Source organism: Lysinibacillus sp. 2017 (assembly GCF_003073375.1).
Taxonomy (GTDB): domain Bacteria; phylum Bacillota; class Bacilli; order Bacillales_A; family Planococcaceae; genus Solibacillus.
In genome coordinates this window covers 1-115,343 of the sequence record NZ_CP029002.1, presented here as the reverse complement: position 1 = coordinate 115,343, position 115,343 = coordinate 1, and the positions used below count along the sequence as shown (strand labels likewise).

General features: G+C 39.6%; 92 protein-coding genes, 3 tRNA genes, 12 rRNA genes, 1 other RNA gene, 1 pseudogene and 1 other annotated feature. Of the genes and pseudogenes, 16 read left to right on the top strand and 93 right to left on the bottom strand.

Annotation, left to right across the window (positions count from 1 at the left end):
• Positions 1-292 precede the first annotated feature (292 nt).
• Positions 293-1,576 (bottom strand): isocitrate lyase, encoded by a 1,284-nt coding sequence (gene aceA / locus DCE79_RS00535; RefSeq protein ID WP_108711217.1) that lies wholly within the window; start codon positions 1,574-1,576, stop codon positions 293-295.
• 216 nt (positions 1,577-1,792) lie between these two features.
• On the opposite strand from aceA, the gene DCE79_RS00530 reads away from it, so the two are divergent.
• A complete protein-coding gene (locus DCE79_RS00530; RefSeq protein WP_108711216.1) occupies positions 1,793-2,464 on the top strand; it encodes a LytTR family DNA-binding domain-containing protein in 672 nt (223 codons plus the stop codon).
• A 59-nt stretch (positions 2,465-2,523) separates the two neighbouring features.
• Here the strand turns inward: DCE79_RS00530 and rrf (DCE79_RS00525) are convergent.
• From rrf (DCE79_RS00525) to DCE79_RS00420, 23 genes are all read right to left on the bottom strand, one after another.
• A 5S ribosomal RNA gene (rrf, locus tag DCE79_RS00525) occupies positions 2,524-2,639 on the bottom strand.
• A 123-nt stretch (positions 2,640-2,762) separates the two neighbouring features.
• Positions 2,763-5,690: ribosomal RNA gene (locus tag DCE79_RS00520) — 23S ribosomal RNA — on the bottom strand.
• 322 nt (positions 5,691-6,012) lie between these two features.
• A 16S ribosomal RNA gene (locus DCE79_RS00515) occupies positions 6,013-7,565 on the bottom strand.
• The 16S, 23S and 5S rRNA genes sit together here, the layout of an rRNA operon.
• A 435-nt stretch (positions 7,566-8,000) precedes the next feature.
• Positions 8,001-8,441 (bottom strand): ASCH domain-containing protein, encoded by a 441-nt coding sequence (locus DCE79_RS00510; protein WP_108711215.1) that lies wholly within the window; start codon positions 8,439-8,441, stop codon positions 8,001-8,003.
• Positions 8,434-10,050 carry a ribosomal protection-like ABC-F family protein gene (gene abc-f / locus DCE79_RS00505; RefSeq protein WP_108711214.1) on the bottom strand — a complete coding sequence of 539 codons (1,617 nt, stop codon included), beginning with the start codon at positions 10,048-10,050 and terminating at the stop codon, positions 8,434-8,436. Before abc-f ends, DCE79_RS00510 begins: the two co-directional genes overlap by 8 nt.
• Positions 10,051-10,145: 95 nt before the next feature.
• Positions 10,146-10,262, bottom strand: a complete 117-nt coding sequence (locus tag DCE79_RS18885) for an RAxF-45 family protein (RefSeq protein WP_304598435.1) — start codon at positions 10,260-10,262, stop codon at positions 10,146-10,148.
• Positions 10,263-10,370: 108 nt separating this feature from the next.
• Positions 10,371-11,873 (bottom strand): lysine--tRNA ligase, encoded by a 1,503-nt coding sequence (gene lysS, locus DCE79_RS00500; RefSeq protein WP_199912291.1) that lies wholly within the window; start codon positions 11,871-11,873, stop codon positions 10,371-10,373.
• A gap of 234 nt (positions 11,874-12,107) precedes the next feature.
• Positions 12,108-13,151 (bottom strand): tRNA dihydrouridine synthase DusB, encoded by a 1,044-nt coding sequence (dusB, locus tag DCE79_RS00495; protein ID WP_108711212.1) that lies wholly within the window; start codon positions 13,149-13,151, stop codon positions 12,108-12,110.
• Positions 13,152-13,171: 20 nt separating this feature from the next.
• Entirely contained in the window at positions 13,172-13,375 is a 204-nt protein-coding gene (locus DCE79_RS00490) for a helix-turn-helix domain-containing protein (protein WP_108711211.1), read from the bottom strand.
• Positions 13,327-13,848 carry a 2-amino-4-hydroxy-6-hydroxymethyldihydropteridine diphosphokinase gene (gene folK, locus DCE79_RS00485; protein ID WP_108711210.1) on the bottom strand — a complete coding sequence of 174 codons (522 nt, stop codon included), beginning with the start codon at positions 13,846-13,848 and terminating at the stop codon, positions 13,327-13,329. The genes DCE79_RS00490 and folK overlap by 49 nt, the downstream gene beginning before the upstream one ends.
• The gene (gene folB, locus DCE79_RS00480; protein ID WP_108711209.1) at positions 13,845-14,213 is read right to left on the bottom strand and encodes a dihydroneopterin aldolase; all 369 of its coding nucleotides are present in this window, start codon (positions 14,211-14,213) and stop codon (positions 13,845-13,847) included. The genes folK and folB overlap by 4 nt, the downstream gene beginning before the upstream one ends.
• 10 nt (positions 14,214-14,223) lie before the next feature.
• Positions 14,224-15,087 (bottom strand): dihydropteroate synthase, encoded by an 864-nt coding sequence (gene folP, locus DCE79_RS00475; RefSeq protein ID WP_108711208.1) that lies wholly within the window; start codon positions 15,085-15,087, stop codon positions 14,224-14,226.
• Positions 15,081-15,935 (bottom strand): aminodeoxychorismate lyase, encoded by an 855-nt coding sequence (pabC, locus tag DCE79_RS00470; protein WP_108711207.1) that lies wholly within the window; start codon positions 15,933-15,935, stop codon positions 15,081-15,083. Before pabC ends, folP begins: the two co-directional genes overlap by 7 nt.
• Before the next feature lie 11 nt (positions 15,936-15,946).
• Positions 15,947-16,516 (bottom strand): aminodeoxychorismate/anthranilate synthase component II, encoded by a 570-nt coding sequence (gene pabA, locus DCE79_RS00465; protein ID WP_108711206.1) that lies wholly within the window; start codon positions 16,514-16,516, stop codon positions 15,947-15,949.
• Entirely contained in the window at positions 16,513-17,922 is a 1,410-nt protein-coding gene (locus DCE79_RS00460) for an anthranilate synthase component I family protein (protein WP_108711205.1), read from the bottom strand. The genes pabA and DCE79_RS00460 overlap by 4 nt, the downstream gene beginning before the upstream one ends.
• A 210-nt stretch (positions 17,923-18,132) precedes the next feature.
• Positions 18,133-19,068 (bottom strand): cysteine synthase A, encoded by a 936-nt coding sequence (gene cysK, locus DCE79_RS00455; RefSeq protein WP_108711204.1) that lies wholly within the window; start codon positions 19,066-19,068, stop codon positions 18,133-18,135.
• 254 nt (positions 19,069-19,322) lie between these two features.
• Complete coding sequence (locus tag DCE79_RS00450) at positions 19,323-20,288, bottom strand: peptidyl-prolyl cis-trans isomerase (RefSeq protein ID WP_108711203.1); 966 nt, start codon at positions 20,286-20,288, stop codon at positions 19,323-19,325.
• Positions 20,272-21,153: an Hsp33 family molecular chaperone HslO gene (gene hslO, locus DCE79_RS00445; RefSeq protein WP_108711202.1), complete on the bottom strand. Its 882-nt coding sequence runs from the start codon at positions 21,151-21,153 to the stop codon at positions 20,272-20,274. Before hslO ends, DCE79_RS00450 begins: the two co-directional genes overlap by 17 nt.
• An 18-nt stretch (positions 21,154-21,171) precedes the next feature.
• On the bottom strand, positions 21,172-21,939 hold the full coding sequence (locus DCE79_RS00440; RefSeq protein ID WP_108711201.1) for a type III pantothenate kinase: 768 nt from the start codon (positions 21,937-21,939) through the stop codon (positions 21,172-21,174).
• Positions 21,940-22,104: 165 nt separating this feature from the next.
• A complete protein-coding gene (gene ftsH, locus DCE79_RS00435; protein WP_108711200.1) occupies positions 22,105-24,150 on the bottom strand; it encodes an ATP-dependent zinc metalloprotease FtsH in 2,046 nt (681 codons plus the stop codon).
• 126 nt (positions 24,151-24,276) lie between these two features.
• Positions 24,277-24,819 carry a hypoxanthine phosphoribosyltransferase gene (gene hpt, locus DCE79_RS00430; RefSeq protein ID WP_108711199.1) on the bottom strand — a complete coding sequence of 181 codons (543 nt, stop codon included), beginning with the start codon at positions 24,817-24,819 and terminating at the stop codon, positions 24,277-24,279.
• Between the two features lie 32 nt (positions 24,820-24,851).
• Positions 24,852-26,258: a tRNA lysidine(34) synthetase TilS gene (gene tilS, locus DCE79_RS00425; protein ID WP_108711198.1), complete on the bottom strand. Its 1,407-nt coding sequence runs from the start codon at positions 26,256-26,258 to the stop codon at positions 24,852-24,854.
• 24 nt (positions 26,259-26,282) lie between these two features.
• Complete coding sequence (locus tag DCE79_RS00420) at positions 26,283-28,637, bottom strand: SpoIIE family protein phosphatase (RefSeq protein WP_234417299.1); 2,355 nt, start codon at positions 28,635-28,637, stop codon at positions 26,283-26,285.
• A 291-nt stretch (positions 28,638-28,928) separates the two neighbouring features.
• Here DCE79_RS00420 and DCE79_RS00415 point away from each other — a divergent pair.
• From DCE79_RS00415 to DCE79_RS00405, 3 genes are all read left to right on the top strand, one after another.
• Positions 28,929-29,005 (top strand) — tRNA-Met (locus DCE79_RS00415).
• A gap of 7 nt (positions 29,006-29,012) precedes the next feature.
• A tRNA-Glu gene (locus DCE79_RS00410) sits at positions 29,013-29,084 on the top strand.
• Positions 29,085-29,266: 182 nt separating this feature from the next.
• On the top strand, positions 29,267-29,458 hold the full coding sequence (locus DCE79_RS00405) for a sodium:potassium antiporter (protein WP_108711197.1): 192 nt from the start codon (positions 29,267-29,269) through the stop codon (positions 29,456-29,458).
• A gap of 151 nt (positions 29,459-29,609) precedes the next feature.
• Here DCE79_RS00405 and DCE79_RS00400 read toward each other — a convergent pair whose 3' ends face one another.
• The 8 genes from DCE79_RS00400 to spoVT form a co-directional block, all read right to left on the bottom strand.
• Positions 29,610-30,038 carry a S1 domain-containing RNA-binding protein gene (locus tag DCE79_RS00400; RefSeq protein ID WP_108711196.1) on the bottom strand — a complete coding sequence of 143 codons (429 nt, stop codon included), beginning with the start codon at positions 30,036-30,038 and terminating at the stop codon, positions 29,610-29,612.
• Between the two features lie 261 nt (positions 30,039-30,299).
• On the bottom strand, positions 30,300-30,731 hold the full coding sequence (locus DCE79_RS00395; RefSeq protein ID WP_108711195.1) for an FtsB family cell division protein: 432 nt from the start codon (positions 30,729-30,731) through the stop codon (positions 30,300-30,302).
• Between the two features lie 58 nt (positions 30,732-30,789).
• The gene (yabQ, locus tag DCE79_RS18910; protein WP_159083024.1) at positions 30,790-31,233 is read right to left on the bottom strand and encodes a spore cortex biosynthesis protein YabQ; all 444 of its coding nucleotides are present in this window, start codon (positions 31,231-31,233) and stop codon (positions 30,790-30,792) included.
• 2 nt (positions 31,234-31,235) lie between these two features.
• Complete coding sequence (gene yabP / locus DCE79_RS00385) at positions 31,236-31,535, bottom strand: sporulation protein YabP (RefSeq protein ID WP_108711193.1); 300 nt, start codon at positions 31,533-31,535, stop codon at positions 31,236-31,238.
• Positions 31,536-31,620: 85 nt separating this feature from the next.
• A complete protein-coding gene (locus tag DCE79_RS00380; RefSeq protein WP_108711192.1) occupies positions 31,621-31,911 on the bottom strand; it encodes an RNA-binding S4 domain-containing protein in 291 nt (96 codons plus the stop codon).
• Positions 31,912-31,914: 3 nt separating this feature from the next.
• Positions 31,915-33,381, bottom strand: a complete 1,467-nt coding sequence (mazG, locus tag DCE79_RS00375; protein ID WP_108711191.1) for a bifunctional methyltransferase/pyrophosphohydrolase YabN — start codon at positions 33,379-33,381, stop codon at positions 31,915-31,917.
• 9 nt (positions 33,382-33,390) lie between these two features.
• The gene (locus tag DCE79_RS00370; RefSeq protein WP_108711190.1) at positions 33,391-35,013 is read right to left on the bottom strand and encodes a putative polysaccharide biosynthesis protein; all 1,623 of its coding nucleotides are present in this window, start codon (positions 35,011-35,013) and stop codon (positions 33,391-33,393) included.
• 262 nt (positions 35,014-35,275) lie between these two features.
• Entirely contained in the window at positions 35,276-35,812 is a 537-nt protein-coding gene (gene spoVT, locus DCE79_RS00365; protein WP_108711189.1) for a stage V sporulation protein T, read from the bottom strand.
• Positions 35,813-36,044: 232 nt separating this feature from the next.
• On the opposite strand from spoVT, the gene DCE79_RS00360 reads away from it, so the two are divergent.
• A complete protein-coding gene (locus DCE79_RS00360) occupies positions 36,045-36,371 on the top strand; it encodes a hypothetical protein (protein ID WP_108711188.1) in 327 nt (108 codons plus the stop codon).
• 94 nt (positions 36,372-36,465) lie between these two features.
• Here the strand turns inward: DCE79_RS00360 and mfd are convergent, their stop codons facing one another.
• The 18 genes from mfd to metG form a co-directional block, all read right to left on the bottom strand.
• Positions 36,466-39,975, bottom strand: coding sequence for a transcription-repair coupling factor (mfd, locus tag DCE79_RS00355; RefSeq protein ID WP_108711187.1), 3,510 nt, complete (start codon positions 39,973-39,975; stop codon positions 36,466-36,468).
• A gap of 94 nt (positions 39,976-40,069) precedes the next feature.
• Entirely contained in the window at positions 40,070-40,297 is a 228-nt protein-coding gene (locus DCE79_RS00350) for an anti-sigma-F factor Fin family protein (RefSeq protein ID WP_108711186.1), read from the bottom strand.
• A 58-nt stretch (positions 40,298-40,355) separates the two neighbouring features.
• Positions 40,356-40,919: an aminoacyl-tRNA hydrolase gene (gene pth / locus DCE79_RS00345; protein ID WP_108714387.1), complete on the bottom strand. Its 564-nt coding sequence runs from the start codon at positions 40,917-40,919 to the stop codon at positions 40,356-40,358.
• A gap of 81 nt (positions 40,920-41,000) precedes the next feature.
• The gene (locus tag DCE79_RS00340) at positions 41,001-42,203 is read right to left on the bottom strand and encodes an MFS transporter (protein WP_108711185.1); all 1,203 of its coding nucleotides are present in this window, start codon (positions 42,201-42,203) and stop codon (positions 41,001-41,003) included.
• 131 nt (positions 42,204-42,334) lie between these two features.
• Positions 42,335-42,973: a 50S ribosomal protein L25/general stress protein Ctc gene (locus tag DCE79_RS00335; protein ID WP_108711184.1), complete on the bottom strand. Its 639-nt coding sequence runs from the start codon at positions 42,971-42,973 to the stop codon at positions 42,335-42,337.
• 152 nt (positions 42,974-43,125) lie between these two features.
• Positions 43,126-44,085 (bottom strand): ribose-phosphate diphosphokinase, encoded by a 960-nt coding sequence (locus tag DCE79_RS00330; protein WP_108711183.1) that lies wholly within the window; start codon positions 44,083-44,085, stop codon positions 43,126-43,128.
• A gap of 26 nt (positions 44,086-44,111) precedes the next feature.
• Positions 44,112-45,482, bottom strand: a complete 1,371-nt coding sequence (glmU, locus tag DCE79_RS00325) for a bifunctional UDP-N-acetylglucosamine diphosphorylase/glucosamine-1-phosphate N-acetyltransferase GlmU (RefSeq protein ID WP_108711182.1) — start codon at positions 45,480-45,482, stop codon at positions 44,112-44,114.
• 279 nt (positions 45,483-45,761) lie between these two features.
• Positions 45,762-46,064 carry a septation regulator SpoVG gene (gene spoVG, locus DCE79_RS00320; protein WP_108711181.1) on the bottom strand — a complete coding sequence of 101 codons (303 nt, stop codon included), beginning with the start codon at positions 46,062-46,064 and terminating at the stop codon, positions 45,762-45,764.
• A 263-nt stretch (positions 46,065-46,327) separates the two neighbouring features.
• Positions 46,328-46,702 carry a RidA family protein gene (locus tag DCE79_RS00315; RefSeq protein ID WP_108711180.1) on the bottom strand — a complete coding sequence of 125 codons (375 nt, stop codon included), beginning with the start codon at positions 46,700-46,702 and terminating at the stop codon, positions 46,328-46,330.
• Positions 46,699-47,532 carry a pur operon repressor gene (purR, locus tag DCE79_RS00310; RefSeq protein ID WP_108711179.1) on the bottom strand — a complete coding sequence of 278 codons (834 nt, stop codon included), beginning with the start codon at positions 47,530-47,532 and terminating at the stop codon, positions 46,699-46,701. Before purR ends, DCE79_RS00315 begins: the two co-directional genes overlap by 4 nt.
• A 72-nt stretch (positions 47,533-47,604) precedes the next feature.
• Positions 47,605-48,471, bottom strand: a complete 867-nt coding sequence (gene ispE / locus DCE79_RS00305; RefSeq protein WP_108711178.1) for a 4-(cytidine 5'-diphospho)-2-C-methyl-D-erythritol kinase — start codon at positions 48,469-48,471, stop codon at positions 47,605-47,607.
• Between the two features lie 189 nt (positions 48,472-48,660).
• Entirely contained in the window at positions 48,661-48,852 is a 192-nt protein-coding gene (locus tag DCE79_RS00300) for a small, acid-soluble spore protein, alpha/beta type (protein ID WP_108711177.1), read from the bottom strand.
• 119 nt (positions 48,853-48,971) lie between these two features.
• Positions 48,972-49,229, bottom strand: a complete 258-nt coding sequence (gene veg / locus DCE79_RS00295) for a biofilm formation stimulator Veg (RefSeq protein ID WP_108711176.1) — start codon at positions 49,227-49,229, stop codon at positions 48,972-48,974.
• 139 nt (positions 49,230-49,368) lie between these two features.
• The gene (gene rsmA, locus DCE79_RS00290; protein WP_108711175.1) at positions 49,369-50,256 is read right to left on the bottom strand and encodes a 16S rRNA (adenine(1518)-N(6)/adenine(1519)-N(6))-dimethyltransferase RsmA; all 888 of its coding nucleotides are present in this window, start codon (positions 50,254-50,256) and stop codon (positions 49,369-49,371) included.
• Positions 50,249-50,812: a ribonuclease M5 gene (gene rnmV, locus DCE79_RS00285; protein WP_108711174.1), complete on the bottom strand. Its 564-nt coding sequence runs from the start codon at positions 50,810-50,812 to the stop codon at positions 50,249-50,251. Before rnmV ends, rsmA begins: the two co-directional genes overlap by 8 nt.
• Before the next feature lie 179 nt (positions 50,813-50,991).
• On the bottom strand, positions 50,992-52,194 hold the full coding sequence (locus DCE79_RS00280; RefSeq protein ID WP_108711173.1) for a G5 and 3D domain-containing protein: 1,203 nt from the start codon (positions 52,192-52,194) through the stop codon (positions 50,992-50,994).
• Positions 52,195-52,438: 244 nt separating this feature from the next.
• The gene (locus DCE79_RS00275) at positions 52,439-53,215 is read right to left on the bottom strand and encodes a TatD family hydrolase (RefSeq protein ID WP_108711172.1); all 777 of its coding nucleotides are present in this window, start codon (positions 53,213-53,215) and stop codon (positions 52,439-52,441) included.
• A 251-nt stretch (positions 53,216-53,466) separates the two neighbouring features.
• Entirely contained in the window at positions 53,467-55,428 is a 1,962-nt protein-coding gene (metG, locus tag DCE79_RS00270; RefSeq protein ID WP_108711171.1) for a methionine--tRNA ligase, read from the bottom strand.
• A 345-nt stretch (positions 55,429-55,773) separates the two neighbouring features.
• Here metG and DCE79_RS00265 point away from each other — a divergent pair, with 345 nt between their 5' ends.
• Positions 55,774-56,052 (top strand): transition state genes transcriptional regulator AbrB, encoded by a 279-nt coding sequence (locus DCE79_RS00265; RefSeq protein ID WP_108711170.1) that lies wholly within the window; start codon positions 55,774-55,776, stop codon positions 56,050-56,052.
• 302 nt (positions 56,053-56,354) lie between these two features.
• Here the strand turns inward: DCE79_RS00265 and rsmI are convergent, their stop codons facing one another.
• From rsmI to ffs, 23 genes are all read right to left on the bottom strand, one after another.
• Positions 56,355-57,227, bottom strand: coding sequence for a 16S rRNA (cytidine(1402)-2'-O)-methyltransferase (gene rsmI, locus DCE79_RS00260; protein ID WP_108711169.1), 873 nt, complete (start codon positions 57,225-57,227; stop codon positions 56,355-56,357).
• Positions 57,208-57,486 (bottom strand): GIY-YIG nuclease family protein, encoded by a 279-nt coding sequence (locus tag DCE79_RS00255; protein WP_108711168.1) that lies wholly within the window; start codon positions 57,484-57,486, stop codon positions 57,208-57,210. Before DCE79_RS00255 ends, rsmI begins: the two co-directional genes overlap by 20 nt.
• Entirely contained in the window at positions 57,470-58,219 is a 750-nt protein-coding gene (locus DCE79_RS00250) for a tRNA1(Val) (adenine(37)-N6)-methyltransferase (protein ID WP_108711167.1), read from the bottom strand. The genes DCE79_RS00255 and DCE79_RS00250 overlap by 17 nt, the downstream gene beginning before the upstream one ends.
• Positions 58,220-58,380: 161 nt before the next feature.
• Positions 58,381-58,740 carry a DNA replication initiation control protein YabA gene (gene yabA / locus DCE79_RS00245; RefSeq protein WP_108711166.1) on the bottom strand — a complete coding sequence of 120 codons (360 nt, stop codon included), beginning with the start codon at positions 58,738-58,740 and terminating at the stop codon, positions 58,381-58,383.
• A gap of 24 nt (positions 58,741-58,764) precedes the next feature.
• Positions 58,765-59,580 (bottom strand): PSP1 domain-containing protein, encoded by an 816-nt coding sequence (locus DCE79_RS00240; RefSeq protein ID WP_108711165.1) that lies wholly within the window; start codon positions 59,578-59,580, stop codon positions 58,765-58,767.
• The gene (holB, locus tag DCE79_RS00235; protein WP_108711164.1) at positions 59,573-60,577 is read right to left on the bottom strand and encodes a DNA polymerase III subunit delta'; all 1,005 of its coding nucleotides are present in this window, start codon (positions 60,575-60,577) and stop codon (positions 59,573-59,575) included. Before holB ends, DCE79_RS00240 begins: the two co-directional genes overlap by 8 nt.
• A gap of 126 nt (positions 60,578-60,703) precedes the next feature.
• Positions 60,704-61,144 carry a YaaR family protein gene (locus tag DCE79_RS00230; protein ID WP_108711163.1) on the bottom strand — a complete coding sequence of 147 codons (441 nt, stop codon included), beginning with the start codon at positions 61,142-61,144 and terminating at the stop codon, positions 60,704-60,706.
• A gap of 18 nt (positions 61,145-61,162) precedes the next feature.
• Positions 61,163-61,492, bottom strand: coding sequence for a cyclic-di-AMP receptor (locus tag DCE79_RS00225; RefSeq protein ID WP_108711162.1), 330 nt, complete (start codon positions 61,490-61,492; stop codon positions 61,163-61,165).
• 68 nt (positions 61,493-61,560) lie between these two features.
• On the bottom strand, positions 61,561-62,190 hold the full coding sequence (gene tmk, locus DCE79_RS00220) for a dTMP kinase (protein WP_108711161.1): 630 nt from the start codon (positions 62,188-62,190) through the stop codon (positions 61,561-61,563).
• Between the two features lie 19 nt (positions 62,191-62,209).
• On the bottom strand, positions 62,210-63,628 hold the full coding sequence (locus DCE79_RS00215; protein WP_108711160.1) for an aminotransferase class I/II-fold pyridoxal phosphate-dependent enzyme: 1,419 nt from the start codon (positions 63,626-63,628) through the stop codon (positions 62,210-62,212).
• Positions 63,629-64,051: 423 nt separating this feature from the next.
• Positions 64,052-64,167, bottom strand: a 5S ribosomal RNA gene (rrf, locus tag DCE79_RS00210).
• A 124-nt stretch (positions 64,168-64,291) separates the two neighbouring features.
• Positions 64,292-67,219, bottom strand: a 23S ribosomal RNA gene (locus DCE79_RS00205).
• Positions 67,220-67,541: 322 nt separating this feature from the next.
• Positions 67,542-69,094 (bottom strand): 16S ribosomal RNA (locus DCE79_RS00200).
• Positions 69,095-70,215: 1,121 nt separating this feature from the next.
• On the bottom strand, positions 70,216-70,344 hold the full coding sequence (locus DCE79_RS18825) for a hypothetical protein (protein WP_255417960.1): 129 nt from the start codon (positions 70,342-70,344) through the stop codon (positions 70,216-70,218).
• A gap of 207 nt (positions 70,345-70,551) precedes the next feature.
• Positions 70,552-70,667 (bottom strand): 5S ribosomal RNA (gene rrf, locus DCE79_RS00195).
• Between the two features lie 124 nt (positions 70,668-70,791).
• A 23S ribosomal RNA gene (locus DCE79_RS00190) occupies positions 70,792-73,719 on the bottom strand.
• A gap of 320 nt (positions 73,720-74,039) precedes the next feature.
• Positions 74,040-75,592 (bottom strand): 16S ribosomal RNA (locus tag DCE79_RS00185).
• A gap of 272 nt (positions 75,593-75,864) precedes the next feature.
• Complete coding sequence (locus tag DCE79_RS00180) at positions 75,865-76,107, bottom strand: pro-sigmaK processing inhibitor BofA family protein (RefSeq protein WP_234417381.1); 243 nt, start codon at positions 76,105-76,107, stop codon at positions 75,865-75,867.
• 93 nt (positions 76,108-76,200) lie between these two features.
• Positions 76,201-76,416, bottom strand: coding sequence for a YaaL family protein (locus tag DCE79_RS00175; protein WP_108711158.1), 216 nt, complete (start codon positions 76,414-76,416; stop codon positions 76,201-76,203).
• Positions 76,417-76,431: 15 nt separating this feature from the next.
• Positions 76,432-77,028, bottom strand: a complete 597-nt coding sequence (gene recR / locus DCE79_RS00170) for a recombination mediator RecR (protein ID WP_108711157.1) — start codon at positions 77,026-77,028, stop codon at positions 76,432-76,434.
• 68 nt (positions 77,029-77,096) lie between these two features.
• Positions 77,097-77,411 (bottom strand): YbaB/EbfC family nucleoid-associated protein, encoded by a 315-nt coding sequence (locus tag DCE79_RS00165; protein WP_108711156.1) that lies wholly within the window; start codon positions 77,409-77,411, stop codon positions 77,097-77,099.
• 25 nt (positions 77,412-77,436) lie between these two features.
• Positions 77,437-79,170: a DNA polymerase III subunit gamma/tau gene (gene dnaX / locus DCE79_RS00160; RefSeq protein ID WP_108711155.1), complete on the bottom strand. Its 1,734-nt coding sequence runs from the start codon at positions 79,168-79,170 to the stop codon at positions 77,437-77,439.
• A gap of 153 nt (positions 79,171-79,323) precedes the next feature.
• An RNA gene (ffs, locus tag DCE79_RS00155) (signal recognition particle sRNA large type) lies at positions 79,324-79,591 on the bottom strand.
• A gap of 160 nt (positions 79,592-79,751) precedes the next feature.
• Here ffs and DCE79_RS00150 point away from each other — a divergent pair.
• The 4 genes from DCE79_RS00150 (at position 79,752) to DCE79_RS00135 (ending at position 83,493) form a co-directional block, all read left to right on the top strand.
• Positions 79,752-79,844, top strand: a tRNA-Ser gene (locus DCE79_RS00150).
• A 158-nt stretch (positions 79,845-80,002) separates the two neighbouring features.
• Positions 80,003-81,265 carry an ATP-binding protein gene (locus DCE79_RS00145; RefSeq protein WP_108711154.1) on the top strand — a complete coding sequence of 421 codons (1,263 nt, stop codon included), beginning with the start codon at positions 80,003-80,005 and terminating at the stop codon, positions 81,263-81,265.
• Positions 81,265-82,143 (top strand): response regulator, encoded by an 879-nt coding sequence (locus DCE79_RS00140; protein WP_108711153.1) that lies wholly within the window; start codon positions 81,265-81,267, stop codon positions 82,141-82,143. Before DCE79_RS00145 ends, DCE79_RS00140 begins: the two co-directional genes overlap by 1 nt.
• Positions 82,144-82,224: 81 nt before the next feature.
• Positions 82,225-83,493, top strand: a complete 1,269-nt coding sequence (locus DCE79_RS00135; RefSeq protein ID WP_304598434.1) for a cation:dicarboxylate symporter family transporter — start codon at positions 82,225-82,227, stop codon at positions 83,491-83,493.
• A gap of 49 nt (positions 83,494-83,542) precedes the next feature.
• Here DCE79_RS00135 and DCE79_RS00130 read toward each other — a convergent pair whose 3' ends face one another.
• A complete protein-coding gene (locus DCE79_RS00130; RefSeq protein ID WP_369916790.1) occupies positions 83,543-84,166 on the bottom strand; it encodes an RraA family protein in 624 nt (207 codons plus the stop codon).
• A gap of 151 nt (positions 84,167-84,317) precedes the next feature.
• Between DCE79_RS00130 and DCE79_RS00125 the strand changes: the two genes are divergently transcribed.
• Positions 84,318-84,695, top strand: a complete 378-nt coding sequence (locus DCE79_RS00125; RefSeq protein WP_108711150.1) for a sodium:proton antiporter — start codon at positions 84,318-84,320, stop codon at positions 84,693-84,695.
• Between the two features lie 46 nt (positions 84,696-84,741).
• Here DCE79_RS00125 and DCE79_RS00120 read toward each other — a convergent pair whose 3' ends face one another.
• The 3 genes from DCE79_RS00120 to DCE79_RS00110 all read right to left on the bottom strand — a co-directional run bounded on the left by DCE79_RS00120 (position 84,742) and on the right by DCE79_RS00110 (position 86,981).
• The gene (locus tag DCE79_RS00120) at positions 84,742-85,410 is read right to left on the bottom strand and encodes a deoxynucleoside kinase (protein ID WP_108711149.1); all 669 of its coding nucleotides are present in this window, start codon (positions 85,408-85,410) and stop codon (positions 84,742-84,744) included.
• Positions 85,407-86,045, bottom strand: a complete 639-nt coding sequence (locus DCE79_RS00115) for a deoxynucleoside kinase (RefSeq protein ID WP_108711148.1) — start codon at positions 86,043-86,045, stop codon at positions 85,407-85,409. The genes DCE79_RS00120 and DCE79_RS00115 overlap by 4 nt, the downstream gene beginning before the upstream one ends.
• A 123-nt stretch (positions 86,046-86,168) precedes the next feature.
• On the bottom strand, positions 86,169-86,981 hold the full coding sequence (locus DCE79_RS00110) for a coiled-coil domain-containing protein (protein WP_108711147.1): 813 nt from the start codon (positions 86,979-86,981) through the stop codon (positions 86,169-86,171).
• Between the two features lie 103 nt (positions 86,982-87,084).
• Between DCE79_RS00110 and tadA the strand changes: the two genes are divergently transcribed.
• Both tadA and DCE79_RS00100 read left to right on the top strand, forming a co-directional pair.
• On the top strand, positions 87,085-87,591 hold the full coding sequence (tadA, locus tag DCE79_RS00105; protein WP_108711146.1) for a tRNA adenosine(34) deaminase TadA: 507 nt from the start codon (positions 87,085-87,087) through the stop codon (positions 87,589-87,591).
• An 8-nt stretch (positions 87,592-87,599) separates the two neighbouring features.
• Entirely contained in the window at positions 87,600-88,301 is a 702-nt protein-coding gene (locus DCE79_RS00100) for a YwaF family protein (RefSeq protein ID WP_108711145.1), read from the top strand.
• 29 nt (positions 88,302-88,330) lie between these two features.
• Here the strand turns inward: DCE79_RS00100 and DCE79_RS00095 are convergent, their stop codons facing one another.
• Positions 88,331-88,753: a GNAT family N-acetyltransferase gene (locus DCE79_RS00095; protein ID WP_234417298.1), complete on the bottom strand. Its 423-nt coding sequence runs from the start codon at positions 88,751-88,753 to the stop codon at positions 88,331-88,333.
• 69 nt (positions 88,754-88,822) lie between these two features.
• Positions 88,823-89,731 (bottom strand): annotated as a pseudogene (locus DCE79_RS00090) (zinc-binding dehydrogenase); the annotation flags it as partial.
• Between the two features lie 60 nt (positions 89,732-89,791).
• Here DCE79_RS00090 and DCE79_RS00085 point away from each other — a divergent pair.
• A complete protein-coding gene (locus tag DCE79_RS00085) occupies positions 89,792-90,127 on the top strand; it encodes a hypothetical protein (protein WP_234417297.1) in 336 nt (111 codons plus the stop codon).
• A 148-nt stretch (positions 90,128-90,275) separates the two neighbouring features.
• Positions 90,276-90,767 (top strand): cysteine hydrolase family protein, encoded by a 492-nt coding sequence (locus DCE79_RS00080; RefSeq protein WP_108711143.1) that lies wholly within the window; start codon positions 90,276-90,278, stop codon positions 90,765-90,767.
• Between the two features lie 369 nt (positions 90,768-91,136).
• On the opposite strand, the gene serS is transcribed toward DCE79_RS00080, so the two are convergent.
• Positions 91,137-92,429, bottom strand: a complete 1,293-nt coding sequence (gene serS, locus DCE79_RS00075) for a serine--tRNA ligase (RefSeq protein ID WP_108711142.1) — start codon at positions 92,427-92,429, stop codon at positions 91,137-91,139.
• A 178-nt stretch (positions 92,430-92,607) separates the two neighbouring features.
• Positions 92,608-92,823: a binding site (T-box leader), on the bottom strand.
• 152 nt (positions 92,824-92,975) lie between these two features.
• Between serS and DCE79_RS00070 the strand changes: the two genes are divergently transcribed.
• Entirely contained in the window at positions 92,976-94,382 is a 1,407-nt protein-coding gene (locus DCE79_RS00070; protein WP_108711141.1) for a MocR-like pyridoxine biosynthesis transcription factor PdxR, read from the top strand.
• 35 nt (positions 94,383-94,417) lie between these two features.
• Here the strand turns inward: DCE79_RS00070 and asnB are convergent, their stop codons facing one another.
• The 13 genes from asnB to dnaA all read right to left on the bottom strand — a co-directional run bounded on the left by asnB (position 94,418) and on the right by dnaA (position 115,187).
• Positions 94,418-96,244, bottom strand: a complete 1,827-nt coding sequence (gene asnB, locus DCE79_RS00065) for an asparagine synthase (glutamine-hydrolyzing) (RefSeq protein ID WP_108711140.1) — start codon at positions 96,242-96,244, stop codon at positions 94,418-94,420.
• A gap of 108 nt (positions 96,245-96,352) precedes the next feature.
• Positions 96,353-97,666, bottom strand: a complete 1,314-nt coding sequence (locus DCE79_RS00060; RefSeq protein WP_369916806.1) for a D-alanyl-D-alanine carboxypeptidase family protein — start codon at positions 97,664-97,666, stop codon at positions 96,353-96,355.
• Between the two features lie 162 nt (positions 97,667-97,828).
• Complete coding sequence (gene guaB, locus DCE79_RS00055; protein WP_108711138.1) at positions 97,829-99,295, bottom strand: IMP dehydrogenase; 1,467 nt, start codon at positions 99,293-99,295, stop codon at positions 97,829-97,831.
• Positions 99,296-99,591: 296 nt separating this feature from the next.
• Positions 99,592-99,707 (bottom strand): 5S ribosomal RNA (gene rrf / locus DCE79_RS00050).
• A gap of 99 nt (positions 99,708-99,806) precedes the next feature.
• A 23S ribosomal RNA gene (locus tag DCE79_RS00045) occupies positions 99,807-102,734 on the bottom strand.
• 322 nt (positions 102,735-103,056) lie between these two features.
• Positions 103,057-104,609: ribosomal RNA gene (locus tag DCE79_RS00040) — 16S ribosomal RNA — on the bottom strand.
• 463 nt (positions 104,610-105,072) lie between these two features.
• Entirely contained in the window at positions 105,073-106,176 is a 1,104-nt protein-coding gene (locus tag DCE79_RS00035; RefSeq protein ID WP_108711137.1) for an HD-GYP domain-containing protein, read from the bottom strand.
• A 210-nt stretch (positions 106,177-106,386) separates the two neighbouring features.
• Complete coding sequence (gene gyrA / locus DCE79_RS00030) at positions 106,387-108,861, bottom strand: DNA gyrase subunit A (RefSeq protein ID WP_108711136.1); 2,475 nt, start codon at positions 108,859-108,861, stop codon at positions 106,387-106,389.
• A 158-nt stretch (positions 108,862-109,019) separates the two neighbouring features.
• Positions 109,020-110,945 (bottom strand): DNA topoisomerase (ATP-hydrolyzing) subunit B, encoded by a 1,926-nt coding sequence (gene gyrB / locus DCE79_RS00025; protein WP_108711135.1) that lies wholly within the window; start codon positions 110,943-110,945, stop codon positions 109,020-109,022.
• 79 nt (positions 110,946-111,024) lie between these two features.
• Positions 111,025-112,140: a DNA replication/repair protein RecF gene (gene recF / locus DCE79_RS00020; RefSeq protein ID WP_108711134.1), complete on the bottom strand. Its 1,116-nt coding sequence runs from the start codon at positions 112,138-112,140 to the stop codon at positions 111,025-111,027.
• A 3-nt stretch (positions 112,141-112,143) separates the two neighbouring features.
• Positions 112,144-112,380, bottom strand: coding sequence for a S4 domain-containing protein YaaA (gene yaaA / locus DCE79_RS00015; RefSeq protein ID WP_108711133.1), 237 nt, complete (start codon positions 112,378-112,380; stop codon positions 112,144-112,146).
• Positions 112,381-112,536: 156 nt separating this feature from the next.
• Positions 112,537-113,673, bottom strand: coding sequence for a DNA polymerase III subunit beta (gene dnaN, locus DCE79_RS00010; protein ID WP_108711132.1), 1,137 nt, complete (start codon positions 113,671-113,673; stop codon positions 112,537-112,539).
• Between the two features lie 170 nt (positions 113,674-113,843).
• On the bottom strand, positions 113,844-115,187 hold the full coding sequence (dnaA, locus tag DCE79_RS00005; protein ID WP_108711131.1) for a chromosomal replication initiator protein DnaA: 1,344 nt from the start codon (positions 115,185-115,187) through the stop codon (positions 113,844-113,846).
• Positions 115,188-115,343 lie beyond the last annotated feature (156 nt).

Sequence of the window (115,343 nt, the reverse complement as noted above, 5' to 3'; positions counted from 1 at the left end):
CCTATATATTGGGAGGCATTCCCGTTCTAAACCGCTTTCCAATTCGATTTAGAAAATGTGTAGTAGAATTGTTCAAAGTTCCAAAATCCATTGATGAAAGTACTTATACAATTTCATCGCTATTTTAAAATGAACAAATTAGTCGATTCGGCATTACGACTATTTTCACACGCTTGTTCCCCAACAGCGCTTCAAAAAAGCAATAAACTAGTGGAAGTTTTTCAAAAAATCTTAACGCAGTACCCCGTTTGTAGAGCATCCCCCACAACACTGCGATAAAAAAATGAGTTTCTTATACAAATTGCTCAGATTCAGTTGAACCCGCCATTGCTGTAGTTGAAGATTGACCACCTGAAATTGTTTGTGATACGTCATCAAAGTATCCTGTTCCCACTTCACGTTGGTGACGCGTTGCAGTATACCCTTTAGATTCTGCAGCAAACTCAGCCTGTTGAAGCTTAGAATAAGCAGCCATACCATTGTCTTTGTAGTCATGCGCAAGCTCGAACATAGAGAAGTTTAAGCTGTGGAAACCCGCTAAAGTAATGAATTGGAACTTGTAACCAAGCTTTCCTAATTCACGTTGATACTCAGCAATTTCTTCATCTGATAATTTTGATTTCCAGTTAAATGAAGGTGAACAGTTATATGCTAACATTTTCCCTGGGAATTTTTCATGGATTGCGGTAGCGAATTCACGTGCTTCCTCTAATGATGGGTGAGATGTCTCACACCAGATTAAGTCTGCATACGGTGCATATGCTAAACCACGAGCAATTGCTTGTTTAATACCTGGTTTTGTACGGTAGAAGCCTTCTGGAGTACGCTCGCCAGTTAAGAAGTCAGCATCACGTGGATCGATATCAGAAGTTACCATGTCAGCAGCATCTGCATCTGTACGCGCGATTAAGATTGTATCTACCCCCATAACGTCAGCAGCTAAACGTGCAGCAACTAAGTTACGAACTGCATTTTGCGTTGGAAGTAATACTTTACCACCTAAGTGACCGCATTTTTTCTCAGAAGCTAATTGGTCTTCTAAGTGGACGCCCGATGCTCCAGCCTCAACCATACCTTTAACTAGCTCGAATACGTTTAATGGACCACCAAAACCTGCTTCAGCGTCAGCTACGATTGGCGCAAACCAGTCGAAACCATCTTCGCGACCTTCAGCATGATCGATTTGATCAGCACGTTGTAATGCTTGGTTAATACGCTTTACAACTTGAGGTACAGAGTTTGCTGGATATAACGATTGGTCTGGATACATTTGACCAGCCACGTTTGCATCTGCAGCTACTTGCCACCCCGATAAGTAGATTGCTTGTAAACCTGCCTTCACTTGTTGTACCGCTTGGTTTCCTGTTAAAGCACCTAGAGCATTGATAAATGGTTCTTCATGTAAAGAATTCCATAAACGCGCTGCACCTTTTTTCGCTAATGTTTGCTCCTGTACGAATGAACCTTGTAACTTTACAACCTCCTCAGCTGTATAGCCACGGTCAATACCTTCCCAACGCTTATTTTCTTCCCAATCCTTTTTTAAAGCTTCAATTCTTTCTTGACGAGTTGTCATGATCCATTTCCACCTTCCCCATATGTGTAAAAATATTCTGTTAGGAAAATTGTTATTTACCTGTTCCATAACAGTTATACTTGCTGTAAAATAATATATAACAGATTGTTTAAATTTTCATTATTTTCAGACAAAATAGGGTTATTTCACGACGAAATGAATTATAATCAGGATGAATTACTAAAAATTGGATAATACAGAGGAGGATTTTTTAGAATGGATTTGAATAAAGTGGAATTTAGTAAAAACACTTTAGAACAGTATAAAGTTATTTTAGAAGATTGGATTCCTGAAGATGCATCTATCGCAATTGCTGTTAATGACACCTTCATTTATTTTCAATCTAAACATCATAATTTTTCCCTACAGGTCGGTTCCAAAGTTCCTAAAGATAGTATTGCCTATAAAGTTTTACACACAAAGCAAAAGGTAGACGCTGTTATGGATAATACGCTCTTTGAAACACCATACTATGCAATCGGCTATCCAATTACGGTCAATAGCGAGATGGGTGCATTAGTAGTTATATTACCTCCACTTTTCAAAGTAGAAGGCCCTAATCTATACCATTTCTTAACGGGCAAACAAGAGGAGAACTGGATACCAGTCCCTATTGAACAAATTTCCCATATCGAAAGCTTACAAAAAAGGACATGGTTTTATAATGATGGCGAACAATATAAAACATCTGTCACACTAAAAGAATTACAAATACGCTTGCCTAGTACATTTATTCGAATTCACCGATCTTATATTATTAATATATATTTTATAAAAGGGATTACGCGTGATTTAACTTCAAATTTCCTCGTGCAACTAAAAGATGGTACAGAATTGCCCATTAGCCAATCGTATATAAATCATTTGCGTACCATATTAGAATTTTAAAAGAGTCTAAAATTTATAACCATAAAAAAAACCACTGAGAATTCAGTGGTTTTACTTTTGCCTAGCGACGTCCTACTCTCACAGGGGGAAACCCCCAACTACCATCGGCGCTAAAGAGCTTAACTTCTGTGTTCGGTATGGGAACAGGTGTGACCTCTTTGCCATCATCACTAGACTATTATTTATTTGAAAGACATTTATTATTATAACAAAATTATTTCATTTGTCAATAATAATTTGATAAAAAATTTATTCTTTCAAAACTGGATAAACGTTTCATTGAGTTATGCAATAAAATGTGGTTAAGTCCTCGACCGATTAGTATTCGTCAGCTCCATGTGTCACCACACTTCCACCTCGAACCTATCTACCTGATCGTCTTTCAGGGGTCTTACTTACTTGCGTAATGGGAAATCTCATCTTGAGGGGGGCTTCATGCTTAGATGCTTTCAGCACTTATCCCGTCCACACATAGCTACCCAGCGATGCTCTTGGCAGAACAACTGGTACACCAGCGGTGTGTCCATCCCGGTCCTCTCGTACTAAGGACAGCTCCTCTCAAATTTCCTACGCCCACGACGGATAGGGACCGAACTGTCTCACGACGTTCTGAACCCAGCTCGCGTACCGCTTTAATGGGCGAACAGCCCAACCCTTGGGACCGACTACAGCCCCAGGATGCGATGAGCCGACATCGAGGTGCCAAACCTCCCCGTCGATGTGGACTCTTGGGGGAGATAAGCCTGTTATCCCCGGGGTAGCTTTTATCCGTTGAGCGATGGCCCTTCCATGCGGAACCACCGGATCACTAAGCCCGTCTTTCGACCCTGCTCGACTTGTAGGTCTCGCAGTCAAGCTCCCTTATGCCTTTACACTCTTCGAATGATTTCCAACCATTCTGAGGGAACCTTTGGGCGCCTCCGTTACTCTTTAGGAGGCGACCGCCCCAGTCAAACTGTCCGCCTGACACTGTCTCCTACCCCGCTAAGGGGTATGGGTTAGAAGTTCAATACAACCAGGGTAGTATCCCACTGACGCCTCCTCCGAAGCTGGCGCTCCGGAATCTCTGGCTCCTACCTATCCTGTACAAGTTGTACCAAAATTCAATATCAGGCTACAGTAAAGCTCCACGGGGTCTTTCCGTCCTGTCGCGGGTAACCTGCATCTTCACAGGTACTATAATTTCACCGAGTCTCTCGTTGAGACAGTGCCCAGATCGTTACGCCTTTCGTGCGGGTCGGAACTTACCCGACAAGGAATTTCGCTACCTTAGGACCGTTATAGTTACGGCCGCCGTTTACTGGGGCTTCAATTCGCAGCTTCGCTTGCGCTAACCACTCCTCTTAACCTTCCAGCACCGGGCAGGCGTCAGCCCCTATACGTCACCTTACGGTTTTGCAGAGACCTGTGTTTTTGCTAAACAGTCGCCTGGGCCTATTCACTGCGGCTCTTCATGGCTATTCACCTTAAAGAGCACCCCTTCTCCCGAAGTTACGGGGTCATTTTGCCGAGTTCCTTAACGAGAGTTCTCTCGCACACCTTAGGATTCTCTCCTCGACTACCTGTGTCGGTTTGCGGTACGGGCACCTCTCACCTCGATAGAGGCTTTTCTTGGCAGCGTGAAATCAGGAACTTCGCTCATACGAGCTCGTCATCACAGCTCAACGTTAAAGTATGCGGATTTGCCTACATACACGCCTTACTGCTTGAACAGAGACAACCAACGCTCTGCTTACCCTATCCTACTGCGTCCCCCCATTTCTCAAACGGTGAGGAGGTGGTACAGGAATATCAACCTGTTGTCCATCGCCTACGCCTATCGGCCTCGGCTTAGGTCCCGACTAACCCTGAGCGGACGAGCCTTCCTCAGGAAACCTTAGTCATACGGTGCATGGGATTCTCACCCATGTTTCGCTACTCATACCGGCATTCTCACTTCTAAGCGCTCCACCAGTCCTTCCGGTCTGACTTCAACGCCCTTAGAACGCTCTCCTACCACGCATCCATACGGATGCATCCACAGCTTCGGTGAATCGTTTAGCCCCGATACATTTTCGGCGCAGTGTCACTCGACCAGTGAGCTATTACGCACTCTTTAAATGATGGCTGCTTCTAAGCCAACATCCTGGTTGTCTAAGCAACGCCACATCCTTTTCCACTTAACGATTACTTTGGGACCTTAGCTGGTGGTCTGGGCTGTTTCCCTTTTGACTACGGATCTTATCACTCGCAGTCTGACTCCCGTGTATAAATATCTGGCATTCGGAGTTTGTCTGAATTCGGTAACCCGAGATGGGCCCCTAGTCCAAACAGTGCTCTACCTCCAGTATTCTCAATCACGAGGCTAGCCCTAAAGCTATTTCGGAGAGAACCAGCTATCTCCAGGTTCGATTGGAATTTCTCCGCTACCCACACCTCATCCCCGCATTTTTCAACATGCGTGGGTTCGGGCCTCCAGTAAGTGTTACCTCACCTTCACCCTGGACATGGGTAGATCACCTGGTTTCGGGTCTACGACCACGTACTAATTCGCCCTATTCAGACTCGCTTTCGCTGCGGCTCCGTCTTCTCAACTTAACCTCGCACGTAATCGTAACTCGCCGGTTCATTCTACAAAAGGCACGCTATCACCCATTAACGGGCTCTAACTACTTGTAGGCACACGGTTTCAGGATCTATTTCACTCCCCTTCCGGGGTGCTTTTCACCTTTCCCTCACGGTACTGGTTCACTATCGGTCACTAGGTAGTATTTAGCCTTGGGAGATGGTCCTCCCAGATTCCGACGGAATTTCACGTGTTCCGCCGTACTCAGGATACACTCTGGAGGGAATGAACTTTTGACTACAGGGCTTTTACCTTGTTTCGCGGACCTTTCCAAGTCGCTTCGTCTAGCTCATTCTTTTGTAACTCCGTATAGAATGTCCTACAACCCCAAAGAGCAAGCTCTTTGGTTTGGGCTCTTCCCGTTTCGCTCGCCGCTACTCAGGGAATCGAATTTTCTTTCTGTTCCTGCAGGTACTTAGATGTTTCAGTTCTCTGCGTCTGTCCTCATCACGCTATGAATTCACGTGTAGATACTATCCGATTAAAGATAGTGGGTTCCCCCATTCGGAAATCCCCGGATCAAAGCTTACTTACAGCTCCCCGAGGCATATCGGTGTTAGTGCCGTCCTTCATCGACTCCTAGTGCCAAGGCATCCACCGTGCGCCCTTATTAACTTAACCAAAAGTTTAGTTAAACTTGAACAAGTTCAAGATTTAAGTTTGCACGTCAATTACTTGACGTTTGTGATCTATTATTACTAATAGAAAATTTGTTTATTGCTTTCAATGTCGTTTTATCCAGTTTTCAAAGAACAAAGCAGCTTACTTCAATCACATCGTGAATAAGCTTCGCTGAATTTGCTTCATGCAGCTTTGCGACAATAGCGCTAGCGTAAGGAGCAAATATTTTTTTGAAGTTTTTCATCTTTCGATGAACCTTCAAAACTGAACAGCAAACGTTAATGTTTCATTCCCCGAAGGAATGATTCCGAAAAATCCTTAGAAAGGAGGTGATCCAGCCGCACCTTCCGATACGGCTACCTTGTTACGACTTCACCCCAATCATCTATCCCACCTTCGGCGGCTGGCTCCACAAGGGTTACCTCACCGACTTCGGGTGTTACAAACTCTCGTGGTGTGACGGGCGGTGTGTACAAGGCCCGGGAACGTATTCACCGTGGCATGCTGATCCACGATTACTAGCGATTCCGGCTTCATGTAGGCGAGTTGCAGCCTACAATCCGAACTGAGAACGATTTTATCGGATTAGCTCCCCCTCGCGGGTTGGCAACCGTTTGTATCGTCCATTGTAGCACGTGTGTAGCCCAGGTCATAAGGGGCATGATGATTTGACGTCATCCCCACCTTCCTCCGGTTTATCACCGGCAGTCTCCTTAGAGTGCCCAACTAAATGATGGCAACTAAGAACAAGGGTTGCGCTCGTTGCGGGACTTAACCCAACATCTCACGACACGAGCTGACGACAACCATGCACCACCTGTCACCGTTGTCCCCGAAGGGAAAACTGTATCTCTACAGTGGTCAATGGGATGTCAAGACCTGGTAAGGTTCTTCGCGTTGCTTCGAATTAAACCACATGCTCCACCGCTTGTGCGGGCCCCCGTCAATTCCTTTGAGTTTCAGTCTTGCGACCGTACTCCCCAGGCGGAGTGCTTAATGCGTTAGCTGCAGCACTGAGGGGCGGAAACCCCCCAACACTTAGCACTCATCGTTTACGGCGTGGACTACCAGGGTATCTAATCCTGTTTGCTCCCCACGCTTTCGCGCCTCAGTGTCAGTTACAGACCAGATAGTCGCCTTCGCCACTGGTGTTCCTCCAAATCTCTACGCATTTCACCGCTACACTTGGAATTCCACTATCCTCTTCTGCACTCAAGTTCCCCAGTTTCCAATGACCCTCCACGGTTGAGCCGTGGGCTTTCACATCAGACTTAAGGAACCACCTGCGCGCGCTTTACGCCCAATAATTCCGGACAACGCTTGCCACCTACGTATTACCGCGGCTGCTGGCACGTAGTTAGCCGTGGCTTTCTAACAAGGTACCGTCAAGGTAGCGCCAGTTACTACGCTACTTGTTCTTCCCTTGCAACAGAGTTTTACGAACCGAAATCCTTCTTCACTCACGCGGCATTGCTCCATCAGGCTTTCGCCCATTGTGGAAGATTCCCTACTGCTGCCTCCCGTAGGAGTCTGGGCCGTGTCTCAGTCCCAGTGTGGCCGATCACCCTCTCAGGTCGGCTACGCATCGTTGCCTTGGTGAGCCGTTACCTCACCAACTAGCTAATGCGCCGCGGGCCCATCTTACAGTGACAGCCGAAACCGTCTTTCAATAACTCTCCATGAGGAGAAAAATATTATTCGGTATTAGCTCCGGTTTCCCGAAGTTATCCCAATCTGTAAGGTAGGTTACCCACGTGTTACTCACCCGTCCGCCGCTAAATCAGAAGAAGCAAGCTTCTTCGTCATTCGCTCGACTTGCATGTATTAGGCATGCCGCCAGCGTTCGTCCTGAGCCAGGATCAAACTCTCCATAATAGTTAGTTTGAAAGCTCATTTGCTTTGCTAGCGTATCAACTAAAAGTTGATATCTATTTTTGCTTCATTTAAGAAGCTTTGTTTCATTAACGTTGCTTGTTCAGTTTTCAAGGTTCATGTTGTTGTCGTAAGCGACAACTCTTATATCTTACCATTTTTAAAATTCAATGTCAACATCTTTTTTAAAAAATGTTATTCATCAATTCCTTAAAATCAGTAACTTTTATACTTTAACACTTTCTGTTAAGAAAGTAAAGTGTTTTTTATTTTCATCGTTTGTTTTAACGACAAGTAATAATTTAACACGATATAAAGTATATTGCAATAGTTTTTTCAATAAAAGTATACATTTTTTTATATTTATTTACTTCGTTATATTTTCTCATAATTTAACGTTAAAAAGAGTTATGTTTCTTCAACATAACTCTTTGTTCCTTAGATAGGATAGACTTTTTTAAATCTTTCACACACCACTAACATATCAGATGCGAATTTTATATCGTACGTTTTTAATAGCTCGGTAAAGAAATTCACATGGGCTTTCCACCATTCCATGTAGTTACCTTCCCCTTCTGCTAATGCAAATGCTTCTGGTACTTCATTTAATGGGTAAATTTCCACTGATTCTATTTTAATAATTGCTACAGGTGAATTCTTACTGTCTAAGACAATTGAATATTCATCCTCTTTTGGTATCGGTTCTTTTTCTATTTGATACAATTGATAGCTTGAGCAAGTTGCTGTCTTTTTTCGACCTACAACTAACTCCGCTAACCAATCTACTTTTTCTCCAAATTGAAAAGCTTCTTTAAATTGGGTTCCTTCTAATTTTGCCTCTTTGCAAAACTCATCCCAATAACAATCTATTTTATTCATACCTACTCTCCTTTTGTTTTTCATTCGCCCAGCTGTAAGGGCCATTGTGTACAGTTAAAGTCTGATTTTCAAGCCAGGCCATCTTCGAAAAAATCTTTTGTAAAAAGTACCGATCATGACTAATGGCAATTATCGTTCCATTAAACTTCTCTAACGTTTCTTCTAATACTTCTCTTGACTCGATGTCTAAATGGTTAGTCGGTTCATCTAAAATTAATACGTTACATTTTTGATGCATCAGTTGCGCTAGTCGTAGGCGCATTTTTTCCCCACCACTTAAATCACTAACGCGTTTAAAAACATCGTGTCCATAAAACATAAACTGCGCAAGAATTGGACGTGCTTCCCCTTCACTTAATGTTAACTCTTCTCGAAACGCATCAATTAACCGTGTAGTCGGATTAAATGTATCGAACTGTTGCGCTAAATAACCAACTTTGACATTGCTCCCTTGACGTACTTTGCCAGAAATCGGTGTAATTTGCTGTAATAGAATTTTCAGTAGCGTAGATTTACCTGTTCCATTGTTGCCTACAATTGCGAGCCGGTCCTTCCAATAGATAGACAAATTAACATCTATAAATAAAATATCCTCCGCAAAGCCATGCATAACATTCTTTAACTCAAAAACTTCTTTCCCGCTTCGATCATTCGCATGTAATTGTAACTTCATTGTTTTTTCGTTTTTTGGCTTTCTAACCAGCTCTATTCGTTCTAGCATTTTTTCCATTACTTTTGCTTTTCGATATAAATCTGGATTTGGCGGAGATGCCTCATTTGCCCATTGGCGTAATCGGCGAATGGACTCCTTTATTTTTTGAATTTTCTTTTGCTGCTCTTGATAAGCGGCAAATTGTTGTTCCACTTTTAATTCTTTATTATGCAAATAGGCGTCATAGTTGCCCTGACTGGTCCAAATTTCTCCGTCTTCTATTTCAAACACTTTTTGCGCTACATTATTTAAGAATTGGCGATCATGCGAAATGATGATGACTGTTCCGTCAAAATAATTGATATAGTTTTCTAGCCACTCGATTGCTGCCAAATCAAGATGATTCGTTGGTTCGTCTAATAATAGAATGTTGGGTTGTTGCAAAATAATTTGAGCTAGCAGGACTTTTGTTTTTTCACCGCCACTAAGTTCCTCAAAGGGACTACTTGTTAACGCGTGAATCCTCAATCCATTTGTAACAGAGGAAATTTTTGCATCAATCTCGTAGCCTCCTCGTAAAATAAACTGTTCTTGGAGCTCGCCATATTGGTGGAGCAATTTTTCTGTAACATCATGCATCATCTGCTGTTCAAGTTGTTGTAATCGCATTTGCATTTGGATGAGTTCCGTAAATCCCTCGTACAGTACTTCATATACCGTTTTATCTGGAAAGTTCGGAATTTGATGTAAATAACCGACTTTATCGTTCTTCGCTTTAATTATTCTTCCCTTATCAGGTTGCTCAATTGCTGTAAGGAGCCTAAAGAGCGTTGTTTTACCACATCCATTACGCCCTACTAAGGCAACATGTTCTCCAGTTTGTACCTCTATATTTAAATTCGTGAAAATTTGATTACCACCGATTGATTTTGAAATATTTTCTGCTTTTAATTGCATTTCCTACGCCTCCTAGCGCAGCTGAAAAAACATACAAAAAAGACTACCCATTAACTGAGCAGTCTTTCACAAATTTGTGAAAAGAATGAAGTTAATCAGCTACACGTTCTTTTGAATTTGTTAAAAAAGGGCATACCTATCCCGTTCGTACCAAATTTAAAAGTTTCGACACGTGTGTAATACATCGCCGTATTTACATTTACACTTGTCATTGTAGCTAAATTCATCATTCTCTCCACCTCCGTTCATTGATAATTGTTAATATTCTAACATATCACAATAAAAAAAGCCATGCGATTAAACGCATGGCTTAAAATTGATTATTTTGTTGTGTGGCGCATTGTTGGGAATAATAATACGTCACGGATTGAAGCTGAATTTGTTAATAGCATGATTAGACGGTCGATACCGATCCCCAAACCACCTGTTGGCGGCATACCGTATTCTAATGCTTCAATGAAGTCATTGTCCATTTCATGTGCTTCGTCGTTACCTGCTTCTTTTTCAGCCATTTGAGCTTCGAAGCGTTCGCGTTGATCGATTGGGTCATTTAATTCCGTGAAAGCATTGGCATGCTCACGACGAACAATGAATAACTCGAAACGATCTGTGAAGCGTTCATCAATTGGATTTTTCTTCGCTAATGGAGAAATTTCCACTGGGTGACCTGTAATGAATGTAGGTTGAACTAATGTTTCTTCGACTTTTTGCTCGAAGAATTCATTAATGATGTGTCCTACTTCATGTGAAGGTTTGATTTCTACACCGTGTTCAGCAGCGTGTGCACGTGCCTCTTCTACAGTCATTGGTGCCCAGAAGTCTACACCTGTAGCTTCTTTAACTGCATCTACCATGTGTAGACGTTTCCAGCCAACACCAAGTTCGATTGTATCCTCACCGTATGGTACAGATGTTGTACCAAGAACTTCCTCAGCCACATGCGCAATTAGGCTTTCTGTTAAGTTCATGATGTCGTTATAGTCTGCATATGCTTCGTATAATTCGATCATTGTAAATTCTGGATTGTGACGAGTTGAGATTCCCTCGTTACGGAATACACGGCCAATTTCATATACTTTTTCTAAGCCACCAACGATTAAACGTTTTAAGTGAAGCTCGATTGCGATACGCATGTATAATTCCATATCTAACGCATTGTGGTGTGTAATGAACGGGCGAGCCGCTGCACCACCAGCAATTGTGTGTAGCATTGGTGTTTCTACTTCTAGGTAACCATTGTTATCTAAGTAGTTACGAATCGCACGGATGATTTTTGAACGTGTGATGAATGTTGCTTTACTTTCGTCATTCGTCATTAAATCTACATAACGTTGACGATAGCGTTGTTCTACGTCTGTTAAGCCATGGAATTTATCTGGTAATGGGCGTAATGCTTTTGTTAAGAATGTGAATTCTGTTGCTTTTACTGATAATTCACCAACTTGTGTGCGGAATACGTTCCCTTTAATACCTACGATGTCCCCAAGGTCAGCTTTATTGAATAATTCATAAGCTTCATCACCGATTGCATCTTTACGTACATAAATTTGGATTTGGCCAGCTACGTCTTGAATGTGTGCGAAACCAGCTTTACCTTTACCGCGTTTTGTCATAATACGTCCTGCGATTACTACTTCATGAAGATTGTCATGTAAATATTCTTTATCAAATTGATCAAATTCTGCAAGTATTTCATTTGATAAATGTGTACGTTCAAAACGGCTACCAAATGGGTCTAAACCGCCTTCGCGAATATCAGTCATCTTTTGGCGTCTCACCAAAAGTTGGTCGTTTAATTCTTCAATGTTTGACACGTTTGTCACTCCTTATTTATAACGAACCTTAAAGTCACGGTTCGTTTTAAGTCCATATTTATATATTGTACACAAAATTCGCTTACTGTTCATCTGTTTAGATTGAATTGTTGTAATTTCGTAGACAAATTGTCTTTGGTCAATCAATTATTTTCTATAAATCGAGTAGCTATTTCAATAGAAAGGGGCTGTATCGTAAATGTCTACCCTACGATATAGCCCCTTTCCATTTAGTAAATGCCATTAAGCTTGCGTTACTGGGCGCATCGGTTCGATTTCACCAATTAATGTGCCTGCTTCATAATCCGCAATAACTCCCATTAAAAGAATTCGTAAGTCCGCGCCTGTATTTGTTTGGTTAATGGCGTTACGGATTTTACCGTTGCCACGAATACCTTTTAAATACCATGAAGCGTGTTTACGCATTTCACGTACAGCTAAACCTTCCCCTTTTAATGCTTCTAAACGTTCAAAGTGTAATAAACAAATTTCCATCTTGTCTTTTACAGTTGGTTCAGGCAGGAGCTCCCCTGTTTCTAAGTACTTCACTGTACGATACATCATCCAAGGGTTTCCTAATGCTGCACGACCAATCATGACCGCGTCCGCATTCGTATGCTCTAAAATACGTTTGGCATCTTCTGGTGTTTCCACGTCCCCATTTGCGATAAATGGTACGTTGATATTCTTTTTCACTTCAGCAAGAACATCCCAGTTTGCTTTACCTTCATACATTTGTACTCGTGTACGACCATGCATGGCGATTGCAGATACACCTGCGCGTTCAGCCGCTTGTGCATTTTCTACTGCAAAAACATGCTCATCATCCCAACCGATACGCATTTTTACTGAAACAGGCTTTTCTACTGCATCCACTACAGCGGAAACCATTTCGTAAATTTTGTTCGGGTCAAGTAACCATTTCGCACCCGCTTCACATTTGATGATTTTACTCACCGGGCAACCCATATTAATGTCGATAATGTCTGCTGGTGTGTTTTTATCTACATATTTTGCTGCCTCTACTAAATTTTCTTTGTCGCCTCCAAAAATTTGCAGCGTCAGTGGATTTTCACGCTCGTCAATATACAGCATGTCCATCGTTTTCTTGTTGCGGATGTTCAATGCTTTATCACTAATCATTTCCGCATATACTAGACCTGCACCAAACTCTTTAACCGTTAAACGGAAAGCCGAGTTACAAATTCCTGCCATAGGAGCAAGAACAACACGGTTGTCCATGACAATGTCACCAATTTGGAAAGGTTTTTTCTCGATGTTTGCCATCTGTTGTTCCCTCCATTAGGTTATTCACCTTTTAATTCCTGAATATCTATAGATAGCGCATCCGCAATTGTTTGTAGTTGTTCTTCAGAGGGCGTCTTTTCGCCTCGTTCGATACGTCCTAAAATGGTTACGGATATGCCTATACGTTTTGCAAATTCTGTTTGTTGAACTCGTTTTAACTTTCGAAAGGCCCGAATTCTTCGACCGTATCGGTTTTCTTCCAAAGCTTGATGCCCTCTTCCTCTATGTCGAATGCTCGTAATGCTTTTTGCACGTGTTCAAGCATAACATATTTTGGTGTCATAATCTCTTCAAGTGGAACCAATACGAAAGCACGTTCGAACATACGAGGATGCGGGACAATTAAGCTTTCCGTTTCAATCGTTTCGTAATTATAGAGCAAAATGTCCAGGTCAATAATTCGAGGACCCCAACGAAATTCACGAACGCGCCCTAAATTATTTTCAATACTTTGACATGCCGTAAGTAAGTCAGCTGCATTTAATGTCGTATCCACGGCAACGGCAATATTTAAAAAGTCTGCTTGCTCTGTGTACCCAACGGCCGCTGTTTCATAAATCGAAGAAATCGCTGTAACCATTACTCCGTCTTGCGCCATCAATAATTGAACCGCATCGTGCAAGTTTTTCTCGCGCTCACCAATATTTGTACCAATCGATAAAAAAGCTATATTCATGAAAACGTACCTCGCACAATTTCAACAGCTACTTCTTTATAATGTCCAGGAATCGGAGGGTCTGGTTTTACCACTTCTACACGGCAACCAAATACTTGACCTTCATACTGTGTTAAAATGCGTGTTGCAATTGTTTCTGCAACGGCTTCGATTAATTTATATGGTTGACCCTCGATAATTTCTTTACAAATATCATAAACGCCTACATAACTAACTGTGTCATCTAGCTCATCTGTTTCCCCTGCACGTTTTATATCAACAGCAAGTGAAACATTGGCACGAAAGCGTTGACCTAATCTCGTTTCTTCTGGCAACACACCGTGATACCCGAAAAACTGCATATCTCTTAAATGAATATAATCCATAGTGTACTCCTTAATGTCTCGGTGCTAATTCACCTTGTACTTCAAATTTACCTACTAATGCATCCATCATTTTCACTGTGCGTGCTACTTGTAATACATCGTGTACACGCATCATATGACAGCCCTTTTGCACACCAAATGCACATGTAGCAGCTGTTCCTTCTACGCGCTCTTCCACAGGTAAATTTAATATTGAACCAATCATACGCTTGCGTGATGTTGCCAGTAACACCGGATAGCCCAGTGCAACAAGGTCTTCTAAGCGTTGCATCGTTTCCATGCTTTCAACTAAGTTTTTCACAAAGCCAATTCCTGGATCAACCATAATGTGGTTTTCTGGAACACCTGCTGCTTTTGCAATTTTTATACTTTCTTTTATATCTTCTAAAAAATCATGAAAGAAATTTTCATATTCAGCTGTTTGCCGATTATGCATTAAAATAATCGGCACATTTAATTCGGCAGCGACTTTCGCCATTTCTGGGTCTGCTTTCGCGCCCCAAATGTCATTTATCATATGTGCACCTGCTTCGATAGCTGCTCGTGCCACATGTGATTTATACGTGTCGACTGAAATAATCGCAGGGACCTCTTTTACAAGAGCCTCAATGATTGGGACAATACGTGCGATTTCTTCTTCATCAGAAATGCGTGTATAGCCAGGTCGCGTCGATTCCCCACCGACATCAATAATTTTAGCGCCATCTGAGACCATTTTTTTGGCCTGAGCAACTGCTGCTTCTATAGAATTAAATTGTCCCCCATCTGAAAATGAATCAGGGGTCACATTTAATATCCCCATAATAAAAGTTTCTTTCGTAAAATCTAGTTTTATTCCATTTAAAATCAACGGCTGTTTATAGTTTTCTAACATGAACGTTCTCCTAAATGTGCTACGATTTTTTGTAAATATGCGTTGTGTAATTGTTGGTATACTCTTCCGATGTCACCAGCAAAACGAAACTTTCCTATGTTCGAAATCGGAATAAGCTCTTGAATCGAGGTCGTGATAAAACATTCCTCAGCTTGTTCAAGTTCCCATTTTAAAAAATGCCCTTCTCGTACTTGTATATTTAAGCGCGCTGCAAGTTCAAGTACAATGCGTCGTGTAATACCAGGTAAAATACCTGTTTCAACAGAAGGCGTATATAGTATACCATCTTTTATCCAAAAGATATTCGACGTGATTCCCTCTGCAACAACCCCTCGTACATCGGTAAAAAAGCCTTCATACTCCACTAAATTCGGCAATTCTAGTCGTGCTTTTACATTATTGCCGTAGTGATGACTTTTATGGCGAACCGATTGCTCTGGAGTATTTCTCGGTGTCTTTAACCAAACCGCTTCTTTTTCCATACCGCGCACCATTTTCGGTAATTCTTTTCGAAAGATAATAACTGTTGGTGCTGCATATTCTGTCGGTGATAGACCAATTGGATGCACACCTGCCGAAACATTTAAACGAAAATAGCCTTCTTTTCCATCTTGAGCATTTAGCTGGTGAATAATCGTTTCAATTTCTTGAATCGTATAAGGAAAGGCAATGCGGTACTCCTTTAGTGCCTCTATTAAACGATGCATATGCTCCTGTAAATAAACCGCTTTTCCTTCATATGTGCGAAATGTTTCAAAAAAGCCCAGGCCATATAAAAAGCCGTGATCAAATGGTGAAATTTTCAATTCTTTCTCCTCGATATATTGCCCATTCATCCAACAAAGCATAGAGACCCCTCCTAACAATACAATTCAATAAAACTGCGTAGTAACTGCTTTCCGTCTTCGGTCATAATCGATTCTGGATGATATTGTACGCCTTCTATCGGGAACTCTTTATGACGCAGCCCCATAATTTCACCTTCTGTTGTCCATGCGGTTACTTCTAAACAATCCGGTAAGGTTTCTTGTTTTACAATGAGCGAATGATAACGGGTCGCCGTAAATGGACTTGCGCTTTTATGATGCAAACCAATGCCTTTATGTAAGACAGGCGACGTTTTTCCGTGCATTAAATTTTCTGCACGAACAACATCTCCCCCAAATACTTGGGCAATGGCTTGATGTCCTAAGCACACCCCTAAAATCGGGAATTTCCCAGCAAAGTGTTCGATGATGGCTAAGCTAGAACCCGCTTCATTTGGCGTACAAGGTCCTGGTGATATAACTAGCATCATCGGCTTAAGTTCTTCAATTTCTCGGATCGTGATTTCATCGTTCCGCCTGACCATTAGTTCATATCCAAATTCTCCGAAGTATTGCACTAAGTTATAGGTAAATGAATCATAATTATCGATTATTAAAATCATCGTACGACCCCTTCTGCCATGGCCTTCGCTTGCCACATTGCTTTTGCTTTATTCATCGATTCCACATATTCATTTTCCGGAACAGAATCAATAACAATCCCTGCACCAGCTTGAATATAGGCGATACCGTCCTTTATATAAGCTGTTCGAATGACAATATTAAGCTCTAAATCCCCTGTATAACCAATCCAACCAATCGACCCTGTATAAAGTCCGCGTCTTACTGGCTCCAATTCCTCAATAATTTCCATCGTACGAATTTTCGGGGCACCGGTAATTGTTCCCCCTGGAAACATTGCACGAATGACATCAGTATTAGTTTTTCCAGTAGCAATTTGTCCACGTACGTTCGATACGATGTGCATCACGTGAGAGTAATATTCAATCACCATGAATTCATCCACTTCTACCGTGCCGTACTGACAAACACGCCCTAAATCGTTGCGCTCTAAATCAACGAGCATCACATGTTCAGCACGTTCTTTTTCATGATGAATGAGTTCATTTGCTAAAGCAATATCTTGCTCTTTAGACTCACCACGTGGCCTTGTTCCAGCAATTGGTCTTGTTGAAAGCTCCGTTCCTTTTCGTTTAACTAATAGTTCTGGTGAGCCGCTAACGACTGCAAAATCTTCACTCTCGATATAGGCCATATAAGGAGAAGGATTAAATGATCTTACTGCTTCATACATGGCGAGTGGTGGTGCGGATAAACGCTTTCCTTGACGAACTGATAAATTGACTTGGAATACATCACCTTGTTCGATATACGCCTTAATTTTTTCAACGGCGCTTTCAAATGCTGCTCCTTCAAACGACACTTGAAGCTCACTTTCATCTTGTTGAACATCGGCAGCCTTTTCTTGATGAAAGTTCCGTTTAGCTAATCCCCTAACAGCACCTTGCTCCCATTGTTGTTGCCATACGGATAAATCTACCGCGCATTCTTCAAATTTCATCAATGTTACTTCGTTCGTCTTCACATTATGTACAGCCCAATAATCAAACAAGTAAAAATAAATAGCTGGTACTTGTAAATCATCTAATGTGAGCTTCGGCAACACTTCAATCGTGCGCGCATAATCATACGATATAAATCCGATCGCGCCTCCTTGAAAATCTGGTAACTGTTCGCTTGATGGCAATTGGTATTGCTTCACAAGTTTTTCAAGCTGTTCCAGCGCTTCTCCTTGTTTGACTTCTACCTCGCCATTTTGCCATGAAATGTGTAAGCCTTCTTCAAAAGACTTCGCTATGGCGATTGGATCCCAAGCCGCAATTGAGTACTGTCCACCTCGCCCACTTTCTAAAAATACACGTTTTTTTTCATTTTCAGTTTGTTGTTGAAAACTATAGAAAAACTCATCTTTTGTCATGTGAAATGTTTGATATTCCAGTTGTTGCATGAGCTACACCTGCTTTCCCCATTTTTCTTAATTAAACTTGAAAACTCCTAGAAAATCCATTAATTCTATGAATTACCTATATTAAACTTAGAAAAACAGATTCCGCACCCAATAGTTTATGTGAATTCCCTTGAAAATTTCTTTTTAACCACAAAAAAGACCATTCTGTAAGTGATACCTTACAGAATGGTCTTTTGTTATGACCGATGATTAGTCTTCAAATTGGTATAAAGGTGTTGATAAATAACGCTCACCATTTGACGGCACGATCGCTAATACGTTTTTACCTTTACCAAGGCGTTTTGCTGTTTCAATTGCTGCATAAATTGCAGCCCCTGAAGAAATACCAGCTAAAATACCTTCTTCGCGGGCTACTTTACGAGAGTTTTCAAAAGCTACTTCATTTTCAACTGGGAAAATAGAAGTGTAAATTTCAGTATCTAATACTTCTGGTATGAATCCTGCACCAATACCTTGGATTTTGTGTGGGCCAGGGTTACCGCCTGAAAGGACTGGTGAATCTTTTGGTTCAACCGCAATAATTTCGATTGAAGGGTATTTTTCTTTAAGGGCTTGGCCCGCACCAGTAATTGTACCACCTGTACCGATACCTGCTACAAATGCGTCTAATTGTAAACCATCTGCTTCGAAAGCTTCAATAATTTCTGGACCTGTAGTTAAACGGTGAATTTCAGCGTTTGCTGCATTTTTGAATTGTTGAGGTAAGAAGTAACCATTTTCTTCAGATAATTGCTCTGATTTTGCAATGGCACCTTTCATACCTTCCGGACCAGGTGTTAATACTAAATCTGCTCCATAAGCACGTAAAAGATTACGACGCTCTAAAGACATCGTTTCTGGCATTACTAAAATCGCTTTGTAACCTTTTGCTGCCGCAATCATCGCAAGGCCGATACCTGTGTTTCCAGAAGTCGGTTCAATAATCGTACCACCTGGTTTTAATGTGCCGTCTTTTTCAGCTGCTTCGATCATTGCTAAAGCTAAACGGTCTTTTACTGAAGAACCTGGGTTGAAGTATTCTAATTTTACGTATACATTACCTTCATTTTCAGTTGTTGCATTATTTAATTTCACGATTGGCGTACGTCCAACTAATTCCGATACAGAATTGGCTAATTTACTCATTTTATTCATCCCTTCTTAATCCCTACTAACTCAATAGGTTTTCCTTAATTCGTATCTTATCAATTTTTCCTAGTCTTTGTCAATTAATAACATTGCTATACCCGTTAAATTTTCTGACTATTAAGTACAAAAAAATTTAAACATTTTACAACGTAATAAAAAACCACATAACAGGCATGATGGTCAAATGTAAATTGAAGATGATTTACACGGAAAAAATGCGGTTCCCCTTTCAAGAAGAACCGCATATCTTATTATTTTGCCTCACCGTAAAACCAAGTTGCCTCAAACTCTGACCAGAATGTTTCTGGTGTCACAGAAGATGGAAGTTGCTCTAATGCTAGTTGTCGTTTTACATGATCTTGTACTTCATCATATGAGAACGATTGACCTTCTACGATTTCCGTTACATATGCAATTGCGAACCGTCCATCACTCAATACAAAAGGCTTAGAAACTTCTTCTGTTTTTAGCGTTTGAACCGTTGAAACAACTGCTTGATCCGATGTAGATTGACCTTGTGCAACGAATCCGATATCGCCACCTAAACTAGCCGACGCTGTATCAACCGAATGTTCACGCGCTAAAACGGAAAACTCAGAACCATTTTTTAACTCTGTTTGAACACGCTCAGCATCCTCTTTCGAATTAACAATGATTAAGCTTGTACGATACGTCGTTGGGATATTATAAAGCGATTTATTTTCATTATAATTTTTCTCTGCTTCTTGCTCTTCAATCACGACGTCATTCGTTAATACTTTATCTAAAATAAGTTGGGCTCTTACTTTCTTACGTAATTGCTCGGTTGATAAACTATGTAAAGACGTGTCATTCGCATCTTGCGCTGAACGTAATAATGCAATTTCTAAGTCGATTTCTTCATCCGTTACATCAAGCTTAAACTTTTTCGCTGCCTTTTCCATAACAGCTTCATTCACTAAACCTTGCAATGTTTCCTTACCATAACGGCTTTCCATTGCAGCAAGCCACTCTTGGCTTGTAATTGCCTCACCATCTACGGTAGCAACTTGTTCGCTACCGCTTTTCGATGAATCATCACCGGATGGGAGTAACCATAAAACAAACCAAAAAAGATTTCCGATAAGCAATACGAACAATAAAATTAATGTTGGCTTCGTTTTTAAACGCTTTTGTGATAACGGGATATTTGGCGGTGTTTGTGGTGTAGTTTGATGCAAATTACGATTGGATTTCATTCAAGAAACCTTCAAGTTCTTCTTTACTGAACTGATAATGCTCTAAGCAGAAATGACATTGTGCTTCGGCCCCGCCGTCTTCATCAATCATTTCTTGAATTTCTTTTACACCTAAGCCGATAATCGCCGCACCAAATCGTTCTTTTGAACATTGACATTGGAACTGAACAGGTAACGTCGAAAGTACTTTGACATTCCCTTCTCCTAATACTGCTTCTAAAATTTGCTCTGGCGAAAATCCTTTTTCAATCATTTTCGATACAGGCTCAATAGAAGATAAACGTTTTTCGATTTCCTCAATTGTTTCTTCTTCACAGCCTGGCATTAATTGAATAATAAAGCCGCCTGCCGCTAAAATTGTGTTGTCTGGGTTAACTAAAACACCTAAACCTACTGATGAAGGTACTTGTTCAGATGATGCAAAATAATACGTAAAGTCTTCCGCAATTTCACCTGAAACGATTGGTGTTTGGCCTGAGAACATATCACGTAAACCTAAATCTTTAACGACTGTTAATGTTCCTTCTGTACCGACACCCGCACGTACATCCAATTTACCATGGTCATTTAGATCAAAATGTACATGTGGGTTTGTAACGAATCCGCGTACATCTCCACTTGCGTCTGCATCGATAACCATTGGACCGATTGGACCATTACCTTCAATTTTAACGGTAATTTTGTCGCCGCCTTTAAGCATGGCACCCATCATAACAGATGCTGTCATCGAACGACCTAATGCCGCTGATACAACTGGCCATGTGTTATGACGACGTTGTGCTTCTCCGACTGTTTCTGTTGTTTTCGTGGCAAATGCACGCACTTGACCATCAAACGCGATTGCTCTTACTAAGTAGTCTTTCATTTTAAAAATTCCTCATTTCTACTGATTTCTTTTATAAATAATCGCAAGCCCCTTTAATGTTAAAAGTGGATCTACGATATCAATCATTTGTGTTTCATGTGCAATTAATTTGGCAATTTCACCTGTTGCAATGACTAGTGGCTCCTCTTTACTTTGCGCCTTCATACGGCCTATGATGCCTTCTACTTGACCGATAAAGCCAAAAAAAACACCTGCTTGCATCGCTGCTATTGTGTTCTTGCCAACAACCTGATTTGTATGGGCAATTTCTATACGAGGTAATTTAGCTGCACGTGTATATAAGGCATCGGTTGAAATTGCGATACCCGGTGCAATAGCACTCCCCATATAGTCACCACGCTCATTAATATAGCTATATGTGTTTGCCGTACCAAAATCGACAATAATGAGTGATTTTCCTCCGTATTCAGAAATAGCAGCTACTGCATTAACGATTAAGTCAGCTCCAACTTCACGAGGATTTTCATATTTAATATTTAATCCTGTTTTGACACCTGGTCCGACGATTAATGGCTGTGTTCGAAAATATTTTTGACTCATTGCTTCAAGTGCGAACATTATCGGTGGCACAACTGAGGATATAATAATTCCTTTTATTTGTTCAAATAAAAGGCCTTCATACGAAAAAAGGGCTTTGATTTGCATCGCATATTCATCTTCTGATTTTCGCGTATCCGTTTTCATTCGCCAGTGATACATCAGTTTATCATTTTTATATACACCTAAAATGATATTCGAGTTCCCCGCATTCATCACTAAAATCATACGTGTCACCTACTTTTTACTTGTCCTGTCAAAAATCATACCATATATGCTAGTGCTCTTTATAGTATTGTCTTTTATCGATATATAAATTATGGCAAATGCTTATCAAATAAAAAAACTGGCCACCTCCTCGTTAAAAGAGGAAGTAGCCAGTTTTAGGTTTTATTACTTTTGACGGTCTTCATCGATGCCTTGAGGGCGCTCTGTTAAACCTTCTTTTGGTAAATCCGCACTTGTCGGATCTACTGGATTGTTAACAACCTCTTCGTTGATTGAAGCGTTCCCTGCTGTTTCAATAGTTGGTGTTGCTTCTTCTTTTGCAAGTTCAACAGAAGGCGTTGATTCGTTTGATTCTTCAACAGCTGGCTCTTCTTCTACTGGAGGAAGTGTACCATGGTCGCGTAAATGTTCGATTTCTTGCGCGTTTAATGTTTCTTTCGTCATTAATGTGTTGGCAATTAAATCTAACAGGTCGCGATTTTCAGTTAAGATACGTTTTGTACGTGCATATTGCTCATCAACAATGCGTTGTACTTCTTTGTCGATTTCGTAAGCAACTGTATCTGAGTAATTTTGGTCTGAACCGAAGTCACGACCTAAGAATGGATTACCACCTTGATTTGATCCGTATTGAACCGCACCAAGACCTTTGCTCATTCCGTACTCTGTTACCATTGCACGTGCAATACTCGTTACTTTTTGGAAGTCATTATGTGCACCTGTTGAAACTTCACCAAGTACGATTTCTTCGGAAACACGTCCGCCAAGGAGTCCAGCGATACGGTCAAGTAACTCTTGTTTTGTTGTAAAGAAGCGCTCTTCTTTCGGTAACATAATCGCATAACCACCCGCTTGACCACGTGGGACGATTGTTACTTTATGAACAGTATCCGCTTCATCTAATTCTAAACCGACAACAACGTGACCAGCTTCGTGGAACGCCACCAGTTTTTTCTCTTTTGCAGAGTAAACGCGGCTTGCTTTCGCTGGACCTGCAATTACACGGTCTGACGCTTCATCGATATCTGCCATGTTAATTGATTTTTTGTTTTTACGAGCAGCAACAAGTGCAGACTCGTTTAATAAGTTTTCTAAATCGGCACCTGAGAATCCTGGTGTACGTTGGGCAACCGCACCTAAATCAACGCCATTTGCTAATGGCTTGTTACGTGCGTGTACTTTAAGGATTGCTTCACGGCCTTTCACGTCTGGGTGACCAACCGTAATTTGACGGTCAAAACGACCTGGACGTAATAACGCTTTATCTAGAATGTCTGGGCGGTTTGTTGCAGCGATGATAATAATACCTTCGTTTGCACCGAAACCATCCATTTCAACTAGTAATTGGTTTAATGTTTGCTCACGTTCATCGTGACCACCACCAAGACCTGCACCACGTTGACGACCTACTGCATCAATTTCATCGATGAAAATGATACATGGCGCATTTTTCTTCGCATTTTCGAATAAGTCACGTACACGACTTGCGCCGACACCGACGAACATTTCTACGAAGTCAGAACCTGAAATCGAGAAGAATGGTACGCCTGCTTCACCAGCTACTGCACGTGCAAGTAATGTTTTACCTGTACCTGGAGGACCTACAAGTAGAATCCCTTTAGGAATACGTGCACCAATATCGGTGAATTTACGGTGATCTTTTAGGAAGTCTACAACTTCGACTAGCTCTTGCTTCTCTTCATCAGCACCAGCTACGTCCGTGAAGCGAACTTTTTTCTTTTGGTCATCATAAAGTTTTGCTTTTGATTTACCAAAGTTCATTACTTTATTACCGCCACCTTGAGACTGGCTCAATAAGAAGAAGAATAAAATAATAATGATGACAAATGGAATAATACTTGTAAGGAAAGTTACGAAGCCACTTGTTTGTGCCGCTTCTAATACTTTCACTTCAGGATAGTCCTTATCAATTTGCGTAATACGCTCAATTGATTTTGCATCATTTGTAAGGATGTTTACTGTGAAGTTTTCGTCTTCTTCAGCACCCTTCAATTGACCTACAATGTTATAAACATTTTTATCTGGTTGAATTGTGATTGATTCAACCTTTTTAGCATCTAATGCATCAAAAAATTCATAGAACGTTAAATCTTCAGTTGTCTTTTTACCACCATTAAATGTTCCAAAAATCCCGATAATTACGAGAAAAATTAGTAAATAAAATATGGTGTATCGAAATATTCGATTCATCCCCAGCCTCCTCACAACGTTACAGAAAAACTATAAGTAAAATCTTAACATACGTTGAAATTTTCATACAATGAAAAGCACCGAGCATTTTAAAAGTTCGAACGAATTATGTCACAATCCGTTCAATTAGAATGAGTACACTTCACGTTTTAAAATTCCGATGTATGGTAAGTTACGGTATTTTTCTGCGTAATCTAAACCATAACCTACTACGAAACCGTCTGGTACTTGGAAACCGATAACATCTGCATCTAATTTCACTTTGCGACCCGATGGCTTATCTAATAATGTCACAATTTTAATTGATTTTGCTTTACGGTATTTGAATAAGTCTACTAAGTAGCTTAATGTTAACCCGCTATCGATGATATCCTCAATAATAATTACATCGCGACCTTCAACACTTGTGTTTAAATCTTTTAAAATTTTCACTTCACCAGAAGATACTGTCGCATTTCCATATGAAGATACATCCATAAAATCTAGTTCAACATAAGTATCAAAACGTTTCATTAAATCTGTCATAAACGGCATTGCACCCTTTAATACCCCAACTGCTAGTGGGAAACGGTCCGCATATTCTTCTGTTAATTGTGCGCCTAGTTCTTTAATGCGCTCTTGAATTTGTTCTTCTGTAATCATAATTTTTTCGATATCATTTTGAATCATGAGTAGATTCCTCCTTGGATTGTTCAAACTTTCTAAAAACGTTCATCGCGATCGACAATAAGTACAAAGTCGTGTACCGCTGACTTTACGCTAGAAAATTTATTATTTACGCGTACAGCTATTATTGCTAAAAGATCATCTGTTGCATCGACTAATAATGGCCAATTCGCTCTTTTTACTAAAGGAATCTTGTCATCAATGAAAATGCGAGATACTTTTTTCTGCTGTTGCATGCCAAAAAGCGCAATGCGATCTCCAGTTTTTGAGCCCCTTACATAAAGCGGAAACGAAATAGTCGAAGCCGTAAAATAAAATGGTTGATACTTTGTAAGGAATGTTTCATCACAAAGTGCCAATTGCCCGACAAATAGACGCATCGTTCCAACTGTAACCCACTCATTTAAAGTAAGTTGTTGCTTTTCTATTGGAGTACTTTGGTGCTTTTTTTCAAATACGATTGTCTCATATTGACGCCGCGCAATAAAATTTTCAGGTAAATCAAGCGCACGACTACCTTCTGACGTTTCAAATAACATTATAATTGTCGTACAAAGTGTATAGCTTTGAATCGTATTCGAATCGTTATAAAGATAACTTAATAGTATTAAAATGAGCCTTCTTTGTAAAGCAAGTGGTTCACTTTGAAAGTCAGAAACATTCACTATATAACAATTTTGCGCCATTTTTTCAAAAATCTCAGAAAAACGCTTTTGTGCAAGCTGCATCAAATACGCATCATCGTCCGCTAATTGTTGTGCTATTTGTACAGCGTGATGCGCCACTGCGTTATTTTCTTGCTTTAATAATGGCACAATATGGTGACGAAAACGATTGCGCGTATACGTATCTTTATAATTACTTGCATCTTCACGATACGTTTGTCGTTCGTTATGTAAATATTCCCCAATTTCACTCTTTGTAACCACTAAAAATGGTCGAATAATTAAATGCTGGCCAAACGAACGCTTTGGTAAAATTCCCTTTAAACCATTTAGTGAACTTGCCTTTGTCATGGCCATTAACACCGATTCGAGCTGATCATCTGCATGATGCGCCGTTACAAGTTTATCAAATTTTTGCACACGCAACACTTCGTCAAAATACTGGTAACGCTCTCTACGGCAAACGGCTTGTGAATTTCCTCCCTCGTCTTCTAAAAACGATGAAATCGGAATGGCACAACTAAACACTGGAATTTCCCATTTGTCACAAGTTTCCTCAACAAATCGACGGTCCCCATCAGATGCCTCACCTCGAAGCATATGATCCACATGGACAACCGCTAATTCCATTTGAAAATAACTTTTAAATTTAAATAAAAAAGAAAGAAGCGCCATCGAATCGACGCCTCCTGAACAAGCGACAAGAATTTTGTCCCCTTCTTTAATTAATTGATGCTGCTTTATATAGGCTAATACGCGATGCTCTAATGCTTGCATCCTCTCACCTCATCTATCCATTTATCATTGATACGCTGGACGAAATACAGACCATTTCGTGGCAACATGCTGTATACGAAACAGCATGACTGTACAATCGTCATCAATTGAATAACGCTCGTTAAATTGTGCCATTACCTCATACAAAGCGACCTGAGTGGATGCACCTCTCTTAATGGCTTGGCGAATCAATTGTAAAAAGTATTGCTCTTGTTGTGTCCAATTTTCACGACCTTCAAATAACCCATCTGAAATCATCACAATAATGTCCTCTGATAACAGTGAAATCATTTCCGTATCAACTGTAAAGTCTGATAAAAATCCAATTGGCGCACTTTTACTTTCAATTTTAAATAATTCACTGCCTCGCAAAACATACGTTGTCATACTTCCCGCTTTCCAACACCATAAATCACCTAACTGTAAATCAACGAGTGCAAAATCAATCGTCGCATACATGTCGGAAGTATTTTTTAAAGACATGACATAGTGCATCGTGTGCATCGCCGTTTCAGGATCCATATTATGTGTCAAACATTCCTGCATCATATGGATTAAACGATCACTTTCTTGCCTTGCTAAATCACTTGTCCCCATCCCGTCCGACAGCATAATTGCTGTTAAACCTGAGTGAAGTGGAAAAACACGATAGGCATCACCTGAAACGAATTGCTTAAATTGTGAATGCTTATATATATCATACTCCAATTGATAACGAATTGCTGAACGAAACCTAAATTGACGATAAAAAAATGGCTTGTCCTGCTGATGAATTTCTACTCCTTGCATCGGCTCATGTAGCATTTCAAATAACAGTTGCTCCACTTGTTGAATAACCGTATGTGCTTCTCGTTCATCGGCAATTGAACAAATAAACTCCCTTTCTCCTATTTCTGTCTTTATCCATTGCAACTGAAAGCAATTAATTTGTTGCTGCTTTAAAAATTGTTGTACATATTCATCCATATCAGTATGTTCAATTTCATTTTGACGCTCATCTAAAAGCTGCTCCAAATGATTGCTTAAATCTCGCAATTGAAGTGCAATCATCTTCTTTCCGTGATAGAATTGGCGCTCCATTTGTTCCTTTTGTAAAGCAGACTCCAACTCTTCTAGTAGCTTCGTTGATTTAATACATTTTGCTTTAAGCTGGTCCTCTGCTCGAATCCACTCAAATGGCTTCGAACTTCTACGAGCTATTCGCCAATCTTCAATCGAGCTCTCCATCTCACGTTTTGTTCCAAAACATTGCTCGTAGCGAAAACAACTCGAGCAAATAATGAAGTCGGGTCTTTGTTCAACACTCTTTACTTCTTGCGTAAATCGATCAAACACAAGATTTTTCATAAATGAAACGAATTGTTGAAATTGCTTCAAATGTTCAGTTGCTGCTTCGTTACTTTGGATAACAATTGGATTGAATGCATGCTTGTTATAATAACTTTCAACCGTTTGTAGCCATGCTCGTGGAATGAATAAAAAAAGGAGAATCCCTGCAACACTTGAAACAAAATAAACACTATCAAGTGGCAATGTCGCATCATAGAAAAAGAAAAATACACTTGGCAATAAACTAAAAAAGGCAATGCCAAAACGTCCAGCTATTTTCATCACACTCGCGATTAATCCAGTAGTTGCATATAAAACTATCATACTCGTAAATGATAAATTCGCGATACCTGTAAGTAGGCCAAGTGATAACGTAAAAACGACTGTTGCGCCAACCGTTGATACCGCGGCAACAAAGCAAATCAGGAGATGCATCAAAATAAGAGGCAGAGAAAAATAAGATAACGTCAAACTTTGCATGCCAATTAGCATACCTGCTAAAACAACGAATAACGCGACCACCTTTTCTTTTGTCCATTCATAATTTTTCAGCTCGGAAATTGACACAAAAAACTGTTGCATAAAAAAAAGCATCATGACGGCAAATAAGCATTCAATTAAAATATAAAATAAAATTAATAATGGCGGAAATCCACTATACGTAATGGTTTGCCATGACATTTGGACAAGGCCAATGGTGAGAATAATAGCTACATATGCGGAAAGACGCAAATATTTAAAACGAAGGAGTCCTTCAATAAGGACAAGTTCAAGTAGTAGAATCACAACTTGGCCAAATCCTAAAAAAAACGTACCTAAAAAGCCTCCAATTAATACTGAGGTCTGGTACTGTTGGAATTTAGAACGTACGATAAGCCAAAAAGGCAGGAAAAACGGTGCAACCACTTCAAAAAAAGTGGCATGCGCAAAACTAAATGCTAGAAAAAAAGAAATACCGATTAGTAATGCATTAATTTTTTTCATGCTTCCATCATTCAGACTTTCATAATGTGGGTGTAACGCAACTTTTTCGTTGATGATTGTCGTCAATTTGATCACCTTCTCTTTTTCTCGCAAGTATACAAAGAAAGAAAGGTGAAGTTTGTCTGTTTATAGTTTGAGAGTTTATAAAGTGTTCGACGACTTTTACTATACTTTGCCATATTGAAATTGATAAACATATAAAAAATGACAAAATGCTCATCCAAAATAACAGATAAAATAGAGCTTTACCAATGGTTTTTACAATAAATTTCTAAGAGAATAGTTCTGTTTAAAATTATTAAAATATTGTTGACAGTTTTATTGTTGCCCTGTATTATTAATTTTGTTGTTAAATTTGGCGGTGTAGCTCAGTTGGCTAGAGCACTCGGTTCATACCCGAAAGGTCGTGGGTTCGACTCCCTCTGCCGCCACCATATTTTTGGCCCGTTGGTCAAGCGGTTAAGACACCGCCCTTTCACGGCGGTAACACGAGTTCGATTCTCGTACGGGTCATCTTTTAAGGAAAGGATGCAGTAAGTATTAACTTACTGTATCCTTTCCTTTTTTATTATTCTTTATGATTTTCTTGCAATCTTTTGTCACAAATAGGAATTTATCATTCTCTTCATCCCCAACCATTGGAATAATAATCATCATTTACCTTATAATAGTGTTTGAAAGAGGAGGCGTTTTCTTTGGTTCAAAATTTTACATACTTAGCATTTCTATGCGGTATTAGCATGCTTTTAATTGTTGGCGGCGTTATTTTAACAAATTTACCTGTTATGCTTCAAACCATTATGATCTTTACTGGTTTAGTTGGTGGCGTATTTTGTTTTGTAACACTTATTCGCGTACTCATCAAACATAACACTGAAAATAAATAAGACGAGGCACGTTCATATCCTGCTAAACAAAATGTGTAGCTTCCCGCTTTGCTATACAAAAAAAGGAGTTGTTTTGTAAGTATCCACTCACAAAACAACTCCCTTTTTCATATATATGGTCACTTTTTCTACGTGTCAAAAAGCCAACAAATTACCCTCTGCGAGCTCCACGGCCACCGCGTTTTGACTCAGTTGCACGTTTTAATGTAGTTAAACGCTCGTCACTATCTTTTAAGAAACGTGCCATTTTTTGTTCAAAGTTTTCCTTTGGTTGGCGATCATTACGATCGTTTGAACGGTTGTTATCACGACGAGGACGCTGTGGACGCTCTGGTCGCTCAGCTTGAGGCTTTGCTTTACGAATTGAAAGACCAATCTTCCCGTCCGCTTCAACATTCATCACTTTAACTTCGACTTCGTCGCCTACTTTAAGATGTTCGTTAATATCTTTTACATAGTTATCCGCCACTTCACTAATGTGGACTAAACCTGTTTTACCATCAGGAAGCTCAACGAATGCGCCGAAATTTGTAATTCCTGTTACCTTACCTTGTACTTTGCTGCCTACTTCAATTGACATAAAAAAAATGCTCCTCCTTAAAATTTAAGAGACCTTTACCTTAAAAGTCATATTATCCTTTGTAGTGAAACTTTTGTTCAATAGTTTCTCCTCTAATTATAGCTAACATAAAAAGAGTGTCAACAAGACACTCTTTTTAAAGGTAATTAATACCAATGATTTGTCATAAAAATATTAAATTTAACGTATTTTCATCTAAAAATGCATCCGATTTACCTTTTTAAATAAATTTCGTATTTTTTCACATACCGCCTTTTAAAACTATTGTTCATCTTCTGAATCCTTTTCGTCTTTCTCTTCAGATGAACTAGGCATCGTAAAGATTATTTCTCCCTCTTCAGAAAGGAAAAATTCTTTTCTCGCCAATTTTGCAATGTACTCATCATCTTCCAATTTTGCAATTTGTAATTTCAACATTTCTTGATTTTCTAATGCTTGCTCTAATTCTTCGCTTACATTTGCCTTTTGCTCTACTTTTTCAGTAAGTCTTTCATTTTGTACTTTGTTTGCTTGAATAAGTCCAGCAATTACGATTACTGCAAAGATAAAGAAAATAGCCATTCTCCTACGACGTAAAACGGCTTGTTTCGCTTTGTATTGTGATTTTGCTTGAGGATTTGAGCGGACATAGTCGTTGTTCAAGGGTTGAACATTACGTGTATGTAGCGCTTCTTGTTTTTTTGTTCTCACCATTCCGTCGCCTCCAAACCGATCAATTAATTGTTACCATTATACGATTTCCCTACTTTATTTAAAAGGTTTTTAACAAATATTTCTTGAAAAGTTTCAAAATTGGGCGATTTAGTAAGACAATTGCTTTGACAATCCATCGTATTATTGCCCGCACGATCCGCACAAATAAATGACCTATATAGAAAAAAGGTTTAATAAGTATATTCACAATTAACCTTCCTATGAAACGTATTAATTTTTGAAAGATAAATTCATACGCAATAATTCCTGCTATTTGGGCGAGTGGATCTACAAGACGCCACTGCCCTCCTTTTATTAAAAATAAAAAGTAAAATGTACATATTCCCAAAAAAGCCCAAACAATCCATTCAATGATAGTTGCCAATCTGTGAAGGAATTGAATTGGGATTTGCCGAACTGTATATCTTGTACAATCAATAACTGCCCCTACTGCGATTCCACTTATAAACATAACGAATATGCTTACAAGCTGCGAACTCATCATCATCCAAACAGTTTATGGAGGAAACTTTTCGATAGACCACTATCACTGTCATCGTATTGCAATTGCTTCACTTCGCCTTCTAACGTTAGAAGCCCCTTGTCCACATCTAAATGAACAATGCGCAAATCCTCGCCTCGAATGAGTAAATGTCCTTGTGAGGTATTCACAAAAAATTCTTCTTGATCAAATCGTTCAATACTCTTTACTGATGTCATATCCATTCTCTTACGATTACGCACGGTTACTAAATGATCCCCTGATGAAATGGTATAGCGTGTACTTTCTTGATGAATTGTCAAATTAATCCTCCCTTATCCAATAGTTGTACACTATATGCTCGTACTAAAAAAAGCATGACAATGTCATTGCCATGCTTTAAAAAATCTATTCTTCGTCATCAATAAATTCAGGTTCAACTTTTTCAAGACGCTCTTCTTTTAAAATCGTGAACATTTTTAGAGCATCTTCTTTTCTAACATTTTCACGAATTTCTTCGACGCGTGCAGTAACGATTTTTTGACCGAATCGAATCGCTAACTCGTCCCCCACTTTAACAGGGCTGCTAGCTTTCGCCACTTTCCCATTAATCGTAATACGACCTTGAACAGCCACTTCTTTTGCGAGCGTACGACGTTTAATTAAACGTGAGACTTTTAAAAATTTATCTAAGCGCATAATTTACTCCCCTTTTTCTAAGCGTTTGGCTTCATTCCAAAAAACATCTAATTCATCTAATGTAAATTCATTAAAAGCCTTGCCACTATTTTTTACACTTTCTTCAACATAATGAAAACGACGTGCAAATTTTTCATTCGCATGCAGCATGGCTTCTTCTGGTGAAATTTTATAAAAGCGCGCTAAGTTAACAAGCGTAAATAAGACATCACCAAATTCATCTAAACGTGCTGTTTCTGAACCATTCGTAATTTCTTCACGGAATTCCTGCCATTCTTCTGCGAACTTATCCCATGCATCTTCAACATTTGGCCAATCAAAACCAACTGTCGCTGCTTTTTTCTGATAGTTATACGATGTTTGCAGTGCCGAATCTGGACGATATTCCGTTTCTAATAGTGGCGTATGTTGTGAAGTACCTTTTTCTTGTTTTTTAATCGCTTCCCAATTTGCAACGACTGCATCCGCATCTTTAACGGACACATCGCCAAATACATGTGGGTGACGGCGAATCATTTTTTCACTAATGGATGCTAGAACTTCTTCTAATGTAAAGTAGCCGTTATCCTCACCAATTTGAGCGTGAAGGAATACTTGCAACAATACATCCCCTAGCTCTTCTACCATCGCAAAATCATCCTCAGCATCCACTGCGGCTAAAAATTCATGGGCTTCTTCTAATAAATATTTTTTTAACGATTCATGGGTTTGCTTTTGATCCCATGGGCAACCATTTGGACCACGCAGCGTCGCAATAATTCCGCGGAATGTTGTCCAATCACGTAATGCATCCTCATCTGTTTGAACAGGTGGTACATACACGGTCGTTAAATTATTGATTTCTGCTGCTTGATCTAGTTCATATAATGGCACGGTCCGTAATTGCTCTTGTGATGAACCTGCTGCTGTCACAATCGTTACTGGGTAGTCATCACGGTATTTTTCCATCAATGTGAGTTTCACTTCAGATGCACTAAATGAATCATATACTTGTGCAATTAAAATGTGCTGACGCATATTAATATCATGCATTGCCATGCTCGTACCGTCTAGCAACTGAAATCCTTCAATTGGGTCGATTTTTAATGCGCCAAAAATCGGGTCTAAAAAGCTTTGTCCCCCTTCAATCACAAGGTTGATACGTCCTTTTTTGTCTGCTTCAATTAAATGTTGGACCGTTTGCTCGGCGACTAAAGGATGACCTGGAACGGCATACATAATATCGTCTTTTTCCACAAGTGCAATTAAACGCTCTGCAATTTCTTCATATACAGGACCAAATGACCCGTGCTTAATATAAATTTCATCAAAGCTTGTAAACGCAACGCCTTCTTCACGTAAATCGTTTAATACGGGATGATCTTCTGTACGAACAAATAAGTTTTTTGCTGCTTTTATTTTTTTATAAACGCCCATTTGCATTTGTTCAAAATCTGCTGCACCTAGGCCAATGACTGTTAACTGATTCAAATTCCACACCTACTTCTTTCGATTTAACCAAAGTTGATACGAAGCCATACGTCGCCCCAGCGGAATTAAAAACCAATCTTTTTCCGCCAAAACGCGCAGTTTCGCGACAACTGTAATAAAAATAATTGCTCCAAGCGATACTAATAACGTTGTATAAAATATCGCGTAAAGTCGTCTAAACGACGTCACGTCGATAAACTGATTTAGTAAAATAATTGTTGCTTCAACCGTGACAAGCATCGCAATACAAGCGATTGCTAACTTCCTATAAAATTTTCGACTTGCTAATTTTATCGGTGCTACTTTTTTCAAATATAAGATGAGGGCTGTTGCGGTAAAAATAAGTGCAATATTACTCGCAATCGCCGCGCCGATAACGCCCCACTCCGCAATTAAAAGCGTATTTCCGATATATTTTATTGCAATACTAAGCGCTAAAAATAGTGCCGGAACCTTTAATCTACTGTAGCCTTGTAAAACGGCTGTAAATGTTAAAATAATCGACAATGGTACAATTTGAACCGCATATAGCTTCAATACATCTGATAACGCATCTGTTTTAAATAATAAAATGTTAACATACGGCATGACAAGAATTAACCCTAATGCCGCCGCAACACCAAATAACAACGAACTACGATACGTTAATTGTATAAAGGGTTTAGCTCCTCGACCATTCTTACTTTTTGCTTTTATGGCAACCAGGGGCACAATCGCTAAAGAAAGTGACGTTGCAATAACCAATCCTAGCTGTACAAGTGGCTGACCACGATCATAGATTCCCTTAATTTCCATCGCTTCAATCGACGACATCCCTGATTGAACAAGGATTTTATAAATCGTGAATGAATCGACTAATTGATAGCATAATAATAAAAGCCCACTCATACTAATCGTAATACTATAAAAGGTTACTTCTTTTAGTATCGGCCAAACCTTCACTTTTACTTTCACTTTTAAGTTTACAGTTACCGCTTCATGTTGTTGGTGCTTCATAAAAAATAATAGCAACAAGATTCCTGCAACTTCACCAATAACTGTTCCTAAAACTGCCATCTCCCCCATTTCGTATACAGACTTTGTATACGAAAGTAAAATGACTGTTCCCCCTAAAATAATTGATACACGAACCGCTTGCTCAAAAACTTGCGCATAAGCAACAGGCTTCATGCGACTATCTGCTTGGAAATTTCCTTTTAAAATTGCGAGAAGTGGCATACATAACGTAATAAACGAACCCACTTTTAATAGTGCTGCTAATTGAGGGTCCTTCATCCACATAGCTAATGTATCCGCACCGAAATACAGCAAACTAAAAAACAGGAGCGCTAACACGACTAAATAAGTAAATATCACTTTTGAAACCGCGCGTTTTTCAATAGATGATCCACCGCGTGCCTCGATATCCGCAAGTATTTTTGAAATTGCAACTGCAAAACCACTTGCCGTCCAAACAACAAAAAATGAAATAAACGGGTACACTTGCTGATACACATAAAAGCCTTGATTTCCTACTAAATTTTGATAAGGAACTCGGTAAACTGCACTTAGCACTTTAACAAGGAGTGCTGCAATGGTTAAAAGCAAAGCACCCTTCATATAATTTTTCATGCCAAAATCTTGCGAAGACATTCTAAATCCATCCTCTTCTACATACAATAAAGTGAAACTGCAATCAGTGAGGTCTTTTTATTCCCTCTGATTGTTAGTTGAACCAATCGGGCTTTTACTGGCAGTTGATTCCCCCTTCAACCCTTGAAGCTGAGGTCTTACTGCTAGGTTATGCCGTATAAATTTAGTATAACACGAAATAACCTTTCACCTTTTAGTTGCTCTTTTACCTTCTTTTTTCGAAAAAAAAAACGACCAATTCCTTGGACGTTTTAATTTTACTTTAGTTTTCCATTTGTTTTGCTAAAAAGTGTGCTGCCGTTTCCGCTGACTTTAGTTCGATATCACCAATGAAATGTACGCGTGATAGCAAGTAGACCGCACCAATTGGATCACCATTCGAAATAATGGGCACAATACAGTAGGACTTTATTTGTTCGAATTGACCTGTTACAAGCTCAATTGTCATTTCAAGCTTCTCACTAACCGCAACACGATCTTTTATCGCGTCTTCTGAGAAAATTGTTAACCGTCTGGCTACGTAATCTTTTCTCGATACACCTGCCACGGCAATCATTTCATCACGGTCACTAATTAAACTCGGCGTGCCTAATGTTTCATAAAGTGATTCAACATATTGCTGTGCAAACTCACCTAAATCGTTAATGGGTGAATATTTTTTTAAAATAATCTCGCCTTCGCGGTCGGTATAAATTTCAAGTGGATCACCTTCACGGATGCGAAGAGTTCTTCGTATCTCTTTTGGTATAACAACACGCCCTAAGTCATCGATACGGCGTACGATTCCTGTTGCTTTCATCCTTTGTTCCCTCACTTTCACATCATTACCTAACATGATGTACTTAGTATGGTGTGATTAAAAGAAATCTATGCAACGTTTCTATTGTCGAAAAAACTAACCAAAACAACCTCAATAAATATAGTTCTAATTGCAAATTTAGGGAATTACTATAATTTAGTCTCATTTGCGTTTCAATTATTTTAAATTTGGCAATATATCAAGCAGGCAAGTCTTTAGGAGGTGTTTCATAATGTTAAAAGTAGATACAACGATTTCTACCCCTGACGCATATCGTCAGCAACAATATTATGCAGGAACTCATTTAGCTTATTATCCTAAAAAGGCGACGAAACATCGTGATGAGTCGGTCTCAAAATTTGAAAATGGTATTTTCAAACGTTATTTAGAAAAACCAAATGGCCAGCGTGATTTAGTTTTGGCATCCACTACTAGGGAAAAGCAATTTTTAAAGTTGCGACAAGAACATCAAAATCGTGAAGAATTATTTCAACGCTTAAATTATAATCATGGCGTTCATTATAGCGTCCAACATTCTTTAAATACTTTATTAGACTAATGATTTCTGTATTGCTAACGCATCTTTAAGAATCGGTGCATGTTAGCTTAAATAAAAAAGCTGATGCGCGGTTGTTACTGCGCATCAGCTTTTTTCATGCTTTTTTCGAAGTCGCAATGATTTCCATCATCTGTTCAATGACATCGAACGGTAAATGATTGCCACATTTATGATAATCAACCGTAACAATAAGCTGTTTACCTTCCATGCCAAAGCCAACTGCTCGTCCAAAAATCATCGACTCTGCAACGATTTTTGCACCGTCTGCAAAAGCCGTTCCTTCTTCAGATAACAAAATCGATACCACTAGCTGCTTTTCTTTAATCGATAGAACACCTGCTTCTGCTGCCCATACCTTCATACGTGCAATTCGCATTAAGCGCTCAGTCTCCACTGGTAGATCTCCGAAGCGGTCTTGTAATTCTTCAATGATTTCCATGTAATCATCCATTTTCTCCATCGATTTAATACGCTTGTACATTTGAATTTTTTGATAACCGTCTGGAATGTAGGCATCTGGAATATAGGCATCAACATGTAATACGATTTCAACTTCGGTTTTCTCTTCCTTCTTCACACCGCTGCGACGTTCTTCCACTGCCTCTTCAAGCATTTGAGAATAAAGGTCAAAGCCGACTGAATCGATAAAGCCATGTTGTTGTGCGCCAAGTAAATTCCCGGCACCACGAATTGATAAGTCACGCATGGCTATTTTAAATCCAGATCCAAGCTCGGTAAATTCTTTTACTGCTTGTAATCGTGACTCTGCAACTTCCGTTAGTACTTTATCACGCTCATACATGAAGTAAGCATACGCAATACGATTAGAACGACCCACACGCCCGCGTAATTGATACAACTGAGATAAGCCCATTCGATCTGCATCATGAACAATTAACGTATTTACATTCGGTATATCGACCCCTGTTTCGATGATGGTTGTTGTAACAAGCACATCATACTCTCCTTCAATAAACGATAAAATGACCGATTCAAGCTTAGCCTCTGTCATTTGACCATGTGCATAAGCAACGCGGGCATCTGGAACGAGCATTTGAATTTCTTCGACACGTCTCGTAATATCTTCAACACGATTATATAAATAGAAAGTCTGACCTCCGCGAGCCATTTCACGTTCGATGGCTTCACGTACTAGTGCACCGTTATGTTCCATAACATACGTTTGTACTGGGAAACGGTTTTGTGGTGGTGTTTCAATGACGGATAAATCACGTACACCGACCATCGACATATGAAGTGTTCGTGGAATTGGTGTCGCTGTTAACGTTAATACATCCACATTCGTACGCAATTGCTTAATTTTTTCTTTATGTGTTACACCAAAGCGCTGTTCTTCATCGACAACTAGTAAACCTAAATCATGATAGGCGACGTCTTTTGATAACACACGATGTGTACCGATTACGATATCAACCGTACCTTCTCGTAACCCTTTAATTGTCTCAGTTTGTTGTTTTTTCGAACGGAAACGGCTAAGTAAACCAACATTAATGGCATGATCCTCAAAGCGTTTTGAAATTGTTTCATAATGTTGCTGTGCTAAAATCGTTGTCGGCACTAAAAATGCGACTTGCTTCCCATCTAGTATTGCCTTAAATGCTGCACGAATCGCTACTTCTGTTTTACCGTAACCCACATCTCCACAAACAAGGCGATCCATTGGGCGTTCACGTTCCATATCGCGCTTCACTTCAACAATTGTGCGTAATTGATCATCTGTTTCTTCATAAGGGAATGCGGCTTCAAAACTACGCTGCTCATCCGAATCTGGAGAGAAACTAAAACCTTTCTCTGCTTCACGCTTTGCATATAGCTTAATTAAATCATCCGCAATATCTTGAACGGCACTTGAAACTTTGGCCCGTGTTTTTTTCCATTCGGCACCGCCAAGCTTATGTAGCTTCGGCTCTTTTTCACCTGATGGCACGTAGCGCTGTATTAGTTCAATTTGATCGACCGGTACGAATAATTTATCATCTTCACGATAACGAACATGTAAATAATCCTGATGTGTGTTATTTACGACTAATGTCTCGATGCCAATGTATTTACCGATCCCGTGGTGGACGTGGACGACATAATCGCCTGGTTTAATTTCGGTATATGATTTTATTCGTTCGGCGTTCGACATTTTTTGTGGTCGCGTTTTTTTCTTTGCTTGCTGTTTAAATAACTCATCATCCGTTACAACGGCGATTTTTTGAAGAGGCAACTCAAATCCTACCGATAGCGCTGTATTCACCAAATAAATACCAGGACCATCTGAATAACCGATCGTTGCTGGAATATGATAGTCTTCTAGTAAAATTTGCATCGCTTTAATACGCTCATTGGTTTGCGCTGTAAATAATACAGTGAATTTTTCGTGTGTCCATCGTTCAATTTCGTTTTGTAATAGTGCAATTTGTCCGTGAAATTGTTGCATTGGCTTACATGAGAAGTTCGTCGTTTTCTTCAATGTCACCCCTGCAAACGAACGTGTAAACAAGGCAAAATACACCTTTTGCTGCGTCAGCATGGCTAGTATTTCTTTTAATGCATAGGAAGGTTTTACTTCGTGCAGCATTTTCCCTTCTTCTATCAGTGATACAAACCACTCTGACTCTTCTCGTTCCCAAGCTTCCATCACTTCTTGAATTCGGCCAAGCTCATCAAATAAAACAAGCCCATCTTGCGCGAAATAATCCCCTAAAAAGTGCGGTTTATCAAATAAGAGAGAGCCGTATTTTGCAATATGATCTGGCAAGTGACCTTGACGAAGCAATTCAATATCTTGCGCGATATTTTGGATCAGTAGCTCTTGCGTTTCTTTCTTACGAACTTTTTTTAAGCTCGTTGCCAGCGACGCTTCTAATCGATCGGCAATGACTAATCGGTGGTCTGATGTAATGAGTAACTCTGTAGCAGGTAAGATCTTTACTTGATCTAACTTTTCAATAGAACGCTGGTCATCTGCTGAAAATGTTCGAATCGAATCCACTTCCGTATCAAATAGTTCAATACGAATAGGTGACTCTGCATATGGTGGATAAATATCTAGAATTCCTCCGCGCATCGCAAATTCCCCTGGGGTCGTGACCATTTCGCTACGTGAATAACCCATTTCTACAAGCTTATGTAGCCACTCGTTAATGTCTACGTCTTGGCCAAGTGAAGTTGCTAACTCAAAGCCCACCCAATCGCTCGGTGCATTTAACATTTTGCGCATACCGGCCGCTGGAATAATATAAATTCCTCGTTCTTTATTGATAAGGCGCCCGAGTGCTGCAATACGCTGTGCCCGCAACTCTGGTGAAGAAATCGTCATATTAGCCGCAATAAATTCTTCTGCAGGGTAATAATGCACCCACTCTTCTCCGATTAATGCACTTAAATCATCAACTAGCTTTTGGGCTTGCAATAAGTTGGATGAAATAATATAAATGGATTTTTTTGTTTCTTTGAAAATCGTTTGGATTAACGCTGGTCTCGCACTACCCGTCAACCCTGTAACAAGTTGACCGTCCGCTTCACGATTCTTTAGTTGATCAACGAAATTATGAATCTGCTTATCTTTTAAAAATAATTGATGAATGGTTTCCACACACAGTCTCCTTCCTTCTGTTTTCGAAACGTTTTTATAGCTATCCAAAAAGGAAAAAGCCTTGGCGCGAGTATTCGCGACCAAAGCAACTCCTTTACTGTAACCATTTTTTTAACGCATAATAGTCCGGAAACTGTCGTAACGACTCTTGACAATGCTCACAAATGCTATGCACGGTCGTTTCACCTCGTTCATTTTTTTCGATGAAATCGTCTTCTTCACCGATTTCAAACTGATGGAGTCTACGAACCGTTTCATCTGCATCAAAAGGTAAGACACCCATTTCTACCTCACAATGTCTACATCGATAGCGTACCGGCATGTTAAAAGCCTCCTTTAAACACGAACTGTATTCAAAGTATAGCCTCCCTATCATTAAATTATGCGCCGTTGAAGTGATTCATTACTTCTGAAAATGGTTTCGATAACGCCATTTCTACCGCGTCACAGCTTTTACTAATTGCTTCATTAACGACAACTCGATCGTCTTTTGAAAACTTCGAAAGAACATAATCTGCCACTTGCATGCCTGCTGGTGGGCGATTTACCCCAACGCGAATTCGGTTAAATTCTTGCGTGCCTAAATGCTGAATTAATGACTTAATGCCATTATGTCCACCTGCACTCCCTTTACCACGTAAACGTAATTTACCCGTTTCTAAATCTAAATCATCATAAATGACGATAATATCTTCTACATCTATATCAAAATAATCCATTACGGGACGCACACTCTCACCTGATAAGTTCATATACGTAAGAGGTTTTAATAAAATAACTTTTCCTTCAGGACGATGTACGCTCGCATACATGCCATTAAACTTTGATTGATTTAATGGTGCATTCCACTTATTTGCTAATTCATCGATCACATCAAATCCAACATTATGACGTGTATGTTCATATGGTTTACCCGGATTTCCTAAACCAATAATTAATTTCACTAGTAATCGCATCCTTTTTCTCTAATCGCCTTTATTTTATCATAGTTTCCACTGAAAAGTATGTATCTCGGATTGAATGGATTACACCGCTGTTGCTCGTTTTTTTCGAATACTATATAAAAGTAAAAAGCCAATTGCTGCTAAAAAACGCATCGTCGTGGATACATACATCGAAGTATTCATGGAGTACGTTTCAAGTAACCAAATTCCGATTTGTGGAGATGAAAAAGCGATAATTGCCAGTAAGACATTGTAAGATGTGATGCAATATGTGCGTACTTCTTGCGGTGAGTTTTCCAATAATAGATTGAATAAAATTAGTACGGTTCCAGATATGAAAAACCCAGAGAGCACGTTCATCGCTACCAAATAATAATGATTGGTTGAAAGAACCGTTAATAACGGTGCAGTTGACATCCCAAATGCAACCCATATAAATACACGCATATTGCCGTATTTTTGTGACCACTTCCGCCACAATGAAAAAGATAAAATCTGTGTAACCATACTCCCAACATTAAACATACTCACCCAAAAAATCGTTGCTCCTGCATAACGGATATTGTAAATATTAAATAATCCCCATGCCATTTGCCAACCGAAGTTAAAGACTAACGCAATGACTAAAAATAACACGTATTGATTGTTTTTAAAAATCGACCAATCCATCGCACGTTTCTTATCTTGTGCTACCGCTCGAACCGGCTCTTCATGCTTCATTAAAAAGTACAACTCCACAATTCCTACTAAAAATGTAAATGTAAATAAAATTTGATACGTCATTGTACTTGCTGTTGTATCTTTCATCACAACACCAATAATTAACGTAACAATTAGTCCAACAATCGTAAGTAGACGATTCCGATCACTGAAAAATTGGGCACGTCGATGTTCATCGATAAGATTGCCGATAAAAGATTGCCACCCCATATTGACCATTGTATTTGGGATACTCATCGCCGCAATAAGTCCAAGTAAAAGCCATGAGCCAAAGTTTCCTGGCACATAGCTAATAAACGCAATAAGCAAAAAGACAAAACGTGCTGCTAAAACTGAAAATGCCACCAATCTTTTTTGTTCAATAGCTCGGTTTAATAAAATCGCTGCTGGTAACGTCATCAGCAACGTGATTAAAGGTGGTAAAGAACTAATCAACCCAACTTGATAGTTCGTCGCTCCTAAAATGGTCATCGCAAAAATGGGAATGTAGCTATTCGACGTATTTGTCGCAACTGCTGACGCCATCCCGTGATAGATACTCATTTTTTCATTGTAAGTTCTCATTATGCCCTCTAATTATCTTAATATTTGCTTTTCTCCCCTCATTATACTGATTTCCCTTCGGATGTCGAAGTTTTATTTTACTTACATCAAAAAACCGCCCTCAAACTAATGAGAGCGGCGGTAGTTTTCAATTAATCTTCTCGACCTTGTTTTTCACCTATTACTTTAACGTCATCAGCCGTTACATTATCAGCACTTGGGTCGGCTTCTTCTACTTGTGGTGCTGGCGGTGTCACTGTTGCTAATGTGTAATCATCTTCAGTAAGAATAACAAAATCTTTAAATTGATCACGTACATTACCCACAAATAACGTATCGCCAACTGCTAATTCAGATACATCTATTTCAATCGTATCTGGCATATCACTTGGTTTCACTTTTACTTTAAGCGTATGATTTGGTTGCGTTAATACGCCACCTTCTTTGACACCGATAGAGGTACCTGTTAATGTGATTGGCACATCAACTTCTAATTCTTCTTTCATATTGATTGCAAGGAAGTCAACGTGCTTTACATGTCCTCTTAGTGCGTCACGTTGCATGTCTGTCATTACAGCATTGACCTTTTTACCATCAACATCAATTTTAAATACACTTGTATAGCCATGTTTTTGAACTACTTTGGCCGTTTCTTTATAACTCAACGAAATCGGCGTAGACTCCATTTGATAACCATATAGCACTGCTGCTAACTGACCATCTTTTCTAAGTTGGCTTAATGTTGAACGCTTTCCAGACTCACGCTTTTTTGCTTGTAATACTGTCATCATCTTCATTGTCCCCCTTAAATAGTAGTACAGGAGTATGTTTTCCCTATTGGCAGGTAATTTAAACATATGACTTGAAAAAGGTGCTTAAAATTCCCTTAATACCAAAAAAGCAGCCTAGGAACCTGCGCTCCTAGGCTGCTAAAAATTATTAATTAATCAAATAATGTACTTACAGATTTGTTTTCGTAAACACGAGAGATTGCATCTGCCATTAATTTAGCAACTGAAATTTGCTTAATTTTTGGAGAAAGCTTTTCTTTGTTTAATTGAATTGTGTTTGTTACAATCAATTCTTTAATCGAAGAGTTTTCAATACGCTCGATTGCTGGACCAGATAATACTGGGTGAGAACAGCAAGCGTAAACTTCTTTTGCACCGCTCTTAATTAATGCTTCAGCACCAATTGTAATTGTGCCAGCCGTATCGATAATATCATCGATTAAAATACACACTTTACCTTCAACATTACCAACAATGTTCATAACTTCCGCTACATTTGGTTTTGGACGACGTTTATCAATAATCGCGATTGGTGCTTTTAAACGCTCTGCCATTTTACGAGCACGTGTTACACCACCGTGGTCTGGAGAAACGATAATTAATTCATCCTCATTGAAACCTTTTGAACTGAAGTATTCAGCTAGTAATGGTACTGCTACTAAGTGGTCGATTAAAATATCGAAGAAACCTTGAATTTGAGGTGCGTGTAAATCTAATACGATAACACGAGTTGCGCCAGCAGTTTCAAGTAAGTTTGCTACTAATTTAGCAGTGATTGGTTCACGTGCTTTTGCTTTACGGTCTTGACGTGCATAACCATAGTAAGGCATTACAACGTTTACTGTGCGAGCAGATGCACGTTTAACAGCATCAACCATAATTAAAAGTTCCATTAAATGCTCATTTACAGGAGCAGAAGTAGATTGAACGATGAATACGTCACATCCACGAATACTTTCTTCAATGCTAATTTGGACTTCTCCATCACTGAAGTGTTTTACAGATGTTTTCCCTAGTTCTACACCCATTTCATCAGCAATCTCTTTTGCAAGTGGATTGTTTGAATTTAATGAGAAGATTTTTAATTTTGAGTCAGCGTATTGATACGGCATGATGGCCTCCTGTATTTTTAATAATTTTATTTTGAATTTAATTTACTAACATAGCCTTGCTTATTTTCTTGACGTGCACGCCCAATGGCAAGTGCGTCTTCAGGAACTTCTTTTGTAATTGTCGAACCCGCAGCAATGAATGACCCTTTACCAAGCTTCACAGGTGCCACTAAATTTGAATTACATCCAACAAATACATCGTCTTCAATAATCGTTTTGAATTTATTTTTACCGTCATAATTAACAGTAATCGAACCGCAGCCAATGTTAACATTGCTACCGATTTCTGCATCACCAATATAACTTAAGTGTGAAACTTTCGTACCAGTACCTAAAGTACTTTTCTTCACTTCAACAAAGTTACCAACTTTTACGTGGTCGCCTAATGAAGAGTCTGGACGTAAGTGTGCATACGGACCAACAGCTGTTTCACTGCCTACTTGGCTATTTAAAATAACCGAGCTATGAATGGTTGTTGCGTCACCAATTTGGCTATCAACAATATGACTGTTTGGGCCAATTTTACAATCTTCACCAATGATTGTTGTGCCTTCAATGATTACTCCAGGTAAAATCACTGTGTCACTTCCGATGACTGCATCCGCACTAATATGCGTTGTTGCTGGGTTAATAATTGTTACTCCGTTACGCATATGACGTTCATTAATACGAGCACGCATTAATTCTTCTGCTTGTGATAACGCGAAACGATCATTTACACCTAATGTTTCATCGAAGTTATCTGTTACATAAGCTGAAACGATTTCGCCTTGCTTTTGTAAAATTTCAATGACATCTGGTAAATAATATTCGCCTTGTGCATTGTTATTATTCACTTGCTTTAACGCTTCGAATAATGCTTTGTTATCAAAGCAATACGTACCTGTATTTATTTCCTTTACGCGTTGTTGCTCTTGCGTTGCGTCTTTTTGTTCAACGATTTGTGCAACTTGCCCTTGGCTGTCACGTAAAATGCGACCATAGCCTGTTGGGTTCTCTGCAACTGCCGTCAAAATCGTCGCTTTTGCACTTTGCGCTTCATGATGCGCAAATAACGCTTGCATCGTTTCTGGGCGAATTAATGGTGTATCGCCGCATACAACAAGCGTTGTCCCTTCAAGGTCCCCTAAAATCGGCTCTGCTTGTTGTACAGCATGTGCTGTACCTAGTTGTTCCGCTTGTAATACGTATTCACTCTTGTCACCAAGTGTCTCTTTTACGAGCTCCGCGCCATGACCTACAACCGTTACAATACGTTCTACATTTAGTGAACCAATATGATCAATTACATGTTCGACCATTGGTTTACCGCATACTGGATGTAATACTTTATATAATTTGGACTTCATTCGTGTACCCTGACCAGCAGCCAAAATAACTGCAAAGATATTTGTCATCTACAAGTCCTCCATTTTAACTCTTTTTCTCTTATGACTATATAGTAAATTCACTATATTTTCAAGGCATTCAGACTTGACAAATGTTTGAATTTAAAATATTTATAGTAGTTTGACTTGTCTTTTTTATTTTATGAAAATGATAAAAATTTGATATTTTCACTGTCCTAAATCTCACTTTTATCGTTCATCCTGAATTTTTCTATTGAATGTCACATAAAAGCAAAAAATAATAATAAAAAAAGAGCCCTCTCAAATTTGAGTGACCCTTGTTTGTTTTTAAGCATTTGCTTCTTCTAACTCTAATTCTACTCCATCTGTTTCTTCAGCTGAAGTTGCATGGAATGCTTCAAGAACGATTTCTTGAATTTTATTACGAGTATTCGAATTAATTGGATGTGCGATATCACGGAACTCGCCATCTGGTGTTCTCTTGCTTGGCATTGCTACAAATAAACCTGTATTGCCATCAATTACGCGGATATCATGAATAACAAACTCATCATCAAGTGTAATTGAAGCAATCGCACGCATACGTCCGTCCGTTTGAACGCGGCGTAATCTAACGTCAGTAATTTCCATTGTGAAAAACCTCCCATTTCATTCGATGCTTTAATTCCATAGCTTGTTTAATTCGAGAAAAAAGAAGAAAACCCTTTTTTAATTTACTTATTTTCTCAAATTAGCATCTTTTATCAATAGGATACAATAAAATGTAATTTATTTCTATCTACAATTTTTATAATTATTAAAATATTCCATATTTTCGTGGTTTTTTTAACAATCCTAAAATAAAAAGAGCCCGGTAAGAAGAAACTTACCGAACTCTCTAAGAAAATATCAATTTACTTCACTAATGCGATAACTTCAATTTCTACTTTCACATCTTTTGGTAAACGTGCTACTTCTACAGCTGAACGAGCTGGTTTATGTGTACCAAAATGTGAGGCATATACTTCATTCATTGCGACAAAGTCATTCATATCTTTCATAAATACCGTTGTTTTTACAACTTGATCTAAAGAAGATCCTGCCGCAGCTAAAACTGCTTTTAAATTTTCAAATACTTGATTTGTTTGTACTTCAATATCGCCATCAACTAATTCGCCTGTAGCAGTTAGTGGAATTTGACCTGAAGAGTAAAATAGGTTGTTCACGACAATACCTTGTGCATAGGGTCCGATTGCTGCTGGTGCATTTGCTGTTGAAACAGTTTTCATATTAATTTCTCTCCTTTAGAAAAAAAATTACCTTCACTTAATGCAATCGTGCGATCTTTCTCATTTACTTCATGTAACTTCACTAACGAATAGTAATCATCTACTAGTGTTTCATCGGCGTGTTCTGCTTCTACAAGTACCGCGATACCCGCAAGCTCACAATCGAATTCTTCTAGCAAGTTTTTCATACCGTTCATCGTACCGCCGACTTTCATAAAATCATCGGTGATTAGTACACGTTGACCACTTTTCATACTACGCTTCGATAAAACCATCGTTTGAATACGACGAGAAGAGCCCGACACATAATTAATACTTACAGTAGAACCTTCTGTTACTTTACTATCACGACGTACAACAACAACGGGTACATTCAAATGTCTCGCAATCGCATGTGCAATTGAAATTCCTTTTGTTGCAACGGTCATGATTACGTCAATTTTTTTATGACTAAAAGCACTGGCAAATACTTTCCCTACGCGATTCATTAATTCCGGATTCCCTAATAGGTCCGTCATAAATAAATAGCCACCAGGAAGTAAGCGATCTGAATGTCCTAATTCAATAATAAATTCCTCAATAATTTGACGAACTTCTTGTTGTGCCATTTTAGGAATATATTTAACGCCACCTGCAGCTCCAGGCACGGTAATTAAAAGCCCGATTCCCTTTTCTTCAAATGTTTCCTTTACAATCGTTAAATCTTCACTAATAGAAGATTTTGCGGAACTGTAAATCTCAGAAAAATAAGTTAGCGGGATCAACTGATGTGGATGCTCAAGTAAATAATGAGTCATATCTACAAGGCGTTCACTACGCTTCCATTTCATGCGACCCTCTCCTAAACATAGATTTATTTAAATACGAATATTTACTAGTCAAATTACCATAATTATACGTATTTATGCAAGTGGATTACGTTCCCCTAGCATTCGTACTACGTATACTTCTTCACAAAAACCACGCAATCCGTTATAAATGCGTCCAACACGTGCTTCATTCTCAACTAAACCAAATACTGTCGGACCGCTACCACTCATTAGTACCGCATCCGCCCCAAAACGCTGCATTTGCTCTTTAATCACAACAACCTCTGCGTGTAGGTTAAATGTGACCGTTTCTAAAACATTGCCAAGTGATTGACACATTAACGGGTAATTATTTGTTTTAATCGCTTCAATCATTTGTGCTGTATTTGGGTGTTCTAGACCCTCAATTTTCAAACCACCATAAACGTCTGCTGTTGAAACACCGATTTTTGGCTTTGCTAAAATAACCCAGCAAGTTGGTGGCGCCGAAATTTCTTGAATCTTTTCGCCACGCCCCGTAGCTAACGCTGTTCCCCCGTATACACAAAACGATACGTCCGAGCCAATTTTAGCTCCGTATTCTGCTAACTCATCTAATGATAAATTTAAATTCCATAATTCATTCAATCCGCGCAAAGTTGCTGCCGCGTCGCTACTTCCCCCAGCTAAACCTGCAGCAATTGGAATTTGCTTTTCAATCGAGATGGTTACCCCTTCTTTAATGCCATATGTATTTTTCAATAACTCAGCAGCTTGATAAGCAAAATTTCTTTGATCGTCTGGTACGAAATTATCCGTTGATACAATTTTGATTAATCCATCCGCACGCGGTTCAAGACCTATACGATCTGCTAAATCCACCGTTGTCATAATCATTTCAACTTCGTGATAATTGTCTGGACGTTTATAAAGCACATCGAGTGTTAAATTAATTTTTGCGGGTGCTTTTACATATAACATTAAAAATTCCTCCTACTGGTAAGGCACGCATGTCTCCTATACGCTATCAATTTAGTAATGCTCCTATTTTAACATAAGGAACGCTTGAATATTGAACGTAAACGTTTGACATTTTTGTAACTACTTAATGAATTAAAAAAGAGTGCCCCGTAAAATCATTTACGAGGGCACTACACCTAGATCGTCAACTTACTTTTGGTTATCTTGCTTTGATTGAGCTGCTAAACCTTCTTGTGCTATTTCAATCGCACGCTTCACCATGTTACCTGCATCACGGGATCTAATTCCGCCCCAACCCTCACGTTCCACCACATCATAAAATCCAAGTTCTTTGGCAATCTCTTCTTTTAGATGAGCAGACATGATTTTTTGTTTTGCCATGCAGAAAACCTCCTTTTTTAAGAAAGAGTAAGTTGACACATATAGTATGTGAGAAAAATAAAAAAACACTCATAAAATGAGCGCCTTTTTAAAATATAAAAAAATAAGTACTAGAAAAACTATTGGATGGCTGCTACTGCATCATCTAAAAAAGTAATCTCTACTGCTTCTGTAAGTATATCCGTATAACTGTAAGATACGCGCTTGCACGCATTATCCTGTTGATTTAGTTCAATGACGAATACAGCATGATAAGTTTCACTTAAAACACCTTCGCACTCAACTGTTTTCTTACGACCACCGTTTGCTTTTAATTGCAAACGTTTACCCACATGGGCATCTAATGACCTTTTAATGTCTGCTAACGTTTTTGGCATTTTTGCATACACCTCACTGTTAAATAGTGTAACATAGCAGTATTTAATTGTCAATAAAATAATATATTCTATCACCATGCTAAGTAACCGTCAACTTTTTTATAATGATTTCATTTGTTTTTTTAGTTCAAAATTCATATTATTGTCGAACACAAAAATGTGGATGTAACAAGTCGGCTAATTTACCAAATTCTTGAATAGAGAGGGTTTCGCCACGACGTGCTGGTTCAATACCTGCTTCTTCTAGAGCTTTTACAATAAGTTCTTTCTTTTGTTTTCCGTTCATAAGACCATTTTGTAGATTGTTTAAAATTGTTTTACGACGCTGTGCAAATGACATGCGTGTTACTTCAAATAAAAAATCTTCATCAATTACTTCAACTGGTGGTGTATCGTGTTTAATTAAACGAATAACCGCCGAGTCAACATTTGGTTGCGGCATAAACACTGTTTTTGGTACGACCATTGCAATTTCTGCTGTCATGTAATATTGAATTGCAATCGATAAAGAGCCATATGCTTTTGTCCCTGGTTTTGCCGTAATACGATCTGCTACTTCCTTTTGCATCATCACAACAAAGCCACGAATCGGTAGTCGGTCGTTCAGCAACTTCATTAAAATGGGTGTTGTTACATAGTACGGTAAGTTCGCTACTACCATAATATCTTCAATACCAGGCATTTCTTCTGCAATGACTTTTTCAACATCTGCTTTTAAAATATCTGAATGGACAATTTTAACATTGTCATATGGGCTTAACGTATCTTCTAGTACAGGTAATAAGCGTTGATCAATTTCAAACGACACAACTTTCTTCGCTTCACGTGCTAAATGCTCTGTTAATGCACCAATCCCTGGTCCAACTTCAATCGCACCACTGTTTTCTGTTAAGTATGCGTGGCTAACGATATTGCGTAAAATATTGGGGTCAATTAGAAAGTTTTGTCCTAAACTCTTTTTAAATGAGAAACCATATTTTTCTAAAATTTCTTTTGTACGAATCGGCGTTGCGATATCTTTATACATTCTTTTCCTCCTGATCTAAGGCTTGAATTGCTTTTGCGAATTGTTCCACTGTAATTTGAAACATCATTAATCGTTTGTGCAATTGCTTGCCATTTGTGCTACCAATATTTAAAATTTCGCCAAGTTTATCACGTCTTGCCTTTGATTGTGGGTGACCGATTAGCTTAGCAGTCATTAAGTCTTCTAACGTAATTATTTCTTCAATATGTGATTGTGCCAGTGTATAAACATTTGATAATGCTTCACGAATATCTTCATCATTGGCATGTTCAATTCCTAAGCCTTTACCATTTTTTGCAATAGTTTTTGCCTTTGCTAAAAACGCATGCTTAACGCCTGGAACACGTTCTTCAATAATCGCTCGAATACGGCGGCCTGGATAATCAGGATCTGTAAACACGATGACCCCACGTTTTTTTTGTGCGTGGGCAATACGACGAAGAACTTCATCGGAAATGGCTGAGCCGTTCGTTTCAATTGTATCTGCACCTGTTGCGCGTTTAATCGCTGTTGTATCGTCTTTCCCTTCTACAACAATAATCTCTTGTATGTCCAAGAAATGTTCCTCTTTTCTAACATAGTCTTTCGCTATTTTACCATAGATTGCTGTATCTGACGTAACGGTTGGTTTACGCCTTAGATTAAACAAAAAAAGCTCCCTCGCCATCAGTCAAAAGGCGAGAAAGCCACTATACATTTTGGATTTGCTTTACATGAAGTACTTCATGTAAAAAATTAGTTTAATACTTTAATGCGCACTTTTTTACGACCCCAGGTATTTGCCTGTGATTCTGTTTGTACTAAAATATCAATTTTATTACCTTTAATTGCACCGCCAGTATCTCCAGCCAATGCATAACCATAGCCTTCTACCCAAACTTTTGAGCCTAATGGAATGACACGTGGATCCACTGCGATTAGTTTTAAACCTGAATTTGAGCGCAAGTTAATACCAGTTGCTGAAATACCTGAGCAACCTGTGCAATATGGTGTGTATGCTGTCGCTTCAACATAAAACTCGTTACCTGAAGCAGGTTCACTGTTCGAACGAGATACACTTGCTGTGACAACTTTTGTTCCAACTGCGACAACTTTTGTTGTTGGACTTTGTACTACTTTTTCTGAGGTAACACTTTTTGATACGACTTTCCCGTTCTCTTTAACCGTGCTATAAGTACGTTCAACCTTACCTTTTTTACCTTCTGCTACTAATTTTTCTGTGCCCTTCAATAAAGAAGAATCGTTTTTCTTTTCAACTGCGAAATCGACTGATTCCTCCACTACATCGGTAACTTTTTCTACGCGAACAACTGCGATTTTTTCATTTGGAGTGATAACTTTCTCCAAATTTTTGTCGACACGATCGGATTCATTTAGTTGAATCCCTTGTTGATTTAAAAAGTTAGCGACCGTAGTCGAAGTGGACCATACTTGTCTCTCTTCTAAGCCATCGACAAGCGTTAACTGAAACGCCTTTTGAATATCGATTTTGTTATCTGCTCCTACTTCTGTATCTAAGCTTTGTGATACTAAATCCTGCTCCGTTACTTCGATATTTGCTTCTTCCAAAATGTTCTTCACTACATTTTCAGTTGTCCAAACTTTTGACTGATTTCCATCAACTGAAATTACTACTTCTTTTGCCTGTTCCCATTCAATCGACATTCCACTATCGATTTTGGTACTCAGTGAGGGTGTTACTTTATCATACTTTGTTATTTCTATATTCTCTGCTACTAATAGCTCTTCAACCGTACTTGCGTGAGTGTATACTTCGGTTGTTTCACCGTTTGCTGTAATCGAAACGGGATTTTTCGTTCCATGATAAAGAACGAATGCAATTACTGAAACAAACAGGACAAATGACAAAATCCTAACGCCTGTTTGCTTACTCCTCAATGATCCTAAGAACTGGCTTTTCATGGAATTATTTAACATGAAAAAACGCCTCCTTAATACAAAGTTGGATTATACGGGCTAGTTTTAGTGCTGTCAACAGAAATGATTTTCTATAAAAATGCAAACTTTCCTTAAACTCGTGCTACAACTAGTATTGGAGGCAACTTTTTATTTTATACATTTTCTTTTTTTATATACGTAATTTTAACGAAAATTTAGTTGAAAATATTTACATATTATACATATGGAAGTGTAATTTTAACCTGTAAATTTCGAATGAATTTTACTGTTCAATTTTAAAAAAACGTTTTGCATTTTCGGTTGTTTTTTGTGCCACTTCTTCTACTGATATTTCTTTTAAACGGGCAATTTCTTCCGCTACTAATGGGACATAAGAAGGCTCATTACGTTTACCACGATTTGGGTGTGGCGCTAAATATGGTGCATCTGTTTCAATTAATAAATATTCTAACGGAATCTCAGATGCGACTTCTTTTGGTTGACGTGCATTTTTGAATGTCACAGGTCCTCCAAGACTAATCATAAAATTCATCTTAATACATTCACGTGCTGTTTCAACACTACCACCGAAACAATGCATAATTCCGCCAACAGCTGCTGCATTTTCTTCACGTAAAATTTGGACAACATCTGCCGTTGCATCCCGGTTGTGAATAATAATAGGTAACTCTAATTTTTTCGCTAATTGAATTTGCTTGCGGAGCCAAAATTGCTGCACGTCTTTTGGCGATTTATCCCAATAATAATCGAGCCCTGTCTCACCAATACCGACTACCTTTTTGTGTGCTGCTAGTTGTTCAATCCATTGTAAATCTTCTTCTGTACAATCGACGGCATCGACTGGGTGCCAACCGATTACTGCGTAAATAAAATCATAATCCTCAATCAATTGCATTGCGCGCTCAATTGTTTTACGGTCAAAACCAACAACAATCATTTTTTCTACGTTAGCAGCAAGTGCACGGTCAATCACTTCCTGTAAATCTTCGTCATACTGATCTGCGTTTAAATGGACATGTGTATCAATATATGTGCTCATCCTAATTTCTCCTATCGTGTATTGTATGAAATCTAAATAAAATTTATTTTTCAGTATTATTACAATTTCATTACAACAACTATTTTATTTGTCATTAATTTATTGCCAAATCACCTGATTTTATTCTTTATACCTATTAAAATTACTATTATTGGATTGTTTATATTATATCAATATACTTTTTAATCAATACTATTAAATAAATAATGAAAAATCTGTTGAACTTTAATCGCTCAACAGATTTTTTCTAATTATTTGACTTGTGCTCCATTAGCGAGTTTTGAATCGACTGATGCTAATGTTAAAACACCATCATGTGATCCAGCTAAAATCATACCTTGAGAAAGTTCGCCACGAAGTGTTACTGGTTTTAAATTTGCCACAACGATTACTTTTTTACCGATTAATTGTTCGGGTTTATAATGTTCCGCAATCCCTGATACGACTTGGCGTGTTTCATAGCCTAAATCGACCTGAAGCTTTAATAATTTCTTCGCTTTTGCTACCGGCTCACATGCTGTAACTGTTGCAACACGTAAATCCACTTTCATAAAGTCATCAATTGTAATTTCTTCTGTTTCTGGTTTTTCTACAGCTGTAGCCTCTTCTTCTTGAGAAGTTTTTACAGACACCTGCATTTGCTCACGGATATACGCAACTTCCACTTCTGCATCTAAACGAGGGAAAATTGGTGTTCCTTTTTCTACCACTTTTATGTTTTGTGGAATAGTATTACCGAATGTTTCAATTGTGTCCCATGCTAATAATTTCTCATCAAGGCCTAATTGCTCCACAATTTGCTTTGGTGCTGTTGTCATAAATGGTTGAGTTAGTACTGCAATGTGACGTAAGCTTTCTGCTAAATTGTTCATTACTGCTGCTAATTTTGGTTTATCTGCTTCATCTTTTGCTAATACCCATGGAGAGGTTTCATCAATGTATTTATTTGTACGTGATACAAGTGACCAAAGCTCACCTAAAACCACACTAAATTGCATTTTTTCCATACTTTCTTCATATTTAATACGCGTCAATTCAGCATGTGCTTTTAACGCAGCATCAAATTCGGTTTCTTGTAAGTTTTCTGTTGGAATTTTCCCGTCAAAATACTTATTCATCATCGAAACAGTACGGTTTAATAAGTTCCCTAAATCATTTGCTAAATCGAAGTTTGTACGTTCAACAAATGACTCTGGAGAGAACACGCCATCTTGTCCAAATGGTAACTCGCGTAATAAGAAATAACGCGTTGCATCTAAGCCATAACGTTCAATTAACATTTCTGGATACACGACATTCCCTTTTGATTTCGACATTTTGCCGTCTTTCATCATAATGAAGCCATGTGCGAAAATTTTCTTCGGTAATGGCAAATCTAATGCCATTAAGAAAATTGGCCAATAAATTGTGTGGAAACGTACAATATCCTTCCCAACAACATGAACATCTGCTGGCCAGAATTTGTTGAATAACTCTTCGTTATCTGAACCATAGCCAAGCGATGTAATATAGTTTGATAATGCATCCACCCAAACATAAATTACGTGTTTCGCATCTCCAGGTACTTTAATTCCCCAGTCAAATGATGTACGGGAAACCGATAAGTCCTCTAAGCCTGGTTTGATGAAGTTATTGATCATTTCGTTTTTACGAGATTCTGGCTCGATAAAATCTAAGTGATTTTCGTAATATTCAAGTAATCGATCCGCATATTTTTTCATATTAAAGAAATAGGATTCTTCTTTAACTCTTTGCACTTCACGACCACAATCTGGGCACTTTCCATCGATTAATTGCGTCTCAGTATAATAAGACTCACAAGGTACACAGTAAAGACCTTCGTATTCACCTTTGTAAATGTCGCCATTATCTAAAAACTTTTGGAAAATTTTCTCTACAGCATCTGTATGACGCTTTTGGGTAGTTTGAATAAAGTCATTATAGGAAATATCCATAGTAGCCCATAATTTTTTGGCACCTGCCGCGATTTCATTTACGTAATCTTGAGGGTGCATGCCTGCTTCTTGTGCTTTTTCTTGAATCTTTTGACCGTGTTCATCCATACCTGTTAAAAAGCGTACGTCAAAACCTTTTAATCGTTTGTAACGCGCAATAGCGTCTGAGGCTACCGTTGTATAAGCTGTACCAATGTGGAATTTACCACTTGGGTAATAAATTGGGGTTGTAATATAAAATGTTTTCTGTTCATTCATGAGAGCTTTGCCTCCATTTGCTTATCAGTATAGTCTTTATTCTAACGAAGTACGAAATTTGTTTCAATCAAAGTTTATTGTAATCATGAAATGTCGAAAAATCGAAACAAAAAGTTGGTATTTTTTTGAAACTTTTAGACTATTTAAAATATTTTATAGTAATAATCTTTAAAAAAGTCGTTATATAGTAGAAATATAACAAAAAAATTTCTAAATCAATAGGAGGAGCAATGCTAATTTATTGACGTTTATGTCATTAGTTGGTATGATTCTTAATAGACAAGGAACAAATGTCGAATTATGACGAATTTAAAATAACTTTTAAAATATAGGAGGAAATATATTATGAAATCAACAGGTATCGTACGTAAAGTCGATGAATTAGGACGTGTAGTAATTCCAATCGAATTACGCCGTACATTAGGAATTGCAGAAAAAGACGCTTTAGAAATTTATGTAGATGACGACAAAATCATCTTAAAAAAATACATGCCTAATATGACATGTGCTGTAACTGGTGAAGTTTCTGACGATAACATGCGTTTAGTAGGCGGTAAATTAATTTTATCTCCTGAAGGTGCAGAAACATTAATGAAAGAAATCCAAGCAAGCTTAAAAAAATAAGTTAGCTTCTAAAAAAGGGAATGTCTTCTGGAGAGGCATTCCCTTTTTCTTTTAGCACAGCAAAGTAATATTTTACTAAAATTAAAAAGCGTTGAAAAGGTTTTTTTCTTTTCAACGCTTTTTCATATATAGGAGGTTGTCCCAAAAGATGTGCCTGAACGGTCCCCTTATCACGCAGTAACGATCAGCACTTTATCTATATCCGAAAGCGAAGCGAAAAATCGACTGCCCATAAAAATCCGATTGATGAAGACTAACAATCCTTGAGGGTTTAGGAAACCTCTGCTAATAGAAGTTTCACGTTATTGATGATACGCTTGATACACATCTCTTTTCGGTAAATTGCGCAATGTCGCGACTTCTTTAATGGCTTCTTTCGAGGAAATTTGGTTTTCTTCTATTATATAGTCGACATGCTGTTCTAAAGTCATATCCGTCCAATAGATATCTTCCTCTACTTCCGGTTCACCTGAAGTATTGCCTTCTAACACAATACAAAATTCCCCACGAATTTCACTTTCAGTTGTCCAATTGATGGCTTCCTCAATCGTACCGCGAAGAAATTCTTCAAATTTCTTTGTTAATTCACGTGCAAGTGTAACTCGACGATTTCCTAAAACTAATTCTAAATCTTTTAACGTATCTTTTAAGCGATGTGGTGCTTCATAGAATACAAGTGTTTCCTGACGCTTTGCTAATTTCTCTAATTGCTCACGGCGATCTTTTTTATTTCGATTTAAAAAGCCGAAGAAATAGAACGGCTGTGGTGTTAGGCCAGATGCAATCAGTGCCGTTAGCGCTGCATTAGCTCCTGGAATTGGTACAACAGCAAAGTCTTCTGCGATGGCTTTTACGGCAATATCTGCACCAGGATCTGAAATACACGGAAGTCCTGCATCACTTACAAGTGCAACCGATTTTCCCTCACGTAAAAAGCTAAGTAATTTCTCGCCACCTACTTCAAGATTATGTTCATGATAGCTTATTAATGGTGTTTGAATATCGAAGTAATTACATAATTTTTTTGTATTGCGCGTATCCTCTGCTGCAATAATGTCTACCTCTTTTAAAATACGCAATGCGCGCATCGTCATATCTTCTAAATTGCCGATTGGGGTTGCCACCAAGTAAAGGCAACTTCCTTGTTCGTGCTGGCTACTTTTCTGTGATTTCACCTTTCGCCCTCCTCATATATGCGATCTTTTTTGTTCTTGTTAATTGCTTAAAGGCATATTCTGCCGACATTGCTTGTTGCTTTGTTTCAAATGTTTCGTAGTAAATGCATTTCACAGGACCGCGCGCTTTCGTATACTTTGCACCTTTCCCTGCATTATGTGTGGCTACACGCTTTTCTAAATTATTCGTATAACCTGCGTAAAAAGAAGCATCGCTACATTCTAATACATAGAAAAAGTGATTATTTTCCTTCTCCATATAATAGCGCCCTCACTTCTGGCGTATATTCATTATTATCTTCATACACATATAAAGGTGGTAAAACTTTTAAATCTGGCTTCCCATCCTTTATAGCTTCGATTAATAATGTGTTTGCTTCTTTGCCACGTTTCGGGTACACAAATTGAATGCGTTTCGGCTCTAATCGGTTCGCGCGCATCGCCGTTACGATATCCAGTAGTCTACCTGGACGATGAACGAACGCTACCTTTCCGCCTTGCTTTACTAATCGACTTGCTGACTCCACCGCTTCTTCTAATGTTAAATACAGTTCATGACGGGCAATCGCATAATGCTCGCTCGTATTTTTATCGCTTAGTTCATGTGCTAAAAAGTATGGAGGGTTACATGTTACCGCATCATATTTTTCAATACCTAACATAGACGGTGCCTCTTTCACATCACCTAGCTGCATATCAATTTGCTGCTCTAACTTATTATATTGAATACTGCGTGTTGCCATATCATGTAGGCGTGGTTGTAGCTCGACTCCTGTAATTTTTGCCTTTGTTCGTGCACTTAAAAATAATGGAATGACTCCATTACCTGAACAAAGGTCAATAATATGCCCTTTGCTTTTGGGAATTCGTACAAAACGCGCTAATAACACCGCATCTAATGAAAACGAGAAGACGGAAGGGCTTTGAATAATTCGTAAATCTTCTGCCAATAAATAATCTAATCGTTCATCGTCTTTTAACCATTGTTCCACGATTGTTCCTCCACTAAATTTTACTAGGATTAGAAAAACACAACTCGTGCAAAATAGCACGAGTTGTTGCCCTTCTTATGTAGATTTTACTTGAAAATATATATTTTCCTACCCACTAAACAAAAGACTGACATCTACTGTTGCAGATTCAGCCTTTACATTTAACCATTTTGTTTATTTAAAAATGATAGACAGAACAAACAATCTTCACCTTTACGTGAGCCACCAAAATGTACATGACATACATGGAAGCCTTCATTATAAAGACGTGCTAAATTATCATAGCCTTCGCCAATATCAATCACTTCTTTTTTGAGCTCTTCCGTTTGTTGATTCGCATTCGCTTCCTGAGCCAATAACTCTTCTAAACGAGTTCGAAGGTGAAGGTTTTCCGTTTGAAGCGTCTGATGCTCCTCCATCATATGAGCAACAAATTGTTTAAGTGCATTAAATTGTTGCTGCATTGATTCAAGCTGTTGTTCGAACTCCATAACAGTATCTAAAAAATTACGGTCCTTCACTCAAGCCACCCCATTAATTTCTATCTATATAAGATTTTTCTCACATTGTAACAATTCGTCCAATGTATACTCAACCATACGCTCTTGCTGCGCTAAATATACTTGAATAATTCGTTCTAACACATTTAATCCGACTACTTTACCTTCGCCTTCAGGAGTTCTTGCCATATCACCGATATCTGGCATTCCTTCTTTTGCGAGTTCATAATCTTCATTTTCATATTTTAAGCAGCACATCAAACGGCCGCATAACCCTGAAATTTTTGTTGGATTTAGTGATAAATTTTGATCCTTTGCCATTTTAATCGACACGGGCTCAAAATCTCCTAAAAATGTCGAACAGCATAACATTCTTCCGCATGGACCGATACCACCAAGTAATTTTGCTTCGTCACGCACACCAATTTGACGAAGTTCGATACGTGTACGAAACACACTTGCTAAATCTTTTACAAGCTCTCGGAAGTCGACGCGTCCTTCTGCTGTAAAATAGAAAATAATTTTATTGCGATCAAATGTATATTCTACATCAACCAGCTTCATTTCAAGTTCATGCTCTACTATTTTCGTATTTGCTAACTCAAATGCGTGCTGTGACTCAATCGAATTTTCTTCTACTTGTATACGATCACGATCATCAGCAGGTCGCACTACTTGCTTTAACGGTAAAACGACGTCATTTTCCCCAACTTGACGCATTGGGACAACCACTTTGCCATATTCAATACCACGTGCAGTTTCTACGATGACATATTCTCCAACTTCTAAAATATATGCCGCTGGATCAAAATAATATATTTTACCCGCTTTTTTAAAGCGAACTCCGACTACATTATACAAATGTGTACCCCTCCTGAAGATTCAGCATTAGCTGTTCCATCAATAACGTGCGATTCATATTGCGATTTAAATTAGCACGCGCATGTAACACCGATTGCATTTGACCTGATAATTTTTCATATGTCTTTTGCAATGCAATTTCATTAAAACGTTGATACATATCAGGATATGTGCAAGTTGCCTGTTGATTTGCTTTAATGGCTACCATATCGCGGTAAGCAAATAATAACAAATCAAGTGCTTGCTCCATCTCTTCCTTTTCTTTAAACAATGGAAGCCACTCATCATGAATCATTAATAATGCTTCATGAACATTTTGATGAACGGTCTCTACTAATTTTAACACTGTTTTTCTCGCTTGTACAAACTGCTCATCATTTACGCGTGCAAACGCTGTATCTAAATCATTCGTCACCATGCTCACTGTCGCTGCCATCGAATTTGTCACACCTTGTTCGATAAGTGCTTCGACAAGAGCTTCGCGGGGTGCCTTTGAAAATTTAATATGCTGGCAACGCGAACGAATTGTCGGTAATATTGCCTGGATTTGTTCCGTTACTAAAATTGCGACTACTTCACCATCTGGTTCTTCTAAAAATTTTAACAGCATATTCGCTGAAGCCGCATTTAATCGGTCCGCATGATGCAGTACGTAAATTTTCTTACCTTCTTCTACGCCTGTCATCTTCATTTCACCCATTAAATCACGAACTTGATCAATTTTAATAAATTGGCCATCTGGTTCAACTTGCTTAATATTCGGATGATTTCCCGAATCAATTCGTCTGCAATTTCGACATGTTTCACATGGAACATTTTTTGACAAATTTTCACAAAGGAGAAGTTTCATAAAAAACGACACGACATCACGTTTACCTGTGCCCTTTTCACCTTCAAAAATATAGGCATGTGCCAAACGATTTTTTTCAACAATCGTTTGTAGTTGCTTCATCACTACAGGCTGTAGTTTTGTTAGCTCCTCTACTGTTCGTCCCATTTCCTTCACCTTTTTCATTACTTGCTTTATTTGAATTTCGTCTATGTACACTATAAAACGAAAAATTAGAAATGCTCTGCTAGAAAAAAGCCCGTGTCTAGTGCGCGACAAAGACACGGGTCTGCATTACATATATAGATTAATTAAAAGTCCTTTAATCTCCCCAATTTTCGCTAATAGATCAATAGACTCTCTTTCTTCATTTAAAATATCTTCTGCCAACTCAACAAGGCGTTCATCAATTGTTTCAACAATTTTCAAGCGTCGACCTTCTCCAAAACGATTCCAAGTATGCGATTGCTTCGTTTCTAAACCGTAATCTACCGCTTCTTGTAAAAATCGTTTTACAAGCATTTTAAAGCGTGCTAGCTCTCGTAAATTTCGAGAACGTGCCACACGATCCCCCGCTGTTGAAATATCACCTAATAATCTTGTTAGTTGCTCGGTTTGCATTTTAGAGCCTTGTTTTACGACCATTTCACCAAAACGATTGCCACCCTGATTATTTGTACGCAAATCATTGCGGTTCGTATTTAAATTCATACGTAAGTCTTGATTAATTTTCATTTACCTTTCGCCTCCACTCTAAAAATGGTGGAATTGTTCGATTGGTAAAACAAATACAATTGCTCCTCCAACTTCAACTTCCACAGGGTACGGAATATAAGAATCTGCATTGCCACCCATTGGCGAAACAGGCGCAACCATTTGCTCACGTGATCGACAGTTTTCACGAATTATATCCAATAATCTTGGAATTAGCGAATCATCTGTACCGATTAAAAATGTCGTATTTCCAGATCGTAAAAAACCACCTGTACTCGCTAATTTTGTCGCACGATAGTTGTTTTTCGTTAACGCATTTGACAATCTGTTGCTATCTTGATCTTGTACAACTGCTACTACTAACTTCATCCGTACTCACCCCTTCATTGAATTGGTACTTTATTATATCATATATAAAAGGTACACTTCATTTACTTTTACCCTAATATTGGATTTAAAATCTCCCATACATCCTCAATGACTTGTTCAAGCGGCTGATCGGCATTCACTACTTTAAAACGGTCTGGATATCGGTTCATTGCCACTTGGTAGCCTTCATATACTTTTTGATGGAACGCAATTCCTTCTATGTCCAAACGATTAATTTCATCTGCACGTGTCGCCTGAATACGCGCTAATCCTTTTTCAGGTGCTAGATCAAAGAAAATCGTCATATCTGGTAGTCGCTGTCCAATCGCAAACTGATTAATAGCTAATACATCATCCACACCAATTTCACGCGCATACCCTTGATATGCTAATGATGAATCGATAAAACGGTCACATAATACATGCTTTCCTTCTTGTAGTGCAGGAATTATTTTTTCATAAAAATGCTGTGCTCTTGCTGCCGCATAAAGTAGTGCTTCTGTGCGTTCGTGCATTTTTGTATGTGCTGGATTTAAGATGACTGCACGAATTTTTTCTGCGATGTCAATGCCGCCTGGTTCACGTGTTAAAAGAGCATTTACTTGTTCTTCTTTTAATCGCTCTCCGATTGCCTTTAGCACCGATGTTTTGCCCGCACCTTCTCCGCCTTCAAATGTTATAAATAAATTCCTATTCATTTTTATATTCTCCCTGACTTTATTTTATGACATAAATACATTTTTCTTGTAAACGATGCTCCCCCTGAAACGTTGCACCTATTGCTAATAACTCTTCTAATTGACTTAGTTTTGCTACCGTAATTTTTTCACCTGGCACAAATAATGGAATCCCTGGTGGATATGGAATAATCATTGATGCAGCAACACGCCCAATCGCACGCATGTACGGAATCCATTCCTTTTTAGCTTGTTCAATTTCTGCAAAGCTTAATTGTGGTTGTGAAATATTCGTCATCTCAAAATTAGCCGTTATATCTTGTAATATACCTGGTGCATTTTTTAAATAAATGACGGCTTCTTTCATACGAATACGTAAATCGGCAAACGAATAATTTTCGCCATGTTTTAATAGCGGCAAAATCAGCAACACTTGCTGCACATCAGCTAATTCAACATAAACATGCATTTTCTCTAACGCATCCTTTAATTCAAATCCTGTATACCCTGGTGCACGTACTAATAATTTTAACGCATCATCCACCTCAATGATTTGAAGTTCCGTTAAAGTTTGTAGTGATTCAATGAACTGCTTTCTTTTTCCCATTAAATAAACGAAATCACTCTCCGTATAATTTTCCACATAAGATCTCGCATCATCTAATGAAGCTAATAATAAATATGATGGGCTACTAGATTGAAGCATACGCAAATAATGATTCACTTTTTCCTCACTTACAAGCGTCGATTTCATATGTAGAAAAGAAGCCATTGTCATTGCAGGTAATGTTTTATGTGCAGATTGGACAACAACATCAGCCCCAAGCTGCAAGGAAGATTTCGGCAATTGCTCGCTTGCGATTAAATGAGCGCCGTGTGCTTCATCAACAAGTACGGGAATACCTAATGAATGGCATAATTCAATCTGCTCTTCTAAATCCTTTACTGTAATACCATAATAAGTTGGATATGTAAAAATGACTGCCTTTACATGTGGAAAACGCTTAATGGCCTCTTGCAACGTCTCCTTTTCAACACAGCCTGCCGTCTTACTCTCTTCGTGCCATTTCGGGGCTAAATACACGGGATTCACTCCAACAAGTTCTAATGCATGAAAAATCGACTTATGTGCATTGCGCTGTACAAGTACTGTGTCCCCTTGCTTACATGTTGCATAAACCATAGCTAGATTTCCAACCGTAGAACCATTTACTAAAAAGAAGCTTCGATTGGCTTCGTACACTTCAGCTAGCAATTGTTCTGCTTGTAAAATTGCTTCTTCAGGATGGTGAAAATCATCCAGACCTGTTAATTCTGTGACATCATAAATTAACGCACGTTTTATTTCATTCGGTAAATTCGAAAGTAAACCATTTTTATGTCCAGGCACATGAAGTGATTGCGGTTCATTTGCGATAAATTTTTTTAATGCTTGAACGATTGGTCTATCATTTTTCATCGTCTCACCTCATTTATCATTCTTCTTCTATTATAAGATGTGCCAAGCTTTCCGACCACCGCAAAACTTGAAATTTAAAAGGTCCGTCAAATCATAACTAGTCCATTTAATTCTTGGTGTGATGTTGTGATTTTGGAGAATTAATGACTCCATATGAAACACCATGCTATATCGCTTCTCAATGTTACTTTAAATCATGAAAAAATTCCTGATTATTGATTATTAGCAGCCTGATTCTAAGAATATAGAATCGAACGTAACGTAATGAACATGCAGCTAGTAAAGCACGCAGTTACTTAAAAGTGAATTTTAAATCATTCGGTCCTACCATTTCTAATTTAATACTATTTGACTTTTATCAAACTTCACCCATATTTAATTTTAAACACAAAAAAACCACTGATTTCTCAGTGGTTTAACTTTGCGAAGCGACGTCCTACTCTCACAGGGGGAAACCCCCAACTACCATCGGCGCTAAAGAGCTTAACTTCTGTGTTCGGTATGGGAACAGGTGTGACCTCTTTGCCATCATCACTTCACTTGTACACGGATGTACTGGCGTCTACGTTGTCACAGGACGTGACGTTCTTAGTAGACGTTCCTTTTAGAAAGAATTGTTCTTTCAAAACTGGATAAACGTTTCATTGAGTTATGCAATAAAATGTGGTTAAGTCCTCGACCGATTAGTATTCGTCAGCTCCATGTGTCACCACACTTCCACCTCGAACCTATCTACCTGATCGTCTTTCAGGGGTCTTACTTACTTGCGTAATGGGAAATCTCATCTTGAGGGGGGCTTCATGCTTAGATGCTTTCAGCACTTATCCCGTCCACACATAGCTACCCAGCGATGCTCTTGGCAGAACAACTGGTACACCAGCGGTGTGTCCATCCCGGTCCTCTCGTACTAAGGACAGCTCCTCTCAAATTTCCTACGCCCACGACGGATAGGGACCGAACTGTCTCACGACGTTCTGAACCCAGCTCGCGTACCGCTTTAATGGGCGAACAGCCCAACCCTTGGGACCGACTACAGCCCCAGGATGCGATGAGCCGACATCGAGGTGCCAAACCTCCCCGTCGATGTGGACTCTTGGGGGAGATAAGCCTGTTATCCCCGGGGTAGCTTTTATCCGTTGAGCGATGGCCCTTCCATGCGGAACCACCGGATCACTAAGCCCGTCTTTCGACCCTGCTCGACTTGTAGGTCTCGCAGTCAAGCTCCCTTATGCCTTTACACTCTTCGAATGATTTCCAACCATTCTGAGGGAACCTTTGGGCGCCTCCGTTACTCTTTAGGAGGCGACCGCCCCAGTCAAACTGTCCGCCTGACACTGTCTCCTACCCCGCTAAGGGGTATGGGTTAGAAGTTCAATACAACCAGGGTAGTATCCCACTGACGCCTCCTCCGAAGCTGGCGCTCCGGAATCTCTGGCTCCTACCTATCCTGTACAAGTTGTACCAAAATTCAATATCAGGCTACAGTAAAGCTCCACGGGGTCTTTCCGTCCTGTCGCGGGTAACCTGCATCTTCACAGGTACTATAATTTCACCGAGTCTCTCGTTGAGACAGTGCCCAGATCGTTACGCCTTTCGTGCGGGTCGGAACTTACCCGACAAGGAATTTCGCTACCTTAGGACCGTTATAGTTACGGCCGCCGTTTACTGGGGCTTCAATTCGCAGCTTCGCTTGCGCTAACCACTCCTCTTAACCTTCCAGCACCGGGCAGGCGTCAGCCCCTATACGTCACCTTACGGTTTTGCAGAGACCTGTGTTTTTGCTAAACAGTCGCCTGGGCCTATTCACTGCGGCTCTTCATGGCTATTCACCTTAAAGAGCACCCCTTCTCCCGAAGTTACGGGGTCATTTTGCCGAGTTCCTTAACGAGAGTTCTCTCGCACACCTTAGGATTCTCTCCTCGACTACCTGTGTCGGTTTGCGGTACGGGCACCTCTCACCTCGATAGAGGCTTTTCTTGGCAGCGTGAAATCAGGAACTTCGCTCATACGAGCTCGTCATCACAGCTCAACGTTATAGTATGCGGATTTGCCTACATACACGCCTTACTGCTTGAACAGAGACAACCAACGCTCTGCTTACCCTATCCTACTGCGTCCCCCCATTTCTCAAACGGTGAGGAGGTGGTACAGGAATATCAACCTGTTGTCCATCGCCTACGCCTATCGGCCTCGGCTTAGGTCCCGACTAACCCTGAGCGGACGAGCCTTCCTCAGGAAACCTTAGTCATACGGTGCATGGGATTCTCACCCATGTTTCGCTACTCATACCGGCATTCTCACTTCTAAGCGCTCCACCAGTCCTTCCGGTCTGACTTCAACGCCCTTAGAACGCTCTCCTACCACGCATCCATACGGATGCATCCACAGCTTCGGTGAATCGTTTAGCCCCGATACATTTTCGGCGCAGTGTCACTCGACCAGTGAGCTATTACGCACTCTTTAAATGATGGCTGCTTCTAAGCCAACATCCTGGTTGTCTAAGCAACGCCACATCCTTTTCCACTTAACGATTACTTTGGGACCTTAGCTGGTGGTCTGGGCTGTTTCCCTTTTGACTACGGATCTTATCACTCGCAGTCTGACTCCCGTGTATAAATATCTGGCATTCGGAGTTTGTCTGAATTCGGTAACCCGAGATGGGCCCCTAGTCCAAACAGTGCTCTACCTCCAGTATTCTCAATCACGAGGCTAGCCCTAAAGCTATTTCGGAGAGAACCAGCTATCTCCAGGTTCGATTGGAATTTCTCCGCTACCCACACCTCATCCCCGCATTTTTCAACATGCGTGGGTTCGGGCCTCCAGTAAGTGTTACCTCACCTTCACCCTGGACATGGGTAGATCACCTGGTTTCGGGTCTACGACCACGTACTAATTCGCCCTATTCAGACTCGCTTTCGCTGCGGCTCCGTCTTCTCAACTTAACCTCGCACGTAATCGTAACTCGCCGGTTCATTCTACAAAAGGCACGCTATCACCCATTAACGGGCTCTAACTACTTGTAGGCACACGGTTTCAGGATCTATTTCACTCCCCTTCCGGGGTGCTTTTCACCTTTCCCTCACGGTACTGGTTCACTATCGGTCACTAGGTAGTATTTAGCCTTGGGAGATGGTCCTCCCAGATTCCGACGGAATTTCACGTGTTCCGCCGTACTCAGGATACACTCTGGAGGGAATGAACTTTTGACTACAGGGCTTTTACCTTGTTTCGCGGACCTTTCCAAGTCGCTTCGTCTAGCTCATTCTTTTGTAACTCCGTATAGAATGTCCTACAACCCCAAAGAGCAAGCTCTTTGGTTTGGGCTCTTCCCGTTTCGCTCGCCGCTACTCAGGGAATCGAATTTTCTTTCTGTTCCTGCAGGTACTTAGATGTTTCAGTTCTCTGCGTCTGTCCTCATCACGCTATGAATTCACGTGTAGATACTATCCGATTAAAGATAGTGGGTTCCCCCATTCGGAAATCCCCGGATCAAAGCTTACTTACAGCTCCCCGAGGCATATCGGTGTTAGTGCCGTCCTTCATCGACTCCTAGTGCCAAGGCATCCACCGTGCGCCCTTATTAACTTAACCAAAAGTTTAGTTAAACTTGAACAAGTTCAAGATTTAAGTTTGCACGTCAATTACTTGACGTTTGTGATCTATTATTACTAATAGAAAATTTGTTTATTGCTTTCAATGTCGTTTTATCCAGTTTTCAAAGAACAAAGCAGCTGACTTCAATCACATCGTGAATAAGCTTCGCTGAATTTGCTTCATGCAGCTTTGCGACAATAGCGCTAGCGTAAGGAGCAAATATTTTTTTGAAGTTTTTCATCTTTCGATGAACCTTCAAAACTGAACAGCAAACGTTAATGTTTCATTCCCCGAAGGAATGATTCCGAAAAATCCTTAGAAAGGAGGTGATCCAGCCGCACCTTCCGATACGGCTACCTTGTTACGACTTCACCCCAATCATCTATCCCACCTTCGGCGGCTGGCTCCACAAGGGTTACCTCACCGACTTCGGGTGTTACAAACTCTCGTGGTGTGACGGGCGGTGTGTACAAGGCCCGGGAACGTATTCACCGTGGCATGCTGATCCACGATTACTAGCGATTCCGGCTTCATGTAGGCGAGTTGCAGCCTACAATCCGAACTGAGAACGATTTTATCGGATTAGCTCCCCCTCGCGGGTTGGCAACCGTTTGTATCGTCCATTGTAGCACGTGTGTAGCCCAGGTCATAAGGGGCATGATGATTTGACGTCATCCCCACCTTCCTCCGGTTTATCACCGGCAGTCTCCTTAGAGTGCCCAACTAAATGATGGCAACTAAGAACAAGGGTTGCGCTCGTTGCGGGACTTAACCCAACATCTCACGACACGAGCTGACGACAACCATGCACCACCTGTCACCGTTGTCCCCGAAGGGAAAACTGTATCTCTACAGTGGTCAATGGGATGTCAAGACCTGGTAAGGTTCTTCGCGTTGCTTCGAATTAAACCACATGCTCCACCGCTTGTGCGGGCCCCCGTCAATTCCTTTGAGTTTCAGTCTTGCGACCGTACTCCCCAGGCGGAGTGCTTAATGCGTTAGCTGCAGCACTGAGGGGCGGAAACCCCCCAACACTTAGCACTCATCGTTTACGGCGTGGACTACCAGGGTATCTAATCCTGTTTGCTCCCCACGCTTTCGCGCCTCAGTGTCAGTTACAGACCAGATAGTCGCCTTCGCCACTGGTGTTCCTCCAAATCTCTACGCATTTCACCGCTACACTTGGAATTCCACTATCCTCTTCTGCACTCAAGTTCCCCAGTTTCCAATGACCCTCCACGGTTGAGCCGTGGGCTTTCACATCAGACTTAAGGAACCACCTGCGCGCGCTTTACGCCCAATAATTCCGGACAACGCTTGCCACCTACGTATTACCGCGGCTGCTGGCACGTAGTTAGCCGTGGCTTTCTAACAAGGTACCGTCAAGGTAGCGCCAGTTACTACGCTACTTGTTCTTCCCTTGCAACAGAGTTTTACGAACCGAAATCCTTCTTCACTCACGCGGCATTGCTCCATCAGGCTTTCGCCCATTGTGGAAGATTCCCTACTGCTGCCTCCCGTAGGAGTCTGGGCCGTGTCTCAGTCCCAGTGTGGCCGATCACCCTCTCAGGTCGGCTACGCATCGTTGCCTTGGTGAGCCGTTACCTCACCAACTAGCTAATGCGCCGCGGGCCCATCTTACAGTGACAGCCGAAACCGTCTTTCAATAACTCTCCATGAGGAGAAAAATATTATTCGGTATTAGCTCCGGTTTCCCGAAGTTATCCCAATCTGTAAGGTAGGTTACCCACGTGTTACTCACCCGTCCGCCGCTAAATCAGAAGAAGCAAGCTTCTTCGTCATTCGCTCGACTTGCATGTATTAGGCATGCCGCCAGCGTTCGTCCTGAGCCAGGATCAAACTCTCCATAATAGTTAGTTTGAAAGCTCATTTGCTTTGCTAGCGTATCAACTAAAAGTTGATATCTATTTTTGCTTCATTTAAGAAGCTTTGTTTCATTAACGTTGCTTGTTCAGTTTTCAAGGTTCATGTCGTTATCTTAAGTGACAACTTTTATATCATACCACTTTTAAAATGTTATGTCAACATTTTATTTTCGTGATGTTTTTCGATATTGTCCGTCGCCCTTACGACATATAATAATATACCACGATATTATTTGTTTGGCAATACTTTTTGTTGATTTTCTTTAATTAATATTTAATAGGTTACTTACTATATGAAATGACCAACCTGTCCGTTTACACTTCTTTACTTTTAAACGATTCATTTTTCCTTCTACAATGCTCGGATACCAATGGAAATTAGGCTTTATAAGGGCTTCTAAAACTTTTCTAACTAGTGGATCAAACTTCAGCAGCTCGATTAAGCATTAATTAATACCATAGCTGATTGGCATTCCCATCAATTATGTGCTGGAAGTATGTTTTACTAGAGGTTACCACTTCAGCTTTTAAATGACTAAATTCCTTTAAAGTTATCTTGCTGTAGTTTCTTAAAATGTCTGTCAGTAAGAGTTATTCCTCTTTAATCTACTATGTTGGATTGAATAAGCTTCCACTTCCCCATTCAATCTCTTGCTTAGTCCGTTTATTTCATGAACTGATGATTAGGAATCAAGTAGTTGCCAGTGAGATGGACTTGTCCCCTTATCATTACCTATTTCTAAATTTCAATTACATTACGCTGTACCACTGCTGGAACATATATGAAATAATCATCTGATAGGTAAAGATTTCTCTTTTAATTTCGTCTACATATTGGTCTATCCATATGCGACGATTCATTTTCTTGCGTTCATATGACTTTCATTAATCTAATTTTAGCAACATGGCTCCTTTACATTTACGAAATACATTCCATTATGATTGGTACTGTTTGTAACGATAATATATTGGTTTTGGTATATACATATGAAGAAAAAACTATCGAAACAAAATTGTCTAAATTATTCACTTCATTTTACTTCTTCTTATCTAACCATTACCTCTACAATTTTGCATATTTTTAAGAATTTCGACTTCTTACCACAATTAGTGGTTTTGATTTTCGATTTCTAATCTTTGTTGCTGATTTTCATATTTAGGACCTTTTGAAAGAATACTATTTACGTAATGGTAGTCATAATTCATTGAATTTCCCATTTGTACTGAAGCATACATGTTCACGTATCAATTTCATTCATCTGCACGCTCACTCTTGCTCATATAAAAATAGTAACTCTAAAAAAATCCCAGGTGTCCACACCCAAATTCTTTCGGAAGTGCTTTTTAAATGAACTCGTATGAGGACCCTGACAAATATGATTCCTAATTCTTATACTGAAAATGAACACAAAAAAACCACTGATTTCTCAGCGGTTTAACTTTGCGAAGCGACGTCCTACTCTCACAGGGGGAAACCCCCAACTACCATCGGCGCTAAAGAGCTTAACTTCTGTGTTCGGTATGGGAACAGGTGTGACCTCTTTGCCATCATCACTTCACTTGTACACGGATGTACTGGCGTCTACGTTGTCACAGGACGTGACGTTCTTAGTAGACGTTCCTTTTAGAAAGAATTGTTCTTTCAAAACTGGATAAACGTTTCATTGAGTTATGCAATAAAATGTGGTTAAGTCCTCGACCGATTAGTATTCGTCAGCTCCATGTGTCACCACACTTCCACCTCGAACCTATCTACCTGATCGTCTTTCAGGGGTCTTACTTACTTGCGTAATGGGAAATCTCATCTTGAGGGGGGCTTCATGCTTAGATGCTTTCAGCACTTATCCCGTCCACACATAGCTACCCAGCGATGCTCTTGGCAGAACAACTGGTACACCAGCGGTGTGTCCATCCCGGTCCTCTCGTACTAAGGACAGCTCCTCTCAAATTTCCTACGCCCACGACGGATAGGGACCGAACTGTCTCACGACGTTCTGAACCCAGCTCGCGTACCGCTTTAATGGGCGAACAGCCCAACCCTTGGGACCGACTACAGCCCCAGGATGCGATGAGCCGACATCGAGGTGCCAAACCTCCCCGTCGATGTGGACTCTTGGGGGAGATAAGCCTGTTATCCCCGGGGTAGCTTTTATCCGTTGAGCGATGGCCCTTCCATGCGGAACCACCGGATCACTAAGCCCGTCTTTCGACCCTGCTCGACTTGTAGGTCTCGCAGTCAAGCTCCCTTATGCCTTTACACTCTTCGAATGATTTCCAACCATTCTGAGGGAACCTTTGGGCGCCTCCGTTACTCTTTAGGAGGCGACCGCCCCAGTCAAACTGTCCGCCTGACACTGTCTCCTACCCCGCTAAGGGGTATGGGTTAGAAGTTCAATACAACCAGGGTAGTATCCCACTGACGCCTCCTCCGAAGCTGGCGCTCCGGAATCTCTGGCTCCTACCTATCCTGTACAAGTTGTACCAAAATTCAATATCAGGCTACAGTAAAGCTCCACGGGGTCTTTCCGTCCTGTCGCGGGTAACCTGCATCTTCACAGGTACTATAATTTCACCGAGTCTCTCGTTGAGACAGTGCCCAGATCGTTACGCCTTTCGTGCGGGTCGGAACTTACCCGACAAGGAATTTCGCTACCTTAGGACCGTTATAGTTACGGCCGCCGTTTACTGGGGCTTCAATTCGCAGCTTCGCTTGCGCTAACCACTCCTCTTAACCTTCCAGCACCGGGCAGGCGTCAGCCCCTATACGTCACCTTACGGTTTTGCAGAGACCTGTGTTTTTGCTAAACAGTCGCCTGGGCCTATTCACTGCGGCTCTTCATGGCTATTCACCTTAAAGAGCACCCCTTCTCCCGAAGTTACGGGGTCATTTTGCCGAGTTCCTTAACGAGAGTTCTCTCGCACACCTTAGGATTCTCTCCTCGACTACCTGTGTCGGTTTGCGGTACGGGCACCTCTCACCTCGATAGAGGCTTTTCTTGGCAGCGTGAAATCAGGAACTTCGCTCATACGAGCTCGTCATCACAGCTCAACGTTAAAGTATGCGGATTTGCCTACATACACGCCTTACTGCTTGAACAGAGACAACCAACGCTCTGCTTACCCTATCCTACTGCGTCCCCCCATTTCTCAAACGGTGAGGAGGTGGTACAGGAATATCAACCTGTTGTCCATCGCCTACGCCTATCGGCCTCGGCTTAGGTCCCGACTAACCCTGAGCGGACGAGCCTTCCTCAGGAAACCTTAGTCATACGGTGCATGGGATTCTCACCCATGTTTCGCTACTCATACCGGCATTCTCACTTCTAAGCGCTCCACCAGTCCTTCCGGTCTGACTTCAACGCCCTTAGAACGCTCTCCTACCACGCATCCATACGGATGCATCCACAGCTTCGGTGAATCGTTTAGCCCCGATACATTTTCGGCGCAGTGTCACTCGACCAGTGAGCTATTACGCACTCTTTAAATGATGGCTGCTTCTAAGCCAACATCCTGGTTGTCTAAGCAACGCCACATCCTTTTCCACTTAACGATTACTTTGGGACCTTAGCTGGTGGTCTGGGCTGTTTCCCTTTTGACTACGGATCTTATCACTCGCAGTCTGACTCCCGTGTATAAATATCTGGCATTCGGAGTTTGTCTGAATTCGGTAACCCGAGATGGGCCCCTAGTCCAAACAGTGCTCTACCTCCAGTATTCTCAATCACGAGGCTAGCCCTAAAGCTATTTCGGAGAGAACCAGCTATCTCCAGGTTCGATTGGAATTTCTCCGCTACCCACACCTCATCCCCGCATTTTTCAACATGCGTGGGTTCGGGCCTCCAGTAAGTGTTACCTCACCTTCACCCTGGACATGGGTAGATCACCTGGTTTCGGGTCTACGACCACGTACTAATTCGCCCTATTCAGACTCGCTTTCGCTGCGGCTCCGTCTTCTCAACTTAACCTCGCACGTAATCGTAACTCGCCGGTTCATTCTACAAAAGGCACGCTATCACCCATTAACGGGCTCTAACTACTTGTAGGCACACGGTTTCAGGATCTATTTCACTCCCCTTCCGGGGTGCTTTTCACCTTTCCCTCACGGTACTGGTTCACTATCGGTCACTAGGTAGTATTTAGCCTTGGGAGATGGTCCTCCCAGATTCCGACGGAATTTCACGTGTTCCGCCGTACTCAGGATACACTCTGGAGGGAATGAACTTTTGACTACAGGGCTTTTACCTTGTTTCGCGGACCTTTCCAAGTCGCTTCGTCTAGCTCATTCTTTTGTAACTCCGTATAGAATGTCCTACAACCCCAAAGAGCAAGCTCTTTGGTTTGGGCTCTTCCCGTTTCGCTCGCCGCTACTCAGGGAATCGAATTTTCTTTCTGTTCCTGCAGGTACTTAGATGTTTCAGTTCTCTGCGTCTGTCCTCATCACGCTATGAATTCACGTGTAGATACTATCCGATTAAAGATAGTGGGTTCCCCCATTCGGAAATCCCCGGATCAAAGCTTACTTACAGCTCCCCGAGGCATATCGGTGTTAGTGCCGTCCTTCATCGACTCCTAGTGCCAAGGCATCCACCGTGCGCCCTTATTAACTTAACCAAAAGTTTAGTTAAACTTGAACAAGTTCAAGATTTAAGTTTGCACGTCAATTACTTGACGTTTGTGATCTATTATTACTAATAGAAAATTTGTTTATTGCTTTCAATGTCGTTTTATCCAGTTTTCAAAGAACAATCAGCTGACTTCAATCACATCGTGAATAAGCTTCGCTGAATTTGCTTCATGCAGCTTTGCGACAATAGCGCTAGCGTAAGGAGCAAATATTTTTTGAAGTTTTTCATCTTTCGATGAACCTTCAAAACTGAACAGCAAACGTTAATGTTTCATTCCCCGAAGGAATGATTCCGAAAAATCCTTAGAAAGGAGGTGATCCAGCCGCACCTTCCGATACGGCTACCTTGTTACGACTTCACCCCAATCATCTATCCCACCTTCGGCGGCTGGCTCCACAAGGGTTACCTCACCGACTTCGGGTGTTACAAACTCTCGTGGTGTGACGGGCGGTGTGTACAAGGCCCGGGAACGTATTCACCGTGGCATGCTGATCCACGATTACTAGCGATTCCGGCTTCATGTAGGCGAGTTGCAGCCTACAATCCGAACTGAGAACGATTTTATCGGATTAGCTCCCCCTCGCGGGTTGGCAACCGTTTGTATCGTCCATTGTAGCACGTGTGTAGCCCAGGTCATAAGGGGCATGATGATTTGACGTCATCCCCACCTTCCTCCGGTTTATCACCGGCAGTCTCCTTAGAGTGCCCAACTAAATGATGGCAACTAAGAACAAGGGTTGCGCTCGTTGCGGGACTTAACCCAACATCTCACGACACGAGCTGACGACAACCATGCACCACCTGTCACCGTTGTCCCCGAAGGGAAAACTGTATCTCTACAGTGGTCAATGGGATGTCAAGACCTGGTAAGGTTCTTCGCGTTGCTTCGAATTAAACCACATGCTCCACCGCTTGTGCGGGCCCCCGTCAATTCCTTTGAGTTTCAGTCTTGCGACCGTACTCCCCAGGCGGAGTGCTTAATGCGTTAGCTGCAGCACTGAGGGGCGGAAACCCCCCAACACTTAGCACTCATCGTTTACGGCGTGGACTACCAGGGTATCTAATCCTGTTTGCTCCCCACGCTTTCGCGCCTCAGTGTCAGTTACAGACCAGATAGTCGCCTTCGCCACTGGTGTTCCTCCAAATCTCTACGCATTTCACCGCTACACTTGGAATTCCACTATCCTCTTCTGCACTCAAGTTCCCCAGTTTCCAATGACCCTCCACGGTTGAGCCGTGGGCTTTCACATCAGACTTAAGGAACCACCTGCGCGCGCTTTACGCCCAATAATTCCGGACAACGCTTGCCACCTACGTATTACCGCGGCTGCTGGCACGTAGTTAGCCGTGGCTTTCTAACAAGGTACCGTCAAGGTAGCGCCAGTTACTACGCTACTTGTTCTTCCCTTGCAACAGAGTTTTACGAACCGAAATCCTTCTTCACTCACGCGGCATTGCTCCATCAGGCTTTCGCCCATTGTGGAAGATTCCCTACTGCTGCCTCCCGTAGGAGTCTGGGCCGTGTCTCAGTCCCAGTGTGGCCGATCACCCTCTCAGGTCGGCTACGCATCGTTGCCTTGGTGAGCCGTTACCTCACCAACTAGCTAATGCGCCGCGGGCCCATCTTACAGTGACAGCCGAAACCGTCTTTCAATAACTCTCCATGAGGAGAAAAATATTATTCGGTATTAGCTCCGGTTTCCCGAAGTTATCCCAATCTGTAAGGTAGGTTACCCACGTGTTACTCACCCGTCCGCCGCTAAATCAGAAGAAGCAAGCTTCTTCGTCATTCGCTCGACTTGCATGTATTAGGCATGCCGCCAGCGTTCGTCCTGAGCCAGGATCAAACTCTCCATAATAGTTAGTTTGAAAGCTCATTTGCTTTGCTAGCGTATCAACTAAAAGTTGATATCTATTTTTGCTTCATTTAAGAAGCTTTGTTTCATTAACGTTGCTTGTTCAGTTTTCAAGGTTCATGTCGTTATCTTAAGTGACAACTTTTATATCATACCACTTTTAAAATGTTATGTCAACATTTTATTTTCGTGATGTTTTTCGATATTGTCCGTCGCCCTTACGACATATAATAATATATCACAATATTATTTTCAATGCAATACTTTTATTAATTTTATTTCATTATTACTAAAAAACTTATGCAAAGTGCTCCTGGTATACCTAATAGCGATAATGTTAGTATTGAAAACACATTAATCGGTATAGAAATGCCATACGAATTTAAAATAATATTCCCTACGAACAAAACAACTATGGATACCGCTATTTTGAACCAAAACAACGCTAAATATTCTAATACCTTCCCGAAATATTTCTTTTTCGATAAAAGAAGAAATAAGAGAACTAAACAACCCATAGCAATTCCTATGTAACGCATTGCACCATCCTTTTCGCATTTAATGGTAACATATGCAGCTGCCTCGCCCCTTATTTCAAAAGCTTTTGTGAATTATTTAATTATTACACGACGGATACGTGCTTCTTTATATAGATAAAAATGAATGCTTTCTGTTCTTTTTCGCTCTGCAATTACTTCTAAACTATAATCATCCATTAACTCCTCGATGACTTTCGCGCTTAGCAATGTTTCTTTTGTTCCTTTAATAGAAGAAACTAATCGTTCATCGAATTCTTTTTTTAATTTCCCTTTACGAGAAAATAGCATGACATTCCCCTCACTTTACAATTCACGACGTCCTTCAAGTGCTTTGGATAATGTTACTTCATCAGCATATTCTAAATCGCCACCTACTGGTAAACCGTGTGCAATACGTGTCGTACGAATTCCTGATGGTTTCACAAGTCGCGATATATACATCGCCGTTGCTTCCCCTTCTATCGTAGGATTTGTTGCTAAGATTAATTCTTGTACACGTTCGTCATGAAGGCGAGTTAATAGTGAAGCAACGTTAATATCCTCTGGTCCCACACCGTCCATTGGCGAAATTGCCCCATGTAATACATGATATAACCCTTGATAGTCGCGCATTTTTTCCATCGCAATGACATCTTTTGGATCCTGTACAACACAAATTGTTGTTACATCACGCTGTTTATCTGAACAAATATGACATGGGTCAATGTCTGTAATATGACCACACTGTGAGCAGTACATTAAATTACGTTTCGCATCAATTAAAGCCTTCGCAAATGTTGAAACCGTATCTTCTTTCATTGTTAACACATGGAACGCTAAACGTGCCGCTGTTTTCGGTCCAATTCCAGGTAACTTCATGAAGCTATCGATTAATCTTGCTATTGGTTCTGGATAGTGCATAATTTTCCTCCTTTAAAAAGGCACATCCCAATAGTTTGAGATGTGCTTTACAAAACGAGCTATTCAAATTAGAAAGGAAGGTTCATTCCTTGAGTGAATTTACCCATTGTTGAATTTGTAGTCTCTTCTACTTTTTTAAGTACTTCATTTGTAGCGATTACTACTAGATCTTGTAACATTTCGATATCTTCAGGGTCTACTACAGATTCATCTATGTTCACTTCTAATACTTGACGTTGACCGTTCATAACAACTTTGACCATGCCGCCACCAGCAACACCTTCAAATTGTTGTGCATTTAAAGCCTCTTGAGCTTCCATCATCTCTTTTTGCATTTTTTGCATTTTTTTCATCATGCCTTGCATATTTCCCATACCGCGCATACTAAATTCCTCCTTAAAATTTCAATTATTCTTCGACAACATCAACAAAGTCTTTCCCAAATCGATTTTCAGCCTCTACAACAAGCGGATCTTGCGTTTCAATCATTTGAACCTCTTCCATAAAGGACGGTTCTAATAAATCAGATTCATGGGATTCTGGTCTCTTTTGATCCAAGCCATGATCTTTAATAAAGTTTTCTCGTAACTTCACCCAAGCTGGATCTGGTATACATAACAACTCGTATGAAACACCAACTTCAGAAGCAATTTGCTGTGTAAATAACGAAATGAGAGCATTGTTATCTGCTACCATTTGACAATGTATATCATACTTGAATTTTACCACAAAAGCACTCGCGTTTGCCGCAACAGGTTCTGCATCTGCTAAAAGAGCAGATTGTGATTTTTGCAAATTCGCCAAACCTTGTGCCCATGCTGATTTGACCTTTTGTAAATCCGACTTCGTGGCCGTTTTTAACACTTCTTGAATACGGCCTGTTGGTGCATTGTACTGATTACCTTGTGGACGGATACGCTGACGAGTTTGTTCCTTTGGTTGCTGAGTTTGGGTTCCACCATTTTGGAATTGCTGTGATAGCTGTCCTAGACGATTTTCTAAAGATGCTACCTTCCCCTCTAATGCTGGATCTACACCAACTGCAACTTGAACTGTTTTTTTGAGCTGTGTCATTTTTAAAAGTGCTGTTTCTAAATAGATTTTCGTATGATGCGAAAATCGCATTTCTTGTTGTGTTTTTGCTAAAATATCGATAAACCCATAGAGTGTTTCTATTTCAAAATCATGTGCCAGCTCTAAAAATTTCTGCTCTGGAGAAATAAACTCCAATAACTCTTCTAGTGTACTATCTGTTTGCAACAATAATAAATCACGGAAAAATGTAATGAAGTCTTCAGCCAATCGAAGCGGTTCCTTACCATCTGCAATTAACTGTTCCACCATACCAAGTACACTCGCTACATCTTTTTGTTTTAATGAAATCGCAATATCATAAAAGGCATCCTGACTAACTGACCCCGTTACAAGCAATACATCCTCTAACTGAACGGACTCATTACTAAACGACACCACTTGATCGAGCAAACTAAGGGCGTCACGCATGCCACCTGCCGCTGCTTGAGCAATCGATTTTAACGCCTGCTCCTCGTACCCCATCTGAATGTCTTCTAAAACGACTTTCATACGATCCACAATATCTATAGAAGAAAGTCGTTTAAAATCAAAACGCTGGCAACGAGAAATAATCGTCGCAGGAAGCTTATGAGGTTCTGTCGTTGCTAAAATAAACACTGCATGTTCAGGCGGTTCCTCTAGTGTTTTTAACAAGGCATTAAATGCGCTTGTTGAAAGCATATGCACCTCATCAATAATATACACTTTAAAGCGGGCATCAGCTGGAGCAAAACGAACCTTTTCAATAATGTCACGCATTTCTTCAACTCTTGAGTTTGAGGCCGCATCAAATTCAATAACATCCGTATGTGAGCCTTCTGTAATACTTAAGCATGTCGCACATTCATTGCACGGTTCACTTGCTGGTGCTTTTTCACAATTTAATGCTTTCGCGAAAATTTTGGCTGTACTTGTTTTACCGGTACCACGTGGACCGGAGAATAAATATGCATGTGTTGTTTTATTTGCTAGGAGAGCATTTTGAAGGGTTCTTTTTACATGTGCTTGACCAGACATTTCACGGAATGATTGTGGTCGATAAACACGATAAAACGCTTGATATGTCAACCTTTCCCTCTCCTTTCTTTTCTGAATTTCAATAATTACAGTATATCATAAAGTATAGGGAAACTCTTTGGAATTACGATTCCCCTTTTCTATTTAAAAATGAAAAAACGCATCCATCAAAATGATGAATGCGTTGGATTTGGCAAATTCATGCCGTGCACCTTTCTTCGACTGCCGCACATAAGCGTTACTCTTGTCGCCAGCTCAAGTTAGGCTACCCCGCGGCACATAAACGGGACCACTTAATGCTGCTTCCTTCCGGACCTGACATGGTTCGTGGGTGCTTATTGCGCAGGACCCAACCGTCAACACTACGTGCAAAAGGCAGACCAAACAATACGGACAGCCTCAGAAAAGGAATTCAATCTTGCTAGAGCGGATTGCAAGTTACAGGGCACCGCTACCTCCCCATCTAGCACGGCAATATTAAGTATACTAAGCACAACCTAAAATTGCAATGAAATGTCTCAAGAAATTTATTACACAAAAAATAAATGTTACAAAAAAAATTTAAAAAATTTATTGACGCGTGGAATTTAACATGATAAATTAATATTTGTCTAAAAGAGATATTCCTATTTGGAGGTATACCCAAGTCTGGCTGAAGGGATTAGTCTTGAAAACTAACAGGCGGGTTAAACCGCGCGGGGGTTCGAATCCCTCTACCTCCTCCATTTTTGAACTTTAACCGTTGCACTATGTAACGGATTTTTTTATGTCTAAATTTACGTAAAGTACTATTTCTACTGCGAAGAAATAGTACTTTTTTGTATTTTATGCTATTTTTCTTGTACAATTAATTATTCAATCGACGATAAGGCGGTAACTAAAAGTGGAAACAACTCAAACACGTACAAAAAGAACAAAATTATTTTTATTCGTGCTGCTCGTTGCTTTTTTTACAGCTTTTGGCGGTGAAATAAAAGTAATGCCGTTCGAAAATATCCCCTTCCGTTTCGGATTAGGTAGCGTTATTTTCTTTTTCGCCCTATTAATTCGCCCATTACCAATTGCTTTAACTGGTTTTTTAACAGCTACTATCGTTATAGTAGGAAGATCCTTTTTAGATGTTTTTACCGAGGGCTCTCCACTTAGCTCACAACTCATTGAACATTTACCAGCAGGGCTTTTTTATATCGTGTACATGCTTTGTTTTAAATTAATCGATTTAGACGAACTCAAAAAGCGTCCCCTCATCCTCGGATTATGTGGAACCGCTTTTGAAGTAATCGCTAACACGACCGAACATATTACAACAGGCATACTACTATCCCCTCAACTTGAAACGATGGATTCGTTTTTATTGTTCATTGTAGTTGGGTTACTACGCAGCTTTTTTGTTGTCGGTTTATTTAGTATCATTACGCTTTCAGAACAAAAAAAACAGCTTCAACAGCTGATGAAAATTCACTCGGAATTGTATGTGGAAGTACTATATATACAGAAGTCAATGAATCAAGTAGAGGAGCTTACGGCAAACAGTTATCAGCTTTATAAAAAATTGAAGCCGCTTGATGTTCAGCTAAGTAAAGATCTTTTAACGATTGCTCAAGAAATTCACGAAATAAAAAAAGATCACGAACGGATTTATGCAGGGCTTAGCAAAATCACTAATACCGAATATAAAACTCATTTCTTATTGTCGGATTTATTAAGTTTGGTTGTCGAAGGCAATGAAAATCATGCGAACCATTTAAATAAATCGATTCAATTTACACTGATTTGTCCAGATGATTTCAAGATGAAAGAACATATTGCACTGCTTGCTGTCTTAAATAATTTAACAGCAAATGCCGTAGAAGCAATCGAAAATAATGGCTTTATTACACTTAGTGTATCCATTCAAGATGATGAAACGACGTTTATTATAGAAGATAATGGCGTTGGCATAGATGCAGCATTCCTCCCTATTATTTTTGATGTTGGCTATACGTCTAAATTTAACGAACAAGGACAAGCTTCTACAGGTATCGGACTTTCACATACCAAAACAATTATCGAGAATTTACAAGGATCGATAGACGTCACAAGTAATGAAACAACCATTTTTGTTGTAACAATTCCTACTAAAAAATTGCGAGAGGAGACGATATAATGCGTTATTTTATTGTCGATGATGATCGTGCTAGCCGTGTGATGCTAACGACCATCATTAATGATAGTGAGCTTGGTACAGTCATTGGTGAAGCGAAAAATGGATCCGATGCCATTCCGCAAATCGTCATGATGCAGCCGGAATTTGTGTTAATCGATTTATTAATGCCGCAGCTAGATGGCATTGAAACGATTGAGTACCTTCGACAAAATGGCTACGAGGGGCACTTCATTATGATTTCACAAGTTGTCAATAAAGATATGGTCGCTGAAGGATATTCAAAAGGCATCGAGTTTTTCATTCATAAGCCGATTAACAAAATCGAAGTCCAAATGGTATTAAAGCGCACGGCAGAGCAATATCGATTAAAAAGCTCCCTTCAAGCGATCCGTCAATCCTTAACCAACTTTGAAATTCCTGAAGTAAAACATACGCAAAAGACCACACGTGAACATATTCAATCCATATTAAATGATATGGGCATTATTGCTGAAGTAGGCAGTGAAGATATTATTAAAATTATTGAACAACTACTAATCGAAAAGCATAAAATTGCTCCGCTTCCTCCTTTAAAAGAAATTTATGAAAAAGTCGCGATGTTAACCAAACATACACCTGACGATATTTTGAAGGAAAGTAAAGCGATTGAACAACGAGTACGACGTACCATTTTAGCAGCAATGATTAATTTAGCGAATCTTGGAATTGTCGACTATACCAATTCTGAGTTTGAATATTACACACCACGCTATTTCGATTTAACAGATATTCGTTATTTAATGAAGCAAATTGAAAATAATGAACACCGAAAGGCCAAAGTAAATATTAAAAAATTCATTCAAGTCTTATATTCAGAAATTATTAGTAAGGTAAATTAGTCGGATTTTGTCGGATTTTGTATTCCTCTATTATTATTAATTTTAGGATAGTCCTGAATACTATTTTTTAGGAGGAACTATATTTTGAAAAAGTTTAAAATTAGTTTAGCCGCGCAAATTTTAATCGGTCTTGTATTAGGGGTAATCGTTGGTGCTGTATATTACGGTAATACCAACGTTCAAACATATTTACAACCACTCGGTGATATTTTCTTAAACTTAATTAAGATGATCGTCGTACCGATTATCATTTCGACATTAATTGTTGGCGTTGCCGGAACTGGCGACTTGAAACAATTAGGACGTCTGGGCGGTAAAACACTTATTTATTTTGAAGTTATTACAACAATTGCAATTGTTGTTGGTTTATTAGCAGCAAACTTAGTCCAACCAGGTGCTGGTATTGATATGAGTAGTCTTCAACAGACGGATATTTCTTCTTATGTAGAAACGACGGAAGCTCAAGAAGACCAAGGTCCATTCCATGTCATTGTAGACATTGTACCGAAAAACATTATCAATGCTATGGCTGAGGGCAATATGCTCGCAATTATCTTTTTCTCTGTATTGTTCGGATTAGGGGTAGCAGCAATTGGTGAGCGTGGTAAACCGGTTCTCGCCTTCTTCCAAGGTGTTGCGGACGCTATGTTCTGGGTGACAAATTTAGTTATGAAATTTGCTCCGATTGGGGTATTTGGACTAATCGGTGTAACCGTTTCCAAATTCGGACTATCTTCCCTAATTCCATTGGGTAAATTAGCGATTTTAGTTTACGTAACAATGATTTTTTTCATCATCGTTGTTTTAGGATTAACAGCACGTATTTTTGGTATTAACATTTTCAATTTAATTCGATTGATTAAAGATGAGCTTATTTTAGCTTATTCAACATCATCATCAGAATCTGTATTACCGCGCATCATGCAAAAAACAGAAAAAATGGGTGCGCCTAAAGATATTGTCTCGTTCGTCATTCCAACAGGTTACTCGTTCAACCTGGATGGTTCGACCCTTTATCAAGCAATCGCTGCTCTTTTCATTGCACAAATGTATGGAATCGATCTTTCCATTCTGCAACAAATCACATTAATGCTTGTATTGATGGTTACGTCGAAAGGGATTGCGGGTGTTCCAGGTGTATCATTCGTTGTACTTCTGGCAACGTTAGGCTCTGTCGGCATTCCAGTTGAAGGTTTGGCGTTTATCGCAGGTATTGACCGAATTTTAGATATGGCACGTACCGTTGTAAACGTAGTCGGTAACACATTAGCAGCACTTGTCATGTCGAAATGGGAAAAACGTTTCGACGACAAGAAATTTGCTGAATACCAAGCAGAACACTTAAAGTAAAATAAAAATCTCCGCACGGATTGCATTACCAACCGTTGCGGGGATTTTTTTATTTTATGACTTTTGCTAAATAAGCACGGATTGACTCTTCACCATTATGCAAAGCTTCTTGTTCACGTACCTCATCCTTTGCTACCTTTTCTTCCGCTCTTTTAATAATTTCTTCCACTTGTGCTTGTGGCACAACGATAACCCCGTCAATATCCCCAACAATATAGTCACCTGATTTCACAACGGTACCCCCTAGTGATACCGGTACACCAATAACCCCGCCACCATGTTTATTACCAGCAGCAACCGTTGTACCTAATGCAAACACTGGAAAATCAATTGCTCTTGCAGCAGCTAAATCACGAATGACTCCGTCTACAACAAATCCCTGCACCCCAATACCTTGTGCTAGCTGCATAACAAAATCTCCAGCTACTGCGCGATTAGTGTTGCCTTTTGCATCAATAACTAAAATATCTCCCTTATTTGCCTTACTAATTGCTTCTAACACTGCTCCATTTTCCCCGTCCGGCAAGCGCACCGTTAATGCGCGACCCGCAATTTTAAAATGATCCGCTAGCGGCTTAATCCTAGCTGCACTATTCGTATGTCCCCCTGTCGCATCAGAAAGCGCAGTTGTCGGCAATGCGAATAAACGCTGTTCAAAAGTCATTGTCATCATTCCATCCCCTTTGACTTATACTGTTACAAATGAAAGTTTGTAAGCATATTCAGCATAATCGATATCACTTTTACATCGCAATATGTTTTAAATGAATGCTGTAATTTTATCCATTTAGGGAATACTAGTACCAACAAAAGGAGGCGGTATTATGGATAATCCACTCATTGATAAAGTTGAGAATGCTGTTGAAGGGACCATCTACAAAATGAAAACCTTTGATATTGATGTCGTTGCTCGCTTAACTGGTGGCATTGCGCCGACCATTTCTTATATGCACAATGATAAAGATGTCACGGACGACATTCGTGCGATTCGCTTTCACTTTGACAATCCTGCAACTTATATCGAAAACTACGCTACATTCCAGTCGATGTTATTCGAAAAAGAGCAGCGTGCCGTCAATGAATTGTATGAATCCATTAGTCTAAAGCCTAAAAATATGTCGACAGGTAAACAGATTTTATGGAGCTTTTTTGTTTTTTTACTTGTGATGATTCCACTTTTCGTTATTCTACTGATCAAATAAAAAGGACTTATTGTACGAGGGTTTCCTCTACAATAAGTCCTTCATATTACTTACGTAAATGACTAGTTTGTTCTAGCATATGTCCGATGCGTGATATCACATCTTCTACTTGTGCTGGATTTTTCATTAAATCGTAATCATTTATATCAACACGTAGTACGGGGCATGCATTGAAGTTATTAATCCATTCCTCATAGCGTCCGTGCATTTCCTCCCAATACGTATGAGGTGTTTGTTGCTCCATCTCACGACCACGCTCATGAATACGACCAATTACGTCATCAATTGAGCCTTCTAAATAGACAAGTAAATCTGGGTGTGGGAAGTATGGTGTCATCACCATTGCATCAAATAGATTCGTATATGTTTCGTAATCTGTTGGGGTCATTGTACCTTTATCAAAGTGCATTTTTGCGAAGATGCCAGTATCTTCATAAATCGAACGATCTTGAATAAAGCCACCACCGTATTCAAAAATACGTTTTTGTTCTTTAAAGCGCTCTGCTAAAAAGTATACTTGTAAATGGAAACTCCACTTTTCAAAGTCATCATAAAATTTATCTAAATAAGGGTTTGTATCAACCTTTTCATATGATGTACGGAAGTTGAGGCCTTGCGCTAGCGCTTTAGTCATTGTCGACTTACCGACACCAACTGTTCCTGCAATTGTAATTACTGCATTCGCAGGAATATTGTATTTTTCTCTTAAATTCATTTTTGATGCAAACTCCTTTGTTGTAACTTTTCTTCTACTATTTTTAACACGTACTGTAGGTCGTCTTCATTTTTCACGAAATCCAGCTCATCGCCGTTTAATTGAATAACTGGGATTTCTGGGTGCATCTTTTCAAAATGACCGATAAACGTATGGTAATCGCTCGCAAGCTGCTCCATATAGTCACGTGTAATATTTTTTTCAAATTCACGACCGCGCATGGCGATTCGCTTCATTAATGTATCTAAACTTGCATGTAAATAGATAACCATGTTTGGCTTTGGCATATCTGCCGTTAAAATTTTATAAATGGCTTCGTATTTTTCATATTCTGAAGGCTTTAACGTACGCTTCGCAAAAATTAAATTTTTGAAAATATGATAATCCGCTACAACAGAACCTTGTTGTTCAAGAATTTGGTTGATATCTGCCAACTGCTTATAGCGATTGCACAGGAAAAACATTTCTGTTTGGAAGCTCCATTCATCAATATTTTCATAGAATTTCCCCAAAAATGGATTTTCATCTACAATCTCTTTTAGTAAGTGAAAGTCAAACATTTGTGAAACGGCCTTAGATAATGAGGTCTTCCCTACACCAATCGGACCTTCTACTGTTATAAATGGCACAGACACTAGAAGTCCCCCTTCTCTCTTTATAGTCAGTGCCTTTCATTTTATCACAACGGCTTATCGACAACAAAACAAACAATTCCATTTAAGAAAAAACGCTACGCAATGTCGAACAACTGTCATCTTTTAGTCAAATTGTGTGTACGCATGCTCTTCTAGCTGGTGTAAATCATCGCGTTCTGCTTCATACTCTACCTCAATTTTTTCAAGTTTCTCTCTTACCATTTCTTCTATTGTTTGCTCTTTTTCTACAAAATCATTATCTAGTGTAATTTGAGTATCATTTTGTTGTTGCTCTAAGTTATGAAGTGTTTCAAATAATTGATCCTCTAGCTGACTTTGTGAAGCTTCCTCACTGTCTTCAAGCTTTTCGATAGTATTTTCATACGTTTCATCCAGTTGCTCAAAGTGTTCTTCGTATTGCTGCTCCAATTGTTCGAACTGTGGTTCATATAGTTCTCTTACTAAATTTAGGGCATCATGAAGTCCATCTAGTAAGTCGTCCATTTTGTCTACTAAATCCATAGTTGAAACATCCCCGATTGCTAATTCGGCTTGTGCTTGCATATATTCATTAAAAATTTGCTGTTCCTTTGCAATTTTTCTACCTAGTATTTCCTCTGCATTATCTAAATAAGCTCTCTTTAATTCAGCGAGGTCTTTCTTATGTTTTTCTACAATAATTCCCCTTTTATTTTCATATAATTTTTTAATTTTAAGGATAGCCTGTTCACTATTTGTTTTTACTATTTTTTCTTCATTTTCAATTCGCTTTTGCAGTTCACTTACTTGCTGTTCGTATTGTTTATGTAAGGTTACTTTTATTTGGATTTCATTTTTTTCAATCATTTGTTGTTTCTGTTCAAATCGCTGTTCTAACGCGTCATATTGTTCTTCAAAGAAACTTTGTGCATCTTCAATTGTCCGAAATGATTTCAATACTTTTCCCCTCCCAACATTTCTTTCATAATAGCACGGATTATTCAACTATCGCCTGAACATTTCAAGTCATGCTACACTACTAGCTAAGGAGCGATTTATTATGACTATGACAAACAAAGATCACTTCTACATGCAACAAGCACTTGTAGAAGCACAAAAAGCGGCAGCGCTTGGTGAAGTACCGATTGGCGCTGTAATCGTCTATCAAGATGAAATCATTGGCCGTGCACACAATTTACGTGAAACAACACAAAATGCGCTAACACATGCCGAAAGTATGGTTATCCAACAAGCGTGCGAAAAAATCGGCAGTTGGCGCCTAGAAGAAACAACTCTATATGTAACATTAGAACCTTGTCCAATGTGTGCGGGAGCCATTTTACAATCTCGTGTTCCACGCGTTGTATACGGAGCACGTGATGTGAAGGCTGGCTGTGTGGATTCTTTATATCGATTGCTTAATGACGCACGTTTCAATCATGAATGTGAAGTGACAGAAGGTGTACTAGCAGACGAATGCGGACAAATTTTAACAGACTTTTTCCGCGCCTTACGCGAACGAAAAAAAATGGAGAAATTAGCACGAAAACAACAACTTGAAGAGTAGGTGATCCAATGAACGGATTTTCAACTTTTGATACCATTCATACTACTTGGCTTATTTTTATTGGTTTGTTTTTAATTATTTCAATATATTTTTATCGCTATTCATCACATAAAAATAGACAATTATACCAGCGCGTCATTTTCTGGGCGTTACTAATATTAGAACTGTCAAAGCAACTGTATTTACTAGAAACAAGTCAGTATTCTTATTGGAGTCCACCACTTCATTTATGTGGCTTGGGGATTTTCATTGCAGGATGGCATGCCTATTTTCCAAACCGAACAACCGCTACCCTACTGTATGCGTTAACCTTGCCTGGCGCTGCAATTGCCCTCCTATTTCCAGGCTGGACAAATGATCCAGTCGGAGGCTTTTTACATATTCATAGCTTTGTTTTTCATGCACTACTCATCGCCTTTGTCTGTCCGCTAATTGTGACAAGGCAATTGGAACTTTATCTACGAGACTTATGGCGTGCGGTCCTGTTTTTACTAATTATAGTGCCACCTATTTATTTTTATAATGCGCGTTTTAAGACGAATTTTATGTTTTTAAATCGTCCAGTAAAGGGAACCCCTCTGCAATGGCTGTTTGATGCATTTGGTAATTCTGGCTATTTAATGAGTCTTACCGTAGTCATTGGTGTGTTATGGATTTTCATGTATTTCCCTTTCTATATAAAAAAACAAAGGAGCCAAAGTAAACGATAAACTTTGGCTCCTTGATCAGACTGCATTTTTTATAAAGATTTTTCAAAAACAATTTTGTGACGCCCTTTTCCATCAGTAAATGTAGAAGTAATGTTAAAACCAGCTTTAATATTCACAATAAGCATTGCTTTCTTTTCATTTCGACCATATGTACGTACACAAGTATACCCTTGCTGTTTACACCAATCATGTTGAGCTATCATACATTTCATTGCAATACCCCGTTGCTGAAATTGCGGATGTACGCCTCCTAACCAACTATAAAAAACACCCTCTGACTGCTCGTAACCTAGTTTAAATCCAGCAACACATCCATCAACAATCGCCACAACTGCTCCTAAATTTAATTTATCTTTTATTTTTTCTTCTTTTAATAAATCACCCTCAAAAACAGCTTGATGCACAATTTGTATTCCTTCAAGAATTTCAGTCGGAATTTGTTTTTCGTACAACTTAATTTCTATTTTAATTACCTCCTTTTATTAAAAAACGCCCTATTATGTAATAGAGCGTTCCATTTATTAATTATCCATTTTAATTATAATACGAGAATTATCTCCTGCGGCTAATAAGTCAAAACCTTCGTTAATTTCATCCAGTGAGATAATATTCGAAAGCAATTTATCAACCGGTAATTTACCGGTCTTCATCATTTGAATGTAGTTTGGAATGTCACGTAAAGGCACACAACTTCCTACATATGAACCCTTTAATGTTTTTTCTTCCGCAGTTAATGTTACATATGGGAATGAAAATTGATGTTGCGGATGCGGAAGTCCTGTTGTTGTCGTTGTTCCACCACGCTTTGTTACACCATATGCTACGTCCATCGCTTGAACTACTCCAGCTGTTTCAAAGGCATAATCAACGCCACCTGATGTATAAGCCTTTACTTGGTCTATGACATCAGCCTCTTTTGAATTAAATACGGCTGTTGCACCAAGGGATTTTGCTTGCTCTAGCTTTTTGTCATTAATATCAATAGCAATCACTTCACGGGCACCAGCTGCAATGGCACCAAGTAAAGCACTAAGTCCAATTCCACCTAGTCCAATGACCGCTACCGTACTGCCTAATTGAACTTTTGCTGTATTAACGACAGCGCCCACTCCAGTAATAACAGCACATCCAAATAATGCTAATTTTTCAAAGGACAAGTCTTCATTTACTTTCACAAGTGTATTTTGCGAAACCACTGCATACTCAGAAAATGCAGACACACCTACATGATGGCCAATTTTTTCATCACCTGCATGTAACCGGACACCGCCTCCAATAAGTGTACCTTCTCCATTTGCCTTTGCACCTGGTTCACATAAAGCAGGACGTCCTTCTGCACATGGTATACAATGTCCACAGCTCGGCACAAATACGCAAACCACTTGATCTCCAGGCTGAAAATTCATAACACCAGGCCCAACTTCTTTTACGAATATGCTGATAATCCCACTCTGCACCCCCTTGCTACAATTGATAGAGGATTGCGTTCTGTGGATTGTACGACAAACCCCTCTACTTTAGAACCGAGTGATATCGCTGCTTTAATGATGAATGTGAATGACAACGCGACCAATGCCTTTATGCAACAAACACGCAGAAGGTTATCTATTTTAGAAAGACCGTTAACCACTGCTCGTGGTGACGGGAAAAGTTATATTTATGCCAATTTCGATCCAAAGTATGCTCAAATGGTATTAACGATACTGCGAACGTATTACAACTTTTGTTTAGCATATAAGACAAAGGATGAAACAGCGACACCAGCACAGAGGCTAGGGTTAGTAAATAGACAATTTGATATAAAGGATATAATTTACTTAAGATAGTTCGCTTTTTTATAAAGTGAACTTATTTTTTTGAAGGTAAATGGAAATTTACGCTAAAATAAATATAGAGATTGTGAAACAATGCTCTTAAACTAACGGAGCAGGATTAAAAATCAAGATATCAGTTTATTTATTAGGAGGAAGTATTATGCAGAAAAAAGCATTAGTAATAATTGATATTCAAAATGACATAACAAAGAACTATAAAGATATCATTGACAATATCAACAAATCAATTGATTGGGCGGTCGAAAATAATATCCATGTTGTTTATATAAGACATGAAAATTTGTCACCTGGTACGAGAACTTTTAAAACAGATACACGAGGTGCTGAATTAGTTCCAGATTTGAAAATGGTATCAGAAAATGTTTTTACAAAATATAAAGGAAACGCATTAACAAGTGAAGAATTCGCAGAGTTTATTAATATGAATAAAATAGACGAATTCTACATCACGGGGGCGGATGCAATTGCTTGTGTTAAATCAACTTGCTATAACTTACGCAAATCAAACTATGGGGTTAGTGTACTGTCAGATTGTATTACCAGTTATGATAAAAAGAAAATTGATGGTATGATAGACTATTATGAAAGTAAAGGATGCAAGATAATTTGTTTGAATGACTTATTGATTTAAGAATTTTTAGGTCCATTTAATCGTCCAAAGGTAGTTTTAGAATACTGCTTTGCTCAGCTTAAAGTATCTATACGTACTACTCAATAATTAAAGAATAATTTTTCGGATAACCTTATGAACTAATGTACTTAAACATAAGGTTGCGTTAGTTGAAGAAAATAAACCCAAAAAAAGTGATGGATTATTCCATCACTTTTTCTAATGCTATTTTGTTGTTAATATCAATGTGATTAACATCACCAGTAGGGGTTCGATTTATCCTTTTGCACCTCTCAACCGAACCCGTTATTTTCACATGTACTTCTTTTTTTACGAAAAAAAGCCTTAAGAGTGAGATAAATCTCATACTCTTAAGGCTTTTACTAACTATTATTTTGCAGAAATAACTTCTACGCCGCCCATGTATGGACGTAATACTTCTGGAATCACAACTGATCCATCTGCTTGTTGGAAGTTTTCTAAAATTGCTGCTACCGTACGACCAATTGCAAGGCCTGAACCGTTTAATGTGTGCACGTATTCTGGTTTTGCATTTGCTTCACGACGGAAACGGATGTTGGCACGACGCGCTTGGAAATCTTCAAAGTTTGAACAAGAAGAAATTTCACGGTACATGTCTTGCGCTGGAATCCATACTTCTAAATCGTATTTTTTCGCAGCAGTGAAGCCTAAGTCAGCTGTACACATTTTTAATTTACGATAAGGTAAGCCTAATAATTGTAATACTTTTTCAGCGTGACCTGTTAAAAGTTCTAATTGTTCATAAGAATCTTCTGGTTTTACAAAGCGTACTAATTCGACTTTGTTAAATTGGTGCTGGCGGATTAAACCGCGCGTATCACGACCTGCAGAACCTGCTTCTGAACGGAAGTTAGCGCTATAAGCTGTGAATGCTTGTGGTAGCATATCCGCTGATAAAATTTCATCACGGTAATAGTTTGTTACTGGTACTTCAGCCGTTGGAATTAAGAAGTAATCCACTTCATCTTCTTCACGCACTAATTTGAATACGTCCTCTTCGAACTTCGGTAATTGTCCAGTACCGATTAAACTATCACGGTTAACGATTTGTGGAGGCATCATTTCTGTATAACCATGGTTATCAGAATGTAAGTCCATCATGAAGCTAATTAATGCACGTTCTAAACGAGCGCCTAAGCCTTTATAGAATAAGAATCGGCTACCTGTTACTTTTGCGCCGCGCTCAAAGTCCACGATATCTAAATCTTTTGCGATATCCCAGTGTGGTTTCGCTTCAAATTCAAATGTCGGTACATCGCCCCATTTATATGCTTCCACATTATCATCTTCTTCCATACCAACTGGCACAGATTCATGTGGAATGTTTGGTAGACGCATCATCATATCTTTGAATTCTTCTTCGATTGCGTTAAGTTCAGCATCTAATGCTTTAATTTCATCGCCTACTTCACGCATACGTGCGATGACGCCACTTGCATCCTCTTTGTTACGTTTCATTACAGAAATTTGCTCTGATACTTTGTTACGCTCTGCTTTTAATTCCTCAGTTTTTGCGATTAGCTCACGACGTTTTGTGTCTAAGTTTTCGAAGTTATCTAAGTTTCCTAAGTCTTCATTACGTGTTAAAAGCATTTTTTTCACTTCTTCAAAATTGTCGCGTACACGTTTAATATCTAACATATTGATTCCTCCTAATGGTTTTGAAATGATGATCCTGAGCGCTTTCACGCGTTAATGTTAGTGGTTCAATTCCACTGGGGCTAATCTGTAACATCGGCCGAGGCTTTATTTCCTAAATCAAGTGTTAAAAACATATAATTCAGGAAAAAATAAGCACAAAAAAAGCCCTCAATCCCTATGAAGGGACGAGAGCTACCCGCGTTGCCACCCTAATTGAATAGAAAAAATCTATTCCACTTAACATTTAACGACTCTGGTAAGCCGGCTTAAGCCTACTAAATTTTCAGCAAAAGCATCTCAAGGACGGATTCACAAGTGTTTTTATCAGCTTCCACCACCCGCTGACTCTCTTTGAAAAAACGCGCTTGTTACTACTTCCTATCATCGAATTCATTTATAAATTTAAATTTACTGTACTATATACGCTACCTTTTTGCAAGTTCTCACTAATAGAATCCGGTATAACATTTTGTACGCTATACTTTTTTGACCTTATCAATTAATATAAAAAACATATATCCACTATGGTCAAAGGGAGGTACACGAATGTTATTTTTCCAATTACAAAAGGAAAATACAATTCCACTATATGAACAACTTTATATTGGAATAAAAAATGCCATCATTTCTCAGCAGCTTGCCGTTGGGTCTCGTCTTTCTTCTAAACGTGAGCTTGCAGATTTTTTTAATATTAGCCAAACAACGGTTGAGCTTGCCTATGCTCAGCTTGTCGCAGAAGGTTACATTACATCAAAACCACGCATTGGTTATTTTGTAGAGGAAATTGATGAATTACCACTTATAACATCCCAAAAATCAGCCGTTCAACTTCAGCAAGCCGAAGTTCTCCCTGAGAAAACATATGCCATTGATTTTTCATCCGCAAAAATCGATGAAGATGCCTTCCCCTTTTCAACATGGCGCAAATATGCAAAAGATGTACTTGATATACCATTTAAGCATCTATTACAAACTGGGGAGCGACAAGGTGAGCTTGCTTTACGTATTGAGATCGCCAATTACTTACATCAATCACGTGGTATTGACTGTAATCCAGAGCAAATTGTCATTGGATCGGGTACTGAACAGCTATTACCGATGATTTTAAAGTTATTCGGCGATAACGCTATGTTGGCATTGGAAAATCCAGGTTACTCACCAATTCCGCGTAATCAGTTAGAGCCTTTAGCGATACCCATCGATGTTGACGAAGATGGTCTCATCGTTGAACAATTACAAAAAACAGCTGCTAACATCGTGTACGTAACACCCTCACATCAATTTCCAACGGGTGCCGTACTGTCAGCAAATCGACGAACGCAACTGTTAAAATGGGCAGCACAAGCACCGAATCGCTATATTATAGAAGATGATTATGATAGCGAGTTTCGTTATATCGGCAAACCAATTCCCGCACTACAGGGCTTAGATCAAAATGACCGTGTTATATATTTAAGCACGTTCACAAAATCACTCATGCCATCCCTACGCGTCGCATTTTTCGTGTTGCCGCCAACATTAGTGAAGGTTTATCAAGACAGTTTCAATTACTATTCATCCACCGTACCTCGCTTTGAACAGCATATTTTAGCGAACTTTATGAAGGACGGGCATTTTTCAAAGCATTTAAATCGCATGCGTAAATTTTATCGAAAAAAACATGATAAATGCATCGATATTTTCTCCACTTATTACCCGCAAATTGAAATTTCAGGGGACGCTGCAGGGACGAATATATTAATCTCAATGACACATGAACAATCCGAACAGCAGCTATACAAATTAGCATTAGAAAATAATATTCATATTATTCCACTATCCAATTATTATTTAACGCCTCAGAAATCCCAAAAATGTGTCTTTTCTCTTGGCTTCGGTAATCTGCCCCTTGATGACATTGACACGATGATTCATCAACTTATGCGAATTTGGGCTATTCAAAAATATACTTAAGCACGAAGGTGGTTTCTAGTTTTTAGAACCACCTTTTAAGCTGACACAATATTAATGTCATAATGCTCCACCCATTCATGTAGCTGAATCAAATAGGCAAGTAATTGTGGTCCTGCCATTAATTGGCCAAACCACGGGATGTGAAACGATTTGCCTCCACTAGTTATTAACTGTTGTAATTTTTCTTTATCGAATAACTCATATAAAATCGATTCTTTATTTAATAATATTTGTTGCAACTGATTTTGAACAAGCTCTGTGTAGCGCGGATGATATGTTTTCGGATAGGGATTTTTTTTACGATATACTACCTCTTTTGGCAATACATCTGCAAATGCCTGTCGTAAAATCCCCTTTTCCATCCCTCCACTGTTTTTCATTTCCCATGGAATATTCCATACATACTCAATAACGGTATGATCCGCAAACGGCACTCTTACTTCCATGCTCGCTCCCATCGTCATACGGTCATTTCGCTCTAATAATGTTTGCATAAAGAATTGATTATTTAAGTAAAATAATTTTTGCCGTTCCCGTTCTACTTCATCCCCTATAAATACTGGCATTTCGGTTAACGCTTGCTCATAGGTTGCATGCAAAAATGCAGGTAATTGGAGTCGTTGTTGCCAAATTGGATTTAACATAGCCTCTCGCTCACTAGTAGAACGGAGCCACGGAAATACAGAAGCATGCTGTTGTTCATAAAACCAAGGATAGCCGCCAAACACTTCGTCTGCACATTCCCCAGACAGACCTACTGAAAAATCATTTTTCATTTCCTGACAAAATAAATAAAGCGAGCTATCGATATCTGCCATACTCGGCATATCTTTTAACAACATCGCATCCTTCAAGGCTTCTACTAATGCATCTTGCGTTAAAGTAATTGTACGATGATCTGTTTTATAGCGTTGTCTCATTTGATCAATCCAGTACCCATCTTGCGTTGTCTGAAAGGCATTTTCTTTAAAATAAGCATCATTGTCTTCATAAGAAACAGAGAATGTTGCTAATGTTTTGTCATGGTAAGAAAGTTGCTTTGCTGCTATAGCCGTAATGATACTCGAATCAAGACCACCTGAAAGCATCGTACAAATCGGTACATCACTTATTAGTTGGCGAATTACGGCATTTTCGACCAATTCTCTTACTTGCGCACGTGTTTCTTCCAATGTATGCACATGCACCTTGCTTTCAATTTCCCAATAACGCCACACTTTTGTTTCCTGCTTAGTGACGATCATGGCATGAGCTGGTTTCAATTCTTCAATTCCTTTAAAAATAGCATGACCTGCGATTCGTGATGGCCCTAAACTTAGTAATGCCGCAAGTCCATTTGTATCAACGGACGCTTTTACTAAAGGATGTGCTAACAACCCTTTAATTTCAGAGCTAACTAAAATCCCATTTGCCAATCTTTGATAAAATAACGGCTTTACCCCTAAACGGTCACGACATAAAAAGAGGCTTTCATCCCGTTCATCCCAAATGGCAAAGGCAAAAATTCCATTTAAGACATCCACACATTTTTCTTTCCAATGTATATACGCCGTCAATAACACCTCGGTATCTGACGTCGTATCAAATGAATGCCCGTATGCTATTAATTTTTCCCGAATTTCACTAGCATTGTAAATTTCCCCATTATAAACAATCGTAATGCCTTGCTTTGTCATCGGTTGGTTACCGCCTTGTAAATCTATAATCGCTAGCCGCTGGTGACCAAGTAATATATGTTTACTTTTATAATACCCTTCCGCATCTGGACCTCGATGCGTTAACGTGCGATTCATTTTTTCGATTACCTTTGTGTCATTCGTTAAATTTCCCATAAAATCAATCCAACCCACAAAACCACACATCGTTATCCCTCCATAGCCTTACTATATGTTAAGAATAGATGCGTTAAAATTTGTCCATAAAAAAAGAAGCTCTTCTTTTAAGAAAATACTTAAAAGAAAAGCTCCTTATTATTTAATTGTACTACCTACAAAGCCAAATACACCGCTCCATAAGTTCCCAAAGAAGTTCCCGATACCTTGGAAGAATAAAGACATTTTTCCGGCACGCTCTACCGCTTCAGTAGTGACAACATCCGTTGAGATTTCAGAACCATCGATATACCCATAATCTGTACCCTCAGTACGTTCAACGATTACTTTCCCGACTACTTGATCTGCTTTTACGCCAGCTTCAAGTTCATCAACTTCTAAAGCTAATTTTGGAATGTATAAATCTTTTTCCGATGATTTCACCATAATCGAAATAGGTTCTTTTGCGGCAATCTTCACTGCATCTTCTTTACCTTTTTTAACAGCAATTGTTTTTTGCTTTTCAAATGTATAGTTTGCAGGTAAAATTTCTTGCTTTGTAAATTGTCCAAAACCATAATCAAATAATTTTGCTGCTGCATCAAAGCGTGCTTTATATGAACCGACACCTTTTGAGTCAACGGCTCTCATAACAACTGCGATTAAACGTGTATCTCCACGTTTTGCAGTACCTGTAAATGAGTGTCCTGCAAAATCCGTTGTACCTGTTTTTAATCCGTCCACACCCTCATATGCATAAACAAGACCTGGTAACATGAAGTTCCAGTTTGACATATTAATGGCATCATCTGTACCTTCACGGAAAACTTTTTTCGTGATTTTTGCTGTTTCTAACATTTCAGGGTGATCTTTTAATAAGTGATAGGCTAATTTTGCAACTGAACGTGCAGGCATAACATTTTCATCACTTTCACCAGTACCAGCAGGATGCATACCTTGTAAGTCTGCATTATTTAAACCAGTTGAGTTGACAAATTTATAATCCTTTAAGCCAAGCTCTTCCGCTTTTTTATCCATTAATTTTAAAAACTCTTTTTCCGTGCCTGCAATTGTTTCTGCAATCGCAATAGTCGCTGCATTTGCCGAATAAATTGCCATTGCTTCATATAACTCTCTAATCGAGTATGTACCATCTGCACGTAGTGGCACATTACTTAAAGCACGATTATGTGAAATTTTATGTGTGTACTCTGTAACACGGTATTGTTGATCCCATGTTATAGTACCCTCATCAATTGCATCTAATAGTAAGTACTCGGTCATCATTTTTGTCATACTAGCAATCCCTAGAGGTGAACTAGCGTTTTGTTCATATAAAATTTTCCCTGAATCTGCATCAATTAAAATCGAAGCATCTACTGTTAAGCCTAGATCTGTTTCCGCTGCATTTGTTGTAGCAGGTGCCATCGCCAACATGCTAAGTAATAATATTGGAATCAGTAAAAGACTCATGATTGATCGTTTGTTCACTTTTTTCACAAAGCTACCTCCAAATTTATGTTTTCTCATCTACGTCATTTTATCATACAAGTGTGTTTGAATGTGCTTCATATTAATAAAAAAACGCTACTTTCATCAATTTGACGATAGTAGCGTTTTAAAGTTTCATAGCAATTATTGGATAGAATAGTTTGGTGCCTCTTTTGTGATTTGTACATCATGTGGATGTGATTCACGTAAGCCTGCACCCGTCATTTTAATGAATTGTGATTTCTCACGTAAGTACTCTAAATCTGGAGCACCACAGTAACCCATACCAGCTCGGATACCACCAACTAATTGGTGAATTGTATCTGCTAAAGGTCCTTTATAAGGAAGACGACCTTCAATGCCTTCTGGAACTAATTTTTTCGCATCTTCTTGGAAGTAACGGTCTTTTGAACCTTTTTCCATTGCGCCAAGTGAACCCATTCCACGGTAAACTTTGAAACGACGACCTTGGAAGATTTCTGTATCCCCAGGAGATTCAGAAGTACCTGCTAATAATGAACCAAGCATTACGATATGACCACCTGCAGCAAGTGCTTTTACAATATCACCAGAATATTTAATACCACCATCAGCGATAATTGCTTTACCGTATTCACGTGCCACTGAAGCCGCATCATATACGGCTGTAATCTGAGGCACACCAACACCAGCAACAACACGAGTTGTACAAATAGAACCTGGTCCGATACCTACTTTAACTACATCAACACCTGCTTCAAATAATGCACGAGTACCTTCAGCAGTTGCTACGTTACCTGCGATAATATCTAAATCTGGATAAGCCGTACGGATATCTTTAATTGTATTTAAAACACCCTGAGAATGGCCGTGTGCTGTATCAATTACGATAATATCCACTTGTGCTTCTACAAGTTTTGAAATACGCATCATTGTATCTTTAGAAACCCCTACAGCTGCACCAGCAACAAGTCGTCCATGTTTATCTTTCGCAGCATTTGGGAATTCAATTACTTTTTCAATATCTTTAATTGTAATTAAACCTGTTAATTTACCGTCTTCATCAACGATTGGTAATTTTTCTATCTTGTATTGTTGAAGAATTTTTTCAGCATCTGCTAAAGTCGTTCCTACTGGCGCCGTAATTAAATCTTCTTTTGTCATTACTTCATCAATTTTTAATGAGTAATCTGAGATAAAGCGTAGGTCACGGTTTGTAATGATCCCTACTAACTTTTGATCTTCCATGTTATTTACAATAGGAACACCTGAAATGCGGTATTTGCCCATTAAATGCTCAGCATCGAATACTTGATGTTCTGGAGTTAAGAAAAATGGATTTGTAATAACGCCATTTTCAGAACGTTTTACTTTTTCTACTTCTTCTGCTTGCTCATCAATACTCATATTTTTGTGAATAATCCCTAATCCACCTTGACGAGCCATTGCAATCGCCATTTTTGCTTCCGTTACAGTATCCATACCTGCAGAAATCATTGGAATGTTTAACTTAATATTTTTTGTTAATTGTACAGATAAATTAACATCCTTTGGTAATACTTCTGAGTGTGCTGGCACTAGTAATACATCATCAAATGTTAAACCTTCTTTAGCAAATTTTGTTTCCCACATTTTTGAGATTTCCTCCTATTATAAAAGAATATTATTGTAAGGTTAACAACGTGAACCTCGACTGTCAAGAAGCTTAAAAAAGTAAAAAAATTCAGAATATTATTTTTTTCTTCTAAAGTGTATTCTTTTATCATACTACATTTTTTTATAACAATGAAAAAATATGATTTATTAAAGAAGATATTTTAGTTTATTAAAAGTTTATTACTGATTTACTTTCTTTATTATGCTGCTTCTAATTGTATGGATAATTTTAAACACAAAAAAACCACTGATTTCTCAGCGGTTTTAACTTTGCGAAGCGACGTCCTACTCTCACAGGGGGAAACCCCCAACTACCATCGGCGCTAAAGAGCTTAACTTCTGTGTTCGGTATGGGAACAGGTGTGACCTCTTTGCCATCATCACTTCACTATGACATGGATGTCATGTTAAAGAACATCCGTGTATATGTAGAAAGAATTGTTCTTTCAAAACTGGATAAACGTTTCATTGAGTTATGCAATAAAATGTGGTTAAGTCCTCGACCGATTAGTATTCGTCAGCTCCATGTGTCACCACACTTCCACCTCGAACCTATCTACCTGATCGTCTTTCAGGGGTCTTACTTACTTGCGTAATGGGAAATCTCATCTTGAGGGGGGCTTCATGCTTAGATGCTTTCAGCACTTATCCCGTCCACACATAGCTACCCAGCGATGCTCTTGGCAGAACAACTGGTACACCAGCGGTGTGTCCATCCCGGTCCTCTCGTACTAAGGACAGCTCCTCTCAAATTTCCTACGCCCACGACGGATAGGGACCGAACTGTCTCACGACGTTCTGAACCCAGCTCGCGTACCGCTTTAATGGGCGAACAGCCCAACCCTTGGGACCGACTACAGCCCCAGGATGCGATGAGCCGACATCGAGGTGCCAAACCTCCCCGTCGATGTGGACTCTTGGGGGAGATAAGCCTGTTATCCCCGGGGTAGCTTTTATCCGTTGAGCGATGGCCCTTCCATGCGGAACCACCGGATCACTAAGCCCGTCTTTCGACCCTGCTCGACTTGTAGGTCTCGCAGTCAAGCTCCCTTATGCCTTTACACTCTTCGAATGATTTCCAACCATTCTGAGGGAACCTTTGGGCGCCTCCGTTACTCTTTAGGAGGCGACCGCCCCAGTCAAACTGTCCGCCTGACACTGTCTCCTACCCCGCTAAGGGGTATGGGTTAGAAGTTCAATACAACCAGGGTAGTATCCCACTGACGCCTCCTCCGAAGCTGGCGCTCCGGAATCTCTGGCTCCTACCTATCCTGTACAAGTTGTACCAAAATTCAATATCAGGCTACAGTAAAGCTCCACGGGGTCTTTCCGTCCTGTCGCGGGTAACCTGCATCTTCACAGGTACTATAATTTCACCGAGTCTCTCGTTGAGACAGTGCCCAGATCGTTACGCCTTTCGTGCGGGTCGGAACTTACCCGACAAGGAATTTCGCTACCTTAGGACCGTTATAGTTACGGCCGCCGTTTACTGGGGCTTCAATTCGCAGCTTCGCTTGCGCTAACCACTCCTCTTAACCTTCCAGCACCGGGCAGGCGTCAGCCCCTATACGTCACCTTACGGTTTTGCAGAGACCTGTGTTTTTGCTAAACAGTCGCCTGGGCCTATTCACTGCGGCTCTTCATGGCTATTCACCTTAAAGAGCACCCCTTCTCCCGAAGTTACGGGGTCATTTTGCCGAGTTCCTTAACGAGAGTTCTCTCGCACACCTTAGGATTCTCTCCTCGACTACCTGTGTCGGTTTGCGGTACGGGCACCTCTCACCTCGATAGAGGCTTTTCTTGGCAGCGTGAAATCAGGAACTTCGCTCATACGAGCTCGTCATCACAGCTCAACGTTATAGTATGCGGATTTGCCTACATACACGCCTTACTGCTTGAACAGAGACAACCAACGCTCTGCTTACCCTATCCTACTGCGTCCCCCCATTTCTCAAACGGTGAGGAGGTGGTACAGGAATATCAACCTGTTGTCCATCGCCTACGCCTATCGGCCTCGGCTTAGGTCCCGACTAACCCTGAGCGGACGAGCCTTCCTCAGGAAACCTTAGTCATACGGTGCATGGGATTCTCACCCATGTTTCGCTACTCATACCGGCATTCTCACTTCTAAGCGCTCCACCAGTCCTTCCGGTCTGACTTCAACGCCCTTAGAACGCTCTCCTACCACGCATCCATACGGATGCATCCACAGCTTCGGTGAATCGTTTAGCCCCGATACATTTTCGGCGCAGTGTCACTCGACCAGTGAGCTATTACGCACTCTTTAAATGATGGCTGCTTCTAAGCCAACATCCTGGTTGTCTAAGCAACGCCACATCCTTTTCCACTTAACGATTACTTTGGGACCTTAGCTGGTGGTCTGGGCTGTTTCCCTTTTGACTACGGATCTTATCACTCGCAGTCTGACTCCCGTGTATAAATATCTGGCATTCGGAGTTTGTCTGAATTCGGTAACCCGAGATGGGCCCCTAGTCCAAACAGTGCTCTACCTCCAGTATTCTCAATCACGAGGCTAGCCCTAAAGCTATTTCGGAGAGAACCAGCTATCTCCAGGTTCGATTGGAATTTCTCCGCTACCCACACCTCATCCCCGCATTTTTCAACATGCGTGGGTTCGGGCCTCCAGTAAGTGTTACCTCACCTTCACCCTGGACATGGGTAGATCACCTGGTTTCGGGTCTACGACCACGTACTAATTCGCCCTATTCAGACTCGCTTTCGCTGCGGCTCCGTCTTCTCAACTTAACCTCGCACGTAATCGTAACTCGCCGGTTCATTCTACAAAAGGCACGCTATCACCCATTAACGGGCTCTAACTACTTGTAGGCACACGGTTTCAGGATCTATTTCACTCCCCTTCCGGGGTGCTTTTCACCTTTCCCTCACGGTACTGGTTCACTATCGGTCACTAGGTAGTATTTAGCCTTGGGAGATGGTCCTCCCAGATTCCGACGGAATTTCACGTGTTCCGCCGTACTCAGGATACACTCTGGAGGGAATGAACTTTTGACTACAGGGCTTTTACCTTGTTTCGCGGACCTTTCCAAGTCGCTTCGTCTAGCTCATTCTTTTGTAACTCCGTATAGAATGTCCTACAACCCCAAAGAGCAAGCTCTTTGGTTTGGGCTCTTCCCGTTTCGCTCGCCGCTACTCAGGGAATCGAATTTTCTTTCTGTTCCTGCAGGTACTTAGATGTTTCAGTTCTCTGCGTCTGTCCTCATCACGCTATGAATTCACGTGTAGATACTATCCGATTAAAGATAGTGGGTTCCCCCATTCGGAAATCCCCGGATCAAAGCTTACTTACAGCTCCCCGAGGCATATCGGTGTTAGTGCCGTCCTTCATCGACTCCTAGTGCCAAGGCATCCACCGTGCGCCCTTATTAACTTAACCAAAAGTTTAGTTAAACTTGAACAAGTTCAAGATTTAAGTTTGCACGTCAATTACTTGACGTTTGTGATCTATTATTACTAATAGAAAATTTGTTTATTGCTTTCAATGTCGTTTTATCCAGTTTTCAAAGAACAAAGCAGCTGACTTCAATCACATCGTGAATAAGCTTCGCTGAATTTGCTTCATGCAGCTTTGCGACAATAGCGCTAGCGACAGGAGCAAATATTTTTTTGAAGTTTTTCATCTTTCGATGAACCTTCAAAACTGAACAGCAAACGTTAATGTTTCATTCCCCGAAGGAATGATTCCGAAAAATCCTTAGAAAGGAGGTGATCCAGCCGCACCTTCCGATACGGCTACCTTGTTACGACTTCACCCCAATCATCTATCCCACCTTCGGCGGCTGGCTCCACAAGGGTTACCTCACCGACTTCGGGTGTTACAAACTCTCGTGGTGTGACGGGCGGTGTGTACAAGGCCCGGGAACGTATTCACCGTGGCATGCTGATCCACGATTACTAGCGATTCCGGCTTCATGTAGGCGAGTTGCAGCCTACAATCCGAACTGAGAACGATTTTATCGGATTAGCTCCCCCTCGCGGGTTGGCAACCGTTTGTATCGTCCATTGTAGCACGTGTGTAGCCCAGGTCATAAGGGGCATGATGATTTGACGTCATCCCCACCTTCCTCCGGTTTATCACCGGCAGTCTCCTTAGAGTGCCCAACTAAATGATGGCAACTAAGAACAAGGGTTGCGCTCGTTGCGGGACTTAACCCAACATCTCACGACACGAGCTGACGACAACCATGCACCACCTGTCACCGTTGTCCCCGAAGGGAAAACTGTATCTCTACAGTGGTCAATGGGATGTCAAGACCTGGTAAGGTTCTTCGCGTTGCTTCGAATTAAACCACATGCTCCACCGCTTGTGCGGGCCCCCGTCAATTCCTTTGAGTTTCAGTCTTGCGACCGTACTCCCCAGGCGGAGTGCTTAATGCGTTAGCTGCAGCACTGAGGGGCGGAAACCCCCCAACACTTAGCACTCATCGTTTACGGCGTGGACTACCAGGGTATCTAATCCTGTTTGCTCCCCACGCTTTCGCGCCTCAGTGTCAGTTACAGACCAGATAGTCGCCTTCGCCACTGGTGTTCCTCCAAATCTCTACGCATTTCACCGCTACACTTGGAATTCCACTATCCTCTTCTGCACTCAAGTTCCCCAGTTTCCAATGACCCTCCACGGTTGAGCCGTGGGCTTTCACATCAGACTTAAGGAACCACCTGCGCGCGCTTTACGCCCAATAATTCCGGACAACGCTTGCCACCTACGTATTACCGCGGCTGCTGGCACGTAGTTAGCCGTGGCTTTCTAACAAGGTACCGTCAAGGTAGCGCCAGTTACTACGCTACTTGTTCTTCCCTTGCAACAGAGTTTTACGAACCGAAATCCTTCTTCACTCACGCGGCATTGCTCCATCAGGCTTTCGCCCATTGTGGAAGATTCCCTACTGCTGCCTCCCGTAGGAGTCTGGGCCGTGTCTCAGTCCCAGTGTGGCCGATCACCCTCTCAGGTCGGCTACGCATCGTTGCCTTGGTGAGCCGTTACCTCACCAACTAGCTAATGCGCCGCGGGCCCATCTTACAGTGACAGCCGAAACCGTCTTTCAATAACTCTCCATGAGAAGAAAAATATTATTCGGTATTAGCTCCGGTTTCCCGAAGTTATCCCAATCTGTAAGGTAGGTTACCCACGTGTTACTCACCCGTCCGCCGCTAAATCAAAAGAAGCAAGCTTCTTCGTCATTCGCTCGACTTGCATGTATTAGGCATGCCGCCAGCGTTCGTCCTGAGCCAGGATCAAACTCTCCATAATAGTTAGTTTGAAAGCTCATTTGCTTTGCTAGCGTATCAACTAAAAGTTGATATCTATTTTTGCTTCATTTAAGAAGCTTTGTTTCATTAACGTTGCTTGTTCAGTTTTCAAGGTTCATGTCGTTGTCTTAAGTGACAACTCTTATATCTTATCATTTATAAAATGTCTTGTCAACACTTTTTAAAAGTAAGTTTTCGTTGTTTCTTAAGTCGTAAGTTAACAACTTTTATTATTATACTATACTTCCTTTATTAAATCAACATTAATTTAATGTTTAAATGCATTTCATAATGTTAGGTTTTCTTAAGGACTTCATCTATAATATCATCATTTACTTTTACCGTCAATATAATTTTAAAATAAACTTTTATAGAATCCGATTCATCTTACTTGCTTTTATACCTGTGGGAAAATAAAAGAAATACTCTACTGTTTATAAAAACAATTGAGTATTTCTAAGGAATTAATATTTTTTTGTAATGACACGTGAAATGTAGAAAGTTCTTTTTGAAGAGAGGTCAATGATTTCACCTGTTCTCATTAATTTTACCAAAGGACGTGTTGGAGAGTATTTATTGATAAACATGACTTCACCTAATTCTAAATTTGATAGTTCAATTTTAGTTCCTATCGGTAAATCTACAACAATATCAACTAATGCTTGTACAACATTGGCATCAAACTTTCCGAACTCTTCTTCTTTAATCATTTCGATTACTTTAAATGGCGATTGCTTTGAACGATATAGTCGTTCACTTGTCATAGCATGGAAAACATCCGCCACTGCAATAATTTGTGCAAAGTTTGATATCGAACCAATTCGGTCCCCTTTTGGATAGCCACTACCATTTAATCGCTCATGGTGCTGATAAATGGCCTCTTTCATTACTTCCTTAATAGCCGGTAAATTTTTTACAAGCGTATAACTGTACTGTGGGTGCTTTCGAACTTCCATATATTCCGATTCTGTTAATGTACTCTTCTTTTCACGGATTCGTGCTGGAATTTTAGACATACCACTATCCGCTAACATTCCTGCAATTGCTAATTGAATTGTGATTCCGCGTTCAAATCCTAATTTCCTCGCCATAATTGATGCTATTAATCCTGTAGCGATGCAATGATGGAATAAATAATCTTTTGGATTTGAATAACTATTTAAATCAAATATATAAGAACGATCTTCTAATACTTTTTCAATTAGTGGAATAATCATCCCTCGTACTTTTGTAATATCAATTTTCCCACCAGCTTCCCAGTTAGAGAACTCTTTCTTTAACTGTGCTATAGCGTCATTATAGTATTTTTCAAAGCTTGTATATTTCGGCAACGAGACTGGAATGGCTTGAACTGCTTGAATTTCAGGAGTACTTTCATTTAGTTCTTCCACTTCAACATCTTGATATACTAATACATTTTTTAAATTAAATAATTCGAAAACACGTATCAGTTCAGGTTTTACTTTTGTATCTTTATAAATAATTGGATATTGTGTATTGGCAAAAATATCTTCTGCGATAGTCTTTCCTAATCGCAATTCTTCAACCTTCATAAATGCTACTTCCAACTTCACAACCCCTTACATTAGTTAATTATTACTATTGTATCGAATGTTTTAAATATTGAGAAGATGTTTCAATATTTTATCGTATTTTCATTTTGCGTTATTGTTCTTTGTATTATGACCTTTATACTATCATATTAAAAAGATGGATGAAAATAAATAAAAAAAAGGTAATTCAAGTAGTTTTAATTACCTGAATTACCTTTCAGTAAATTATTCTTCGTTCTCTTCGGCTTCTTCGTCTAACTCCGCTACATCATCGTCTTTTTTCACACGTGCAACTGTTGCTACTAATTCATCTTCTGAAAGACGAATTAAGCGAACACCCTGTGTGCTACGACCAATAACAGAAATATCATTTATGTCCATACGAATTAACATGCCGTTAATTGTAATTAACATAATATCTTCTGAACCGTCCACAGCTTTAACTGCACACATCTTACCGTTTTTATCGGTAATTTGCATTGTTTTAAGACCTAGACCACCACGACTTTGTAAACGGTACTCAGCTTCTGGCGTACGTTTACCATAGCCTTTTTCTGTTACAACTAGAATTTCCTGACCTGGCTCTAAAATTTCCATGCCGACTACTTGGTCGCCTTCGCGTAATTTAATACCGCGCACCCCGGCAGCTGTACGTCCCATTGAACGGATATCCTCTTCTTTGAAACGAACAAGCATTCCTTCGCGTGTACCGATAATAATTTCTTTCGTACCATCTGTTAAATGTACCGCCAATAATTCATCATCTTCACGTAATGTAATAGCAATTAAACCATTTGTACGGATATTTGCAAATTGATCAACTGGTGTACGTTTTGTAACCCCTGTTTTTGTTGTAAAGATAAAGTAAGCATCTTCTTTGAATTCCGCTACACGGATCATCGCTGTTACTTTTTCACCTTTATCAATATTAAGTAAGTTTACAATTGGTAATCCTTTTGCTTGGCGTCCATATTCAGGAATTTCATAGCCTTTTGCCCGGAATACTTTCCCTTTAGATGTAAAGAATAAAATCGTATCATGTGTCGATGTGAATAATAAATGTTCAACGAAGTCATCTTCGTTTGTGCCCATTCCTTGAACACCGCGACCACCACGTTTTTGTGAGCGATACGTATTGGCTGCTAGACGCTTAATATAGCCATTATGTGTTAATGTAAGTACTGAATTTTCACGAGGAATTAAATCTTCGTCTTCAATCATTTCTAAACCACCTGCAGTAATTTCTGTACGGCGATTATCATTGTAACGTTCTTTAATTTCGGTCATTTCAGTACGAATGATTTCGATTACTTTTGATTCATCTGCTAAAATTGCTTTCAATTCTGCGATTAATTTAATCAATTCATTGTATTCATTCTCAATTTTTTCTCGTTCTAATCCACTTAAACGGACAAGTCGCATATCTAAAATGGCTTGTGCTTGGCGTTCAGATAAGCTAAAGCGCTCCATTAATTGTGGTTTCGCTTCTTCTCCGCTTCGAGAAGCTCGGATAATTGAAATGATTTCATCAATATGGTCAAGTGCAATTCGTAAACCTTCTAAAATATGTGCACGTTCTTCCGCTTTTCGAAGTTCGAATGCAGTACGACGTTTAATAACTACTTTTTGATGTTCTAAGTAATGATAAAGCACTTCTTTTAAACTTAATACTTTTGGTTGACCATCTACTAATGCAAGCATATTTACACCGAAGCTTGATTGCATCGCTGTTTGTTTATATAAGTTATTTAATACGACATTGGCATTTGCATCACGACGAACTTCAATAACGATACGCATACCGTTACGGTCAGATTCATCACGTAAATTTGTAATGCCATCGATTTTTTTATCACGTACTAATTCGGCAATTTTTTCAATTAATTTTGCTTTGTTTACTTGGTATGGAAGTTCGTGGACTAAAATTGTTTCCTTACCGTTTGTAGCTTGCTCAATTTCAACTTTTGCACGAATTGTCAGTGAGCCGCGCCCTGTTTCATACGCACGACGAATCCCACTGCGTCCTAGAAGAATCCCACCTGTAGGGAAGTCTGGACCAGGAATGATTTCCATTAGCTCTTCTGTTGTGATACTTGGATTATCAGCTACTGCTAATACCCCATCAATCGTTTCACCAAGTTGGTGCGGTGGGATATTTGTTGCCATCCCTACTGCGATACCCGATGCCCCGTTCACTAAAAGGTTTGGGTAACGTGCTGGTAAAACTAACGGCTCGCTTTCACTACCGTCATAGTTTGGGCCAAAATCGATTGTATCTTTGTTAATGTCACGTAGCATTTCCATTGCGATTTTTGACATACGTGATTCGGTATAACGCATTGCTGCTGCACCATCGCCATCAACTGAACCAAAGTTACCATGACCATCAACTAACATATAACGATAGCTGAAGTCTTGTGCCATACGTACCATTGCATCATAAATTGATGAGTCACCATGTGGGTGAAACTTACCCATTACATCCCCAACGATACGCGCACTCTTTTTATAAGCTTTATCTGAAGTATTTCCTAATTCTTGCATCCCAAATAAAATACGACGATGTACTGGTTTTAAACCATCACGAACATCTGGTAATGCACGCGCCACGATAACACTCATTGCGTAGCTTAGGAAAGATGTTTTAATTTCGGTTGTAATATTTCTTGATTCTATGTGTCCATGTTGAATGTCAGACAAAATAAGGGCCTCCTTCCAATTGCACTAACTATTAACCAATGATACCTCGGCATCACTGCATCTAAATTCAGTTTTGTTCTTACACAAAGAATTTCTTTCCGAATTCATGATACCCACCAGAGGATTTAACCTCTTGAGTGTTTAAATGCTCTAGAAAGTTAAATATCCAAGTCTTTCACGTATACAGCATTTTCCTCAATAAAATCACGACGTGGGGCAACTTCATCGCCCATTAGATGATCGAAAATTTTATCAGCTTCAATTGCATCATCCAATTCTACCCGAATTAATGTACGGTACTCTGGATCCATTGTTGTATCCCATAATTGTTCTGCATTCATTTCACCTAACCCTTTGTAACGTTGTACATTTGGCTTAGGTAATTTTGGCAGACGTTCTAAAATTTCATCTAGTTCCTGATCTGAGTAGCAATATTCAACATGCTTCCCTTGTTTCACTTGATAAAGTGGTGGCTTCGCTGCGTAAACATAACCTGCTTCGATTAATGGACGCATGAAACGGAAGAAGAATGTTAATAATAAAACACGAATATGTGCGCCATCAACATCGGCATCCGTCATGATAACGATTTTATGATAACGTGCTTTTTCTAAGTTAAATTCTTCACCAATTCCTGTACCAAACGCTGTAATCATGGCACGAATTTCGGCATTCGATAAAATGCGGTCTAAGCGTGCTTTTTCTACATTTAAGATTTTACCGCGCAGTGGCAAAATGGCTTGGAAGTGACGGTCACGACCTGATTTTGCGGATCCACCGGCAGAGTCACCTTCTACGATGTAAATTTCAGATTCAGCAGGGTTTGTTGAAGAACAGTCTGCTAATTTACCTGGTAAGCTTGATACTTCAAGTGCTGATTTACGACGCGTAAATTCACGTGCTTTTTTCGCTGCAACACGTGCACGCGCCGCCATTGTACCTTTTTCAACAACTTGACGAGCAACAGATGGATTCTCTAATAAGAAACGCTCAAAACCTTCTGAGAATAAAGCATTTGTAATTTGGCTTACTTCTGAGTTACCTAGTTTTGTTTTTGTTTGACCCTCAAATTGAGGCTCTGGGTGTTTAATTGATACGATTGCGACTAAGCCTTCTCGTACGTCTTCCCCTGTAAGATTCGTATCCGCTTCTTTAATGATCCCAGATTTACGTGCGTAGTCATTAATCACACGTGTTAAAGCTGTTTTAAAACCAGATTCATGTGTACCGCCTTCATAGGTATTAATGTTATTGGCAAAAGACATAATTGTTGAACTAAAGCCTGCATTATATTGCATAGCGATTTCAACAGTGATTCCTTCTTTTTCACCTAAAACATCAATTGGTACATGAATGGGTTCTTTATTTTCGTTAATATGCTCTACATACTCACGAATACCACCTTCAAAGTGGAATGTCTCAGAGCGTTCTTGTCCTGTACGTTCATCAGCAATTTTAATGCGAATACCACGGTTTAAATAAGCTAACTCACGGATACGTGTTGCTAAAATATCGTATTCATACACTAATGTTTCTTTGAAAATTTCAGCATCAGCTTTGAAACGCGTTGTTGTACCGTTATGGTCTGTTTCGCCAATCACTTTTAATTTCTGAGTGGTATGACCGCGGCCAAATCGAATTTCGTGAATCTTTCCATCACGATGCACTTGAACAATTGTTTCAACTGATAAGGCATTTACAACAGAAGCACCTACACCATGTAGACCTCCTGATACTTTATAACCGCCACCGCCGAATTTACCACCAGCATGTAAAACCGTCATGATAACTTCAACTGCTGGCATGCCCATTTTTTCCTGTGTATCAACTGGAATACCACGACCATTATCTTCTACGCGAATCCAATTATCCTGTTCAATTGTGATTGAAATATCTGTACAATAGCCAGCTAATGCTTCATCAATACTATTATCAACAATTTCCCAAACTAAATGGTGCAATCCTTTTGAACTTGTTGAACCAATATACATACCTGGGCGTTTGCGTACGGCCTCTAAGCCTTCTAATACTTGAATCTGTTCCGCATCATAAGACTGCTGGACTTTATTTTCTTCTAAAGTCACTATTGTTCACCTACTCTTTCATAACTATCAGTATGCTTCACTTTTTAATTGATTTTCATGCTTTTAAAACACAAATTCTTTACTGCTCAATACTTCCATTTGTTACGGTAAAAAGCTTGGCATGTTGAATCGTGTCATGATGAATTCCTTCAACACTTGTAGTTGTAACAAATGTTTGGACTTCACCTTGAATTGTATTTAATAAATGCGATTGACGATAATCATCGAGTTCAGATAAAACATCGTCTAGCAATAAAATAGGCGTTTCTTTTGTTTCTTGTTTAATGAGTTCAATTTCTGCAAGTTTTAAAGAAAGTGCAGTTGTTCGTTGTTGACCCTGTGAACCATAAACTTGTACATCATAATCATTCACAAAAAATTGTAAATCATCTCGATGTGGACCAATTAATGTGATACCGCGCTCAATTTCACGTTGCTTCATTTCATTAAGTTTTTGAGTCATATAATTAGTCATTTCATCAGCAGTCCAACTAGCTTCCATTCCAGTAACTGGACGATACTTAATAACTAGTTTTTCTAAACCACGAGAAATCCCGTTATGAATCGGTTCTGCCCATTCTTGTAATAGCTCCATAAATTGAAATCTTTTTCTTATAATTTGAACAGCTGCCTGAACATACTGCTCTGTATAAACATCGAACATGACATCATTAGCGAACGATGTTTTTCCTTGATTACTTTTTAACAAATGATTACGCTGCTTTAATATTTTTTGAAACATTAGTAAATCATGTAAGTAAACTGGCGAAATTTGGCCAATTTCCATATCGATAAATCGACGGCGAATTTGGGGGCTTCCTTTGACGATATTTAAATCTTCAGGGGCAAACATAACAACATTCATTTGACCAATATAGTTACTTAACTTTGTTTGTTCAAGGTGATTGAGTTTGCCTTTTTTACCCTTTTTAGAAATCGTTAATTCGATAGGAATACTACCGTAACGCTTTTCAATTGCACCTTCTATTTTACCATAATCCGCATCCCAACGTATTAATTCTTTATCGTTCGATGTGCGATGAGATTTGGCCATTGCTAATACGTAAATCGATTCCATGACATTTGTTTTACCCTGTGCATTTTCACCGATAAATACATTGATTCTCGGCGAAAAGTCTAGTGTTAGCGACTCGTAATTACGATAATTCGTTAGCTGCAAGCGCTCAATGTTCATGAATTAATTTTCTCCATTTTCAATGAATTCGTCCACAATGCGGAAACGACCGACACCTGGAATATTCACTACATCATCGTGGCGTAATTTTTTTCCGCGACGATCTTCTGCTTCTCCATTTACATATACTTCATGTTCACTTAAAAACCATTTTGCCATACCACCAGAGCTAATAGCATCGGTCATTTTTAAAGCTTGACCGAGCGTAATATATTCCGTATTAATTTTTAAATCATTCAACGTAATTCATCCTCCACTTAAATAAAGTCTTATCTATCTATCATACCTAAAAATTGTCCAGAAGTAAAAAAGGAACAGTCTCAAAAACAAGTTAGGACTGTTCCTTTTGTAAGAAAGGCAGCCAAAGTATGTGACTGCTCTTGATGTATTTATAAATTAATACGTACGTACAGGTAAAATTAATTGTAAAATCGCATCGTCTACTACTGAACGTAAAATGAACGGACGCATTGCCCCAGTAAATTGGATAATAACATCTTGTCCATCAATTGCTTTTAAAGCTTCCATCATGTATTTTGCGCTGAAAGAAATTTTTAAAGCCTCTCCGTCTAAGCTTTCGACTTGAATTTGCTCTTCAACCTTACCAATTTCAGGTGAATTTGAAGAAATTTCGATTGTATTATTTTCTAATGTTTCAAAACGAACTACATTATTGCGATCTTCACGTGCTAATAGTGAAGCACGATCAATTGCTTGTAACAATGACTTTCCGTTAATTGTTACGTTTGTTTTATAATCTTCGGGAATTAAGCGAGACGTATCTGGATAATTACCCTCTAGCAAACGAGAGAAGAATAATACATCGTCTGTTTTAAATAATACTTGTTGATTTGTTAAGACAATTTGAACTGGATTGTTTGTGTCTTCTAAAATTTTATTTAATTCATTTAAGCTTTTCCCTGGAATTACGACTGGAGCAATGTCCGTTGGTAAATTTTCGAGATTTAGTTTACGACGTGCAAGACGGTGACTATCCGTTGCAACGCATATTAATTCATTTTCTTCTACCTTCCAGTTTACACCTGTCAACACTGGACGACTTTCTGAAGTAGCAACAGCAAATACTGTTTCACGAATAACTGATTTTAACAGATCTGTTGGAATTGCAAATTGGCGATCAGTAGCGATTTCAGGAAGCTGTGGATATTCTGTTGCATCTAAGCCAATTAAGTGGAATTCTGATTTACCTGAGCGAATAATTGTTGCTGAACCGTTTGTTACTTCGATTTCAACTTCGTTTGTTGGTAATTTACGAACAATTTCATTGAACATACGCGCTTGTAATACAATCGAGCCTGTTTGTGTAATGTTTATAATTTGTTCGCCGTTTTCTTCAACAGGAATAAAAGTCTGGATCGTAATGTCTGCATCACTACCTGTTAAACTCATTCCTTCGTTTGTTACATCAATTTTAATCCCCGTTAAAATCGGAATTGTTGTTTTAGAACTTACTGCTTTCATAACATCATTTAATCCATCTAAAAGACGATCACGTAAAATATCAAATTTCATAGTTTTACCTCTCTTATATAATTAATTATTTATTAAAGATATTAATAGATATAGTAATAGGGCCTGTGGATTTGTGGATAACCACTAGTTTAACCAAGTATCACGGGTTATTCACATGTTAGTAAAGTGTGCATAACATTGTGAAGAACTCGTGAAGTTATACACAGCAATTATTTGCCTAACATACTACGAATTTGCTTAATATCTTGTTGTAATTGTTGATCTATTTTTAATAAAGTCGAAATTTTTTCATGTGCATGGATAACAGTCGTATGGTCGCGTCCACCAAATTCTTCACCAATTTTAGGCAGTGAAAAATCCGTCAATTCGCGGGATAAATACATAGCAACTTGACGAGGGAAAGCAATTGATTTTGTACGACGTTTTGCCGTGAAATCTTCTAAACGAATGTTAAAATGCTCACCTGTTGTCTTTTGAATATCTAAAATTGAAATCATGCGCGGTTTTGAATTTGGCATAATATCTTTTAGTGCCTCTGCAGCAAGCTCAGGTGTTACATCCTCATTAACCAATGAAGAATAGGCAACAACGCGAATTAATGCACCTTCTAATTCACGAATGTTTGTATCGACTTGGTTGGCAATATAAAGCATAACTTCATTTGGAATATCCAAACGATCCGCTTTTGCTTTTTTACGTAAAATAGCAATTCGTGTTTCTAAATCAGGTGGCGCGATATCTGTAATAAGTCCCCATTCAAAGCGAGAACGTAAGCGATCTTCTAGGGTAGGTATTTCTTTTGGTGGTCGATCACTTGATATGACGATTTGTTTTGATTCTTCATGCAATGTATTAAATGTATGGAAAAATTCCTCTTGCGTTGACTCTTTTCCAGCTAAAAATTGAATATCATCAATGAGTAATACGTCAACATTGCGGTATTTATTACGGAAATCAATGGCCTTATTATCACGAATAGAGTTGATGAATTCATTTGTAAATTTTTCAGATGATAAATACACAACATTAGCTGTTGGATTATGTTCTTTAACATAATGACCAATTGCATGCATCAAGTGTGTTTTGCCTAAACCTACGCCCCCGTAAATGAAGAAAGGATTGTAAGCTTTAGCAGGTGCTTCAGCGACAGCTAAACTGGCAGCGTGCGCAAAGCGGTTACCTGAACCAATAACGAACGTATCAAATGTATATTTTGGATTAAGCATACCTGGTGAAATATCGTGATGTTCATTTGATTTTGCTTGTGTAATTGGTGGAGGTAGCTCAAAATCATCAGCATTTTGGTCTTTCTGAACGACAAATTTAATGAGCAAGTCTTCTCCTGTTAACTCATTTAATATTCCTGTAATCATATGAATATAGTATTGTTCAAGCCAATCACGGGCAAAAGAGTTAGGGGCTGAAATCGTTACATTTGTGCCGCTATGTGCGAGCAATTTTGTTGATTTTAGCCAAGTATCGAAGCTTGGTTTTGAAATTTTTTGTTCAGCTTGGGCAAGTACCTTATTCCATAAATTTTCTAAATGTTCCAAGCTTGTTCTTCCTTTCGTTATTTCATTTCACAAATTTATATTCGTATATAAAAAAGAAATGCTCTGTGTTTTATTCAACGAACAGAGCTATAAATTATGCATTTTACGATTAAAAAAGCATTTCATACACATAACCACACGTTGTGGATAAATATT

Coding starts and splice junctions, on each gene's coding strand:
- spoVT (WP_108711189.1), bottom strand. CDS start 35,812: ATGAAAGCAACAGGAATCGTACGCCGTATCGATGACTTAGGGCGTGTT.
- holB (WP_108711164.1), bottom strand. CDS start 60,577: ATGGGACGAACAGTAGAGGAGCTAACAAAACTACAGCCTGTAGTGATG.
- tilS (WP_108711198.1), bottom strand. CDS start 26,258: ATGCAAGCATTAGAGCATCGCGTATTAGCCTATATAAAGCAGCATCAA.
- dusB (WP_108711212.1), bottom strand. CDS start 13,151: ATGGCAAACATCGAGAAAAAACCTTTCCAAATTGGTGACATTGTCATG.
- abc-f (WP_108711214.1), bottom strand. CDS start 10,050: ATGCAATTAAAAGCAGAAAATATTTCAAAATCAATCGGTGGTAATCAA.
- spoVG (WP_108711181.1), bottom strand. CDS start 46,064: ATGGAAATTACTGACGTTAGATTACGCCGCGTTCAAACGGACGGACGT.
- hpt (WP_108711199.1), bottom strand. CDS start 24,819: ATGATTCAAAATGATATCGAAAAAATTATGATTACAGAAGAACAAATT.
- recF (WP_108711134.1), bottom strand. CDS start 112,140: ATGAACATTGAGCGCTTGCAGCTAACGAATTATCGTAATTACGAGTCG.
- DCE79_RS00230 (WP_108711163.1), bottom strand. CDS start 61,144: ATGAAAATTAATCAAGACTTACGTATGAATTTAAATACGAACCGCAAT.
- asnB (WP_108711140.1), bottom strand. CDS start 96,244: ATGTGTGGTTTTGTGGGTTGGATTGATTTTATGGGAAATTTAACGAAT.
- folB (WP_108711209.1), bottom strand. CDS start 14,213: ATGGATTATATTCATTTAAGAGATATGCAGTTTTTCGGGTATCACGGT.
- aceA (WP_108711217.1), bottom strand. CDS start 1,576: ATGACAACTCGTCAAGAAAGAATTGAAGCTTTAAAAAAGGATTGGGAA.
- DCE79_RS00140 (WP_108711153.1), top strand. CDS start 81,265: ATGCGTTATTTTATTGTCGATGATGATCGTGCTAGCCGTGTGATGCTA.
- DCE79_RS00120 (WP_108711149.1), bottom strand. CDS start 85,410: ATGAATTTAAGAGAAAAATACAATATTCCTGCGAATGCAGTAATTACA.
- DCE79_RS00280 (WP_108711173.1), bottom strand. CDS start 52,194: ATGTTAAATAATTCCATGAAAAGCCAGTTCTTAGGATCATTGAGGAGT.
- DCE79_RS00100 (WP_108711145.1), top strand. CDS start 87,600: ATGAACGGATTTTCAACTTTTGATACCATTCATACTACTTGGCTTATT.
- DCE79_RS00400 (WP_108711196.1), bottom strand. CDS start 30,038: ATGTCAATTGAAGTAGGCAGCAAAGTACAAGGTAAGGTAACAGGAATT.
- hslO (WP_108711202.1), bottom strand. CDS start 21,153: ATGAAAGACTACTTAGTAAGAGCAATCGCGTTTGATGGTCAAGTGCGT.
- DCE79_RS00395 (WP_108711195.1), bottom strand. CDS start 30,731: ATGGTGAGAACAAAAAAACAAGAAGCGCTACATACACGTAATGTTCAA.
- DCE79_RS00370 (WP_108711190.1), bottom strand. CDS start 35,013: ATGTCTTCGCAAGATTTTGGCATGAAAAATTATATGAAGGGTGCTTTG.
- DCE79_RS00360 (WP_108711188.1), top strand. CDS start 36,045: ATGTTAAAAGTAGATACAACGATTTCTACCCCTGACGCATATCGTCAG.
- DCE79_RS00315 (WP_108711180.1), bottom strand. CDS start 46,702: ATGAAAACTGTTTCAACAGCAAATGCACCAGCAGCAATCGGACCCTAT.
- DCE79_RS00130 (WP_369916790.1), bottom strand. CDS start 84,166: ATGATGACAATGACTTTTGAACAGCGTTTATTCGCATTGCCGACAACT.
- folP (WP_108711208.1), bottom strand. CDS start 15,087: ATGTTAGAAAACTATAAACAGCCGTTGATTTTAAATGGAATAAAACTA.
- DCE79_RS00350 (WP_108711186.1), bottom strand. CDS start 40,297: ATGCCGGTACGCTATCGATGTAGACATTGTGAGGTAGAAATGGGTGTC.
- DCE79_RS00125 (WP_108711150.1), top strand. CDS start 84,318: ATGGATAATCCACTCATTGATAAAGTTGAGAATGCTGTTGAAGGGACC.
- DCE79_RS00530 (WP_108711216.1), top strand. CDS start 1,793: ATGGATTTGAATAAAGTGGAATTTAGTAAAAACACTTTAGAACAGTAT.
- glmU (WP_108711182.1), bottom strand. CDS start 45,482: ATGACAAATATCTTTGCAGTTATTTTGGCTGCTGGTCAGGGTACACGA.
- DCE79_RS00215 (WP_108711160.1), bottom strand. CDS start 63,628: ATGAAAAATGATAGACCAATCGTTCAAGCATTAAAAAAATTTATCGCA.
- DCE79_RS00255 (WP_108711168.1), bottom strand. CDS start 57,486: ATGGAGAAGGAAAATAATCACTTTTTCTATGTATTAGAATGTAGCGAT.
- metG (WP_108711171.1), bottom strand. CDS start 55,428: ATGAATGAACAGAAAACATTTTATATTACAACCCCAATTTATTACCCA.
- DCE79_RS00060 (WP_369916806.1), bottom strand. CDS start 97,666: ATGAGTCTTTTACTGATTCCAATATTATTACTTAGCATGTTGGCGATG.
- DCE79_RS00330 (WP_108711183.1), bottom strand. CDS start 44,085: ATGCCGTATCAATACGCTGACTCAAAATTAAAAATCTTCTCATTAAAT.
- DCE79_RS18825 (WP_255417960.1), bottom strand. CDS start 70,344: ATGTATGCTTCAGTACAAATGGGAAATTCAATGAATTATGACTACCAT.
- DCE79_RS00070 (WP_108711141.1), top strand. CDS start 92,976: ATGTTATTTTTCCAATTACAAAAGGAAAATACAATTCCACTATATGAA.
- DCE79_RS00340 (WP_108711185.1), bottom strand. CDS start 42,203: ATGAGAACTTACAATGAAAAAATGAGTATCTATCACGGGATGGCGTCA.
- guaB (WP_108711138.1), bottom strand. CDS start 99,295: ATGTGGGAAACAAAATTTGCTAAAGAAGGTTTAACATTTGATGATGTA.
- DCE79_RS00265 (WP_108711170.1), top strand. CDS start 55,774: ATGAAATCAACAGGTATCGTACGTAAAGTCGATGAATTAGGACGTGTA.
- folK (WP_108711210.1), bottom strand. CDS start 13,848: ATGAATATAGCTTTTTTATCGATTGGTACAAATATTGGTGAGCGCGAG.
- purR (WP_108711179.1), bottom strand. CDS start 47,532: ATGAAATGGAAGCGTAGTGAACGCCTTGTAGATATGACTCATTATTTA.
- DCE79_RS00300 (WP_108711177.1), bottom strand. CDS start 48,852: ATGGCAAAACAAAAAATCATGTCTGCTCATCTAAAAGAAGAGATTGCC.
- yabQ (WP_159083024.1), bottom strand. CDS start 31,233: ATGAGTTCGCAGCTTGTAAGCATATTCGTTATGTTTATAAGTGGAATC.
- DCE79_RS00450 (WP_108711203.1), bottom strand. CDS start 20,288: ATGAAATCCAATCGTAATTTGCATCAAACTACACCACAAACACCGCCA.
- DCE79_RS00335 (WP_108711184.1), bottom strand. CDS start 42,973: ATGATGACAGTATTACAAGCAAAAAAGCGTGAGTCTGGAAAGCGTTCA.
- DCE79_RS00175 (WP_108711158.1), bottom strand. CDS start 76,416: ATGCTATTTTCTCGTAAAGGGAAATTAAAAAAAGAATTCGATGAACGA.
- rsmA (WP_108711175.1), bottom strand. CDS start 50,256: ATGTATAAAGATATCGCAACGCCGATTCGTACAAAAGAAATTTTAGAA.
- ftsH (WP_108711200.1), bottom strand. CDS start 24,150: ATGAATCGAATATTTCGATACACCATATTTTATTTACTAATTTTTCTC.
- veg (WP_108711176.1), bottom strand. CDS start 49,229: ATGCCAAAAACGTTAGCAGACATTAAAAGGTCATTAGATGCCCATGTG.
- DCE79_RS00225 (WP_108711162.1), bottom strand. CDS start 61,492: ATGAAGTTAGTAGTAGCAGTTGTACAAGATCAAGATAGCAACAGATTG.
- DCE79_RS00080 (WP_108711143.1), top strand. CDS start 90,276: ATGCAGAAAAAAGCATTAGTAATAATTGATATTCAAAATGACATAACA.
- ispE (WP_108711178.1), bottom strand. CDS start 48,471: ATGTTATATGTAAAAGCACCCGCAAAAATTAATTTAACACTCGATGTG.
- cysK (WP_108711204.1), bottom strand. CDS start 19,068: ATGAGTAAATTAGCCAATTCTGTATCGGAATTAGTTGGACGTACGCCA.
- DCE79_RS00165 (WP_108711156.1), bottom strand. CDS start 77,411: ATGCGCGGTATGGGAAATATGCAAGGCATGATGAAAAAAATGCAAAAA.
- tmk (WP_108711161.1), bottom strand. CDS start 62,190: ATGAATAGGAATTTATTTATAACATTTGAAGGCGGAGAAGGTGCGGGC.
- serS (WP_108711142.1), bottom strand. CDS start 92,429: ATGTTAGATATTAAACGTGTACGCGACAATTTTGAAGAAGTGAAAAAA.
- DCE79_RS00380 (WP_108711192.1), bottom strand. CDS start 31,911: ATGCGCTTAGATAAATTTTTAAAAGTCTCACGTTTAATTAAACGTCGT.
- DCE79_RS00460 (WP_108711205.1), bottom strand. CDS start 17,922: ATGCAACAACTGGAATATCAAACATTTCACATGACAAAAGATGAGTTT.
- DCE79_RS00440 (WP_108711201.1), bottom strand. CDS start 21,939: ATGATTTTAGTGATGAATGCGGGGAACTCGAATATCATTTTAGGTGTA.
- DCE79_RS00510 (WP_108711215.1), bottom strand. CDS start 8,441: ATGAATAAAATAGATTGTTATTGGGATGAGTTTTGCAAAGAGGCAAAA.
- DCE79_RS00275 (WP_108711172.1), bottom strand. CDS start 53,215: ATGAGCACATATATTGATACACATGTCCATTTAAACGCAGATCAGTAT.
- pabA (WP_108711206.1), bottom strand. CDS start 16,516: ATGATTTTAATAATCGATAATTATGATTCATTTACCTATAACTTAGTG.
- recR (WP_108711157.1), bottom strand. CDS start 77,028: ATGCACTATCCAGAACCAATAGCAAGATTAATCGATAGCTTCATGAAG.
- DCE79_RS18885 (WP_304598435.1), bottom strand. CDS start 10,262: ATGACAAGTGTAAATGTAAATACGGCGATGTATTACACACGTGTCGAA.
- DCE79_RS00180 (WP_234417381.1), bottom strand. CDS start 76,107: ATGGGTTGTTTAGTTCTCTTATTTCTTCTTTTATCGAAAAAGAAATAT.
- pabC (WP_108711207.1), bottom strand. CDS start 15,935: ATGCTTTGTTGGATGAATGGGCAATATATCGAGGAGAAAGAATTGAAA.
- dnaN (WP_108711132.1), bottom strand. CDS start 113,673: ATGAAATTTGATATTTTACGTGATCGTCTTTTAGATGGATTAAATGAT.
- tadA (WP_108711146.1), top strand. CDS start 87,085: ATGACTATGACAAACAAAGATCACTTCTACATGCAACAAGCACTTGTA.